Here is a 93,752-nt window from a genome sequence, read left to right as displayed (position 1 = left end):
GCGCGCCCCGCCCGCGCCGGCGCCGCCCCCCCGGCCGCGGCCCCCCGCCCCCCCCCCCCCCCCCCCCCCCCCCCCCCCCCCCCCCCCCCCCCCCCCCCCCCCCCCCCCCCCCCCCCCCCGGTGCGCTTGACAGGGAAATCGAACATCCATTCTGATGAGTTATCCACAGCCGAGACGGGCGCGGGAGCGCATTGTCAGTGGCAGGCGTTAGCGTCAATGGCGTGAAGCGATCGACTCAAGCAAACCGGGTGGAACCCATGGCAGGCACCGACCGCGAGAAGGCTCTCGACGCCGCTCTCGCACAGATTGAACGGCAATTCGGCAAGGGTGCGGTCATGCGCCTCGGCGACAAGCCGAACGACCCCATCGAGGTCATCCCCACCGGGTCGACCGCGCTGGACATCGCCCTCGGCGTCGGCGGGCTGCCCCGCGGCCGTGTGATCGAGGTGTACGGCCCGGAGTCCTCCGGTAAGACGACCCTGACCCTGCACGCCGTGGCCAACGCGCAGAAGGCCGGCGGCACCGTCGCCTTCGTGGACGCCGAGCACGCGCTCGACCCGGAGTACGCGAAGGCCCTCGGCGTCGACACCGACAACCTCATCCTGTCGCAGCCGGACACCGGCGAGCAGGCGCTGGAGATCGTGGACATGCTGGTCCGCTCCGGCGCCCTCGACCTCATCGTCATCGACTCCGTGGCCGCGCTCGTGCCGCGCGCGGAGATCGAGGGCGAGATGGGCGACTCGCACGTGGGTCTCCAGGCCCGGCTGATGAGCCAGGCGCTCCGGAAGATCACCGGTGCGCTCAACCAGTCCAAGACCACCGCGATCTTCATCAACCAGCTCCGCGAGAAGATCGGTGTGATGTTCGGCTCGCCGGAGACCACCACCGGTGGCCGCGCGCTGAAGTTCTACGCCTCCGTGCGCATCGACATCCGCCGCATCGAGACCCTCAAGGACGGCACGGAGGCGGTCGGCAACCGCACCCGCTGCAAGGTGGTCAAGAACAAGGTCGCGCCGCCCTTCAAGCAGGCCGAGTTCGACATCCTCTACGGCCAGGGCATCAGCCGCGAGGGCGGCCTGATCGACATGGGCGTGGAGCACGGCTTCATCCGCAAGGCCGGCGCCTGGTACACGTACGAGGGCGACCAGCTCGGCCAGGGCAAGGAGAACGCCCGCAACTTCCTGAAGGACAACCCCGACCTCGCCAACGAGATCGAGCGGAAGATCAAGGAGAAGCTGGGCGTGGGCGTGCGCAAGGACGCCGCCACCGACGAGGCGGCCACCGCTGCTGCGCCGGCCGACGCCGCGGCCGTGCCCGCCCCCGCGTCGAAGGCCAAGACGACGGCCAAGGCCGCCGTCGCCAAGAGCTGACCGTGCGGGAGCAGGAAAGGGGCGGCGGAACCGGCGGCCGGGAGAACCGTCGCGAAGGCGGCCGGGAAGCCCGCCCGGAACTGCCGCCCCAGAGTCCCGAGGAGCAGGCGCGGGCGATCTGCCTGCGCCTGCTCACCGGGATGCCGCGCACCCGGTGGCAGCTCGCGGACGCCCTCGACAAGCGGGGCATCCCCGAGGAGGTGTCGCAGGAGGTCCTCTCCCGGTTCGAGGAGGTCGGCCTGATCGACGACGCCGCCTTCGCCGGGGCCTGGGTCGAGTCCCGGCACCGCGGCCGGGGCCTCGCCCGCCGGGCACTCGCGCAGGAGCTGCGCACCAAGGGGGTGCACGCCACCCTCGTCCAGGAGGCCCTGGAACAGCTGGACTCCGACCAGGAGGAGCAGACCGCCCGGGAGCTCGTGGAGCGCAAGCTCCGTGCCACCCGGGGCCTGGAGCGGGACAAGCGGATCCGGCGCCTCGCCGGGATGCTCGCCCGCAAGGGATACCCGGAGGGCATGGCCCTGCGGGTGGTCCGGCGCGCGCTGGAACAAGAGGCCGACGACGGCACGGACGCGGGCGACGACCCGGGGTACCCCCGGTTCTGAACCAGGCCGCGGGGCCCGGGGGGTGGGGCTAGCCCCCGGGCCGGGACGCCAGGGCGCTTCACTGCCAACAGGCTCTTCCGGCGCCAGAGTTGACCGCATGATGCTGCGTTACGCCCTCCAGACCGTCCGGGACCGCAAAGCCGGCTTCCTCGGCGCCTTCGTCGCGCTCCTGTGCGCTGCCGCCCTGATCACCGCCTGCGGCACGCTCCTGGAGACGGGACTCCGTGGAAAGATCGCCACCGAGCGCTACGCGGCCACGCTCGTCGTCGTCTCCGCGGACCAGAACGTGCACCAGACCACGGTCAAGGTGAAGAAGGGCGATCCGCAGAAGGCGAAGACGAAGCACAAGGCCAAGCCCGTCGCCGAGCGGGCCTGGCTCCCCGCCGCCACCGTGGAAGCGGTCCGCTCCGTGCCGGGCGTCGAGCGGGCCGTGCCCGAGCTCAGCTTCCAGGCCGTTCCGCTCGTCAAGGCGCCCGGCGCCGCGAAGCCCTCGTACGGGCACGCCTGGACCTCCGCCGTGCTCACCCCCTTCACCCTCGCCGAGGGCCACGCCCCCCAGAGCGGCGGCGACGTCGTCATCGACCGCGACCTGGCCGCCCGCGCAGGGCTGAAGATCGGCGCAGCCCTCCCCGTGCAGGCCACCGGCGAGCCCAGGACGTACACCGTGAGCGGCATCGCGCAGACCGCCCGCGGTGACCTCGCCCGGCAGCACACCCTGTTCTTCACCGACGCCGAGGCGCAGCGGCAGGCCGCCCGCGACGGACAGGTCACCGCCGTCGGGATCCTCCCGGCGCCCGGGACCCACCCCGGTGAGCTGGCCGGGCGGATCGGCCGGGCGCTCGAGGGCACCGGCGCACAGGTCACCACGGGCGACGACCGCGGGCCCGTGGAGTTCCTCGACGCGGCCGGTGCGCGCATCAAGCTGGTCTCCATGGGCGGGGCCATGGGCGGCACGTCGCTGCTCGTCGCGATCCTCGTCGTTGTCGGCACCTTCGCCCTCTCCGTCCAGCAGCGCCACCGCGAGCTCGCCCTGCTGCGGGCCATCGCCGCCACCCCGAAGCAGCTGCGCCGCATGATCGGCCGCGAGGCCCTGCTCGTGGGCCTGGCCGCCGGTGTCGCCGGGGCGCTCGCCGGACTCCCGCTCGCCGCCTGGCTGCACGGCCGGTTCGTCGAGAGCGGGGTCGTGCCCGCAAACCTGGAGCGCTCCGCCGGGATCTTCCCGATGATCGCCGCCGTCGGCGCGAGCCTGCTCGGAGCCTGGGCCGCGGCCCGGATCACCGGGTGCCGGATCGCCCGCATCCGCCCGGCCGAGGCGCTCGCCGAAGCCGCCGTCGAACGGGGCCGGCCCGCATGGATCCGGATCGTGATCGGGGCGCTGCTGCTGGCCGGCGGAGTCGTGCTGGTCGCCGTCCTGAGCGCGCTGCGCACCGAGCCGGCGTCGACCCCGGTGACCTTCCTCGCGGTCGTGGTCCTGGCCGGGGCGGTCTCGCTGCTCGGCCCGCTGCTGGTCCGCGGCGCCACCGCACTGCTCGCCGGCCCGCTGCGGCTGGCCGGCCCGGGCGGGCACCTGGCCGCCGCGAACCTGCGCGGCAACGCCACCCGCATGGCCTCCGCGGTCACCCCGCTCGCCCTGCTGATCGGCATGACCTGCACCGTCCTGTTCATCACCCCGACCCTGGGCAACGCCGGCCGGGCGCAGGCCCGAGAGGGGGTCCGGGCGGGGTGGGTGCTGGCCGCGCAGGGGCCGGGCGTCACCGGCGGTGCCGCGGAGAGCGTCCGCCGGACCCCCGGGGTCACGGCGGCCACCGAGATCGTGCGCACCTCCGTACGGGTGGGGCTGACGAAGTACGGCGCGCAGGGCGTCACCCCGGCCGGGCTGACCCGCACCTGGGACCCCGGTGTGACGAGCGGGAGCCTGGAGGGGTTCGGCGAGAAGAACGTGGCGGTGAGCGAGGTGGCCGCCGATCAGCTGGGGCTGAAGCCGGGGAGTCCGCTGGACCTGTCGCTGGGCGACGGGACCCCCGTCACGCTGACCGTCTCGGCCGTATACGCGCGGGGGCTGGGTTTCGGTGACCTGACGCTGCCCCACGACCTGGTCGCGGCGCACGTGGACAATCCGCTGGCGAGCAGCGTGCTCGTGGCGGCCGCGCCGGGGACCGGTCGCGAACAGCTGGCCGCGGCGGTGCGCGCGTTCCCGGGGGTCGGGGTGCTGTCGGCGCGGGACGCGGACGCGGCGCGGGCGGAGCAGCAGCAGGCCGGCGCCGAGGTCAACCTGCTGGCGATGGGGCTGGTGCTGGCCTTCACCGCCATCGCGGTGGTCAACACCCTGGCGATGTCCACGTCGGAGCGGCTGCGGGAGTTCGCGATGCTGCGGCTGGCCGGGGCCAAGCGGCGCCAGGTGCTGCGGATGCTGCGGACGGAGGCGCTGGCGGTGCTGCTGATCGGCGCGGTTCTGGGGTCGGGGATCGCGCTGGCCGTCCTGACCTCGTTCAGCGTGGGCATGACGGGAGCGGCCGCGCCGGCGGTGCTGCCGGTGGTGTACGTGGGGGTGCTGGGAGTGGCGGGACTGCTGGCCCTCGCGGCCACCGCCCTGCCGGGGCGGGTCGCGCTGCGGGTGCCTCCGGTGGAGGTCGCCACCTCGCGGTAGCGGCCCGCGCCCCGGTGGCCCGGGTCCCCACCGCTCCGGCGGAGGGGACGCGGACCCGGTGTTCAGACGCCGGGCGGGCTGGAAGGCGCGGGGGCAGGGGTGACCGGGAGGCCGGCGGCTTTCCAGGCCTGGAAGCCGCCGGTCAGGTCCGTGGCCCGGTGCAGGCCCAGCGCGTGGAGGGAGGCCGCCGCGAGTGAGGAGGCGTACCCCTCGTTGCAGATCACCACGACCCGCAGGTCGTGCGAGGTGGCCTCGGGGGCGCGGTGCGAGCCCTGGGGGTCCAGGCGCCACTCCAGTTCGTTGCGTTCGACCACCAGCGCACCCGGGATCAGGCCGTCGCGGTCGCGCAGCGCCTGGTACCGGACGTCCACCAGGAGGGCGTCGCCCGCCCGGAACGCCGCGTACGCCTGCGCCGCGTCGATGCGGGTGTACGCCGAACGGATCCGTTCCAGCAGGGCGTCGATGCCGACGGGGGCGCTCACTGCCAGTCCTCCGGACGCTCGACCTGCTCCAGCGTGAGCACCCGGCCGGTGCGGCTGTAGCGGCGGATCAGGGGCAGCGGCGGGTAGTACGCGTGCACCGAGACGGCGTGCTCCGCCGCCGATTCGTTGAGCACCTCGTGGACGTGGTGCTCGCCGAAGGCCCGGCCCGTGCCCGGGCCCAGACTGCGGCTGCGGTCCAGGTCGGGGGCGAGTTCCAGGCTCCGCCAGCCCTCGGAGGGGAGCCGCACCGCCAGCGAGTGCTCCCTGAGCCGGCCGCGGGCTGTGACGAACGCGCCCTGCGACTCGGCGTGGTCGTGCCAGCCGGTGCCGGTGCCCGGCGGCCAGCCGATCACCCAGGCCTCGCTGCCGCCCGGCCCGGCGAGACGGATCCAGGTGCGGCCCTCGGGGTCGAGGGGGAGGGAGTCGATGACCGCCGGGTCGGCGGCGGTGCGCAGGGCGAAGTCGAGGAGTTCCGCGGCCGTCACCGCGGCGGAGCGTGCGGGGGCGTGCACGGGGGCGTGCGGAAGTGCGGGGGGCGCAGTGGATGCACTGGGTGCAAGGGGCGCAGACATGAGGGCGTGACCGTCCTGAAGGTTCGCGAAAGTGCGCGCGGAGCGCGCGGGGGGAAGGGCGAATCAGCAGGAAGGGCGACACACGCAGCCCGCGTAGCGGAGCAGGTCCATATGGACCCTCCGCCACAGGCGTACGTCGTTGCCGGTCATGTCCGCGAGTGAAGCACGAGGACCTCGGACCGGTCAATCGATCACGGCTGGATGTGTGGCGGAAGACTCGTCGAGCGGCGCGGGCGCCCCGCCCCGGACCGTGTCAGCCGCCTCGTACAGCTCCGCGGGGCGCACGCCGGCGAAGGTCGCCGCCAGGTGCCCGTCCGGCCGGACCAGGAGCACGGTGTGCGCGGGCGCCCCCGGGTAGCCGTCCGCGACCAGCAGTTCGGTGCGGACGGGGAGGGCGCTCACCGCCGCCGCCAGCCGCGGCATCAGACCGGCGCCCAGCCAGTGCCGCCGGTCCCAGACCCCGGTGCCCGGGGCGACCAGCACCACCAGCAGGCGGCCGCGCCCCAGCAGGTCGCGCAGCGGCACCGTCGACCCGTCGGGCGCGGTCACGGGTACGTTGGCGACCTGACCGCCCGGCTCCGTGTCGGTGGGCACCTCGCGCACGGCCACGGGCGGGGCGTACGTCGGCGTCGCGCCCAGCGGCCCCCGCCCCAAGTGGCCGTCGGTCAGCAGCAGTTCCCCGGAGCGGGTGGCGCCAGGCAGGTACGTCCGCAGCCCGCCGCCCCCGCGCAGTACGGGCATCGCCTGGTCGGCGGCGCGCAGCCGGGCCGCGACCGCCGTGCGGCGCTCGCCCTCGTAGCTGTCGAGCAGGGCCTCCGAAGCCCCCTGGTGCCAGGCCAGGGACAGCTTCCAGGCGAGGTTCTCGGCGTCCCGCAGCCCCTCGTCGACGCCCTGCGTGCCGAGCGCGCCCAGCAGGTGGGCGGCGTCCCCGGCGAGGAAGGCCCGGCGGTCACGCCAGCGCCGGGCGAGCCGGTGGTGCAGCGTGTGGACCCCGGTGTCGAGCAGTTCGTACGGGGGAGTGGTGCCCCCGCACCACGCGGCCAGGGTGTCCCGGATCAGGGTGACGAGCACGTCGGGCGTGACCAGTTCCCCGCGGCCCGGGAGCAGCCAGTCCAGCCGCCACACCCCGTCGGGCAGCGGCCGGGCGGTGGTCTCCTGCGGCGGGTCGCGGTGCAGCAGGGCCTCGCCGGGCCAGGGCAGTTCGGTGCGCAGGGCGGCCACGGCGTGCCGTTCGACGGCCGTGCGGCCCGGGAAGCGGATGCCGAGCAGCCTGCGCACGGTGGAGCGGGCTCCGTCGCAGCCGACCAGATAACTCCCCCGCCACCAGGTGGTCTCGGCGCCCCGGGTGTGCGCGGTGACCCCGCAGTCGTCCTGCTCCAGGGAGTCCAGCTTGCTGTCGGTGACCATCTGGACCAGCGGATGTGCGGCCGCGGTGTCGCGCAGCCCGCGCGTGAGGGCGTGCTGCGGCAGGTGCAGGGGCGCCTGGCGGTCCTCGAAGGTGATGCGCCGGGCGTCGTCGGCACGGCTGCGGCGCCGCATGGTGCGCCAGGCGGCGAACAGCGCCCCCTCGTCGCGCAGCGTCGTACAGCCCAGCCGGTGGACCATGGCCGAGGTGTCCTCGTGCAGGACGACCGTACGGGCAGGTCGGGGCAGGTCCTTGCCCGGTCCCTCGTCGAGCACGACGCAGGGCACACCCGAGCCTGCCAGGGCCAGGGCCAGCGACAGTCCGACGGGCCCCGCGCCGACGACGATCACCGGGTCCATGATGCGGCTCCCGATGTCCGGTATGTGATCACAGAACGTATGCAACCCACTGGAGGTGCCTGCGTCAAGTGACACCCGGCCCCGCCAACGCCGTGTGGTGCGGCGGATGAGTTCCGCCGCACCACAGGTGTCACACAAGTGTACTGACCGGACGTCAGCCGCCCGAGCCGGGGAGAGTCGTCAGGGAGCCGCGCCCACGCCGGCGGCGCCGCCCGCGTCGACCTCGGCCACATCCCCGGCGACGACCGCGCCGGTGCCCTTCTGCGACTTCCGCAGCCGTCCTTCGAGCCAGGAGGCGACGGTGGTGAGCGTGAAGTTCACCGCGATGTAGATCAGGGCGATCACGACCATGGTCGCGATGGTGTTGCTGTAGTTGGCGGAGATCTGCCGGTTCATCGACATCAGGTCCGCGAAGCCCAGGGCCGCGCCGCCGAGCGCCGTGTCCTTGAGGATCACCACGAGCTGGCTGACCAGCGCGGGCAGCATCGCCGTGACGGCCTGCGGGACCAGGACGTACGTCATGATCTGGCCCTTGCGCATGCCGATCGCCTTGGCCGCGTCGGTCTGGCCGCGCGGCAGCGTCAGGATGCCGGCGCGGACGATCTCGGCGATGACCGAGGCGTTGTACAGGACCAGGCCGGTGACCACCGCGTACAGCGGCCGCAGGTCGGAGCTGACGGTACCGAGCAGCACGTACAGGGCGGAGCTGAAGAACATCAGCATCAGGACCGGGATGGCGCGGAAGAACTCCACGACCGCGCCGACCGGGACGCGGACCCACGCGTGGTCGGAGAGCCGCGCGATGCCGAGCAGCGCGCCCAGGGGCAGCGCGATCACCATGGCGATCAGGCCGGCCTTGAGGGTCTCGCCGAGGCCGGGCAGGAGGAACGTAGTCCAGATCTGGCCGTCGGTGACGAACGGGGACCACTTGGCGGCGTCGAGCTGGTTCTTCTCCGCCATGAGGGAGAGCGCCCACCACAGGGCCAGAGCGAGAACCACCAGGAAGGCACCGGTGTAGACCCAGTTGCGGGCCTTGGCCTTGGGGCCGGGGGTGTCGTACAGAACGGAGCTCATCGCTTCACCGCCACTCGCTTGGCCACCCAGCCCAGCAGCAGGCCGGTGGGCAGGGTCAGCAGGACGAAGCCGAGAGCGAAGACCGCGAAGACGGCGAAGATCGCGTCCGCCTCGTTCTCCAGCATTTCCTTCATCAGCAGGGCCGCCTCGGCCACACCGATCGTCGCCGCCACCGTGGTGTTCTTGGTGAGGGCGATCAGGACGTTCGTCAGCGGTCCGACGACCGCGCGGAAGGCCTGGGGGAGCACGATCAAGGTGAGTACCTGGAAGAAGCTCAGCCCGAGCGCGCGGGCGGCCTCGGCCTGTCCCACCGGAACGGTGTTGATGCCCGAGCGGATGGCTTCGCAGACGAAGGTTCCGGTGTAGGCGATGAGCCCCAGGATCGCGAGGCGGAAGCTGATGTCCTTGGAGCCGTCGCCGCCGAGCGTGATGCTCAGAGTCTGGTACAGGCCCAGTGAACAGCCGAGGATCAGCAGAGTCAGCGGCGTGTTGCGCACGGTGTTGACGTACGCGGTGCCGAAGGCCCGCATCACCGGGACCGGGCTGACCCGCATCCCGGCCAGGAGGGTGCCCCAGACCAGGGACCCGACCGCCGAGTAGAGGGTGAGCTGAACCGTCACCCAGAAGGCTCCGAGCACGTCGTACTGCCCGGAATTAAGAAAGTCGAACACGTTGCCCTGCGCTCTCCCCAGGATGGCCGGTGAGGCGCGCCGCCGCCCGTCACAGGCGGGCGGCGGCGCGCCTCACCGATGAATCAGCTGCCTTCGGTGATCTGCGGAGCCGGCTCGGCCTTGTAGTTGGCCGGGCCGAAGTTCGCGTCAACCGCCTTCTGCCAGGAGCCGTCCTCGACCATCTTCTTCAGGGCGGCGTTGACCTTCGTCTGGAGGTCCTTGTCGCCCTTCTTCAGGCCGATGCCGTAGGGCTCGTCGCTCAGCTTCAGGCCGACGAGCTTGAACTTGCCCTTGTTCTTCTCCTGCGCGGCGTAGCCGGCGAGGATCGAGTCGTCCGTGGTCAGCGCGTCCACGGCCTTGTTCTCCAGGCCGGTGAGGCACTCGGAGTAGCCGGGGAACTCCTGGAGGTCGGCCTCGGGGGCCAGCTTGGTCTTGACGTTCTGCGCCGAGGTGGAGCCGGTGACGGAGCAGAGCTTCTTCTTGTTGAGGTCCTCGGCCTTGGTGATGGAGGACTCGTCGGCGCGGACCAGCAGGTCCTGGTGGGCCTTGAAGTACGGGCCGGCGAAGTCAACCTTCGCCTTGCGCTTGTCGTTGATCGTGTAGGTCGCGACGACCAGCTTCACGTCACCGTTGGCGAGCATGTTCTCGCGCTCGGCGCTGACGGCCTGCTTGAACTGGATCTGGTCCGGCTGGTAGCCAAGCTCCTTGGCGACGTACGTCGCCACGTCCACGTCGAAGCCCGTGAACTTGCCGTCCGGCGTCTTGAGGCCCAGGCCCGGCTGGTCGAACTTGATACCGATGGCGATCTTGTCCTTGCCGCCGCCGGCGGACGCGCCGCCGTCACTCGCCTTGTCGCTGCTTCCGCCGCAGGCGGTCGCGGTCAGAGCGAGGACTGCGGCCACGGCCGCGGCCGCACCGGCCTTGAAAACCTTCATGGTGAACTTCCCTCGGATGAGACGTTGTTGGACGACGAGCGACACGTGTGCTCTGAGTCGCCAGGGGATCACTACCAGACGAGAACGTCAGTGGTGCAGGATCTTCGAAAGGAAGTCCTTGGCGCGGTCACTGCGCGGGTTGCTGAAGAACTGCTCGGGCGCGGCCTCTTCGACGATCTTTCCGTCGGCCATGAAGACCACCCGGTTGGCCGCGGAGCGGGCGAAGCCCATCTCGTGCGTGACGACCACCATCGTCATGCCCTCCCGGGCGAGCTGCTGCATGACTTCCAGCACCTCGTTGATCATTTCCGGGTCGAGCGCCGACGTCGGCTCGTCGAACAGCATCACCTTCGGGTCCATCGCCAGTGCGCGGGCGATCGCAACGCGCTGCTGCTGGCCGCCGGACAGCTGCGCCGGGTACTTGTCGGCCTGCGAGCCGACGCCCACCCGGTCCAGGAGGGACTTCGCCTTCTCGAGCGCGACCGCCGAGTCCGTCTTGCGGACCTTGAGCTGACCCAGCATCACGTTCTGCAGCACCGTCTTGTGCGCGAACAGGTTGAAGGACTGGAAGACCATGCCCACATCGGCACGCAGCCGGGCCAGTTCCCGCCCCTCCGAGGGCAGTTCCTTGCCGTCTACCGTGATGGAGCCCGAGTCGATCGTCTCCAGGCGGTTGATGGTCCGGCACAGCGTGGACTTGCCCGATCCCGAAGGACCGATCACCACCACGACCTCACCGCGGGCAATGCTCAGATCGATGTCCTGAAGCACGTGCAGCGCGCCGAAGTGCTTGTTGACGTTGCTCAGTACGACCAGGTCGTCCGCGGTGCCGGCCGCATCCTGCACGTCCTTGGTCACTGATACTCCGCTCATCGGCTTCTAGCTCCGTCCTCCTCGGTTGGGAGGACAGTAGTGACGTGGCGCGCACACCGTCATCACATCTGAGGGAGAATTGAGCATAACGATACGGCCTCGCCCCGATACGCTCCGTGCGCACCGCCGTGGTCCGGGCGAGGATGCCCGTACCGGGTGCATAACGGAAGACGCGCCGGACCGGTACCCCCTTGACGTGGGCCTCTTCATCGGCGTGGATGCATGGTGGCCCATTGACCACGGGCCCAGATCAGGAAAGGGGGACGCCATGAGACTGCTGCTCGTCGAAGACGACGACCACGTCGCCGCCGCCCTGTCCGCGATCCTCGCCCGGCACGGTTTCCAGGTGACCCACGCCCGCAGCGGCGAGGAGGCCCTGCAGGCCCTGCTGCCCGCAGGAGCGCCGGGCAACGTCACGCCCTACGGGGTCATCCTGCTCGACCTCGGCCTGCCCGACCAGGACGGGTACGAGGTGTGCGGCAAGATCCGCAAGCGCACCTCGACGCCCGTGATCATGGTGACCGCGCGCGGCGACGTCCGGTCCCGCATCCACGGCCTCAACATGGGCGCCGACGACTACGTGGTCAAGCCCTATGACACCGGTGAACTCCTCGCACGGATCCACGCCGTCGCCCGGCGCACCGGCGCCCCCGAGGAGACCGCCACCGGTACGGGCGGCGGCCCCGGCGTGGTCCGGCTCGGCCCGGTCAGCATCGAACTGGCCACCCGCCGGGTCAGCGTCGACGGCGCCGACGTACCGCTCACCCGCAAGGAGTTCGACCTGCTGGCGCTGCTCGCCCAGCGGCCCGGCGTCGTCTTCCGCCGCGAGCAGATCATCAGCGAGGTCTGGCGCACCAGCTGGGAGGGGACGGGACGGACCCTGGAGGTCCACGTCGCCTCGCTGCGCTCCAAGCTGCGCATGCCCGCCCTCATCGAGACCGTCCGCGGGGTGGGCTACCGGCTCGTCACCCCGGCCGCCTCCTAGCGGGGCCCCTGACGTGCGCGCCCGGCTCCTCCCCCTGCTCGTCATCCTCATGGCCGGCGTCCTGCTCGCCCTCGGCTTCCCGCTCGCCGTGAGCCTGGCCGCAGGGCAGCAGCAGCGCGTCGTGGTCGACCGGATCGACGACAGCGCCCGCTTCGCCGCCCTCGCCCAGTTCGTGATCGACGCCGAAGGCTCCGGCTCGACCGGCGCCACCGAGCGCCTGGAGACCCTCCAGCTCGAACTGGCCCGCTACCAGCAGCTGTACGGCATCCGCGTCGGCATCTTCCTGCGCGACGACAACGCCATGGCCCGCGCCCCCGGCTGGTGGGAGCTCCCCGAGCAGGGCGAGGGCCGGCGCGCCTTCCAGGAGGCCCTCGCCGGACGGCGCAGCCACGACCCCGCCCAGGTGTGGCCCTGGCAGACCCACGGCAAGCTCCTCGTCGCCTCCCCGGTCGTCCTCGACGGCGACGTCGTCGCGGTCGTCGTCACCGAGTCGCCCACCGATCAGATGCGGGCCCGGATCCTGAGCGGCTGGATGATCATCATCGCCGGGCTGGCCGCAGCGATGCTCGTGGCCTTCGGCGCCGCCCTCGTGCTGACGCGGTGGGTGCTCAAGCCCGTCCGCACCCTCGACGCGGCCGCCCACGGCATCGCCACGGGACGGATGAACTCCCGGGTCGCGGCCGCCGGGGGCCCTCCGGAACTCCGGCGGCTGGCCCATTCGTTCAACGAGATGGCCGACAACGTGGAAGAGGTCCTGGAGCAGCAGCGGGCGTTCGTCGCCGACGCCTCCCACCAGCTGCGCAACCCGCTCGCCGCGCTGCTCCTGCGGATCGAGCTGCTCGCCCTCGAACTGCCCGAGGGCAACGAGGAGATCGCCTCCGTGCGGACCGAGGGCAAGCGCCTGACCCAGGTCCTGGACGACCTGCTGGACCTGGCGCTGGCCGAGCACACCTCCGCCGAGCTCAGCCTGACCGACATCGCGGCACTGACCGCCGAACGGGTGGCGTCCTGGCGCCCGTACGCCGAGGAGAAGGGCGTACGGCTCACCGAGACGGGCCGCACCGCCGTCACGGGCTGGGCCGACCCCATCGCGCTCTCCAGCGCGCTCGACGCCGTCATCGACAACGCCCTCAAGTTCACGCCGGAAGGGGAGGAGGTCGAGGTGTCGGTCGCCGCGGAGGGGCCCTTCGTGCACGTCGTCGTCGCCGACCGGGGGCCCGGCCTGACCGACGAGGAGCTGCTGCGCGTCGGCGACCGGTTCTGGCGCAGCGGCCGCCACCAGAACGTCAAGGGCTCCGGACTCGGCCTGTCGATCTCCCGGGCACTGCTCGCCGCGGGCGGCGGGTCCCTCGCGTACGAGACGAACCCGCCGCACGGGCTGCGGGTGACGGTGGTCGTCCCGCGCAGCGATCCGCACACGCCCTGACCCGCCGCCCGGGGAGACGGTCCCGGGCGGGCCCGGCCGGGTCCGGGCCGGGGCGCCGGTCAGGTCCAGGTGAGGGTGGTCCCCGCCGGGGCGGAGGCCGCGTACAGCTCGTCCACCGCCCGGACCTCGAAGACGGCCGCCGGCTCCCGGCCGGCGCGGGTGACGGCCGAGAGGTACAGGGCCGTGCCGCAGGTGCCGCCGAGGAAGCGGCGGGTGCCGTCCGGGAGCAGGCGCTGCAGCTCGTAGTGGCGGACCGGACCGGTCGCCCGGCGCCAGGACAGCCGGACGGCGGCCTTGCCGTCCTGCTGGGCCGAGGCGTCCACGGTCAGTGCGTCCGGAGCCGTCGGGCGCCGCCGCGCGGTGTCGTCGCGTACCGACAGGGCGCCGAGCCGCCACGCCACCGCACTGTTCCCGCCGGCCGTGATCCGTACGGCCAGCCCGTACGCGGTCCGGCCCGCCAGCGCCGAGAGCCCGACCCGGGAGGTGTGCCAGCCGGCCCGGCCGGAGGCCCCGGCCCGCGCCTTCAGCCACGTGTACGGGACCGGCTCGCCCGCAGCGGCCGGCTCGCGCGTGGCCACCCCCACCTCGATGCCGGGCGTGCCCGCCTCGGTGGCGTGCACCAGCTCCAGGACCGCGGACCGGGTCAGCGGGAGCCGCGTGCAGTGCAGGCCGACGACGGCCGGGGCGGTGAGGGAGCCGGCCACGAGGAGGCTGGATCCGCCGCGCCAGGCCTTCGCGAAGTCCAGGGTGACGGACGGGCGCGGCCCCGCGCAGTCCACGGCCCAGCGGCGGCCCGGAAGCCGGTCCTGGAGCCCGAGGTGGTTCCAGGGGACGTCGGAGGTGACCTCGCCGTCCTCGTACCAGCGTTCCCCGTGCCCGGTGTTGAACGCGCAGGCGAAGGGGAGGGCGGCGACGGTGGACCGGTCGGCGACGGCCGTGGCGGGTGCCCGCCAGCCGCGCTCGGGCGCGGGATGCGCCGGATCCAGGGACTCGCCCGTCCAGAACCGGTCGTCGGCGCGGTGGAAGGCGCCCGGGGAGCGGTCGGTGAGGTGATTGCGGGTCCACTCGGGCCGGTAGAAGCCGAAGCTGACGACGTGGTCGCGGTCGCGCGGGATGATCGCATCCCAACGGACGCCGGAGTTCCAGCCGTTGGACTCCACGTCGAGGGCCGCCCACAGCTCGTGCCGCGACCGGCCCAGCCGGTCGGCGAGCGCGCCGGAGGCGGCCAGCGACTGCGGGGTCCAGCGGAAGTCGACGAACACCGTGTCCGAGACCTGGCCCGCCCGGTCCTCGAAGAACTCCTGGTTGAGCTGGTTCAGCGCGCCCTGCCAGCCGACCCGCCCGGTGCTGTTCATGGCGTCGTACCAGGTGATCCGCAGCCCGTGCGGGGCGCCGGCCGCCCGCAGCGCGCGCAGGAACTCCCGCATCCGGGAGGCGAGCGAACTGTCCCCGCCATCGGTCTCGGCATTCACGAACCAGCCGTCGAACCCGTACGTGCGCGCCACCTGCACGAGCTTCTCGGCGATCGGGAACCGGCCGGCGGAGTCCCGCTGCACGAGGTCCCGCGTCCACTGGAGATCACCGCCGTACGCGACGGGCGGCAGGAAGACGTTGCCCAGCACCGGGACGCCGTTGCGGTGGGCCGCGTCGATCACCGGCGCGTTGGGGGCGAGCACGATGCCCTCGCCCGAGGACCCGCCCCAGAACACCAGCTCGTCGAGGTACGCCCAGTGCGTGAGGGCGTAGTGGTCGGCGGTCGCGGAGCCCTGGGAGGGGTTCTGCGCGGTCGGGCCGAAGGAGACGAGCGAGGAGATCCGGGCCTGGCCGCCGCGGCCGCCCGCGTTCGCCGGAACGGGCGTGAAGCGGGGCGCGAGCGGCACGGTCGCGGTGTTGTGGGCGAGATCCGGATCGGACTCGGGGGTCCACTGCTTCAGCGAGCGCCAGGTGATGCCCGGGCCGGGTGCGCCCTGGGGGAGCGTGTCGGGGAACCAGTAGGAGGCGTACGGGGCCAGGCCGGCCGGGGCGGCGCCCGGCACCGGGGCCGTGGAGACCCGCGCGGCCTGCGCGGCCTGCGCCCGGGTGGCCGTGCCGGTCACGCCGAGCAGCGCGGCGGCGCCCGCCCCGGCCCCGGCGGCGAGCACCCCGCGCCGGGACGGCGGCGTCACACGGGCCGGCGGCGTCACACGGGCCGGCGGCGCCGGAGGCACGGGAAGCCCCCGGGATGCGGGAGGTGCATGACGGGCCTGACGTGACGAGCGGGCGGTGCGAGGGTCGGCGCCGTTGCCGGTCTCGGACATGCGGGGCTCCTCGTTGACGTGTCGGCGATGGGCGATGGGCGATGGGCGGGAGGGGGAGGCGAGGGGAGCGGGCGAGGGGCGGTGGGCGGTGATCAGGTGACGTCGTGCACGCGCAGCACCTCGGTGATGCCGCGCGCGGCCAGATGGGCGGCGTCCTCGGCGAGCTCCGCCAGGACCACCGCGGGCCGGACCCCCTGCGCCGTCAGCGCGGCCCAGGCGTCGAAGAACGCGCCGCCGGGGGCGCACACCGAACGCCTCGGTGCGTCCTCAGCCCCGCCGACGTCCAGGGCCAGCGCCGTGGACCGGACGGCCGGCCGGTGCTCCCGGCCCCGCCACCGGGCGGCGATCCGGGCGACGGCAGCGCCGGCCGGTTTGACCTGCCCGTCGTTGGTCAGCAGCCCCAGCCCGTACTCCAGTTCCGGGAAGTCCGCGAGCTCCCGGGACACGTCGTGCGAACACCACCAGGTCACGCCCCAGAGGCCGGGGCAGTCCAGCGCGTTCGAGACGGTCGCCTCCGTGAACGCGGCCGCGTGTTCCGCCGGGATCAGCGGCGCCGGCGCCCCCACCTCCTGGAGCCACACCGGCCGGTGCGGATCGCGCGCCCAGGCCTTCGACAGCTCCACCAGGTACGCGGCGTGGTGCTCGGTCGCCGTCCCGCTTCGGCCGTGGCGCTGCGCGGTCCCGTTGAACACCCACGAGTGCACGGCCGTGGCCGCGCCCAGCCGGGCCGCCTGCGCCCCGGTGAACGGATGCCCGTCCCGGTACCAGGCGGCGTCGTACTCGGCGTGCACGTGGGACCGGCCGGGAGCGCCCTTCTCGCAGGCGGCGAGCATCCGTTCCAGCCAGCGGCCCGCCTGCTCCCGGGTGATCCGGTCGGGGTCGGGATGCGGGTCGCCGGAGAACTGGTTGATCTCGTTGCCGACGGTCATGCCGAGGAAGTTCGGCCGGTCGGCGAGGGCGGTGGCCAGCGTGCGCAGGTACTCCTCCTGCGCGGCGACGACGTCCGGGTCGGTGAAGATGTTCCGCCGGTGCCAGGTGCCGGTCCAGGCGGGCAGGAAGTCGAAGCTCGACAAGTGCCCCTGCAGACCGTCCACGTTGACGTCGAGCCCGCGCTCGGCGGCCGCGTCGGCGAGCGCGACGAGCTGTTCGACGGCGCGCGGTCGGATGAGGGTGCGGTTCGGCTGGAACACCGGCCACAGCGGGAAGACCCGTACGTGGTCCAGCCCGAGCGCGGCGACGGAGTCGAGGTCCGCCCGGACCTCTCCGAGGTCGAAGTCGAGCCAGTGGTGGAACCAGCCGCGGGCCGGGGTGTAGTTGGCGCCGAAACGGAGCGGACGAGGGGCGGCTTCGTCGTGCATAAGGCGTCCTGGAGTTCTCGGGAATTCCGCCGGGTGACGCACAACCTGCCGGGTGGCACGGGGTAAGTCAACAGGGCCTCCAACGCTCCGACTTATGCGCTTCAGTCCCGTTGACAGAAGGCCTCCGGCCTCTCAAGCTGCGGGAGCTAATGCGGTTTAGTTCCGGCTGTGGTCCGACTGCGGAAGAGTGCCGAAATGGACAGTGGTATTTCGGTCGCGGACCTCACGGGTCCGAGGCTCGTCACGGTCCCGCCGCGCGGCCCTGTGCGTATCTGAATGCTGGTCAAGGCTGCCTGCCGGGGCAGGATCGCGTACGGTCCCGCCATCGCCGTCCACGTGTGCGGCGCACCCGGTGCACCGGACGTACCGGATGTGCCGGACGTACCGCAGGAACGAAGGAAGAGGCAGGCAGGCCATGGCCCGCAGACCCACCATCAAGGACATCGCCCGCCGGGCCGGGGTGTCCGAGAGCGCCGTGTCCTTCGCGCTCAACGACCGGCCCGGCGTCTCCCGCGACACCCGCGCCCGGATCCGCGGGGTCGCCGAGGAACTCGGCTGGCAGCCCAACAGCGCCGCCCGCGCCCTGTCCGGCGAACGCTCCGGCGCGGTCGGTCTGGTCCTCGCCCGGCCCGCGCAGACCCTCGGCGTCGAGTCCTTCTTCCTCCAACTGGTCTCCGGCATCCAGGAGGTGTTGTCCGCCGGCCGGGTCGCCCTGCTCTTCCAGGTGGTGGACGGCATCGACGCCGAATGCGCCGTTCTCCGCCGCTGGTGGGCCGAACGGCGCGTGGACGGGGTCCTCGTCGTCGACCCGCGCACCGACGACCCGCGCCCGGAGCTCCTCGCCGGGCTCGGCCTGCCGGCGGTCATGATCGGCGGTACGGGCGGGACCGGCCCGCTGTCCTCGGTCTGGGCCGACGACGCCCGGGCCATGGCCCAGGTCCTGGACCACCTGTACGAGCTGGGCCACCGCCGGATCACCCACATCGCCGGGCTGCCCGGCCTCGCCCACACCGCCCGCCGGATCGCCTCGCTGCGCGCCGAGGCCGACGCGCGCGGGCTCGGCCCGGACCAGGTGCGCTCGGTGGTCACCGACTACTCCGACACCGAGGGGGCGGCCGCCACCCGCCGGGTCCTCGCAGAGCCCGCACCGCCGACCGCGCTGGTCTACGACAACGACGTGATGGCGGTCGCGGGCGTCGCCGTCGCCGCCGAACTGGGCATCGCGGTCCCCGGCCGGATCTCCGTGGTCGCCTGGGACGACTCCGCGCTGTGCCGGGTCACCCACCCCCGGCTCACCGCCCTCGTCCGCGACACCGCGGGCTTCGGCCGGCTCGCCGCCGAGGAGCTCCTCGCCGTGCTCGGCGGTGGCCCGCCCCGGGCCCGTGAGGGCGAACGGCCCCGGCTGGAGCCCCGGGAGAGTTCGGCCCCGCCACCGGCCGCATACTGAATCCCGACCCCATCCTGGAGCCGCTTCCGTGACCAGTCCCTCCTCCGCCTCCACCGCAGCGCGGGCCGCCGGCCCGGCTGCCGACCCGGCCGCCGGCCTGACGGTGGCCATCGACATCGGCGGTACGAAGATCGCCGGCGCGCTGGTGCACCCCGACGGCACGATGACGGCCACCACCCGGCGCCCCACCCCGCGGGGCACGGACGGCGACGGGGCCTTCGCCGCCGTCGCCGAGGTCGTCGCCGAACTCGCCGCCTCGCCGCTGTGGCCCTCGGCGGTGCGCTGCGGCATCGGTAGCGCGGGGCCCGTCGACACCTCCCGCGGCACGGTGAGCCCGGTGAACATCGGGGCGTGGCGGGACTTCCCGGTCCAGGCCCGGGTCGAGACCGAACTGGCACGGCACGGCGCGGCGCTCCCGACGGTGCTGGCCGGCGACGGCGTGGCGATGACCGCCGCCGAGCACTGGCTGGGTGCCGCCCGCGGGTACGCGAACGCCCTGTGCATGGTGGTCTCCACCGGGGTCGGCGGCGGGCTGATCCTGAACAACCAGCTCCACCCCGGGCCCACGGGCAACGCGGGGCACATCGGCCACATCAGCGTGGCCTTCGACGGTGAGCGGTGCGTCTGCGGGGGCCACGGCTGCGTGGAGTCCATCGCCTCCGGCACCGCCATCGCCCAGTGGGCCCGGGCCCACGGCTGGACCCCGGGCGACCCCGGCGGGGACGCCACCGCGGCAGGCGTGGCCCGGGCCGCCGAGGCCGGGGACCCGGTCGCCGTGGCCGCCTTCGACCGTGCGGGCCGCGCCCTGGCCGCCGCCATCGCGGCCACCGCGACCCTCGTCGAAACGGACATCGCGGTCATCGGCGGGGGTGTCGCCACCTCCGGGGACACCCTCTTCGCGCCGATCCGCGCCCACCTGGCCGACTACGCCACGCTCTCGTTCGTCGGCGGCCTCACGGTGGTCCCGGCCGCCCTGGGTACCCACGCCGGGCTGATCGGCGCGGCCGCGGCGGCGCAGATGCTGCTGCCCTCGGCCTGACCTTCCCCGCGCCGGGCCGCGGCCCCAGGCCCCGGCCCCAGGCCCCGGCCTAGGGTTTGACCGAGCGGTAGTACCGCTGAGCGCCCTCGTGCAGGTCCAGCGGGTCCGTGTAGATCGCGGTGCGCAGGTCCACCAGCTGCGCGGCGTGCACCTCGTGCCCGATCCGGTCGCGGCTGAGGATCACCGTCCGCGTGAACTGCTCGGTCAGCTCCGGGTCCGTGTTCTCGGTGGTGACCAGCAGGTTCGGCACGGCCAGGGTGGCCACCGACGAGGTGTTCCGGGCCCGGGTGTACGCGTCCTGCGGCATCACGGCCGCCCGGTAGTAGCGCGCCGGGCTTCCGCTCGCCTGGAGCTGCTCCACCAGGTCGCCGAGCTGCACGAGCCGGATGTCGAACCGTTCCGACAGCTCGCGCACCGCGTTCGTCGGCAGGCCTCCGGACCAGAAGAACGCGTCGATCCGGCCGGCCTGCAGCTCCGCCGGCATGGTGTCGATGCCGATGGACACCGGGGTGATGTCCCGTGCCGGGTCCAGCTTGGCCGCCGTCAGCAGGCGCTCCGAGATCAGCCGGACCCCGGAGCCCGGCTGGCCGACGGCGACCCGCTTGCCCTTCAGGTCCCGCGCCGACTGCACCGGCGACCCCGCCGGCACGACCAGCTGCACGTAGTCGTCGTACAGCCGCGCGACCCCGCGCAGCCCCTCCGCGCCCGGCTTCCCGTCGACCCGGTACTTGGAGACCGCGTCGGCCGTCGCGATGGTGAAGTCGGCCCCGCCGGTCGCCACCCTCCGCAGGTTCTCCTGCGAGCCCTCGCTGGTCTCCAGCCGTACCTTCACCCCGGGCATGTCCCGGGCGAGCGCCTGGTCCAGCAGCTGCCCGTAGCGGTGGTAGACGCCGGTGCGGACGCCCGTGCTGAACGTCAGCCCGCCCTTGAGCTCCGGCTCCCCGAACGGCTTCAGCCACCACGCGAGCAGCCCGAGCACCGCGAGGACGGCCACCAGCCCCCCGAGGGCGGTGCGCCTGCGGATGCGGGGCGGTACGTGAGCCATGGCCGCGATCCTGCCACCGACCCGCCGCCCTGTCACGGCCCGCCCGCCTCGCCGGTCCCGCACCCGGCCGCGGAACCGGCTCCGGACCCGCCTCCGGCTCCGGACCCGCCTCCGGCTCCGGGACCCGTCCCGGAGCCGGCCACGGATCCGGCCCCTGATCCCGTCCCGGATCCGGCTCCTGCTCCCGGCGCGAACCTGCTCCGCAGCCGTTCCAGCAGAGTGCGCGCCGCCGGTCCCGCCGGGCCGTCGGCAGGCCAGGCCAGTGCGACCCGCCCGTGCAGGGCCGGCCCGGCTATGCGCAGCGCGACCAGCTCCCGTCCGGTGCCCGCCACCGCCGACTCCGCGCCAGCCGGCACCACCGCCACCCCCAGCCCCCGCGCGGCCAGCCGCACCAGCACCTCCGGAGCCGCCGCCTCGAAGTCGACCCGCGGCGCGAACCCCGCCTCGGCGCAGCCCCGCTCCAGGACCCCGCGCAGCCCCGTGCCGCGCGGCAGGCCGATCAGGGCCCGTCCGCGCAGCGCCGACAGCGCGATCCGGCCGTCGGCGCCCTCCCGTACGAGAGGATCGTCGGCCCGCACGACGGCCACCAGCGGTTCGTCCAGCACCACCTGTACGCAGACCCCGGCGGGCGGTTCCCCGCCCAGCCCGACCACCGCCAGGTCCAGCTCGCCCCGCCGCAGGGCGGCCAGCATCCGCTCCGAGGTGTCCTCGGCCAGCGCGATCTCCACCTGCGGGTGTGCATCGTGGAAGTCGCCGAGCACCCCGACCACGTCGAAGCCGCCCACCACGGCACCGGCCGCCCCCGGGATCAGCCCGATGGCCACCCGCCCCCGCAGCAGGCCCCGGACCTCGTCCGCGGTGCGCCGGATGCCCTCCACCGCCGCCAGTGCGGCCCGCGCGTACGAGAGCACCGCCTCGCCCGCCTCGGTCGGGGTCACACGCCGCCCCGACCGGTCCAGCAGCCGCAGCCCCAGCTCCCGTTCCAGCTGCCCGACCTGCGCGCTCACCCCCGGCTGGGACACGTGCAGCCGGGCCCCTGCCCGGGTGAACCCGCCCTCCTCGACCACCGCGACGAAGTACCGCAGCTGACCCAATTCCATAACTGCGGATTCTAGATCGCAGAAGAACCCGCTCTTGGACTTATGGCCACCGCCGCGCCCACCCTGAATCCATGACCGACATCGCCGCGGCCACCGCCGCCGAACGCCGCGAACTGGCCGACGTACTCGACACCCTCACCCCCGGCCAGTGGGACGCCCCGAGCCTGTGCGCGGGCTGGCGGGTCCGCGAGGTCGCCGCGCACCTGTCGATGGGTTTCCGCTACTCCGTGCCCCGGTTCGCCGCCGAGTTCGCCCGGGCCCGTGGCAGCCTGCACCGCATGACCGACCGCGCCGCCCGCCGCGACGCCGCCGCCTTCACCCCGCCCGAACTGGCGGCCCTGCTGCGCGACAACGCCGGCCACCCGTGGAAGCCGCCCGTGGGCGGACCCACCGCCGGGCTCGCCCACGACGTCGTCCACGGCCTCGACATCACGGTCGCCCTTGGCCACCCGCGGCGCGTCCCCGAGGACCGGCTGCGCCTGCTGCTCTCCGCGGTCACCCCGCGCGGCCTGCGGTTCTTCGGAGCGGACCTGAGCGGCATCCGGTTGTGCGCCGACGACCTCGACTGGTCGTTCGACGGGCCCCCCGCCGCGGCCCACGGCGCCGCAGCACCCGTCCACGGCGCCGCAGCACCCGTCCACGGCGCCGCCCAGGACCTGCTGCTCGTCCTCTTCGGCCGCCGCCTGCCCGCAGGCCGGCTGCACGGGGGGCCGGAGGGCTTCCGGGTACCGCCTACCCTTGTTGCATGACCAGCAGCAGCGACCGGAGCACGGCAGTGGACGTCAAGGGAACATACGAGGTGCGCACCTACGGGTGCCAGATGAACGTGCACGACTCCGAGCGGCTGTCCGGTCTGCTGGAGGGCGCGGGCTACACGCGGGCGCCCGAGGGCTCCGACGGTGACGCCGACGTCGTGGTGTTCAACACCTGCGCCGTCCGCGAGAACGCCGACAACAAGCTGTACGGCAACCTCGGCCGGCTCGCCCCTATGAAGACCAAGCGCCCCGGCATGCAGATCGCCGTCGGCGGCTGCCTCGCACAGAAGGACCGCGACACGATCGTCCAGCGGGCCCCCTGGGTCGACGTGGTCTTCGGCACCCACAACATCGGCAAGCTGCCCGTCCTGCTGGAGCGCGCCCGCATCCAGGAGGAGGCGCAGGTCGAGATCGCCGAGTCGCTGGAGGCGTTCCCCTCCACGCTCCCGACCCGCCGCGAGTCCGCGTACGCCGCCTGGGTCTCGATCTCCGTCGGCTGCAACAACACCTGCACCTTCTGCATCGTCCCGGCGCTGCGCGGCAAGGAAGAGGACCGCCGCCCCGGCGACATCCTCGCCGAGGTGGAGGCCCTGGTCGCCGAAGGCGTCTCCGAGATCACCCTGCTCGGCCAGAACGTGAACGCCTACGGCTCCGACCTGGGCGACCGCGAGGCCTTCTCGAAGCTGCTGCGCGCCTGCGGCGCGATCGAGGGCCTGGAGCGGGTCCGCTTCACCTCCCCGCACCCGCGGGACTTCACGGACGACGTGATCGCGGCGATGGCCGAGACCCCGAACGTGATGCCGCAGCTGCACATGCCGCTGCAGTCCGGCTCGGACCCGATCCTGAAGGCGATGCGCCGCTCGTACCGCCAGGAGCGCTTCCTCGGCATCATCGAGAAGGTCCGCGCCGCCATTCCGCACGCCGCGATCTCCACCGACATCATCGTGGGCTTCCCCGGTGAGACGGAGGAGGACTTCCAGCAGACGATGCACGTGGTGCGCGAGGCCCGCTTCGCGAACGCGTTCACCTTCCAGTACTCCAAGCGTCCGGGGACCCCGGCCGCCGACATGGAGGGGCAGATCCCGAAGGAGGTCGTCCAGGAGCGGTACATGCGGCTGGTCGCCCTCCAGGAGGAGATCTCCTGGGAGGAGAACAAGAAGCAGGTCGGGCGCACGCTGGAGGTCATGGTCGCGGAGGGCGAGGGCCGCAAGGACGGCACCACGCACCGCCTCTCCGGCCGCGCCCCCGACAACCGCCTGGTCCACTTCACGAAGCCGCAGGAGGAGGTCCGCCCGGGCGACGTGGTGACGGTCGACATCACGTACGCCGCCCCGCACCACCTGCTCGCCGAGGGCCCGACCCTGACGGTCCGCCGCACCCGCGCGGGCGACGCCTGGGAGAAGCGGAACGCGGCCCCGGCGCAGCCGCAGGGGGTCATGCTGGGCATTCCCACGCTGGGTGTCCCGGCCCCCCTCCCGCCGACGACGTCGGGCTGCGCCCTGCCCGCCACGTCTTCCTGACCCGCCCGCGCGGCACCTGACGTACGCCGGGCTCCGCAGGCTACGGCCGGGAGCCGGGAGCCGGGAGCCGGGAGCCGGGAGCGGGAGCCGGGAGACGGGAGCCGGCGGCTGGGGGCTGGGGCCGGGCCTGCGGCCCGGGTTCGGGGTCCGGGGTCCGGTGCGCCGTGCGGCGGCTAGGCTGCGGGGCATGCTCGTTGCCGCCGCCGTCTGCCCCGCCCCGCCGCTCCTCGTCCCCGAGGTCGCCGCAGGTGCCGCCGCCGAACTCGGCGAAGCCCGCACCGCCTGCTCCGACGCGCTCGCCGTGCTCGCCGCATCCCGCCCCGACCTGCTGGTCGTCGTCGGTGCCGCGGACGAGGACCACCGCGGCCCGTACCCCCAGGGCGCCCGCGGCACGTTCCGCGGGTTCGGCGTCGATGCCGACGTACAGCTGGGCGCCGGGGACGAAGGCCCCCGCCTCCTGCCACCGTCCCTCGCCGTCGGCGCCTGGCTGCTGGGGCGCGCCGGCTGGGGCGCGGCGCCGGTCGAGGGCCTCGGGGTCGGGGAGTCACTGGAGCCCGCCCGGTGCCTGGAGGCCGGCCGCGGGCTCGCCGCGCGCGAGGAGCGCGTCGCGCTCCTCGTCATGGGTGACGGCAGTGCCTGCCGCACCCTGAAGGCCCCCGGTTACCTCGACGACCGGGCCGCCGCCTTCGATGACGCCGCCGCCCGCGCGCTGGCCGCCGCCGACCTGCCCGCCCTCGCCGCCCTCGACGCCGGGCTCGCGTACGAGCTCAAGGCGGCCGGCCGCGCGCCCTGGCAGGTGCTGGCCGGCGCCGCCGAGGGCGCCGGACTCGAGGGGCGGCTGCTCTACGAGGACGCCCCGTACGGGGTCGGCTACTTCGTCGCCGCCTGGTCCTAGCAGCGCCCCGGCAGGTACGGAGACACGGAGGAGGACGGGGCGCGGGTTCGGTGAACCCGCGCCCCGTCCTCCTCCGTGACCGCCTCAGGAAGCCGTCGGCGGCGTCGACCCGCCGGGGGCGTCCTTGTGCGCGATCTTGCCCAGGGCGTCCTTCGCCTTGCTCGTACCGGTCTCGATCTTGCCGTGGTACTTGCCCTTGGTCTTGGAGTCCACGGCCCGGGCCATCTTGTCGAGGTTCTGGCCGATCTTGCCCTCGTGCTGCTGGGCGAGGTCGCCGACCTTCTCCTTCGCCGGTGCGAGCTTGGCCTTCAGAGTGTCCAGCAGGCCCATGGGTCACCTTCCAGTGGCGGTGGCTACGTACGGGCGCTCTCGCCGGTCTCGCTGTCCGCGGCGGCCTCCGCCGACTGCTGCTTGGGGATCTCCACGGCTTCCGCCGCGGGGGCCTCCGCCGCCGGCTCGCCCTCGGCGCCGGTCCGGGTGACCGCAGCCTCGGACTCCGCGGTCACGTCCTCGGACGTGACTTCCGCGGTCGCACCTTCGCCCTTACGACGAAAAAACCGATCAAAAACGCCCATGTCTACTCCCATAACGTTACTCGTGCGGGTGAAGTTCCGCCCTGTGCGGCCCGGCCTCCGCCGGGCGTACGCCCGGCGGAACCTCGCCAGGGCAACGACCCCGCCGCCGCCCCGTCACGTAACTCGATCGGGTACATGCAGCAACGTTTGCGAGACTGGGGCGGTGAGGAATGCAGCCCCCGCCCCGCGGGTCATCGCCGTCGTCGGTCCCACCGCGGCCGGAAAGTCCGATCTGGGCGTAGCCCTGGCCCGCCGTTTCGACGGCGAAGTCGTCAACGCCGACTCCATGCAGCTGTACCGGGGGATGGACATCGGCACCGCCAAGCTGACGACCGAGGAGCGCGGTGGCGTTCCGCACCACCTCCTCGACATCTGGGACGTGGCCGAGACCGCGAGCGTCGCCGAGTACCAGCGGCTGGCCCGCGCCGAGATCGACAGACTGCTCGCCCAGGGACGTACGCCGGTCCTCGTCGGCGGATCGGGCCTGTACGTGCGCGGCGCCCTCGACGCCATGGAGTTCCCCGGCACGGACCCGGAGGTCCGGGCCCGGCTGGAGGCGGAGGTCACCCTGCGCGGCCCCGGAGCCCTGCACGCCCGCCTCGCCGCCGCCGACCCGGCCGCCGCCCAGGCGATCCTGCCCAGCAACGGCCGCCGCATCGTCCGCGCCCTGGAGGTCATCGAGATCACCGGGAAGCCGTTCACCGCCAACCTGCCCGGTCACGAGTCCGTCTACGACACCGTGCAGATCGGCGTCGACGTGGCACGGCCGGAGCTCGACGAGCGGATCGCGCTGCGCGTGGACCGGATGTGGGAGGCCGGGCTGGTGGACGAGGTCCGCACGCTGGAGGCCCGCGGCCTGCGCGACGGAATCACCGCTTCCAGGGCGCTCGGCTACCAGCAGGTGCTCGCCGCCCTCGCCGGCGAGTGCACGGAGGACGAGGCCCGGGCCGAGACCGTACGGGCGACCAAGCGCTTCGCCCGCCGCCAGGACTCCTGGTTCCGCAGGGACCCCCGCGTGCACTGGCTCAGCGGTGCCGTCGCCGACCGCGGGGAACTCCTCGGACTTGCGCAGTCGTTGGTCGAACGAGCGGTTACAGCCTGATCACGTGATGGCATCGGGACGCCCCGAGCGCCCGTTCGGGGCCCTGAGCCGTGCCATCATCAAATTCCGCGGGTGCGGTCACCGGCGGTGAACAACGGCGTACGAAGTCCGAGTGGGGAGGGCGCGTGGCGATGGAGGCCGGCCCTCGCGACACCGGGCAGGACGGCACGAGGCAGGAAACGGACCCGAAGCCCTGGGGGAACCAGCCCCCGGTCGCCGCGGGAGACGTTCCCGAGCCCGAGGCCCTCGGCCTGCCCGCCGATCCCGCACGCCTGACCCCCGACGGCCCGGACGTACCGGACACCGCCGAGGCGGAGGCCGCCGCCGGTCCCGAGTTCGAGGTCGAGCTGCGCCCGCAGCGCCGCCTGCGCATCTGGCAGATCGCCCCGATCGTGATGCTGGCCGCGGCCGGTTCCCTGATGTTCGCCTTCCCGCTCGCCTTCGAGTTCGGCGACGGCGGAGCCGTGGTCGCCATGCTCGGCTTCCTCATCTGCTGCTGCGCCGGCGGCTGGGGGATGATGGCCGCGCGCCGCGTCGGCCACACCTGGCCCGGGTTCCCGCCCCGCGGCAGCGGCCGCCGCTCCGACTGGCGCATGGCCGCGCTGTACGCCCTGGTCGCGCTGGCCGTCGTAGCCCTCGCCGTGTACCGCGTCGCACGGCTCCGGTAGACACCGCCGACCTGCACGGACGCCCCGCTCGGTACCATGGCCGGGTGACGCAGACGAGCCTCTCCTTCCTCAAGGGCCACGGCACCGAGAACGATTTCGTGATCGTCCCGGACCCGGACAACGCCGTCGACCTGCCCGCGACCGCCGTCGCGAAGCTCTGCGACCGGCGCGCCGGCATCGGCGCCGACGGCATCCTGCACGTCGTCCGGTCCTCCGCGCACCCCGAGGCCGCCCACATGGCCGACGAGGCCGAGTGGTTCATGGACTACCGCAACAGCGACGGCTCCGTCGCCGAGATGTGCGGCAACGGCGTCCGCGTCTTCGCCCGCTACCTCCAGTACGCCGGCCACGTCGAGCCCGGCGACCTCACCGTCGCGACCCGCGGCGGCGTCAAGCGCGTGCACCTGGACAAGAGCGGGGACGTGACCGTCTCCATGGGCCGCGCCGTCCTCCCCGAGGAGCAGGTCACCGTGACGGTCGACGACCGCGCCTGGCCCGCCCGCAACGTCAACATGGGCAACCCGCACGCCGTCGCGTTCGTCGACAGCCTGGACCACGCCGGAAAGCTGCTCGACCCGCCCCCGTTCAGCCCGGCCGAGGTCTACCCGACGGGCGTCAACGTGGAGTTCGTCGTCGACCGCGGCCCCCGCCACGTCGCCATGCGCGTCCACGAGCGCGGCTCCGGCGAGACCCGCTCCTGCGGCACCGGCGCCTGCGCCGTCGCCGTTGCCGCCATCCGCCGCGACGGAGTCGACCCGGCCGTGACCGGCGAGCCCGTCACGTACACCGTCGACCTCCCCGGCGGCACCCTGCTCATCACCGAACACCCCGACGGCCGGATCGACATGACCGGACCGGCCGTCATCGTCGCCGCGGGCGAGTTCGACGCGGCCTGGCTCACCGAAACGGCTTTCGGCTGAAGCTTCCCTCTAAGGGGTGATCCGTTTCACGCTGAGCGAGAGGCGGACTGCGCCACGTGGTGGGGTCGGTAACATCAGACACCGGCCCTGAGGGCTCACCCCATGCCCGCCACCGCCGGTCGAAGCCGCCGGAGGTGCCCATGAGTGCAGAGGCCACGAACCCCGAAGCACGTCCCGAAGCGCGCCCCGAACTCCGCAGACGAGGCCGGACCCGCCTTGACCTGCGACGACTCGGGCGCGCGGCCCTTCTCGGGCCCACATCCCGAGACCGGCTCCCCGATGCCATCGGCCACGTCGCCGAGGCGCACCGCGCCCATCACCCGGACGCGGACCTGTCCCTCCTGCGCCGCGCGTACGTGCTCGCGGAGTCCTCGCACCGCGGCCAGATGCGCAAAAGCGGTGAGCCGTACATCACACATCCGCTCGCCGTCACCCTGATCCTCGCCGAACTCGGCGCCGAGACCACGACCTTGACGGCCTCTCTGCTCCACGACACGGTCGAGGACACCGAGGTGACCCTCGATCAGGTCCGCGCCGAATTCGGCGACGAGGTCGCCTTCATCGTCGACGGCGTCACCAAGGTCGAGAAGATCGACTACGGGGCCGCCGCCGAACCCGAGACCTTCCGCAAGATGCTCGTCGCCACCGGCAACGACGTCCGCGTCATGTCCATCAAACTCGCGGACCGGCTGCACAACATGCGCACCCTCGGCGTGATGCGCCCCGAGAAACAGGCGCGCATCGCCAAGGTCACCCGGGACGTCCTGATCCCGCTCGCCGAACGGCTCGGCGTCCAGGCCCTCAAGACCGAGCTGGAAGACCTCGTCTTCGCGATCCTGCACCCCGAGGAGTACGAGCAGACCCGCGCGCTGATCGCGGCCCACGCCGGGGAGGGCGACCCGCTGCCCGCCATCGCCGACTCCGTACGCGGCGTGCTGCGGGAGGCCGGCATCGCCGCCGAAGTCGTCGTCCGCCCCCGGCACTTCGTCTCCGTGCACCGGATCTCCCGCACACGCGGCGAGCTGCGGGGCTCCGACTTCGGCCGCGTCCTCGTGCTCGTCGGCGAGAACGCCGACTGCTACGCCGTCCTGGGCGAGCTGCACACCTGCTTCACCCCGGTCGTCTCGGAGTTCAAGGACTTCGTCGCCGCCCCGAAGTTCAACCTCTACCAGTCGCTGCACACCGCCGTCGCCACGCCCGAGGGGTACGTGGCCGAAGTCATCGTCCGCACCCGCCAGATGCACCGGGTCGCCGAGGCCGGCGTGGTCGCCCTCGGCAACCCGTACGCCACCGCACCCGCGGACCCCGGCTCCCCGGCCGACACCTCCGACTGCGACGAGGAGCGGGTCGACCCGACCCGGCCCGGCTGGCTCTCCCGCCTCCTCGACTGGCAGCAGTCCGCACCCGACCCCGACACCTTCTGGAGCGTGCTGCGCGCCGAGCTGGCACAGGACCGGGAGATCACCGTCTTCCGCGCCGACGGCGGCACCCCCGGCACGATCAGCCTGCCCGCCGGGGCCAGTTGCATCGACGCCGCCTACGCCCAGTACGGCGAGGCGGCCCACGGCTGTATCGGCGCCCGGGTCAACGGGCGCCTCACCTCACTGGCCTCCCGGCTCTCCGACGGGGACACCGTCCAGCTGCTGCTGGCCCACGACGCCTCCTCGGGCCCCGCCGCCGACTGGCTGGAGCACGCCAAAACCCCGGCCGCCCGGATCGCCATCGGCAGCTGGCTCCAGGCCCATCCCGACTCGGCCAACCCCACCACCACCCCGGCCCGGGCACCGCTGTCCGTGGTCGGCGCCCGCGGCGGCGGCGGCAACGCCGTCGCCGACCTCCCGGACGCCACCGTACGGCTGGCCGGCTGCTGCACCCCCGTACCGCCGGACGCCGTCGCCGGGTTCGTCGTACGGGGCGGGGCCGTCACCGTCCACCGCATCCACTGCGCGTACGTGGCCCAGATGCGCGCGCTGGGCCGGACCTCCGTCGCGGTGCACTGGCGGGCCACGGCCGACTGCCGGGTCACCCTGCTCGCCGAATCGTTCGGCCGCCCGCACCTGCTGGCCGACCTGACCGAGGCCATCGCCCGTGAAGGGGTCGAAGTGGTCTCCGCGACCGTGGAACCGCCCGTCGAACAGCGGGTCCGCCACACGTACACCCTGCAACTGCCCGACGCGACCGGACTGCCCGCCCTGATGCGGGCGATGCGGGACGTGCCGGGCGTCTACGACGTCCGCCGGGCCTGAGCGCCCGGCCCTTGGGCGGGATCGGCCGCGCGGCGCTTCCCGACTGGGCCGGGCGCTGCCGGAAGGTCCCGTTCGGGTGGAAGCGTCGCGCGTCGTGCCCGGGCACGCGTCGGGCGCTGGTAGCGGTGGGGGATGCAGCTCTCCTCCCCGCGCCTGCGCGCCGCCCTGCTCGCCGCGGCCTCCCTCACCCTCGTCGCCGCCGTGCTGCCCCCGCCGAAGCCGCTGGGCATCGGCGACACGCTGTTCCCGCAGCTCGGGAACCCCGGGTACGACGTCCTCTCGTACGACCTGTCCTTCACGTACAAGGACAACAAGAGCCCGCTCGACGCGGTCACCGTCATCGACGCCCGCGCCTTGGAGCCGCTGGAGCGGATCAACCTCGACTTCACCCACGGAACGGTGGCGTCCGCCGAGGTCAACGGCGAGGCGGCGCGCTTCGAGAGCGCCGGGGAGGACCTCGTGCTCACCCCGGCGAGGCCGGTCGCGGCGCACGTGCCGCTCCACATCGAGATCCGGCACACCAGCGACCCGCGCGGCATCGCCGACGGCGGCTGGGTGCCCACCGAGGACGGCCTGGCCATGGCCAACCAGGCCGACGCCGCCCACCGGGTCTTCCCGTGCAACGACCACCCGTCGGACAAGGCGTACTTCACCTTCCGGATCACCGCCCCGGCCGGTCTCACCGCCGTGGCCAACGGGGTGCCCGGCGCCCTCCCGGCTCCCCGCGCCGCCGGCGCGACGACGTGGACGTACCGGACCCTGCACCCCATGGCCACCGAGCTCGCCCAGGTCTCCATCGGCTCCTCGACCGTGGTGGAGGGCGCCGGCCCGCACGGCCTGCCCCTGCGCAGCGTCGTCCCGGCCGCCGACCGCAAGCGGCTGGAACCCTGGCTGAAGAAGACCGCCGGGCACGTCCAGTGGATGGAGCAGCGCGTCGGCCGGTACCCCTTCGAGAACTACGGGGTGCTGATCGCGCGGGCGAAGACCGGGTTCGAGCTGGAGACGCAGACCCTCTCTCTCTTCGAGAACGGCCTGTTCTCCGGTGACGGCTACCCCGAGTGGTACGTCGAGGCCGTCATGGTCCACGAGCTCGCCCACCAGTGGTTCGGCGACAGCGTCACCCCCCGCACCTGGTCCGACCTGTGGCTGAACGAGGGGCACGCCACCTGGTACGAGGCCCTGTACGCGGACGGCCTCGGCAAGTACTCCCTGGAGCGGCGCATGCGCGAGGCGTACCAGCGCTCCGACCAGTGGCGGGCGGCCGGCGGCCCCCCGGCCGCCCCCAAGCCCGCCGCCCCCGGGGAGAAGATCGGGCTGTTCCGCCCGGTGGTCTACGACGGCGCGGCGCTGGTGCTGTACGCGCTGCGCCAGGAGATCGGCGAGAAGGCGTTCGACCTCGTCGAGCGGCACTGGGTGGCCGGGCACCGGGACGACACCGCCGGCACCGCGGACTTCGTACGCCTGGCCTCGGAGGTGGCCGGACGGGACCTGGAGGCCTTCCTGAGTCCGTGGCTGTACGGGAAGACGACCCCGGCGATGCCCGGGCACCCGGAATGGGGCGGCCCGAAAAGCGTGTGACCGGCGGGGAACGGGCATGTCACCATCGACGGGGCCGCACGCCTGGGGAATCTCCCGGCGATGTGACACGTTGGACGTGACAGTGTTATGTCACTGTCACGCCTGGCCCCGGCCGCGCGCGACGCGGCCGCATTCGATATCGACGTAAGGATCCAATGACCTCCTCTTCTTCCCCTTCCCAGGACGCGCGGGACGCACGGGACGTGCAGGACTCGCAGAGCTTCACCGAGAGCCTCCGGGCCGACGCCCTGATGGAAGAGGACGTCGCCTGGAGCCACGAGGTCGACGGAGACCGCGACGGCGATCAGTTCGAGCGCTCCGAGCGCGCCGCACTGCGCCGTGTGGCCGGCCTCTCCACCGAGCTCGAAGACGTCACCGAGGTCGAGTACCGGCAGCTGCGCCTGGAGCGCGTCGTGCTGGTGGGCGTCTGGACCTCCGGAACGGTGCAGGACGCCGAGAACTCCCTCGCGGAGCTCGCGGCCCTCGCCGAGACGGCGGGCGCCCTCGTGCTCGACGGCGTCATCCAGCGCCGTGACAAGCCGGACCCGGCCACCTTCATCGGCTCGGGCAAGGCCCGCGAACTGCGCGACATCGTCGTCGAGACCGGCGCCGACACCGTCGTCTGCGACGGTGAGCTCAGCCCCGGCCAGCTCATCGCCCTCGAGGACGTCGTCAAGGTCAAGGTGGTCGACCGGACCGCCCTGATCCTCGACATCTTCGCCCAGCACGCCAAGTCCCGGGAGGGCAAGGCACAGGTCGCCCTCGCGCAGATGCAGTACATGCTGCCGCGCCTGCGCGGCTGGGGTCAGTCGCTGTCCCGGCAGATGGGCGGCGGCGGCGGTGGCGGCATGGCCACCCGAGGCCCCGGTGAGACCAAGATCGAGACCGACCGGCGCCGGATCCGCGAGAAGATGGCGAAGATGCGCCGGGAGATCGCGGACATGAAGACCGGCCGCGACATCAAGCGGCAGGAACGGCGCCGCAACAAGGTGCCCTCGGTCGCCATCGCCGGATACACCAACGCCGGCAAGTCCTCGCTGCTCAACCGCCTCACGGGCGCGGGCGTGCTGGTGGAGAACGCACTGTTCGCCACCCTCGACCCGACCGTGCGCCGGGCCGAGACGCCCAGCGGGCGGATCTACACCCTGGCCGACACGGTCGGCTTCGTCCGGCACCTGCCCCACCACCTGGTCGAGGCGTTCCGCTCCACGATGGAGGAGGTCGGCGACTCCGACCTCATCCTGCACATCGTGGACGGCTCGCACCCGGCCCCGGAGGAGCAGCTGGCGGCCGTGCGCGAGGTCATCCGCGAGGTCGGCGCGGTCAACGTGCCCGAGATCGTGGTGATCAACAAGGCCGACGCCGCGGATCCGCTCGTACTCCAGCGGCTGCTGCGGATCGAGCGGCACTCCATCGCCGTCTCGGCGCGCACGGGGCAGGGCATCGAGGAGCTCCTCGGGCTCATCGACACCGAACTGCCGCGCCCCGAGGTCGAGGTCGAGGCCCTCGTGCCGTACACGCACGGCTCGCTCGTCGCCCGGGCACACGCCGAAGGCGAGGTGATCTCCGAGGAGCACACCCCGGAGGGCACCCTGCTGAAGGCGCGGGTCCACCAGGAACTCGCGGCGGACCTGGCGCCGTACGTGCCGGCGAAGCGGTGACGCACGACGCCGGCGAGCGGTGACGCAGGACGCCGGCGAGCGGTGACGCACGACGCCGGCGAAGCGGTGACACACGGAGCCGGCGAAGCGTGGCGCGCGACGCTCCGGAAAGACCGAGGGCCCCCTGCACGCAGGGGGCCCTCGGTCATGCAGGGGCCTACTTGAACTTGGCGCTCACCGCGTCGAAGACGCCCTTGGCCTCCGGGCCCAGCCGGGGCCCGGCCAGCCAGCCCGCCTTGGCGGGGCCGATCGAGGTGTTCGACACCAGCGCCGGCTTGCCGTCACTGCCCGTGGCCACCCAGCCGCCGCCGGACGAGCCGCCGGTCATGGTGCAGCCGATGCGGTACATCACCGGCGCGTTCGCGGCCAGCGACAGCCGGCCCGGCTTGTCGGAGCACTGGAAGGCCTTCTGCCCGTCGAACGGGGCCGCCGCCGGGTAGCCCGTCGCCGTGATGCCCGCGACCTTCGGTACCGCCGGCGCGTTGAACTCCACGGGGAGCGCCGAACCGACCGTCTCCTCCAGGGACTTGCCGGTGCTCTTCTCCGGCGTCACGTGCAGGACGGCGAAGTCGTAGGGGGCACCCGCGCCACCGGTCGGGCCGCCGTTCGCGATCCACTGGTCGGAGGTCTGCGCCCAGTCGCTCCACCACACGCCGTACGGGGCCACCTGGTCGCGCGGGGCGCCCTTGAGCTGGGCCGCCGGCCTGCCCGCGTTGTTGTACGACGGGACGAAGGCGATGTTGCGGTACCAGCCGCCGGACTTGCCCGCGTGCACGCAGTGACCGGCCGTCCAGACCATGTTGGACTTGCCCGGGTGGGCCGGGTCCTTGACCACGGTCGCCGAGCAGACCATCGAGCCCTCGGGGCCGTCGAAGAACACCTTGCCGGACACCGGAACGCTCGTGTGGTACGGCGCGGTGGCGGCCTTGGCCTGCACCGGAGCCGGGGTCGGGTCCGTGACGCCCTGGTCCTTGCCGGCGTCCGGGTCGACCGCCGGGGACTGCGGGGTCTTGTCGGCCTCACGCATCCGGTCCGGGTCCCACAGGCCGTCGATTATCGGGTTGATGTAGTCGCCCGCCTCGCGCAGCCAGTCCTCCCGCTTCCAGTTCTTCCACGCACCCCCCTTCCACTTCTCCATGTCGATGCCGTGCTGCTTGAGCTTCTCCTTGAGCTGGTCCGGGATCTTGATCGTCCCGTCGTCCCCGGTGGGGAGGCTCACCGCCGCGGTCGGCTTGGCGTCGCCGCCGGCCTCCCCGTCGCCGGGTCCGCAGGCCGCGGCGGTCAGGGCGAGTGCCGCCGCGCACAGGATCGCGGTGACCGGTCGGTTCGGTCGCATGTCGTGAATCCCCCTGGTGATTCTGGGCGTCAGACGCGGTGCAGTTGAGGTACACGGGACACGCGAGGTGCGTGCCGCCGAGTGCAGCACCCCACTATGCCGCTGTGGTTGGGGACGGCACAGCCCGGGGCCGCGGTTCCGGAACCGGAGGAAGCCGCGCACTCGGGAGCAGAACAAGGATCTTGGGTCCACCCGTGATCCGCCGCCGTCACCGTCGTTGGTACGTACGGGGGATGGGGGAGCAGCGTTCATGTTCGAGGCGCAATCCGGTGGAGCAGTCCGTGCGGGAGGTCCGACAGTCGTGGCTTTGACCGAGCAGGGCGCGGCCGCCGCGCCGGTTCCGCCGCCGGGCGCGCAGGCCCCTCTGGTTCCGGCTCAGGGGGGCAGGGGAGCGGAGTCCGGCGGGCCGGCCGGCGGGGCCGGGGCGTCCGGGGCGGAGGGCATCCTGCGCCGCCAGGCGATGCGCGAGTCCGCCGCCCGTACGTACGCGCGCTCGCTGCCCATCGTCCCCGTGCGCGCCCGGGGCCTGACCATCGAGGGCGCTGACGGGCGGCGCTACCTGGACTGCCTCTCCGGAGCCGGCACCCTCGCCCTGGGGCACAACCACCCGGTGGTGCTGGAAGCCGTCCGGGGCGTCCTCGACTCCGGGGCGCCGTTGCACGTCCTGGACCTCGCGACGCCGGTCAAGGACGCCTTCACCACCGAGCTGTTCGCCTGCCTCCCGCCGGAACTGGCCGCCGACGCCCGCATCCAGTTCTGCGGGCCCGCCGGCACGGACGCGGTGGAGGCCGCGCTCAAGCTGGTCCGCACCGCCACCGGGCGGGCGGGGCTGCTGGCCTTCACCGGGGCCTACCACGGGATGACCGCAGGTGCGCTGGGCGCCTCGGGCGGAGCACCGGACGTACGGGTGACCCGGCTGCCGTTCCCGCAGGACCACCGCTGCCCGTTCGGGGTCGGCGGCCCCGAGGGCGCCCGGCTGGGGGCCCGTTGGACCGAGAGCCTGCTGGACGACCCCAAGGGCGGGGTGCCGACGCCCGCCGCGATGATCGTCGAGCCGGTGCAGGGCGAGGGCGGGGTCCTGCCGGCCCCGGACGCATGGCTGCGCCGGATGCGCGAGATCACCGAGGCCCGGGAGATCCCGCTGATCGCCGACGAGGTCCAGACCGGCGTCGGCCGCACCGGCGCCTTCTGGGGCGTCGACCACGCCGGGGTGGTGCCGGACGTGATGGTCCTGTCCAAGGCCATCGGCGGCAGCCTCCCGCTGGCGGTGATCGTGTACCGGTCGGACCTGGACGTCTGGGCCCCGGGGGCCCACGCCGGGACCTTCCGGGGCAACCAGCTGGCGATGGCGGCCGGGACGGCGACCCTCGCCCACGTGCGGAAGAACCGTCTCGCCGAGCGCGCCGGAGCCCTGGGCGAGCGGATGCTGACGGCGCTCCGCGGCCTGGCCGCCGCCCACCCGTGCATCGGGGACGTCCGGGGCCGCGGCCTGATGATCGGCGTCGAACTCGTCGACCCCGACACCGGCGCGGCGGCGCAGGCCCTGGCCGCCGCCGTGCGCCAGGAGTGCCTGGACCGCGGCCTGATCGTCGAACTCGGCGGCCGCCACTCCAGCGTCGTGCGCCTCCTGCCCCCGCTGACCATCACCGACGAACAGGCCTCCGCCGTGCTCGACCGGCTGGCCGACGCCATCCCCGCCGCCGCCTCAGCCTGCCGGCCCCACTGACTGCAAGGACCCGCGATGCCCGACTCCCAGCACCCCGCCACCCACGCCCCGACCACTCCGTGGCGGGAGGCCGGAACCCCGCCCCCCACCCCCGGGGGCCCGGCCCGGACCAGCGGTACCGACCCCCAGGCCAAGCCCGACGGCCCGGACAGAACCACCCCGCACCCCGAAGCCCCCGCCGGCCCCGGCAGGACCGCCCGCGCCCCCGAGCAGAAACCCCCCTGGACGCCCCCCGCCACGGACAGCGCCGCCCGAAGCGCCGCCCCCGACTCCGGGATCACCCGGAACCCGGAGCCCGGATCCCCCGGCCCCGCCGGTCTCGGCGGGACCGCCCGGAACGCCCCGGACGCGGGAACTGCCGTCTCGGGCCTCCCCGGCCCAGCAACGCCGTGGCCGCCCGCCGAGCCCCCGCAGCCGGAACCGAAGGCCATGGACTCCGCCCCGGCCGGCGCACCCGCCCCCAGGCCCGGCACGGCCCCCACCGGCCCCGCTGATCCCACACCGCAGCCGGAACCGGCGGGCCCCGGCCCGGCCGGCCCCTGGCTGCCCGCCGGTACCGGCAGCGCCACGAGCCCCGCAACGGCTCCCGCGCCCGGCGGCGCGGCCGCGCAGCCGCAGGCGGCGGGCTCCGCGCAGGCACCGCCGCCCCCGCCGGGCCCCGGCTCGGCCGACCACGGACTCGGGGGGACCACGCCCGAGCCGGAGCTCCCGCCCGGCGCAGGGGGGCACCACGAGACGGAGGCGGGATCCGCCCCGGACCCGCAGGCGGCGCCCTTGCAGGCCCTCGGCGGCGGCGAGGAGCCGCCCGGCGCGACGGGCGCGACGGGTGAGACGGGTGAGACGGGCACGGCAGGTGCCGCCGGGGCGGCCTTCGTCCCGCAACAGCCCGTCGAGGAGGTCGGCCAAGGCGACCTGGCGGTATCCGGTCCCGGTGCGGCGGCGGGTCCGGCAGAGGGCGGGGCAGCGGGCCCGGAAGCGGGCGGGCCCACCGTCCCGCGGCAGAAGGACGGCACGCTCCGGTCCCGGGTCGGCTCAGCCGGTCCGGCCGGACCCGAACCGGCACTGCTGCCCGACCTGTTGGACCACCCCGACCCGGCCGTCGCCGCCGAGGCCGCGACCGTGGAGAACCTGCTGCGGTGCTGGGTCCGCGAAAGCGGCATCGGCCGTCCCGACGGGCCCGTCGGGACCCTCCTGCGCATCCCCCTCCCCGCATCCGGCACCGCACTGCTCGTCGCCGTCCGCCATTGGTCCCCCGCCGGCTGGCACCGCTTCGCCCCCGCCCGGCTCGAAGGCGCGCCCGCACACGCCCCGGCGCTGGACGCCGTCACCCTCGCCTCGCTCCTCGCCCGCGAGGGCGACAACTCCGGCCGCGGCGCAGCCGATCTCGTCGGCCGGGTCGCCGACTCCGTCCGCCGCACGACCGAGTTCATCGCCGACCGGCGCGAGCGGCCCACCCCGCCCGAACCCGTCGCCGGTGACCTCTTCCTCACCGCCGAACAGTCCCTCCTCCTCGGTCACCCCCTCCAACCGGACCCGAAGAGCCGCGAAGGACTCTCCGAGGCCGAGGTACGCCGGTACTCACCCGAACTCCACGGCTCCTTCCCCCTGCACTGGTTCGCCATCGCCCCGTCCGCCCTCGCCACCGACTCCGCCTGGACCGAACGCGGCCGCCCCGTCTCCGCCGCCCGGCTCCTGGGCCGGCTCGTCCCCGGGCTACCGCTGCCCGACGGCGCGACCCCCCTTCCCCTGCACCCGTGGCAGGCCCGCGACCTGCTCCAGCGTCCCGGCGTCGCCGCCCTCCGCGACGCCGGACTCCTGCACGACCTGGGCCCGTACGGCGAGCCCTGGTACCCCACCTCCTCCGTCCGCACCGTCCACCGCCCCGGCGCACCCGCGATGCTCAAGCTCTCCCTGGGCCTGCGCATCACCAACTCCCGCCGCGAGAACCTCCGCAAGGAACTCCACCGTGGCGTCGAGGTGCACCGACTGCTCCGCACCGGCCTCGCGGAACAGTGGCAGGCGGCCCACCCCGGCTTCGACATCGTGCGCGACCCAGCCTGGATCGCCGTCGACGCCCCGGACGGAACCCCCGTCCCCGGCCTCGACACCGTCCTGCGACACAACCCCTTCCGCTTCCACGACGACGCCGTCTGCATCGCCGCACTCACCGCGCCCCGCCCGTGGCCGGGCCGGACCGGTATGCGCTCCCGGCTCGCCGAGACCGTCTCCCGGCTCGCCGCCACCACCGGACGCCCGACCTCCGCCGTCGCGGCCGAGTGGTTCCTGCGCTACCTCGAACACGTCGTCCTGCCGGTCCTCGCCTTCGACGCGCTCGCCGGCATCGCCCTCGAAGCGCACCAGCAGAACACACTGGTCCTCCTCGACCCGGCCGGCTGGCCGGTCGGCGGCCGCTACCGCGACAACCAGGGCTACTACTTCCGCGCCTCCCGCCGCGCGGAACTGGAGCGCCGGCTCCCGGGCATCGGCAGCGCCAGCGACACCTTCGTCTCCGACGCCGTCACCGACGAACGCTTCGCCTACTACCTCGGGATCAACAACGTGTTCGGCCTCGTCGGCGCCTTCGGGTCCCAGCGGCTCGCCGACGAGCGCGTCCTGCTCGCCGGCTTCCGCCGGTTCCTCGGCAAAGCCTCCGGACTTGGACCGCTTCCCGCACGGCTGCTCGACTCACCCACCCTGCGCTGCAAGGCGAACCTGCTCACCCGCCTGGGCGGCCTCGACGAGCTCGTCGGCCCCGTGGACTCCCAGTCCGTCTACGTCACCCTCACCAACCCCCTCCACGATTGAGTGCCGATGCCCTTCACCGACACCTCCACCGCCCCGGTCGACTTCGTGGCCGTCGCTCCCAAGAGAAAGAGCAAGAGCAAGAGCAAGGCCAAGGCCGCTGCCACCGCCACGGTCACCGCCACCGGGGTCATCGGCACCCGTATCCCCGGACGACGGCTCACCGCCGGGCTGCTTCCCCTGCTCGCCGAGGCCGAACTGCTCGACTCCCCGGCCGGATGGGGCCCCGCCGCCACCGCAGCAGGAGCCTTCCGACTCGAACCCGTACGGCTCGGCCGCCACCTGGAGCTGCTGACCGGCTGGATGAACGACCCCGAAGTCGCCGCTTACTGGGAGCTCGCGGGACCTGCCGCCGTCACCGCCGCCCACGTACGGGCCCAGCTCGACGGGAACGGCCACAGCATCCCCTGCCTCGGCCTCCTCGACGGCACCCCGATGAGCTACTGGGAGATCTACCGGGCCGACCTCGACCCGCTCTCCCGCCACTACCCGGCGCGCCCCCACGACACCGGTATCCACCTGCTCATCGGAGACGGCACGAACCGCGGCCGCGGTCTGGGCACCATCCTGCTGCGCGCCGTCGCCGACCTGGTGCTCGACAACCGCCCCCGCTGCACGCGCGTCCTCGCCGAACCGGACATCCGCAACACCCCCTCCGTCTCAGCCTTCCTCAACTCCGGATTCCGCTGCTCCGCCGAGATCGACCTTCCCGGGAAGCGTGCCGCCCTGATGATCCGGGAGCGGGCGCTGCGCAATCTGCTCTGAACCGCCGCCCCGCGTGCCCGGAACCCGCCGCCGCACCCACCCGCATCCGGCCCGGCCCGGCTCCCCTCCCCTCTGTCCACTTCGCCTTCCACCCCTCCCCCTTCAGGCCTCGCGTTCACGCCTCACCCTTCGAAAACTCTGCGTCGCGCAGCAAAGTTCCCGATCTTGAGGAGTCCCGTGCCGAATTTCCCCGCCACCCCCGACTCCACTGGTACCCCCTACTCGGACGCTGCCGTTCCGCTGTCCCCGCAACACCCCTGCACTCCGCCCGAACTCAACACCGCCACCTGGGAAGGGGCCGCCCGCCGCCTGCTGGCCAAAATGCTCGGCGAGTTCGCCTACGAGGAGATCCTCAGTCCCGCCCCGGCCGGCAGCGCCTCCGCGACGTCCACCGGGAGCGCTTCCACCGGCAGCAGCGCCGCCACCGCGACCGCCGACTCCACCGGCGGCGCCTGGCAGCTGACCCTCGACGACGGCAGCAGCCTCGGCTTCCGGGCCCGCCGACGCGCGTACGGCAGCTGGCACGTCGCCCCCGACACCATCACGCTCACCCCGCCGCCCCCGTCGACGGAGCCGCCGACCGCGTTCTCGGACCCGTACGCCTTCCTCGTCCGCAGCCGCACCCTCCTCGGCCTCGACGGTGCCACCCTCGGCCACCTGGTGCGCGAGCTCAGCGCCACCCTCGCCGCCGACGCCCGCATCGACCACACCGCGCTCACCGCCGACGTCCTCGCCGACCTCGACCACGCCGAGCTCGAAGGCCACCAGACCGGCCATCCCTGGCTCGTCCTCAACAAGGGCCGCCTGGGACTGTCCGCCGCCGACACCGCGGCCTGGGCCCCCGAAGCCCGCACCCGCCAGCGGCTGCCCTGGCTCGCCGTCCACGTCTCCCTCGCGGCCTACCGCGGCACGGCCGGCCTGGAGGACCCGGCGCGGCTCTACGCCCAGGAGCTCGACCCCGTCACCCGGGACGTCTTCGACCGGACCCTGCGGGCCCGTGGCCTCGATCCGCTCGGTTATCTCTACCTCCCGGTCCACCCCTGGCAGTGGGACGAGATCGTGCTCCCGCTGTTCGCACCCGCCCTGGCGTCCGGCGCCCTGGTCCCGCTCCCCGCGGACCCCGACATACGCATCCCGCAGCAGTCCGTCCGCACCTTCCTCAACCTCACCCGGCCGGACCGGCACAGCGTCAAACTGCCGCTCTCCGTCTTCAACACCCTGGTCTGGCGGGGTCTGCCCTCCGACCAGTCCGCCGCCGCGCCCGCCGTCACCTCCTGGATCCGGTCCCTGCACGACGCCGATCCCTTCCTCCGCGAGGAGTGCGCGGTCGTCCTCCTCGGCGAGGTCGCCTCGGTCACCGTCCGCCATTCCGTCTACGACGAGCTCCCCGAGGCCCCGTACCAGTACAAGGAGCTCCTGGGGGCGATCTGGCGCGAACCCCTGACCGGCCGGCTCGCCCCCGGGGAGCGGGCCCGCACCCTCGCCTCCCTCCTCCACGTCGACCCGCGCGGCCGGTCCTTCACCGCCGAGCTGGTCGCCCGGTCCGGGCTGGCGCCGACCAGCTGGCTGCAGCGGCTCTTCGGCGCCCTGCTGCCCCCGCTGCTCCACTTCCTCTACCGCTACGGCACCGTCTTCTCCCCGCACGGCGAGAACACCACCGTGATCTTCGACGAGCAGGACGTCCCGGTCCGGCTCGCCCTCAAGGACTTCGTGGGCGAGGTCAACATCTGCCGCGAGCCGCTGCCGGAGCTCGCCTCCGTGCCCGCGGAGGTACGCGCCGCACTGCGCGACAAGCCGGCGGACTTCCTGCCCCAGTACATCCACTCCGGTCTCTTCGTCGGGGTCTTCCGCTACCTGTCCGCCCTGTGCGAGGACCGCCTCGGTGTCCCGGAGGACGAGTTCTGGTCGCTCGTACGGGCGGAGATCCTGCGCCACCAGGCCCGCTTTCCCGAGCTCAAGGAGCGCTACGAGCTCTTCGACCTGCTCGGTGAGCGCATCGGCAGGCTCTGCCTGAACCGGAACCGGTTGTACGAGGACGGCTACCGCGACCGACCCGACCGCCCGCACGCCGTGGAGTACGGCACCGTGCCCAACCCCCTGTACCGGCCGTGAACCGTCGTCGTGGCGATCGCTGTCGGTGGCGACCCGTAGGGTTGGGAGTGCTATGACGAAGCCCTCCCTCACCGACCTGCTGCATGCCGCCGTCTCCGCCGTCGGCGGCACGGAGCGGCCCGGCCAGGTGTCCATGGCCGAAGCCGTCGCCGAAGCGATCGACGACAACACGCACCGGCTGATCCAGGCAGGCACCGGCACCGGTAAGTCCCTCGGCTACCTGGTGCCGGCCCTGGCACACGGCGAGCGCGTGGTCGTGGCCACCGCCACCCTCGCCCTCCAGCGGCAGCTCGTCGAGCGCGACCTGCCCCGGACGGTGGACGCGCTGCATCCGCAGCTGCGCCGCCGCCCGCAGTTCGCCATGCTCAAGGGCCGGTCCAACTATCTGTGCCTGCACCGGCTGCACGAGGGAGCGCCGCAGGACGAGGAGGAGGGCCTCTTCGACCAGTTCGAGGCGGCCGCCCCCACCAGCAAGCTCGGCCAGGACCTGCTGCGCCTGCGCGACTGGGCCGACGAGACCGAGACCGGCGACCGTGACGATCTGACGCCCGGCGTCTCGGACAAGGCCTGGTCACAGATCTCCGTCTCCTCCCGGGAGTGCCTGGGCGCGACGAAGTGCGCGTACGGCGCCGAGTGCTTCGCCGAGGCCGCCCGCGAGCGGGCCAAGCTCGCCGACGTGGTCGTCACCAACCACGCGCTGCTGGCCATCGACGCGATCGAGGGCGCCCCGGTGCTGCCGCAGCACGAGGTGCTGATCGTGGACGAGGCGCACGAGCTGGTCTCCCGGGTGACGGGGGTCGCCACCGGCGAGCTCACCCCGGGCCAGGTCAACCGCGCCGTGAAGCGAGCGGCCAAGCTGGTCGACGAGAAGACCGCGGACGCGCTCCAGACCGCGTCCGAGTCGTTCGAGCGGGTCATGGAGCTGGCCCTTCCGGGCCGGCTGGAGCAGGTCCCCGAGGACCTCGGGTACGCGCTGGCGGCCCTGCGGGATGCCGCCCGCAACGTCATCTCGGCGATCGGCGCGACCCGCGACAAGTCCGTCCACGACGAGGACGCCGTCCGCAAGCAGGCCCTGGCCGCGGTCGAGAGCGTCCACGGCGTGGCCGAGCGGATCCTGCTCGGCTCCGAGTACGACGTCGTCTGGTACGAGCGGCACGACCGCTTCGGGGCCACGCTCCGGGTCGCTCCGCTGTCGGTGTCCGGGCTGCTGCGCGAGAAGCTGTTCGAGGACCGCTCGGTGGTCCTGACCTCGGCGACGCTCAAGCTGGGCGGCGATTTCAACGGAGTGGCGGCCTCGCTGGGCCTGTCCCCGGAGGGGGTCGAGGGGGAGGACGCGCCGGTCTGGAAGGGCCTGGACGTCGGCTCGCCCTTCGACTACCCCAAGCAGGGCATCCTCTACGTGGCGAAGCACCTGGCGACGCCAGGCCGTGAGGGCACCCGCGGCGACATGATGGACGAGCTCGCCGAGCTGATCGAGGCGGCCGGCGGCCGCACCCTCGGACTGTTCTCCTCCATGCGGGGCGCCAAGACGGCCGCCGAGGAACTGCGCGGCCGGCTCGACAACCCGATCCTGCTCCAGGGCGAGGAGACGCTGGGCGAGCTGATCAAGGCGTTCGCGGCGGACCCGAAGACCTGCCTGTTCGGAACGCTGTCGCTCTGGCAGGGCGTGGACGTGCCCGGTCCCAGCTGCCAGCTGGTGGTCATGGACAGGATCCCGTTCCCGCGCCCCGACGACCCGCTGATGAGCGCCCGGCAGAAGTCGGTCGAGGAGCACGGCGGCAACGGGTTCATGGCCGTCGCGGCCACGCACGCCGCCCTGCTGATGGCCCAGGGAGCGGGCCGTCTCGTCCGGGCCGGCGGCGACCGGGGTGTCGTCGCCGTCCTGGACCCCCGGCTGGCCACGGCCCGGTACGGGAGCTTCCTGCGGGCCACGCTGCCGGACTTCTGGTACACCACGGACCGCAACCAGGCGCGGCGCTCGTTGGCGGCGATCGACGCGGCCGCGCAGGCGGACGGCAAATAGCCCACCTTTGGGTTTCCCCCCAGGGGGGTAAACCCAAAGAGCCCCTGCCGTCGAGTGCGGGCAGGGGCTGGGCCGGGGCCTGGCCAGACCTAAGGGTGGGCGGGCGGCCGAGCGGCAGAGGGAAACAGCAGCTCCGGGACCGGCGCAGTGGGTCCCGGAGCCGGATGGGGGCGCCGGGTCAGACGCGGCGCAGTACGGCGACGACCTTGCCGAGGATCGTCGCCTCGTCGCCGGGGATCGGCTGGTAGGCGGCGTTGTGCGGGAGCAGCCACACATGGCCGTCCTCCCGCTTGAAGCGCTTGACGGTGGCCTCGCCGTCGAGCATCGCGGCCACGATGTCCCCGTTCTCCGCGACCGGCTGGCGACGGACCGTGACCCAGTCGCCGTCGCAGATGGCGGCTTCGATCATCGAGTCGCCGACGACCTTGAGGACGAACAGTTCGCCGTCACCGACCAGCTGGCGGGGGAGCGGGAACACGTCCTCCACCGACTCCTCGGCGAGGATGGGTCCGCCGGCGGCGATCCGGCCGACCAGGGGAACGTACGAGGCGGCGGGCTTGCCGGTGGTGTCCGTGGGCTGCGAGCTGGGCTGGTCGGAGCCGCGTACCTCGTACGCCCGGGGGCGGTGCGGGTCGCGGCGGAGGAAGCCCTTGCGCTCCAGGGCCATGAGCTGGTGGGCGACCGACGACGTGCTGGAGAGGCCGACCGCCTGGCCGATCTCCCGCATCGACGGCGGGTAGCCCCGCCGCTGCACGGAGTCGCGAATGACCTCGATGACCCTCCGCTGCCGGTCCGTGAGGCCGGAGCTGTCGGCGCGAATGCCTGGAGGTCGCCCTGGAAGGGAGCGAGCGGGGCGCGCGGGCTCCGCCTCCTGGTTCAGACTTGCGTCGTTCATGGGATGCACCGGCTCGAGTCGGCTCTGGGAGCGGTTCTGGGCAGTGATGGTGGCACTGTCTGCGGTGGTGGTCACGTCGGCGGCCCCTCTCGAAATGTTCTCCCTAGCTGGACAACGGTAGTTGCTTTCGAAAGGTTGCGCCAAACACACGTTCGAGTGAAAAATCGCAGATCGCCCACCGCGGTCACATCAAGAGGTGTATGGACGATCGGTCCGCCGAACGCGGGTTCGGTCCCGCATCCGCTGTTTACGGTACCCTTCCCGGTCGGATCGCCGCCTTCCGGTCCTGTGCCCAGTGTGGCACCGGGAAGGCCTCGGCCCGGTCATCGGGCGGGGCGACACGCGGAACGAAGCAAATCCACCACAACCCAAGATCTAGTGGTTGGATGAGCGCTGCCGCCCAGAAGTTGTGGTCCTCGGTCTTCCGAGGTCCTCGGCATCGCATATGCTGGTGGCTGCTTCGCAAGCCCCCGACGTAGACCCGTCTCCGTCGTTCAGGGGCCTCGCGAGGTGATTCAGTCGTGCCAAGAGGGAGGGTGAGGGAACCATGCACTGCCCCTTCTGCAGGCACCCTGACAGCCGCGTCGTCGACAGCCGCACCACGGACGACGGCACGTCGATCCGTCGGCGCCGTCAGTGCCCCGACTGCTCCCGTCGCTTCACGACGGTGGAGACGGCCTCGCTGATGGTGATCAAGCGCAGCGGGGTGACCGAACCCTTCAGCCGGACCAAGGTCATCTCCGGCGTGCGCAAGGCGTGCCAGGGGCGGCCGGTCACCGAGGACGCCCTCGCCAAGCTCGGCCAGCGGGTCGAGGAGGCGGTGCGCGCCACCGGAAGCGCCGAGCTGACCACCCATGACGTGGGTCTGGCCATACTCGGCCCGTTGCAGGAGCTCGACCTGGTCGCGTACCTCCGGTTCGCGTCCGTTTACAAGGCGTTCGACACGCTCGAAGACTTCGAGACCGCCATCGCGGAACTCCGCGTGCCACGGACTCACCCCGAAGAGTGCGAGCCCCGCGGGACCGGTGCGGTCCCCGTGCCCGCCTCCGCCGCCGACTGACCGTCCGGCCGCAGTGCAGCGCGGCCGCCCGGGCAGCTCAGGTGAAGACACGTAGATACAAGTCAGACCGTGCCGCGGAATAACGCTGGCACTTTAGGGCGTTTTTGCCCGCATATGGGAGGAAGCGGCATGACAGAGACGGCGAGCGGCTCGGCACGAGGTTCCCGCGCCAAGGGGACCAAGACTGCCAAGAGCGGCCTTCGGATCGAGCGCATCCACACCACCCCCGGCGTGCACCCGTACGACGAGGTGAGCTGGGAGCGTCGTGACGTCGTCATGACCAACTGGCGCGACGGTTCGGTGAACTTCGAGCAGCGCGGCGTCGAGTTCCCCGACTTCTGGTCGGTGAACGCGGTCAACATCGTCACCAGCAAGTACTTCCGCGGCGCGGTCGGCACCCCGCAGCGCGAGACCGGTCTGAAGCAGCTCATCGACCGCATCGTGAAGACGTACACGAAGGCCGGCGAGGACCACGACTACTTCGCGTCCCCCGCCGACGCGGAGATCTTCGAGCACGAGCTGACCTACGCCCTCCTGCACCAGATCTTCAGCTTCAACTCGCCGGTGTGGTTCAACGTCGGCACGCCCCAGCCGCAGCAGGTCTCCGCCTGCTTCATCCTGTCGGTCGACGACTCCATGGAGTCGATCCTCGACTGGTACAAGGAAGAGGGCATGATCTTCAAGGGCGGCTCCGGCGCCGGCCTGAACCTCTCCCGCATCCGCTCCTCCAAGGAGCTCCTCTCCTCCGGCGGCAACGCCTCCGGTCCGGTCTCCTTCATGCGCGGCGCCGACGCGTCCGCCGGAACGATCAAGTCGGGCGGCGCCACCCGCCGCGCGGCCAAGATGGTCGTCCTGGACGTGGACCACCCGGACGTCGAGGCCTTCATCGAGACCAAGGTGAAGGAAGAGGAGAAGATCCGCGCCCTGCGTGACGCGGGCTTCGACATGGACCTGGGCGGCGACGACATCACGTCCGTCCAGTACCAGAACGCCAACAACTCCGTCCGTGTGAACGACGAGTTCATGACGGCCGTCGAGAACGGCACCGAGTTCGGTCTGCGTGCCCGCATGACCGGCGAGGTCATCGAGAAGGTCGACGCCAAGGCGCTCTTCCGCAAGCTCGCCGAGGCCGCGTGGGCCTGCGCCGACCCGGGCATCCAGTACGACGGTGTGATCAACAACTGGCACACCTGCCCCGAGTCCGGCCGCATCACCGCGTCCAACCCCTGCAGCGAGTACATGCACCTGGACAACACGTCCTGCAACCTCGCCTCGCTGAACCTGATGAAGTTCCTGAACGACGACGGCAAGGGCAACCAGTCCTTCGACGCGGAGCGCTTCTCCAAGGTCGTCGAGCTCGTCATCACCGCGATGGACATCTCGATCTGCTTCGCGGACTTCCCGACGCAGAAGATCGGCGAGAACACCCGCGCCTTCCGCCAGCTGGGCATCGGCTATGCCAACCTCGGCGCCCTCCTGATGGCGACCGGGCACGCCTACGACTCGGACGGCGGCCGCACCCTCGCCGCGTCGATCACCTCGCTGATGACCGGCACCGCGTACAAGCGCTCCGCCGAGCTGGCCGCCATCGTCGGCCCGTACGACGGCTACGCCCGCAACGCCGAGGCGCACAAGCGCGTCATGAAGCAGCACGCCGACGCCAACGCCGTCGCGCCGCGCACCGACGACCTGGACAACTCGATCTGGGCCGCGGCCACCGAGGCGTGGCAGGACGTCCTGCGCCTCGGCGAGAAGAACGGCTTCCGCAACTCCCAGGCCTCCGTCCTCGCGCCGACCGGCACCATCGGTCTCGCGATGTCCTGCGACACCACCGGTGTCGAGCCGGACCTGGCCCTGGTCAAGTTCAAGAAGCTCGTCGGCGGCGGCTCGATGCAGATCGTCAACGGCACCGTCCCGCAGGCCCTGCGCCGCCTGGGCTACCAGGAGGAGCAGATCGAGGCGATCGTCGCCCACATCGCCGAGCACGGCGTGGTGGTCGACGCCCCGGGCCTGAAGGCCGAGCACTACTCGATCTTCGACTGCGCCATGGGCGAGCGCGCCATCTCCCCGATGGGCCACGTCCGGATGATGGCCGCGATCCAGCCGTGGATCTCCGGCGCGATCTCGAAGACGGTCAACATGCCGGAGTCGGCGACCGTCGAGGAGATCGAGGAGATCTACTTCGAGGCGTGGAAGATGGGCGTCAAGGCGCTCGCGATCTACCGCGACAACTGCAAGGTCGGCCAGCCCCTCTCCGCGAAGAAGAAGGAAGAGGAGAAGGAGGAGGTCACCGCCAAGGCGGAGGACACCATCCGCGCCGCGGTCGAGAAGGTCATCGAGTACCGCCCGGTCCGCAAGCGCCTCCCCAAGGGCCGCCCGGGCATCACCACCTCCTTCACGGTCGGTGGCGCCGAGGGCTACATGACCGCGAACTCCTACCCGGACGACGGCCTGGGCGAGGTCTTCCTGAAGATGTCCAAGCAGGGTTCGACCCTCGCGGGCATGATGGACGCCTTCTCGATCGCCGTCTCGGTCGGTCTGCAGTACGGCGTCCCGCTGGAGACGTACGTCTCGAAGTTCACGAACATGCGCTTCGAGCCGGCCGGCATGACGGACGACCCGGACGTGCGGATGGCACAGTCGATCGTCGACTACATCTTCCGCCGCCTGGCGCTGGACTTCCTGCCCTTCGAGACCCGCTCGGCGCTCGGCATCCACACCGCCGAGGAGCGTCAGCGCCACCTCGACACCGGTTCGTACGAGCCGCTGGAGGAGGACCTCGACACGGAGTCCCTCGCCCAGTCCGCCCCGCTGGCCGCCGTCCCGGCTGCCCCCAAGCCGGTCGCGGTCGTCGAGGTCCAGGCCCCGAAGACGGCGCACTCGAACGCCGAACTGGTCGAGATGCAGCTCGGCGTCTCCGCCGACGCCCCGCTCTGCTTCTCCTGCGGTACCAAGATGCAGCGCGCAGGCTCCTGCTACATCTGCGAGGGCTGCGGCTCGACCAGCGGCTGCAGCTGACACCGGGCGTAGCCCGCACAAGTAGCTGACCAGCAGTTCACGAAGGGGACCGGCCGATGCCGGTCCCCTTCGTCGTGGGGTTGGCGCGCGGTGCCGCCGTGGTGATCATTGGGCGGAGCGGGGCCGGTGGGCGTCCGCGGACCGGTGAGCGGGAGCGGGGAGACATGTGGAGCGGTGACCAGCTGGATCTGGATGCCTATCTGGAACGGATCGGCTACGAGGGGCCCGTCGGGGAGGACGGGGAACTCCGGGCGGACCTCGGGACGTTGTACGCAGTGCACCGGGCCCACACCGATGCCATCGCCTTCGAGAACCTGGACGTGCTGCTCGGTCGCCCCGTCGAGCTCGGCGTCAAGGCCCTGGAGGACAAGCTCGTGCACGGCCGCCGCGGCGGGTACTGCTACGAGCAGAACTCGCTGCTGGCCGCCGCCCTGGAGCGGATCGGCTTCGAGGTCTGCGGTCGCGGCGCCCGCAACCGCACCCGGGGCGACTCCCTGCTCGCGGTGACGCACGCCGTACTCGTCGTCACCGTCGAGGGCGAACGCTGGCTCTGCGACGCCGGGTTCGGCCACCAGGGGCCGCGCGAGCCCGTCCCGCTGGCGCGGCCCGGAACCGAAGTGGTCCAGGGGGAGTGGTCCTACGCCGTCCGGGAGGAGGGCGAGGGGATCCTGGCGCTGAGCATGCTGCGCGAGGGCGCCTGGCGGGACCTGTACGCGTTCTCCCCGCAGCGCTACCACCCCGTCGACTACGTACTGCTCAACCACTACAGCTCCACCCACCCCCGCTCCGCCTTCGTCGGACGGATCGTCGTCCAGCACCCGGGCGCTCCCGTCCGCAGGGCGCTCGTGGGGCGGGAGTTCACCCGCCTGCACTCCGACGGGCGGGTGGAGCGGCACTCCGTGGACCCCGACGGGCTGCTCGCGCTGCTCGACCGGGAGTTCGGGCTTCGGCTGTCCGGGCGGGATGCGGAGGTACTGGTGCGGATCAACCGCGCTGGGGACTGACCGGGGCCGCGCCGGGCCCGTACGATGGCGCGGTGCTGGTCAAGTGGATTCGCTGCACGGTGACGGACCGACGCGGGTTCGAGCGCGGGCAGCGCAAATGGGCGGGGCTGCCTGGCGAGCCGGGATTCCGGGGACAGGGCGGCGGTTGGAGCCGGGGGCGTCAGGGGGTCGCGCATGTCTTCGCGTTCTGGGAGAGCCGTTCCTTCTACGACTCCTTCATGGCCCGGTCGCACGACCGGCTGGCCGCGTCCCAGGCCGGCACCTACACCAATGCGCGGGTCACGCTCTTCGACCACCGCTTCGACGTGAAGACCGGCTTCGAGCCGCGGTTCACCGACGCGGACGTCGTACGCGTGGCCCACACACGGGTCCGGGAGGGGCGCGTGGACCACTTCGCCCTCATGCAGGAGAAGGTGTGGAACCCGGCCATGGCCGGTTCGCCGGGAATGATCCGGGGCCTCTTCGGAGAGGCCCCCGGGCGGGAGTTCCTGGTGCTGTCGATGTGGCACGCCGCCGGCGAGCACGGCAAATACCGCCAGGAGCGGGTCGAGCGGCTCTCGCTGCGCGCCCAGACCGAGGCCGACGTGGAAGCCCTCACCGGTGACGTCGTCGACCTCGAACCCGCCTGGACGGTATGACCGTACGACGAACGACCGGTCGACCGGCGAGCCCGGGTGACCTGCTCGCCGGTGGCCGAATAGGGTCGTGGAATGGCACGACCACGGCGCATCGTCCTTGTCCGGCACGGAGAATCGGAGGGCAATGCCGATGACACGGTGTACGAACGGGAGCCCGACCACGCCCTGCGGCTGACCCCCCAGGGGCGCGAACAGGCCGCGGAGGCCGGCGTACGGCTGCGCGAGCTGTTCGGCGAGGAGTCGATCAGCGCGTACGTCTCCCCGTACCGCCGGACCCTCCAGACCTTCCGGGAGCTCCGGCTGGATCCGGGGCGGGTCCGGATGCGCGAGGAGCCGAGGCTGCGCGAGCAGGACTGGGGGAACTGGCAGGACCGGGACGACGTACGGCTGCAGAAGGCGTACCGCGACGCGTACGGGCACTTCTTCTACCGCTTCGCGCAGGGCGAATCGGGGGCGGACGTGTACGACCGCGTCGGCTCCTTCCTGGAAAGCCTGTACCGCAGCTTCGAGGCCCCGGACCACCCGCCGAACGTGCTGCTCGTGACGCACGGGCTGACCATGCGGCTGTTCTGCATGCGCTGGTTCCACTGGTCGGTGGCCGAGTTCGAGGCCCTGTCCAACCCAGGGAACGGCGAATTCCGGGTGCTCCTGCTGGGACCGGACGGCCGGTACCGCATGGACCGCCCGTTTGAGCGGTGGACCACACCTGAGCCTTATGACCTGGACGGCTAGAGTGGCCCGGGATGACCGCTGACTCCTCTTCCGAAAGGCGCTACGCACGCGCCATGGCCAGCCTGCGCGGGCTGGCTCTGGGTGACGCCCTGGGCTCCCAGTACTTCGTCCCCGTGAACTACCCCCTCCTCAAGCGCCGCGAGCTGCCCGCGGGCACCGGGACCTGGCAGTGGACCGACGACACCGAGATGGCCTGCTCCGTCGTCGCCGTCCTCGCCGCACACGGACGCATCGACCAGGACGCCCTGGCGAGCTCCTTCGCCCACCACCACGATTTCGACCGCGGTTACGGGCCCGCCGTGAACCGGATGCTCCGCCTCGTCCGGGAGGGCGAGGACTGGCGCACGCTGGCCGCCGAACTGTTCAACGGGCAGGGCTCGTGGGGCAACGGCGCGGCCATGCGCATCGCACCGCTGGGCGCCTGGTACGCAGACGACCCGGAGCAGGCCATCCACCAGGCGGAGATCTCCGCCTACACCACCCACCAGCACCGCGAGGCGGTCTGCGGAGCGATGGCCGTCGCCGCGGCAGCCAGCCTGGCGGCGGCTCCGGCCGGTCCGCCGAAGGCCGCGGACCTGCTGGACGGCGTGATCGCCCTGGTGCCGCGCAGCGCCGTGGGCGCGGGACTGCGGCGCGCGCGGGACATGCTGGACTACGGCGACGCGACGACGGTCGCGGCGGTGCTGGGCTGCGGGCGGCGCACCAGCGCCCATGACACCGTGCCGTTCGCCCTGTGGTCGGCGGCGCGGTCGCTGGAGGACTTCGAGCGGGCGTTCTGGACCACCGCGCAGGTGGGCGGGGACGTCGACACCACCTGCGCGATCGTCGGCGGGGTGCTGGGGGCGCGTGGCGACGCGGTGCTGCCCGCGGCCTGGCTGGCCCGTACGGAGGCCCTGCCGGCCTGGCTGCCGGAGACGGCGGCGCACTAGCCGACGGTCGGCAACCGGCGGTCCACGTCTGGCGGCCCGGCGGTGGACGTCTGGCGGCCCGGCGGTCGACGGCCGACCGGGGGGTCTGGCGGCCCGACGGGTCCACGTCTGGCGGCCCGGCGGTCGACGGCCGACCGAGGGGTCTGCCGGCCGGGCGAGCGGGCGTCCCCCCATCGGGCGACATGCCCCGTTCCGATTGTCACGGTCCTGCCACAGGGGCTCGTCCGGTATGGCTGAAGCCGCACGTCACGGGCCTACCCTGTCCGCTTCGCCGTCTCCGTCGTGACGACGGGGGCGGCCGACAGGGGAGGGGAACCCGATGTCAGAAAACTCCGACGGCGCGCGCGGGGACGCGACCGGGGACTCGCCGCGGCCGACGCCGGCAACGGGCGGGCCCGCCACCAAGGCCACAGCTGACACACCTGCCGCACCTGACACCCGCGCCGCAACCGCGGGTGCGACTGCAGACCCGCCTGCAGACCCGCCCGCAGGCCCGGCCGCGGAGGCCGACGCACAGGCCGTCCCGAAGGCGCCGACCGGCTGGGACCCCAAAGCGTGGGAGGCCTATCAAGTCCGGCAGCAGCGGGCCAAGTCCGGGGCCTGGTCCATCGCACCGGTCGCGTGGGCCGAAGCGGCCCGCCCCGCCCGGGCGGCGCCCGTGCCCACCGCCGTCCTGCTCTGCGCCGTCGCCGCCGGCCTCGCCGCGGCCCTCTTCCTCGGCGACGGCCTCGGCCCCGGTCTGCTGCTCGCCGTCGTTCCCGCCATCGCCGCCGCGTACGCCGCCGCCCGGGCCGCCCGGCGCACCGCCCGCCCCTGGACCGTGGCCTGGGCGATTGGCTGCGTCGCGCTGCTCGCCGTACCCGCGCTGCGCGACGCCGGCTGGCCGTCCGCCCTCGCGCTGCTCGCCGCCGTCCTGCTCGGCGCGCTGGCCCTGCACGGCAGCCGCACCTGGCCCGGCGTCCTGCTGAGCCCGCTCGGCTTCGTCGACGCCGGGGTGCTCGGGATCCGCTGGGCCTGGAGCGGGCTGCGCTCGCGCGGCAGCGGGGTCGACCGCGACCGCTGGGTGCCCGTCGCCAAGGCCGCTGTGGTGGCCGTCGTGCTGCTGGTGCTCTTCGGCGCCCTGTTCGCGTCCGCCGACGCCGCCTTCGCGGATCTGCTGGGCGGGCTCACCCCCGATGTCTCCGTGGGCGACGGCCCGCTGCGCCTCGTGCTCTTCCTGCTCGGCGCCGTGCTCGCGCTCGCCGCCGCGCGCGCCGCCGCCGCGCCCTCGCGCTGGGACCGGATCCGGGTGAGGCCCGGCAAGCCGCGCTCCCGTGTCGAATGGGCCCTGCCGCTGGTCGTGCTCGACCTGCTCTTTGCCGGCTTCAACACCGTCCAGCTGGCCGTCCTGTTCGGCGGCTACGACAAGGTCCTGGAGAGCACCGGGCTCACCCACTCCCAGTACGCCCGCCAGGGCTTCTGGCAGTTGCTCTGGGCCACGCTGCTGACCCTTGCCGTGATCGCGCTCGCCCTGCGCTGGGCCCCGCGCTCAGGCGCCGGCGACCGGCGGTTCGTCCGCGTCGTCCTGGGCACGCTGTGCGCCCTGACCCTGGTCGTCGTCGCCTCCGCGCTGCGCCGGATGGACCTGTACGTGGAGGCGTACGGGCTGACGCGGCTACGCGTGTCGGTGGCCGCGATGGAGCTCTGGCTCGGACTGGTCATCGTGCTGATCATGGCTGCCGGCGTGTTCGGCGCCCGCTGGCTGCCGCGGGCCGTCGCCGGGAGCGCGGCCGCCGCCGTCCTGGCGTTCGGGCTGCTGTCCCCGGACGGGATGGTCGCGGAGAGGAACGTGGCCCGCTTCGAGCAGGCGGGCAAGATCGACCTGGCCTACTTCCAGTCCCTGTCCGCGGACGCCGTGCCCGCGCTGGACCGGCTGCCCGAACCCCGCCGCTCCTGCGCCCTGCGCGGGATCAACAACGAGCTGTCGAAGGGCGGCCGGCTGCCGTGGTACGCGATGAGCCTCGGCGAGTACCGGGCCCGGCAGATCCTCCGTGAGCGTCCGGTGACCGCCTCGTACGAGGTCTGCCGTGACCTCGGGACCTTCGCCACGCGCAGCATCGGGTAGCCCGGGCGCGGATCCCCTGGGGACTCCGTACGAAGGACCGGATCCCGTGGGCACTCCGTACGGGGCCCGGCGCGCGTAAGGTGACCGCGCGCCCGGGCCCCCGCACGCCCCACAGGGCTCAGGCCGCCGGACCCGCCTGCGCGGCCGCGCCGCTCAGAGCCTCCAGGTCGCTCTTGCGGACCCGGATGACCAGCAGTGCGGTGGCCAGGGAGATCCCGGCCATGGCCACGCCCGCCAGGAACGCGGTGGACATCCCCTGGGTGAGGACGAGATCGCCCCACGGGTCGGGCAGCCTCCCGGTCTCCTTGAACGCCGCCAGCTGACCGGGGTCCGCGTGGGCCAGGAAGTCCGGGACCTGCTTCTCGCCCTCGTTGCGGCTGGCCGTGCCGAAGACGGTGACCAGGATCGACAGGCCGAGCGCGCCGCCGACCTGCTGGCTGGCGTTGAGCAGCCCGGACGCCGCCCCCGCCTCCCGCTGTGCGACCCCGGAGACGGCGGTGAGGGTGAGGGTCACGAAGTTCAGCCCCATGCCGAAGCCGAAGAGCAGCATCGGTCCGAGGACCCCCGAGACGTACGAGCTGTCGGTGCGGATGAGGGTCAGCCAGGCCAGCCCGGTGCCGGTGAGGGCGGATCCGGTGACCATGAACGGCTTGGGGCCGAAGCGCGGCAGGAACCGCTGCGAGAGACCGGCGGCGGTGACGATCGCGACGGTCACGGGCAGGAAGCCGAGCCCGGACCGGATGGGGGAGAAGTCCAGCACGTTCTGGACGAACTGGACGATGAAGAAGAACATGCCGAACATCGCGGCGGCGAGGCCGAGCATGATCAGGTACGTGCCGGCACGGTTGCGGTCGGCGAACATCCGCAGCGGGACGATCGGCTCGTGCGCCCGCGACTCGACGGCCGCGAACAGCGCGAGGAGGAGGACGGCCGCCGCGAACGAGGCGAGGGTGAGCCCGTCGAGCCAGCCGTCCTCGGAGGCGCGGATGAAGCCGTAGACGAGCGAGGCCATGCCGCCCGTGGAGGTGAGGGCCCCGGCGATGTCGAAGCGCCCCGGATGGCGCGAGGACTCGGTGATGTAGAGCGGGGTGAGCACGGCGATCAGGAGCCCGATCGGCACGTTCACGAACAGCACCCAGCGCCAGTCGAGCCATTCGGTCAGCATGCCGCCCGCCAGCAGACCGATCGCGCCGCCGCCCGCGGAGACGGCGGCGAACACCCCGAACGCCCGGTTGCGCTCGGGGCCTTCGGCGAAGGTCGTGGTGATCAGGGCCAGCGAGGTCGGCGAGGCGATCGCGCCGCCGACCCCCTGGAGGGCCCGGGCGGCCAGCAGCTGCCAGGGCTCCTGGGCGAAACCGCCGAGGAGGGAGGCCAGGGTGAAGAGCAGGATTCCGGTCAGGAACACCCGGCGTCGGCCGAGGATGTCGCCGGCCCGCCCGCCGAGGAGCAGGAGGCCGCCGAAGGCCAGGGTGTACGCGCTGATCACCCAGGACAGGTCGGTGGTGGAGAAGGACAGGGCGGTCTGGATGTGCGGGAGTGCGATGTTCACGATCGTGGCGTCGAGGACGACCATCAGCTGGCAGGCGGCGATGACCGTGAGTGCCACGCCGGGGCGCCCTTCCCGGCGGGCAGCGCCCGGTATCCGGGGCGTGGCGAGTTGAGAACCTTTCACCGTGGAACCCCCCATAGTGAAATAGTGAACGTATTCGTTCACTGCGCGTCCACGGTAGGAGGCCCCTGATAGTGAACGCAACCGTTCACTAGGGCTGGAATTGCGTGCGAGGGGCGCGTGAGTCGGTCGGAGGTCAGGGGTGATGGCGGGTTCGCGCTGGTCGGCGACGTCACCGGGGCGCAGGCGGGGGCCGGAACTCGAACGGGCGATTCTCGACGCGGCTTTGGAGCAGCTGAGCACCGTCGGGTGGAACGCGTTCACCATGGAGGGGGTCGCGGCCTGCGCGCACACCGGCAAGGCGGCGGTGTACCGGCGTTGGGCCTCGAAGGCGGACCTGGTGGCCGAGGTGCTGCGCACCGGGCTGCCGCCCATCGGTGACATCCCCGATGGCGGATCGGTCCGGGAGGACTTGTTCCGGTTGTGTGTGCGGATGCGGGACGTGATGGAGTCGCGCGCCGGTCAGGCCCTGCGTGCGGTCCTTCACGAGTGCGACCATGCCCACGCGGGGTGGTTCCACGACGTCGTCCGGGCCGGGCTGCACGACCCTGCCCATCAGCTGATCAGGGAGCTTGTGGAGCGCGGGATCGAGCGGGGTGACGTGCGCGTGGATGCGACGAGTCCGTTCGTGGCCGACGTCATTCCGGCGATCATGATGTACCGCGCAAAGGTGTGCGGCAGCGAATGGACGGATCCGGACCTCGCGGAAATGATCGACCGGGTGATGGTGCCGCTGCTCAGGGCGTGAGGCGCGGTACGGCCTCCGCCCGGGCCGGGGTGTGCAGGCGGCGCGGGGCGGCGTACCCTTGCTGGCGCCATGCCGTACGAAGCACCCACCCACACCGTCGAACGCTCCCTCCGTGCAACCACCGGCGCCAAGGTCATCGCCGGGGTCGACGAAGTCGGACGAGGGGCCTGGGCCGGTCCGGTCACCGTGTGCGCGGCGATCACCGGACTGCGCCGGCCGCCGGCAGGTCTCACCGACTCCAAACTGCTCACCCAGAAGCGACGTGACGCGCTCCTCGACGTCCTGGAGGCCTGGGTCACCGCGTACGCCCTGGGTCACGCCTCCTCGGAGGAGATCGACGAACTCGGGATGACGGCCGCGCTGCGGCTCGCAGCGGAGCGCGCCCTGGGGGCGCTGCCCGTGCGGCCCGACGCGGTGATCCTCGACGGCAAGCACGACTACCTCGGCGCGCCCTGGCGGGTGCGTACGGTGATCAAGGGCGACCAGTCCTGCGTCGCCGTCGCCGCGGCCTCGGTGATCGCCAAGGTCAGACGCGACCGGATGATGGCCGACCTCGGTCAACGCGGCGGCGGGTACGCGGACTTCGCCTTCGGTGACAACGCCGGATACCCCTCGCCCGTGCACCGGGCCGCGCTCGAGGAACTGGGGCCCACCCCGTACCACCGGCTCTCGTGGTCGTACCTCGACGCGCTGCCCCGGTGGCGCCACCTCAAGAAGGTGCGGCGCAGCGAGGAAGCGGTGGAGCTGGAAAACGGAGGCCAACTCGGCTTCGATTTCTGATCGCGCCCACGTGCCACCCGCCGGTACGTTTCGTACCGGTGTTTGATAGACATCAACTCATGCCTCTCACCCCCGAGGAGCCTCAGATTCACGAGAGTGCCCAGGGTCCCCGCGTCACGCCGGCCGCGAGCCGCACCGCGCAGACCCCCCGCCCCGTACCTGGTCCGCGTCCCGCCGCCGTTCCGCGGCCCGGGCGCCCCGGTCCCTCCCCCGCAGCGGCAAGCCGCGCAGGAGGCGCCCCCAGGCCCGCACCGCCCGCACCGCGTGCGCCGCAGGCCACCCCCGGGCCCGTTCCCGCAGCCCCCACCGCACCGTCCGTCTCCGCGGCGGTGCCGCAGGTCCAGCTGATCCCGGCTTCCGCCGAGGGCGCGCTGGACGCGGCCGAGGAGGCCGTCGACCTGCTGCTCGACACCGGGCGCGCGCCCGGCGACATCCTGGTGCTCACCACCGGCGACCCGCACCCGTGGGCCGCGCACGAGCTGTCCTTCGGCGAGGCCGCCTACTGGGCCCTGCACGACGCCGGGGACGACGTCTTCTATGCGGACGCGGCGCAGGTCGAGCGCGCTGCGGGCCGGCCCGTCGTGGTCTTCGCGGCCAACGGCGGTCCGGTCGAGGCGACCGCCGCCGCCCTGCCGACCGCGCTCACGCGCGCCGGTGCGCTGCTCATCGTGTGCGGCGACCCGAAGCAGATCAACTCCGTGCTGGGCGCGGGCGTCTGACGCCCCGTACCCCGGCGCGGGCAAGGGGCGGGGCTGGCCGGTGCCGGCCCCGCTGAAGCCCGAGGCCTGACCTGCCGTACGCCCGTTCCAGGGTGTACGGCTGTGAGGGCTGTCCCGCATGTCCCGCATCCGGGGACGCCGTGCACCGTGCACCTCGGGCGGGGCGCGTGCGGGTGCGGGCGGGTCCGTGCGCGGGTGCGGGCGGGCCGCCGGGCTCAGCGTGCGGCGGTTCGCCGCCGCATGACCTCGGTCGCCCCGCCGCCGGTGCGCAGGGTCACCGGGGGGAACTCGGCGACGGTGTCGCCGAGGTGCTCGGGCCGGGATTCGGAGCTGGGGTGCCGGCCGCCCCGGCCTTCGCCGAGGACCTGCCAGCCGCCGCGGGTCAGCGTGATGTATGCGCCGCACCGCAGGCCGTGCAGCGTGCAGGCGTCCCGCAGTCCCCACATCCAGGCACCGTCCTCCTCGGTCCACCGCTCGTCGCCCTCGCGGCAGTACAGCAGGACCGCGGTCCGCACCGGGGTCCGGCGCCGCAGGTCGTGCGGGATGACCCGGCGCAGCCCGGCGAGCAGGGCGTTGCGGTAGTCCCAGCCGTCGGCCGAAGCCGACCGGTGGACGAACGAGGCGCTGGCGACGAGCCGTTCCTCGGGACCGAGGACGGCGATCACGGCGGTCGAGGGCACCGGGGTGTGCCGCGAGTGCAGCCCGCTGACGACCTCGCGCGGATTGGAGAGCAGCGGCACACCCGCCGCCGTCCATTCGGCGGGTTCCAGCAGTCTGCCGTGCCGGCTGGCGACGCCGGCTGCCATTGTCAGCGAGGTGGCTGAGGCCGGGGCGTATCCGAAGGTCACGGTCCTCCCTTCGGGTACACGCCCGCGGACGGGCACAGCTGGGGTGCGGGCACGCCGCGGGCACGGCTGTGGAGAGCGCCGTCGAGCCGAGCGGGAGCACTCCGATTCTCGCGTGGCCCGTGAGCATGCGGCAACGAGCAATTGCCGCCGCCGACCAGAATTCGCCGGTATGCCGTTCATATCCTTGCCCCGACACGCCGATGATGACTCATCCGACTACGGCTGAAGCGCAAGTACCAGCGGGAACACCCCCTTCGCGCCTGCCCGCCGCAGCAGCCGGGCGGCCACCGCGAGGGTCCAGCCGCTCTCCGCGCGGTCGTCCACGAGGAGTACGGGCCCTGCAGCCTCCGCCAGACTCGACGCCAGTGCCGGGGGCACGGTCAAGGCCTGGTGGAGCCCGCGGACCCGCTGTGCGCTGTTGGAGGAGGGCAGGCCGAACTGCGGGGCCTGGTCTGTGTACGAGAGCGTCCCGAGCAGCGGCATCCGCCCGACCTCCGCGATCCGCGCGGCCAGGGAGCCGACCAGTTGGGGGCGGCTGTGCGAGGGGAGGGCGACGACGCCCACGGGCCGCGCGGGCGCGTCCGCCTCGCCGGAGGCCCAACCACCGGGGCCCCGGGCCCAGTCGGCGAGCACGGCCACCACGGCCTGCGCCACATCGTCCGGAATCGGCTGGTCCGGAGCTTGCGCCGCGAGCATCGGACGCAACCGATTGCCCCAGCCGATGTCGGACAGCCGGCCCAGAGCCCGCCCGGTGGAGGCCTGTTCCCCCGCCGGGATGCGGCCCTTGAGGTCCACTCCGACGGCGGCCAGGCCGGTCGGCCACATCTTGCGCGGCTCCAGCTCCACGCCCGGGCGCCCGAGCTCCCCCCGGGCGGTGTCGAGGGAGGCGGTGGAGACGTCCGCCGTGAAGCGGGCTCCGGCGCAGTTGTCGCAGCGGCCGCAGGGCGCGGCCTCCTCGTCGTCCAGCTGGCGGCGCAGGAACTCCATCCGGCACCCCGTCGTCCCCGCGTAGTCCCTCATCGCCTGCTGTTCGGCGGCGCGCTGACGGGCCACCCACGCGTAGCGCTCGGCGTCGTACACCCACGGCTCGCCCGTCGAGGTCCAGCCGCCCTTGACCCGGTGCACCGCGCCGTCCACGTCGAGGACCTTGAGCATCGTCTCCAGGCGGGTGCGCCGCAGGTCCACCAGCGGCTCCATGGCCGGCAGCGACAGCGGCCGGCCCGCCTGGGCCAGGACCTCCAGGGTGCGGCGCACCTGCTGCTCCGGCGGGAAGGCCACCGAGGCGAAGTACTGCCAGATGGCCTCGTCCTCCCGGCCGGGCAGCAGCAGCACCTCCGCGTGCTCCACGCCGCGGCCCGCCCGGCCGACCTGCTGGTAGTAGGCGATGGGAGAGGACGGGGAGCCCAGGTGAACCACGAAGCCGAGGTCGGGCTTGTCGAAGCCCATGCCCAGCGCGGAGGTGGCCACCAGCGCCTTGACCCGGTTGGCCTGGAGGTCGTCCTCGGCCTGCTGGCGGTCGGCGTTCTCCGTCTTGCCGGTGTACGAGGAGACCGTGTGGCCGCGGTGGCGCAGGTACGCGGTGACCTCCTCGGCGGCGGCCACGGTCAGCGTGTAGATGATTCCGGAGCCCGGCAGTTCGCCGAGGTGGTCGGCGAGCCAGGCGAGCCGGTGCGCCGCGTCGGGCAGGGTCAGCACCGCGAGGCTCAGGCTCTCGCGGTCCAGCGGGCCGCGCAGCACCAGTGCGTCCGTGCCGGCGCCGGTGCCCAGTTGCTCGGCGACGTCGGCGGTCACGCGTGCGTTGGCCGTGGCGGTCGTGGCCAGCACGGGGACGCCGGGTGGAAGGTCGGCCAGCATCGTGCGCAGCCGGCGGTAGTCGGGGCGGAAATCGTGACCCCAGTCCGAGATGCAGTGGGCCTCGTCCACGACGAGCAGGCCGGTCGCGGCGGACAGCTTGGGCAGCACCTGGTCGCGGAAATCCGGGTTGTTGAGCCGCTCCGGGCTCACGAGCAGCACGTCGACCTCGCCCGCCGCGACCTCCGCCTGGATCGCCTCCCACTCCTCGGGATTGGCCGAGTTGATGGTGCGGGCGCGGATCCCGGCGCGGGCGGCGGCCTCGACCTGGTTGCGCATCAGGGCGAGGAGCGGGGAGACGATCACGGTGGGGCCGGCGCCGTTCGCCCGCAGCAGCGAGGTGGCGACGAAGTACACCGCGGACTTGCCCCAGCCCGTGCGCTGCACCACGAGAGCCCGCCGCTTGTACGCGACGAGGGCCTCGATCGCGAGCCACTGGTCCTCGCGCAGGCGGGCGGTGCCCGTGGGATCCCCCACGAGCCGGGCCAGTACGGAGTCGGCCGAGGTCCTCAGGTCTGCGTTCATGCCCCCATGCAACCCGATGGCTCCGACATCGCGCCAATGGCGCCCCTGAACCTGTGGATGTTGAACGGTCAATGGTTATCCACAGGGGTTTCGCTATGTGATCGTCCGCGGGACCGTCGGGGCATGACGAACGACCGAGAATCACGCACCCCGTCCGACCGGCCCTCCACCAGCCCGTCCGGACCCGCCCTCGACCCCCGGATCACCCTGCGCAGCCCGGCGGAACTGGCCGACGCGCTGCCCTACATGCTCGGTTTCCATCCGACCGACTCCCTCGTCATGGTCGCCGTGCACGGCGAGGGCGGGCGCTTCGGCGGCCGGCTCCGCGTCGGCATTCCCACGCTCCCCGCCGAATGGGAGGACACCGCCCGCCAGGTCGCCGACTGCCTCGTCCGGGGCAGTGAGCGGCACGGCGCCAAGCCCGACGGGATCGTCGTCTTCCTCTGTCAGGATCCGGTCGGCGGCGAGAGCGCCCAGCGCGTGATGACCCGACTGCGGCCCCTGGCCCAGCGCATCCGGCAGGCCTGCGGCGCGCTCGACGTGCCCGTGATGGAGGCCCTGTGCATCTCCGGAGGCCGGTACTGGTCCTACTGCTGCCCCGACGAGCGGTGCTGCCCGGCCGAGGGCAGCCCCCTGGCCGCGACTGGCACCTCCGTGATGGCGGCGACGGCCACCTTCGCCGGGCTGCAGGTCAGGGGCTCCCTCCGGGAGATCGAGGGCCGGCTGGCACCGCTGCGCGGGGGAGTGGCCGTGGAGATGGAGCGGGCCCTGGACCGGGCGGCCGCCGCTCTCGTCCCGAAGATCCTCGACGGCGCCACCCGGCAGGAGGTCGGCACGGAGACCGTCACACTGGCGCGCACGCTGATGCAGCGGATGACGCTCGCCCCGCCCGTCCCGGGCGGCCCCGGAGCCGACGACTGGGACGATGCGCTGCTCGGCCATGACGAAGCCGCCTCCTTGATCCTCGGCCTTCAGGACCGCGAGATCCGGGACGTCGCGGCCGAGTGGATGGAGGGCGAGGAGGCGGCTCCGGCCCTGCGGCTGTGGCGGGCGCTGGCCCGCCGCTGCGTCGGGGCCTACGGCGAGCACGCGGCGGCCCCGCTCACCCTCGCCGGCTGGGTCTCCTGGTCCACCGGTGACGAGCCGACCGCCCGGATCGCCCTCGCACTGGCCCTGCGGGCCGACGCCGAGTACCGCTTCGCCCAACTGCTCCACCACGCCTGCAACGAGGGCATCGATCCGGAGGGGCTGCGGGCCTGCCTGCGGGAGGAGCGCCGGCGCCGTGAGCCCCGCCGCAAGCGCCGGACCGCGCCGACCCGCCCGCCGGGCCGCCGGGACACGCAGCTCCGCCGTGAGTCCCGCCGCACCACGGGGAGCGACCAGTGATCCGGGGCCGGGGCCGGGGTGCGGGGCCTGGTCGGACGCCGGGGCCGGTGCGGCGGATCCGGGACGCCGCCGTGACCACCTTGTGGCGGTGTACGCGTCACCGGCACGGCCCAGTACGGGCGCAGCCGCCACCGGGGCCCGTGACCCGGGCGGGGGCGGGGGCGTTCAGCTGGAGGGTGGCGCGGGCCCGGCCGCGCCGCCGCCCAGCGACACCGGCCGGAGCGCAGACAGCCCAGACAAGGCGACCCATGGCCCACTCCGTACCGCCCGCCCGCAGGACCGAGCTGCCGCCCGTGCACGGAGCGGTCATCTGCGTCGCCGCGCCCTGCCTGGTCATCTCCCCGGAGCACGGCCAGCTGACGGGGCGGGGGATCGACGGGATCTACCGCTCCGGGCGCAGGCTCCTCTCCCGCTGCGTGCTCCGGGTAGGCGGCCGGGACCCGGTCGCCGTCCAGGGCCGCAGCCTCGGCTCCGACCGGGCCGCCTTCACCGCGACCGTGCGGACCGGGGCGGAGGCGGGCCCCGATCCCGACGTCGGCGTGGAGCGGGTCCGGCACGCGGACGGCACCGAGCGGATCACCGTACGCAGTTTCGCGGCCCGGCCGATGCGCCTGCCGGTGGAGGTGCTGCTCGGCACCGACCTGGCCGAGCTGGCCGCGGTGGCCGCCGGCCGGGCCGGGCCGGAACTGCCCGCCGGTGTGCACGCCGCCGGGCTGCGCTGGAGCAGTGGGGAGGTGCAGGCCGTCACCGCGGCCGATCCGGCCCCTGACGACGCGCTCGCCTCGGCGGGGCTGCTGCGCTGGCAGCTCGACCTGGGACCCGGCGAATCCCGCACCATCGAGCTGCGCACCACGCAGGACCGCACGGCGCGGGCTCCGGCCGGACAGGTGGCCAACCCCCTGGCCGACGCCCGGGCCGAGGGCGACGACCCGCGGGTCGAGGCCTGGTTCCGCAGCAGCGTCGGGGACCTCGGGGCACTGCTGATGCGGGACCGCGAGGAACCGGGTGACGCCTTCGCCGCAGCCGGGGTGCCGTGGCGGCTCGGGCTGGCCCCGGCGGAATCCCTCTGGGCCGCCAGGATGGCGCTGCCGCTCGGCACCGGCCTCGCCGCGGCCACGCTGCGCACATTGGCCCGGACCCAGACCGGGGGTCGCGGGCCCGACGGGGGGAAGATCCCGGGGCCGCTGCGCGGAGCCGGCCCGCAGCTGCCGCCCGGGTGCACGGGCACCGAGGCGACACTCGCCTTCCCGGCGGTGCTCGCCGAGGCCCGGCGGTGGGGCCTGCCCGAGGAGGAGGTGGCCAGGCTCCTCCCGGCGGCCGAGCGGTGCCTGGACTGGCTGCGCGGCGCCCTGGGGAAGGACGGCTTCCTGGCCGACCCCGATCCCGGGCCGCGGCGCTGCGAGACCCAGGCCCATGCCCACCGCGCCGCGCTGCTCGGGGCCGACCTGCTCGCGGGCTGCGGGCGGCCCGGCGCCGAGGAGTGGCGGGATCGGGCCGCCGCACTGCGGGAGCGGTTCCGGGACGCGTTCTGGATCGACGGCCCGGACGGCGGGCGGCCCGCGGCGGCCCTGCACCCCGACGGACGGCCCCTGCCCCGGCTGACGGGGGCCGCCGCCCACCTCCTGGACACGGGACTGCTGGGCGGCGGAGAGCTCGCCCCCGGACTGCTGGACCGGATCCGCACCGAACAGCTCGCCCGCCTCCTCGGCGCCCCCGCCATGGACTGCGGATGGGGGCTGCGCAGCATGGCCTTCCGGGAGCCGGGCCACAACCCGTTCGGTCACCGCTCGGGCGCGGTGCGGGCGTACGAGAGCGCCGTGGCGGTCGCCGGGCTGGCCCAGGCCGGCTTCGAGAAGGAGGCCGCCGGACTGCTCCGGGGTCTACTGGACGCCGCGGAGAGCTTCGGGTACCGGCTGCCCGAGATGTACGCCGCCGAGCAGCGCACGGCGGGCAGTGCCCCGCTCCCGCACCCGGCGGCCTGCCGGCCCGCGGCGGTGGCCGCCGCCGCCGGGATCCACGCCCTGACCGCCCTCGCAGGGCTGCGACCCGACGCACCGGCGGGCACGGTTGCTCTCGTCCCGCTGTCCGGAGCTCCCCTGGGCGCCCTCCGCTTCTCCGGCCTGCGGGTTTCCGGGGAACCGTTCGCCGTCCGGATCAGCCGGATGGGCCTCGGCATGGTGGAGGAGGCGGCCGATGCGCTCCAACTCGGCGGGTAGCCTGCCGATCACCCCCTCCGGGATCACCAAAGCTCTGTTTATCGTCAGGCAGACGACTATGATCGCGGCATGTCGCCCTACGACCCGTCGGCCTATCCGCCCTTCGCTGTCACCGTCGACCTGGTCGTGCTCACCGTCCGGCGTCACGCGCTCTGCGCGCTGGTCGTCCGGCGGGGTGAGCAGCCGTTCCAGGGACGCTGGGCCCTGCCCGGCGGCTTCGTCCGCGGAGACGAGGACCTCGCCGCGGCCGCGGCCCGCGAACTCTCCGAGGAAACCGGCCTGTGCGCCCACGACCCGGCCGAACCGGGAGCGGACAACGGGGCGCACCTCGAACAGCTGGCCACGTACGGCGATCCGAAGCGGGATCCGCGGATGCGCGTCGTCAGCGTGGCGCATCTGGTCCTGGCTCCGGACCTCCCCGCCCCCCGGGCCGGCGGGGACGCCAACAGCGCGCGCTGGGCCCCCATCGACGAACTCCTGGGCGCCGAGGACGGCGCGGCCGCCGGGCTCGCCTTCGACCACGCGCGGATCCTCGCCGACGGAGTCGAGCGGGCCCGCTCCAAGATCGAGTACTCCTCGCTTGCCACCGCCTTCTGCCCGCCCGCCTTCACCGTCGGCGAGCTCCGCCGGGTCTACGAGGCCGTGTGGGGCGTGGCCCTCGACCCCCGCAACTTCCACCGCAAGGTCACCGGAACCCCCGGCTTCCTGGTACCGGCCGGCGGTACGACGACCCGTCAGGGCGGCCGACCCGCCCAGCTGTTCCGGGCCGGCGGTGCAACCCTGCTCAACCCGCCGATGCTGCGCCCCGAAGTCTGACGCGTCGACACGGGCGCACACCCGCCCCGCGTACGCAGAAAATCGGACATATCGCGTTATCTTGTTTGCGGTACTTACACTGCCGCAGAGCGGTCTCACACCCCGCGAGAGAAGCGATGCTCCAGGCCATCGGACTCACCAGCACCCCCCGTCGAGACCTCCCGCCCCTGGTGGACGACCTCACGTTCGAGGCCCGCCCGGGAGCCGTGACCGCCCTCCTCGGCGAACCGGGATCGGGCAAGACCACCGCACTGCGGCTCATGCTCGAACTCGAACCGGGCCGCGGCGTCACCTACTTCCGCGGCCGGCCGCTGCACCGGATCCCGCATCCCGGCCGTGAAGTCGGCGTACTGCTCGGCGACGTCCCGGGCAACCCGTCGCGGACCGTCCGCGGTCAGCTGCGGATGCTGTGCGCCGCGGCCGGGGTGCCGGCCTCACGGGCCGACACCATGCTGGAGGTCGTCGGCATCGCCGGCCTGCGCGACCAGCGGCTCGGCTCGCTCTCGCTCGGCATGGAGCGCCGGCTGGGACTGGCCGCGGCCCTGCTCTCCGACCCGTGCACGCTGCTCCTCGACGAGCCCGCCGCCGGGCTCTCGCCCCGCGAGCGCGGCTGGCTCCACGGGCTGCTGCGCGGTCACGCCTCCCTCGGCGGCGCGGTGCTCTTCACCACCGATGACGCGAAGGAGGCGGCCCGCACCGCGGACCGGGTCGTCAGCATCGAGGCCGGCCGGCTCGTCGCCGACCAGGACGCGGCCGAGTTCGCCCGGACCCGGCTGCGGCCGCGGGTCGCCGTGCGCAGCCCGCACGCCGCCCGCCTGGCCGACGTACTGGGCCGGGAGGCCCGGGCCGCCCAGCGCGCGGTGGAGATCGTCGAGGAGAGCGGCAGCCGCCTGTCGGTGTACGGCAGCAGCTGCGCGGAGGTGGGTGAGGCGGCGTTCCGGCACGGCGTGCTGGTCCACCAGCTCGCCGACGAGACCGGGGCCACCGGAGCACCCCGCCCGCCGGTCCCGCAGGCGCGCACCGAACCGGGGGCGCACCCGGCGGCCCTGGCAGCCCTCACGGCCCCGGCCGCCCCGAGGGCCCCAGGGGACCCGGCGGGCACGGACGGCCAGGCGGCTGCGGCCGCCCCGGGCGAGGCCGGATCCCCGCCCGCCCCGGCCCCGTCCGCCCCCGCCTCCGGCACCGTCCCGTCCGCCTCGGCCACTGGCGCCATCCCCTCCGCCTCCGGCACCGCCCCGTCCGCCTCCGGAATCGGCCGGTCCGCCGCCTGCGCCGGGCGGCCGGCCTCGACGGTGCGCCGGGTAGGCGGTCCGCTGCGGCCGCTGCGCTACGAGCTGTGCCGCGTCTTCGGTACCGCCACCCCCGTCCTCACCGCGGCCGTCGTCGTCGCCGTCTCCGCCGTCACGGCGCTGGTGCTGGCCCGGGCGGGCGGCACCCCGCAGACCCGGCTGCTCGCCGCCTGGCCGCAGCTGATGCCCCTGCCACCCGCCGCCCTCGGCGCCGGACTGCTCGGTGCGCTGGCCTTCGGCGAGGAGTACCGCTACCCCGCACTCGCCGCCGACCGCGGCACCGTGCCGCGCCGGATGGGCCTGCTCGCCGCCAAACTCGCGGTCTGTGCCGGTCTCGCCCTGGCCCTCGGCGCGCTTGCGGTCACGGCCGCCGCCGCCGCCCTGGAACTCGTCTTCGGCCGCGGCCCCCTGCACAACCCGGGGGAATGGGCCTCCCCGGCCGCGAGTTGGGCCGGCCTGCTGATCGGCTGCGCCTGGGCCGGTGTCCTGGCCTCCGGCGTCTTCCGGACGGCGACCGCGGGCCTGGCCGCCGTGCTCGCCGTACCCCTCATGGTCGTTCCGCTCGTGCGCAAGGCGCTGGACGGGCCGTCCGCGTACCCGGCGAGCGGGCTCGCGGCGCGGCTGCGCGGGCTGGCCTGGGCGCAGTGGCCCCCGGAGGCGGACCGCCTGATCCTGGGCGCCCTGCGGGTGATGGCCCAACCCGTCGGCACCGCACTGGTGTTGTCGCTGATGGTCCTGTTGTGCGCCTATGGGTTCACAGGACTGCGCAGCCGCGTCCGTTGGTAAAGGACCGTTGGTGATCGTTCCGGTGCCGGGCGCGGCCGGAACGCGACCGATCCGGCCTTCATCACATGAACCGGACCACAACTCCCCGCAAAGGGCCCGGTTCTTTACGATAAGGCGTCAATTGCGCAGGTGGTACCGATCACCCTTTCGTGTGCTTTTCACCAAAGACCTCAAGGGTCGCCGAAGCACGGCCGACAAAGGATTCGTGAGTACCCTTGCGCACACCATGATGACCGCCGCCCGCCATGCCGACTCCGGCCTCGCCGGCCCGGGCGAACTCGACCGCTACCCCTACGCCGAGGCCTCCGGCACCGACCGCGTCGCGGCGCCCCACTGGGACGGCGCCGAAGTCGAGTTGAGCCGGGTCGGGCGCCGCGCGGCAGGCAGCCGCGGCCGCGGCCTGCACGGCCAACTCGTCCAGCAGCTGGGCCAGATGATCGTCTCCGGCGACCTCGGTGCGGACCGCCCGCTGGTCCCCGAGGAGATCGGCCAGCGCTTCGAGGTCTCCCGCACGGTGGTCCGCGAATCACTGCGCGTGCTGGAGGCCAAGGGCCTGGTCAGCGCCCGCCCCAACGTCGGCACCCGCGTCCGCCCCGTCGCCGACTGGAACCTGCTCGACCCCGACATCATCGAGTGGCGTGCCTTCGGCCCCCAGCGCGACGACCAGCGCCGCGAGCTCAACGAGCTCCGCTGGACCATCGAGCCGCTGGCCGCCCGCCTCGCCGCCGGCCACGGCCGCCCCGACGTCCAGCAGCGCCTCGCCGACATGGTCGAGATCATGGGCCACGCGCTCGGCCAGGGCGACGCGATCACGTTCGGGCGCGCCGACAACGAGTTCCACGGGCTCCTCATCCAGGTCGCCGGCAACCGCATGCTGGAGCACCTCTCCGGCATCGTCTCCTCCGCGCTCCAGGTGTCCGGCAGCCCCGTCACCGCCTGCGACCGACCCAGCGAGGCGTGCGTCGCCCACCACGCGCGGATCGTCGAGGCCCTCGCCGCCGGCGACGCGACGGGCGCCGAGAACGCGATGCGCCAGCTCCTGACGGTGCACCCGGAGGTCGAGCGCGTGGTCCCCGCCCCGCGCGAGCACTGACGGGCGGGCGGACGGCGGCGCGGGGTACTCGCACGTGCCGCCGGGCCCCGGAGGTACCCGGGACGCAGTCCGGCGGGGTACCTCCCGGTGGCGACCGGGCGCGTGACCGGCCCACCTCTGCGCCCCGTGGCGACCGGAGCGTGACCAGGGTGTGACTGGGGCCACGAAGAATTGGGCGTAACACTCCGCGAGGTCAAGCGATGACCTAGAGAGGTGATGGCCGACGGAGGGAAGACAGCAGCCCTTGCGGGTGCTGTGCAGCTCCCCGGCCCCTGCCCGCGCCCCCGGCCCATTCCCAGTCGGTGGTCGTCGGCTCCGGTCCAGCACCATCCGGCCGGGGTCGGAAGCCGTTTCCATCGTTTCCGAGAGGTTGTTCGTGTCGGCCAGCACATCCCGTACGCTCCCGCCGGAGATCGCTGATTCCGAGTCCGTGATGGCGCTCATCGAGCGGGGCAAGGCCGAGGGGCAGATCGCCGGCGATGACGTGCGTCGGGCCTTCGAGGCTGACCAGATTCCTGCGACCCAGTGGAAGAATGTTCTGCGCAGCCTCAACCAGATCCTCGAGGAAGAGGGTGTGACGCTGATGGTCAGTGCCGCGGAGTCGCCCAAGCGCACCACCCGCAAGAGCGTCGCAGCGAAGACCCCGGCCAAGCGGACGGCCACGAAGACCGTCGCGGCGAAGACGACGGCTGCGCGGACCGCCGCTGCGGCACCCGCGGCCGAGACGGTGGAACCGGAGCCCCTGGACGCTCCCGCGGAGGAGTCCGGAACCGAGCCCGCCGCGAAGAAGACCGCGGCGAAGAAGACGGCGGCCAAGAGGGCGGCCCCGGCCAAGAAGACCGCCGCCAAGAAGACGGCCGCGAAGAAGACCGCCGCCAAGAAGGACGCCGACGAGGCCGGCGAGGAGGAGCCCGTCGAGGAGGGCCCCGGCCCGGTCAAGGCGGAGGGCGAGGAGGAAGAGGACGGCGGGGAGAGCAAGGGCTTCGTCATCTCCGACGACGAGGACGACGCCCCCGCCCAGCAGGTCGCCGTGGCCGGTGCCACCGCCGACCCGGTCAAGGACTACCTGAAGCAGATCGGCAAGGTGCCCCTCCTCAACGCCGAGCAGGAGGTCGAGCTCGCCAAGCGGATCGAGGCGGGCCTGTTCGCCGAGGACAAGCTGGCCAACTCCGACAAGCTGGCCCCCAAGCTCAAGCGCGAGCTGGAGATCATCGCCGAGGACGGCCGCCGCGCCAAGAACCACCTGCTGGAGGCCAACCTCCGCCTCGTGGTCTCGCTGGCCAAGCGCTACACCGGCCGCGGCATGCTCTTCCTGGACCTGATCCAGGAGGGCAACCTGGGCCTGATCCGCGCCGTGGAGAAGTTCGACTACACCAAGGGCTACAAGTTCTCCACGTACGCGACCTGGTGGATCCGGCAGGCGATCACCCGCGCCATGGCCGACCAGGCCCGCACCATCCGCATCCCCGTCCACATGGTCGAGGTCATCAACAAGCTCGCCCGCGTGCAGCGCCAGATGCTCCAGGACCTCGGCCGCGAGCCCACTCCGGAGGAGCTGGCCAAGGAACTCGACATGACCCCCGAGAAGGTCATCGAGGTCCAGAAGTACGGCCGCGAGCCGATCTCCCTGCACACGCCGCTCGGCGAGGACGGCGACAGCGAGTTCGGTGACCTGATCGAGGACTCCGAGGCGGTCGTCCCTGCCGACGCCGTCAGCTTCACGCTCCTCCAGGAGCAGCTGCACTCGGTCCTCGACACGCTGAGCGAGCGCGAGGCCGGCGTGGTCTCGATGCGCTTCGGCCTCACCGACGGCCAGCCGAAGACCCTCGACGAGATCGGCAAGGTCTACGGCGTCACGCGCGAGCGGATCCGTCAGATCGAGTCCAAGACGATGTCGAAGCTGCGCCACCCCTCCCGCTCGCAGGTGCTGCGCGACTACCTGGACTGACCGCGGCCGGGGGCCGAACCGAAGGTGGCCGTGCGCGAATGCGCACGGCCACTTGGCGTCCCACTCTGGGTGGAGTCATGCACACACAGAGTCAGGAGGCCTCATGCGTCGTCCCTTTTCCCGTGCTCTGGCGGGCGCGCTGACCCTGGTGGCGGGAGCGGCTGCGGCGCCGCTGGCCCAGGCGCCGCACGCAGCCGCTGACAGTGTCGTGATCGGCGGGAGGCCCGTGAAGGCGGCCGACAGTCCCTGGGTGGTGGCCCTCGCCAGCCGTGACCGGTTCGGGGGTACGCGGGGCGGCCAGTTCTGCGGGGGCGTCATCGTGGGGCCGACGACGGTGCTGACCGCGGCCCACTGCCTGGGCCGCCAGGTGCTGGGCGGCCCGGTGGAGTCCGTTCCGGATTTCCGGGTGATCACCGGACGTACGGAGCTGCGGGCGTCCGAGGGCAGGGAGATCGCGGTGCGCTCGGCCCGGGTGAACCCGGCGTACGACTCCCGCAGCAACGCCGGCGACCTGGCCGTACTGGAACTCGACGAGGCGGTGCCCGCGCGGTACGTGCTCCCCATGGCTGGCGCGGGGCATCCCGGCTACGCGCCGGGCGGTGAGGCGGCCGTGTACGGCTGGGGCGACACGAGCGGGTTCGGCGACTACGCGTACGCACTGCGTGCCGCGCGGGTGACCGTGCTGGCGGACGAGGTCTGCCTGCGCGCGTACCCGGGGGACGCGGACGGACAGTACCGGCCCGATTCCATGGTGTGCGCGGGACACCGTGACGGCGGCCGGGACGCCTGTCAGGGCGACAGCGGCGGCCCGCTGGTCGCCCAGGGCAAGCTCATCGGGCTCGTCTCCTGGGGGCGCGGCTGCGGGCGCCCGGACAGCCCGGGGGTGTACACGAAGATCGCGCCGCTCACCGACTTCGTCACGGCCCCGGAGACGGCTCCGCGGACGGACGGCGGCCAGGACGTCGCATGGGGCGCCCGAAGGCACTCCGGACCGGCTGCACGGCCCGTACGGGGGCATGGGAACGGTTAGGCGGGGAGCCCGCTGGGCTCCGGACGTGAGGACGGGCGGCACCCCCTGGGTCGCAGGGGGTGCCGCCCGTCGACCGGCCTGGCCGGTCCTGGCTCGTCGGATGCGAGGTACAGGCCTGTGTCAGCGGTCCTCGGTGTCGGCATTCGCCGCCGGAGCGGACGTGAGCCGCTCGGTCTCATCCTGTATATCCGCGGCGATCTTCTTGAGTTCCGGCTCGAACTTACGCCCGTGGTGGGCGCAGAACAGCAGTTCACCACCGCTCAGCAGAACGACGCGCAGATATGCCTGGGCGCCGCAACGGTCGCATCGGTCAGCGGCCGTCAGCGGGGTCGCGGGTGTCAGAACAGTAGTCACGTCGCCTCTTCTCTAGCTCGACGAGCTGTCGTACCAGGGTCAACATCCAACCAGGCCGAAAACGTTCCCGCTCGCGGCTTTTCCTCGAAACTTCCTTCCGAAGCTGGCCGGCTGCTGCCGGTTGGCGGCGAAGGAGCCGTATTGCGTTGCTTTACGGTTTCGCGTTGTCAGTCGTTCGCTTGTAGCAGTTCCGTCCTCCCCGGCGTGAGTGCCGGTTGTGCATGAGGACGTGCCCGAACACTAAATGGTTCATGCCTGGAAGGGAACGTGATGTTTGCTTCACCCCTGCGAGGGATCGAACATCCGTGCGGTCCTGCACTACGCTGATGAAGCGCGAGGGTGGCGTTGCATCGGCTCTACCAGGCCTCGGTACCCTTCGACGGGCAACCGAGCCACCCTGCGCCCGACGGGCCAGAAAAAGAAATTCAGCGAGGAGCGAACTGCGTGACCGCCGACACGTCCGTGCCTTCCAGCGCGCTGCTGTCCGGAGCAGACCGGGACGGCTCCAACTACACCGCGCGGCACCTGCTCGTCCTCGAAGGTCTTGAGGCCGTCCGCAAGCGCCCCGGCATGTATATCGGGTCCACCGACTCCCGAGGCCTCATGCACTGCCTCTGGGAGATCATCGACAACGCCGTGGACGAGGCCCTCGGCGGCTACTGCGACCACATCGAGGTGATCCTGCACGAGGACGCCTCGGTCGAGGTCCGCGACAACGGCCGCGGCATCCCCGTCGACGTGGAGCCCAAGACCGGGCTGTCCGGCGTCGAGGTCGTCATGACCAAGCTGCACGCCGGCGGCAAGTTCGGCGGGGGCTCGTACGCGGCCTCCGGCGGCCTGCACGGCGTGGGCGCCTCCGTGGTCAACGCGCTCTCCGCCCGTCTGGACGTCGAGGTCGACCGCAACAGCTCCACCCACGCGATCAGCTTCCGCCGCGGCGTCCCGGGGATGTTCACCGAGCAGGGCCCCGACAGCCCCTTCGACCCCGCCAACGGCCTGCGCAAGGTCAAGCGGGTCGCCAAGGGCAGGACCGGCACCCGGGTCCGCTACTGGGCCGACCGGCAGATCTTCCTGAAGGACGCCCGGCTCTCGCTGGAGACGCTCTACCAGCGCGCCCGCCAGACCGCCTTCCTCGTGCCCGGCCTGACCATCGTCGTCCGCGACGAGCGCGCCATCGACGGCGCCGGCAAGACCGAGGAGACCTTCCGCTTCGACGGGGGCATCAGCGAGTTCTGCGACTACCTCGCGCAGGACAAGGCCGTCTGTGACGTGCTGCGCCTGAGCGGCCAGGGCACCTTCAAGGAGACCGTCCCCGTCCTCGACGAGCGCGGCCACATGACCCCCACCGAGGTCACCCGCGAGCTCGGCGTGGACATCGCCCTGCGCTGGGGCACCGGGTATGAGACGACGGTCAAGTCCTTCGTCAACATCATCGCCACGCCCAAGGGCGGCACCCACATCACCGGCTTCGAGCGCTCGGTCACCAAAACGGTGAACGAGGTGCTGCGCTCGGCGAAGCTGCTGCGCGTCGCCGAGGACGACGTGGTCAAGGACGACGCGATGGAGGGCCTGACGGCGGTCGTCACCGTCCGGCTGGCCGAGCCGCAGTTCGAGGGCCAGACCAAGGAGGTGCTCGGTACCTCGGCGGCCGCCCGGATCGTCGCGGCCGTGGTCGCCAAGGAGCTCAAGGCCTTCCTGACCAGCACGAAGCGCGACGACAAGCAGCAGGCCCGCGCCGTGATGGAGAAGATCGTCGCGGCCGCCCGGACCCGGATCGCCGCCCGCCAGCACAAGGAGGCCCAGCGCCGCAAGACCGCGCTGGAGACCTCCTCGCTGCCCGCGAAGCTGGCCGACTGCCGCAGCGACGACGTGGAGCGCAGCGAGCTCTTCATCGTCGAGGGGGACTCCGCCCTCGGCACCGCCAAGCTCGCGCGGAACTCCGAATTCCAGGCGCTTCTGCCGATCCGCGGCAAGATCCTCAACGTTCAGAAGGCGTCCGTCTCGGACATGCTGAAGAACGCCGAGTGCGGCGCGATCATCCAGGTCATAGGGGCCGGCTCGGGCCGGACCTTCGACATCGACGCCGCGCGCTACGGCAAGATCGTGCTGCTCGTGGACGCCGACGTCGACGGCGCGCACATCCGCATCCTGCTGCTCACGCTCTTCCAGCGGTACATGCGCCCGATGGTCGAGGCGGGCCGGGTCTTCGCCGCCGTGCCCCCGCTGCACCGGATCGAACTCGTCCAGCCCAAGAAGGGCCAGGACAAGTACGTGTACACGTACTCGGACAACGAGCTGCGCCAGACCCTGCTCGAATTCCAGCGCAAGAACATCCGGTACAAGGATTCGATCCAGCGCTACAAGGGTCTCGGCGAGATGGACGCGGACCAGCTGGCGGAGACCACCATGGACCCCCGGTTCCGCACCCTGCGCCGGATCAACATCGGTGACCTGGACTCGGCCGAGCAGGTCTTCGACCTGCTGATGGGCAACGAGGTGGCGCCGCGCAAGGAGTTCATCACGAGCTCCGCGGCCACGCTGGACCGCTCGCGCATCGACGCCTGACGGGCGCACCGGCACACCGGTGCTCTTCACTCCATCACCTGTTGGAGTGAAGAGCACCGGGACACCAGTCCGGAATACGTCCATACCGCACATCCTTGTGGGCACGCGGCCAATGCGGCAGCGGACAAGGAGAGTTCGGTGGACAAGCACGAAGGTCCCGACGCCGGAACGATCCGGCTCGACGACCCCTGGTACGACGCGCTCGCCGTCGGCTGGGGGGAGGGCGAGGGCGAGGACCCGCCGCCCCCGCGTCCGGCCGCCGGCGGCCGGGGCGCGCCCGGGGCGGCCGACATCTACCTCGAAGTGCAGCGCAGCGCCGCCTTCCAGGAGGTCCGCAGCCGCTACCGCAGGTTCGTCGTCCCCGCGACCGCCGGGTTCCTGCTCTGGTACGTCGTCTACGTGGTCGCCGCCACCATGGCGCCCGGCCTGATGGCCCGGCCCGTGGTCGGGGCGGTCAACGTGGCGCTGCTGGCGGGCCTCGGCCAGTTCCTCAGCACCTTCCTCCTGACGTGGGCGTACGCCCGGCACGCGCGCCTGCGCCGGGACCGGGCCGCGCTGGACCTGCGCTGGACGGTCTTCGAGCAGGAGCGCGGCCAGGAGCGCCGGCGCAGCCGGGGGGCCGGCCGGTGACCAGGGAGCACCAGACCCTCGCGCTGATCCTCTTCAGCCTCTTCATCGCCGTCACCCTGGGCATCACCACCTGGGTCAGCCGCAACCGGCACGGTTCGGCCGAGGAGTTCTACGCCGGAGGCCGACTGTTCTCCCCGCTGGAGAACGGTTTCGCCATCGCCGGCGACTACATGTCCGCCGCCTCCTTCCTCGGCATCTCCGGCCTGATCGCCCTCTTCGGCTACGACGGCCTGCTGTACTCGGTCGGCTTCCTCGTCGCCTGGCTCGTCGTCCTCTTCCTGGTCGCCGAGCTGGTCCGCAACTGCGGGCGGTTCACCCTCGCGGACGTGGTGGCGGCCCGGATGAGCGAGCGGCCCGTCCGGATCGCCGCAGGGACCGCCTCCGTCACGGTCTCGGTGCTGTACCTGGTCGCACAGATGGTCGGCGCGGGCAGCCTGGTGGGCCTGCTGCTCGGCGATTCCGGCACCGCCGCCCGGACGCTGACCGTGATCGGGGTCGGCGCGCTGATGGTGGTCTACGTGTCCTTCGGCGGCATGCGGGCCACCACCTGGATCCAGATCGTCAAGGCCGTGCTGCTCATGGGCGGGGCCGTCACCCTCACCGTGCTGGTCCTGCTGCGCTTCCACGGGGACTTCGACCAGCTGCTGCTCAGCGCCGCCGAGCGCAGCGGGCACGGGCGGCGGTTCCTCAGCCCGGGACTCAAGTACGGGGGTGACTGGACCTCTCGACTCGACTTCATGAGCCTCGGTCTCGCGCTGGTGCTGGGGACGGCCGGGCTGCCGCACATCCTGTCGCGCTTCTACACGGTGCCGACCGCGCGGGCGGCCCGCAGGTCGGTGGTCTGGGCGATCGCGCTGATCGGCGGCTTCTACCTGATGACGATCGTGCTCGGGTTCGGGGCGGCCGCGCTGGTCGGTCCGGACGAAGTGCGGGCCTCCAACGCCTCGGGGAACACGGCGGTCCCACTGCTCGCGGCGTTCCTGGGCGGCGGGGCCCGCTCGACCGGGGGAGCGGTGCTGTTCGCCTTCGTGGCCGCGATCGCGTTCGCCACGATCCTGGCCGTGGTCGCAGGGATCACGCTGGCGTCCTCGGCCTCGGTGGCGCACGACCTGTACGCCTCGCTCAAGCGCCGCCACGCCCGCCAGCGCAGCGAGGTGGCGGTGGCCAGGGTCGCGGCGGTCGGGATCGGGGCGGTGGCGATCGCGCTGGGGCTGCTCGCCCAGGACCTGAACGTGGCGTTCCTGGTCGGGCTGGCCTTCGCGGTGGCGGCCTCGGCGAACCTGCCGGTGTTGCTGTACTCGCTGTTCTGGGGCTCCTTCACCACGCGGGGCGCCGTCTGGTCGGTGTACGGGGGGCTGATCCCGGCGGTGGTGCTGGTCGTCCTGTCCCCGGTGGTCTCCGGCAGTCCCGAATCCCTCTTCCCGGGGGTGAGCTTCCAGTTCTTCCCGCTCCAGAACCCGGGCCTGGTCTCGATCCCGCTGGGCTTCCTGGCCGGCTGGATGGGCACGGTCACCTCGACGGAGGAGCCGGACGTGGCGAAGCACGCGGAGACGGAGGTCCGGTCCCTGACCGGCGCCGGGGCCGTGTGAGCGCGGCTCCCGTCGGCCGGCGGCCGGGTCATGCGCCCTCGGACGGGAGCCAGGAGTAGCGGTGTTCGGGGCGGCCCGTCTCGCCGTAGCGCAGGGCCAGGGTGACCCGGCCGGTGCGCTCCAGGAGCTTCAGGTAGCGCTGGGCGGTCTGGCGGCTGATGCCGGCGCGGTCGGCGATCTGCTGGGTGGAGAGCGGGCCCCCGGCGGAGCGCAGGACCTGGCGGACCAGCTCGGCGGTGGTGGCGGAGTGGCCCTTGGGCAGCTCGTTCGGTGCGCCGGCCGTGGCGAGGGCCCCGAAGATCCGGTCCACCTCGGCCTGTTCGGCCTCGCCGCCCGTCTCCAGGGTGCGGCGCAAGGAGCCGTACGCCTCCAGCCGGGTGCGCAGGCCCGCGAAGGTGAAGGGCTTGACGAGGTACTGGAGGGCGCCGAGGCGCATGGCGGACTGGACGGTGGCCAGGTCGCGGGCGGCCGTGACCATGATCACGTCGGTGTGGTGGCCGAGCTGGCGCAGCCGGCGGACCAGGTCCAGGCCGTTCTCGTCCGGGAGGTAGTGGTCGAGGAGTATCAGGTCCGCGGGGCGGGCGGCGAGGAGGTCCAGCGCCTCGGCCGCCGAATGGGCCCGGGCGCAGACGCGGAAGCCGGGAACCTTCGCCACGTACGCCGCGTTGATCCGGGCGACACGCATGTCGTCGTCCACGACGAGTACGTCATAGACCCTGTTCGCGGTCTCGTTCATCGCAGCGCCTCCGGGAGCACGACGGAGAACTCCGCCCCTGCGCCCGCGGTCCCGCCCGCCCGGACCGTGCCGCCCTGGCGTTCCGCGAGGCGGCGTACGAGCGCCAGACCCAGCCCGCGCCCGCGGTGGGCCTCGGGCTGCTTGGTCGACCAGCCCTCGGTGAAGATCTCCTCGCGGCGCGCCGCCGGGACGCCCGGGCCGCTGTCCCGTACGCGCAGGATCGCCGTGCGCCCCTCGGCGCGCAGCTCGACCTCGACCAGGGGCGCGGCGGAGCCGGCCGCCGCGTCCAGGGCGTTGTCCACCAGATTGCCGGTGATGGTGACGAGGCCGCCGGGGTCGACGAGGCGGTCGGGCAGGAAGGTGGCGTCGGCGAGGCGAAGCGGCACGCCGCGCTCGGCCGCGACGGTCGCCTTGCCCACGAGGAGGGCGGCCAGCAGCGGGTCGTGGACCTTCTCGGTGACCTGTTCGGCGGTACTGCGGTGCACTCCGACGACCTCGGTCACGAATTCCACGGCCTCCTCGTGCAGGCCCAGCTCCAGCAGGCCGAGGAGGGTGTGGAGGCGGTTGGCGTGCTCGTGGTCCTGTGCGCGCAGGGCGTCGATCAGGCCCTTGGTGGAGTCGAGCTCGCGGCCGAGGTGCTCCAGCTCGGTGCGGTCGCGCAGGGTGGCGACGGCGCCGCCGTCTTCGGTGGGCATCCGGTTGGCGACCAGGACCCGGGGTCCCTGGACGGTGAGCAGGTCGCGGCCGGTGACGCGGCCGGCGAGGACGTCGGTGGTGCGGCCGGCACCCAGTACGTCGTCCAGCGGGCGTCCGGCGACGGTGGCGGCGCAGTCCTGCGGTAGGCCCAGGAGGCGGGCGGCCTCGTCGTTGACCAGCCGGACGCGGCCGTCGCGGTCGAGGGCGATCACGCCCTCGCGGATCGAGTGCAGCATCGCCTCGCGTTCGGCGAGCAGGCCGGCGATATCGGAGAAGGCCAGGTCGCGGGTCTGCCGCTGGATCCGGCGGGACAGCAGGTAGGCCGCGAGCGCGCCGGCCGCGAGGGCGCCGCCCGCGTAGGCGAGCAGGCCGGGGATGGCGCCGAGCAGCCGTTCGCGCACGCTGTCGTAGGCGATGCCGACGGAGACGGCGCCGACGATCTCCCCGTCGGCCGCGATCAGCGGGACCTTGCCGCGGGCGGACCGGCCGAGCGTGCCCTCGTCGATCTCCATGACCTCGCGGCCCGCGAGGGCGTCGCTGGGGTCGGTGGAGACGGGCCGTCCGATCCGGTCGGTTGCGGGGTGTGAGCGGCGGATGCCGTCCAGGTCCATGACGACCACGTACTCGGCGCCGGTGGCCCGGCGGATCCGCTCGGCGGAGGCCTGCACCGGGCTGTCGGCGGTTGGCCCGGAGTCGAGGAGCTCGGCGGCCAGTGAGGGGTCCGCGGCCGCGCTCTGGGCGATGGCCAGCGCGCGCCGCATGGCCTGGTCGTCGAGCTGCGCGCCGAGCGGGGCCAGGAAGAGCCCCGTGGCCAGCACGGCGACCCCGGCGGCGATGGCCAGCTGGGTCAGCAGGATCTGCGAGACGGCCCGTCTGGGCAGCCCGAGGCGCCGAGCGCTCATGTGGGGGAACCGCATGACCAGCAACCGTAGGTCGCCTTGGGCCCGAGCGGAATCCGCAGATCTCCGGCTCGGCCGGTGAGGGGCGGCGGTACGGGGCGGGCGTGGGGTGCCCGGGGAGCTGCCCGGGCACCCCGTCCTCCGTCGCCGCCGGGCCGGGTTCCACGTCCCGCTCCGGGCGAAGTGCGTGGCCTAGAGCCCCCTGCGTTGCGGCGACCCGTCCCACCGGCCCGTCGGCGGCGTCACGGCAACGGCTGTGGCGGGCGCGGCCCCTGGTACTGCCCGCTCGGTCGCATCCGCAGGGGCCGCTCCCTGTACTCCTCCAGCGCGTGCGCGATCCAGCCCGCCGTCCGGGACACCGCGAACACCGTTTCCCCGGCCTCCGCGGGCATCCCGCAGGACACCGTCAACACCGCCAGGGCCAGGTCCACATTGGCGTGCAGGCCCTCCCGCCGGGCCGCCGCCGTCGCGACGACCTCCCGGGCCGCCGCCAGCGCGGGCCCGGCCTGCGGCACGCCCTCCAGCCGGGCGAACAGCGCCGTGGCCCGCGGGTCCTCGCCCGCGTACAGCCGGTGTCCGAGCCCCGGGACCCGCCGGCCGGCCCGCAGGTGGTCGGCGACCACCGGTGCGGCCCCGCCCCGCTCCAGCGCCTCCTCCAGCATCCGGTGCGCGAGCCGTCCGGCAGCGCCGTGCAGGGGCCCCTCCAGCGCGCCGAGGCCGGCCGAGACCGCCGCGTACGGATGGGCCCGCGCCGACGCGGCCACCCGTACGGCCAGGGTTGAGGCGGCCAGATCGTGGTCGATGAGCAACGCGAGCGCCAGGTCGAGGGTGCCCAGGGCCGCAGGGTCCGCCGGCCGTTCCGTCAGCCGGCACCACAGCTGTTCCGCGAGCGTCCCGGTCCCCGGCTCCGCCCCTCCCGCCACCGGCAGGGCCGCTGCCAGTGTCGGGATCAGGCAGCGCGCAGAGCCCAGGACCGACTCCGCGGACAGGTCGAAGCGGAGCGGATCCGTCACCGCGGCCGCCGCCGTCGCCACCCGCAGCCGGTCGATGGGCCCGCTGTGCTCGGGCAGCGCGGTCACCGCGTGCCGCGCGGCGGCCAGAGCCTGCGGGGGAGCGGTGAACCGGACGCCGCGCGGCAGCGTCCCGGTCCAGAGCCACTCGGCGACCTCCTCGTAGGGGTGCCGGGAGGCCAGCGCGACCGCGTCCACGCCGCGGAAGTAGTACCGGTCGGGCTCGATGAGCGTGAGCGAGGTGCGTACGGCGAGCTCCGCTCCCGGGGGCGCCGCCGCCTCGCGCCGGTTGCGCCGGGCCAGCTCCTCCACCTCGCGGGCGTCGAAGCTGCTGCCGCGGCCGACCGGGTCGCGCCGGCTGCCGAGCTGGCCGCGGCTGACGTACGCGTACACGGTCGCGGGCTTCACCCCCAGCAGCTCCGCCGCCTGCCGGGTGTTGATCCGGCGTTCGCCGTCCGCTCCGCCCGTGCCGTCCGCGCCGTCCGCCTGGTCATTCATGACGCCCACCCTACATATATTGATCCAATCAACATTGACAACGATTCAATCCATCATGGATGGTCGATGCATGAACACCACCGTCGATGTGCCCCGCGGTCTCGCGGGGGTCGTGGTCACCGAGACCGAGCTCGGTGACGTCCGAGGCCGCGAGGGCTTCTACCACTACCGCCAGTACTCGGCCGTCGAGCTCGCCGCGAGCCGCACCTTCGAGGACGTGTGGCACCTGATGTTCCGTGGCGCCCTTCCGGTCGACGCCGCCGAACGGGACGCGTTCGCCGCCGAGATCGCCCCGCTGCGCCGGCTGCCCGACGCCGTCCGTGAGGCACTCCCCGCCCTGGCCCGGGCCACCGCGCTCTCCGGCCCCCTCGCCGGTCTGCGGACCGCGCTCTCGCTGCTCGGCGCCTGCGCCGGATTCCGTCCCGTCTACGACATCGACCCCGATCGGCGGACCGCCGACGCGCTGGCCGCCTGCGCCGCCGTACCGACCCTGCTCACCGCCCTGCACCGGCTGGGGCAGGGCCTGGAGCCGGTCGAACCGCGCTCGGACCTCCCGTACGCCGCCAACTACCTGTACATGCTCACCGGACGGGAGCCCGACCCGGTCAAGGCGCGTGCGGTCGAGCAGTACCTCATCTCCACCGTCGACCACGGCTTCAACGCATCCACCTTCACCGCCCGCGTGATCGCCTCCACCGGCGCGGACGTCGCGGCCTGCCTCACCGGGGCCGTCGGCGCGCTCTCCGGCCCGCTGCACGGCGGTGCTCCCAGCCGCGCCCTGGACACGCTGGACGCCATCGGCACCTCGGACCGCATCGAGCCGTGGATCCGGGAGCGGGTGCTCGCCGGGGACCGGATCATGGGCTTCGGGCACCCGGTGTACCGGACCGAGGATCCGCGCTCGCGGATGCTGCGGGACATCGCGCAGCTGTTCGGCGGCCCGCTCGTGGACTTCGCCGTGGAGGTGGAGCGGCACGTCGAGGAGATCCTCGCCGAGCTGAAGCCGGGGCGGGAACTGCACACCAACGTCGAGTTCTACGCGGGCGTGGTCATGGAGCTGTGCGGCCTGCCGCGCGAGATGTTCACCCCGACCTTCTGCGCGGCCCGCGTGGTCGGCTGGAGCGCGAACATCCTCGAACAGGCCGCCGATTCGAAGATCATCCGTCCGGCGGCCCGGTATGTCGGTCCGACGCCGCCCGAACCGGTTCCGGCCCTCATCTGACTACGATCGGCTGTGTGAACAGCAGTCAGGCCGTCCAGCCGATTCCCGTCGTCGTGCTTTCCGGATTCCTCGGATCCGGCAAGACGACGCTGCTCAACCACCTCCTCGGCCATCGCGGAGGCACCCGGATCGGCGTCGTCGTCAACGACTTCGGCTCGATCGAGGTCGACGCGATGGCCGTGGCGGGCCAGGTCGGCGACTCCATGGTCTCCCTCGGCGGCGGCTGCCTGTGCTGCGCGGTCGACGGCAGCGAGCTGGACGCCTACCTGGAGAAGCTCTCCGCGCCCGTCCACCGGATCGACGTGATCGTCATCGAGGCGAGCGGGCTGGCGGAGCCCCAGGAGATGATCCGGATGCTCGTGGCCAGCGAGAACCCGGCGATCCGGTACGGGGGACTCGTACAGGTCGTGGACGCGGCGGAGTTCGACGCGACCCGGGCCAGGCACCCCGAGACCGACCGCCACCTGGCCGTCGCGGACCTGGTGGTGCTGAACAAGACCGACCGGGTGGAGGCGGCCGCCCTCACCCGGATCGAGACCGAGCTGGGCGCGCTCTGCCCCGGCACGCCGGTGGTGGCCGCCGACCACGGCCGGATCGACCCGGAGCTGCTCTTCGACCGGCGCCCGTGGACCGAGACCCAGGGCCAGCTGTCCTTCGAGGACCTGATCTCGCAGGCCAGGGACGCCGGTGCCGGGGACGCGGCGGAGGCCGACGCGGAGCACGAGGGCCACGGGCGCCACGAAGACCACAGGGGGCACGCCCACACGCTGTACGAGAGCACGGAGTTCGTGTCCGAGCAGGCCCTGAACCCGCGCCGGTTCATCGACTTCCTCGACCGCCGCCCGGCCGGGCTCTACCGGATCAAGGGCTTCGTCCACTTCGGCGTCCCCGGCCACGAGGAGCGCTACGAGGTCCACGCGGTCGGCCGCTTCCTCCGCTTCGTGCCCGGCCCCTGGGGCCGGGGCGAGCCGCGCCGGAGCCAGCTGGTCCTGATCGGCGCCGGTACGGACGGACCCGCCCTGCTCCACGAACTGGAGGCCTGCCGCGACCCGGCCCCGCAGCACGCACCGCCGGAGAGCATGTGGGGCGTCCTGCGCTACGTCGACCGCCCCGCGCGGGACGGGGCGGAGCCGGACCGGGAGCCGTACGAGCCCGACCCGGAGCCGTACGAGCCCGACCCGGATCTCCGTCCGGAAGATCCCTAGGCGATACACCGGGGCCGTCCCGGCGGCCCCGGGTCAGGCGACCTCGACGCCGTACTCGCCCAGCAGGTCCTCCAGGCCGCCGCGGTAGCCCTTGCCGCCGATCACGAAGTCCCAGTCGCCGTTGGACCGGCGCCGGAACGAGCCCAGGACCAGCGCGGTCTCCCCGGCGCGCCCGTCGGAGACGTCCAGCCGGCCGAGTTCCTCGCCCCCCGCGGACAGCAGACGGATGTGGGCGTCGGTGAACCCGGCGAGGTCGGCGCGGGGGTCGGTCTCCGGGTCGATCGCGGCGACGAGCACCAGCCGGTCGGCGCGCTCGGGCAGGGCGTCGAAGGACACCTCCAGGGCGGCCTTGTCGGGTGCCGCGTGGGCGCGGGACCGGACCGAACCGTCCGGGGTCCGCGGGTTGTTGAAGAAGACGAAGTGCTCCTCGCTCAGCACCCGCCCGCCCTGGCAGACGAGCGCGCAGACGTCCAGCACGACCGAACCCGACCAGGACATGCCGAGCACGTTGTGGTCCGCGGGGGGCGCCGGCTCGGGCGTCCGCCGCGCGGGGGCCGCCGGGGCCGCCGCACCCCCGCCGAGCCGGCCGCGGAGCCCGTACTGGTGCAGCAGATCGACCAGGTCCGCCCCGGGAACCAACTCCAGCGGCTTGCCGTTGGCAAAGGTGTACGACCCGGGACCGAAGGACGCGGTGGTGACGAGCACCCCCTTGTTCGCCCCCTTGTCCTGGACCGTGCCGTACAGATCACGCACGGCCGTCGGCGGCACCGTGTTCCGGTAGCGCTTGACCTGCACCACGATCCGCCCGCCCCGGATCGGCGCCGGGTCCAGAGCCTCCACGTCGACCCCGCCGTCGCCCGACCGCTGCGTGGTCACCGCCTCCATTCCCATCGCCCGGAACAGCTCGGCGACCAGGTTCTCGAAGGCGATCGGATCCATCGCGAAGAGGTCCGGCTCGTCGTCAAACGCGCCGCCCGCGTGCCCGCCGTGGCTGACGACCCCGCCGCCGACCTCGTCGGGCCGACGGCCGGGCCGCACCGCCGTCAGCTGGTCGGGGCGCGCCGAGAGCTGCCCGCCCAGCCCCGACACCAGACAGTCCACGGCGCTGACCTGCTCCAGCCGCAGCCCCTCGAAGGCGGCGCGCTCCGCCGGCACCGTGGCCATGACGATCCGGGTCTCCTGCCCCGTCGCCGGATCGTGGCAGTCCACGAAGCCGTTGACGACGACCGAGTCCAGCACCCCGAATTCGTCAGCCGCGTACAGCTCGCGGACCACCAGCAGCACGCACTGCGCCAACAGGTCCCGGTACAGCGCCCGGCGCTCCGTGACCGGACGGGGCTTCACCTTGTCCTGGTCCGTGCTCGGCAGGTACTGCACCGCCCTGGCCTCCGGCACCACCGCGTACCCGGGGAGCTCCCAGTCCAGCACCAGCTGGCGCGCCGCCGGGTCGTATGCGGCCGCCACCTGCCTGGGCAGCGTCTCGGGCCAGGCCGCCGAGGCGTACAGGGCCGCGGAGAAGTACTCCACCACCGCTTCCGCCTGCCCCGCGCGCAGGGCGTCGGCCAGCTCGGTGAGCCCGCTGTTCTGCGCCCGGACCCCGGCGAGCTGCTCCGCCGCCCACCGGTCGTACTGCTGCCGGTACGCCTCCAGTTGCTGCCGGCGCTGCGCCTCCGCGGCGTTCGCGGCCTGCCAGGCCTGTGTGTACCGGGCGTGCGCCTCCCGCTCCGCCTGCGCGCGGTGGTTCGAGCCCAGCGTCCAGCCGCTGCTCTGCTGCTGGAAGTCCTCGATGCGCGGCATCGGCACCGGCTGCGCCAGGGCTCCGGGGTTGAAGGGTTCCAGCTGCTCGCCCCGGGCCAGCGCGGAGATCCGGAACGCCGGTGCCCGGCAGCCCGCCACCAGCAGGCCCTTGAGGGCCGCGACCTCGGCGTCGAGTTGCGCGGTGCGCCGCAGGGCCTCCGCCTCGCGGTACTGCCGGTGGCTCCGGTTCGCGTCCCGCTCGTACGCCCGCTGCCGGCGCTCCGCCTCGCGCTGCTGGATCACCTGTGTCTGCTGCTGCCGGCGCTGGGCCTCGGCCCAGTCACCGATCAATCCGCCCGGCCGACGACTCATCAGCTGTGTACTCCCCCCACCAACACCCGGAGGGAAAACACTAGTCGGCATTCGGATGGTACGTCCCCCCGGTCGCACCACCCGAACGCCGCCGTACGTCCTACAGCGCGCCCCCCGCCAGAGCGGCGACGACCGCGGGCAGGGCGGCCCCCGAGCCGTCGCGGCGCGGGTCCACGGCCGGGAGTTCGGCCGGGGTGCCGTTCGCCGTGGCCGCACGGACCGGAGCGTTGCCGGCCCAGGCCAGCACCAGCAGGTCCTCGCCCTTCAGGAACCGCTGGCAGCGCACGCCGCCGGTGGCCCGGCCCTTGCGCGGGTACTGGTCGAACGGGGTCAGCTTGCCGGACAGCATCGAGTCGTCCAGAGTCCCGTGCGAGCCCGCCACCGTGAACACCACGGCGTCCCGCGCCGGGTCCACCGCCGAGAAGTGGATCACCTTGGCGTTCTCGGAGAGCTTGATGCCCGCCATGCCGCCGGCCGGGCGGCCCTGCGGGCGCACCTGGGCCGCCGGGTAGCGCAGCAGCTGGGCGTCGTCGGTGAGGAAGACCAGGTCCTCCTCACCCGTGCGCAGTTCGACCGCGCCGATGACCCGGTCGCCCTCCTTGAGGGTGATGACCTCCAGCTCGTCCTTGTTCGCCGGGTAGTCCGGCACGACCCGCTTGACCACGCCCTGCTCGGTGCCCAGGGCCAGGCCCTGCGAGGACTCGTCCAGCGAGGTCAGGCAGATCACCTTCTCGTCCGCCTCCAGCCCGGAGAGGAACTCCGAGACCGGGGCGCCGCCGGCCAGGTTCGGCGCGGCGTGGGTGTCCGGCAGCTGCGGCAGGTCGATCACCGGGAGCCGCAGCAGCCGCCCGTACGAGGTGACCACGCCGACGTCGGCCCGTGCGGACGCGGCGACCTGCGAGACGACCAGGTCGTGCTTCGCGCGGGCGCCGCCCTCCTCCTCTGGCAGCGCGTCGCCGTTGGCGGTGCGCGCCAGCAGGCCCGTCGAGGACAGCAGGACCCGGCACGGGTCGTCCGCGACCTCCAGCGGAACCGCGGCGACCGCGGTGCCCGCCGACTCCAGCAGGACGGTGCGGCGCTCGGTGCCGAACTTCTTCGCGACCGCGGCCAGTTCCGTGGAGACCAGCTTGCGCAGCTCCGTGTCGGACTCCAGGATGCCGGTCAGCTCGTCGATCTCGCCGGTGAGGCGGTCGCGCTCGGACTCCAGCTCGATCCGGTCGAAGCGGGTGAGCCGGCGCAGCGGGGTGTCCAGGATGTACTGGGTCTGGACCTCGCTCAGCGAGAAGCGCTCGATGAGCCGCTCCTTCGCCTGCGCCGAGTTGTCGCTGTCCCGGATGATGCGGATGACCTCGTCGATGTCGACCAGGGCCACCAGCAGTCCCTCGACCAGGTGCAGCCGGTCGCGCCGCTTGCCGCGGCGGAACTCGCTGCGCCGCCGCACGACCTCGAAGCGGTGGTCGAGGTAGACCTCCAGCAGCTCCTTGAGGCCCAGGGTCAGCGGCTGGCCGTCGACGAGGGCGACGTTGTTGATGCCGAAGGACTCCTCCATCGGCGTCAGCTTGTACAGCTGCTCCAGCACGGCCTCGGGGTGGAAGCCGTTCTTGATCTCGATGACCAGGCGCAGGCCGTGCGAGCGGTCCGTGAGGTCCTTGACGTCCGCGATGCCCTGGAGCTTCTTGGAGCCCACCAGGTCCTTGATCTTCGCGATGACCTTCTCGGGGCCGACCGTGAAGGGCAGTTCGGTGACGACCAGGCCCTTGCGGCGCGCCGTCACGTTCTCCACGGCCACCGTCGCGCGGATCTTGAACGTGCCGCGACCGTTCGCGTAGGCGTCCTTGATTCCCGAGAGGCCGACGATCCGGCCGCCCGTGGGCAGGTCCGGACCCGGCACGAAGCGCATCAGCGCCTCCAGGTCCGCCTGCGGGTAGCGGATCAGGTGGCGGGCGGCGGCGATGACCTCGCCCAGGTTGTGCGGGGGCATGTTGGTGGCCATGCCGACCGCGATCCCGGAGGAGCCGTTGACCAGCAGGTTCGGGTACGCCGCGGGCAGCGCGACCGGTTCCCGCTCCTGGCCGTCGTAGTTGGCGGTGAAGTCGACGGTGTCCTCGTCGATCGACTCCGTCATCAGTGACGTGGCGTCCGCCATCTTGCACTCGGTGTAGCGCATCGCGGCCGGCGGGTCGTCGTTGCCGAGCGAACCGAAGTTGCCGTGGCCGTCGACCAGCGGCAGCCGCATCGAGAAGGGCTGGGCCATGCGCACGAGGGCGTCGTAGATCGACGCGTCGCCGTGCGGGTGCAGCTTGCCCATGACCTCGCCGACAACGCGGGCGCACTTCACGTAACCGCGGTCGGGGCGCAGGCCCATCTCGTTCATCTGGTAGACGATGCGCCGGTGCACCGGCTTCATGCCGTCCCGGGCGTCGGGCAGGGCGCGGGAGTAGATCACCGAGTACGCGTACTCGAGGAAGGAGCCCTGCATTTCGTCGACGACGTCGATGTCGAGGATCTTCTCCTCGAAATCCTCCGGCGGCGGGGTCTTCGTGCTGCGGCGGGCCATCGCTGCGCGGCTCCTTAACCAAGAAAGGGTGTGCTGGGGGTCTGGCGGGTGATCTGGCGGGTGATCCGAGCGGGGTTGACGGGGGTGTCGCGCACCATTGTGGCCCGAGGCACCGACAACGCCGACCCCGACCCTGGCGGTCGCCCCCGGACGGAGTCGCGGGGGAGTGTGCGCCGGGAACTTCTCCGGTCACCGACGCGCTTGCATACAGTGGCAGGTCTGACGGAAATATCTGCATCGCGATCGAAGGGACCACATGCCCATGGGTCACACGGCCACAGCCCAGGCCGGCTCCGGCGGCCTGACAGCGACCGAGCACCGGCTGGCCAACGGCCTGCGCGTGGTGCTCTCCGAGGATCACCTGACCCCGGTCGCCGCGGTCTGCCTCTGGTACGACGTCGGCTCGCGCCACGAAGTCAAGGGACGGACCGGTCTGGCTCACCTCTTCGAGCACCTGATGTTCCAGGGCTCGGCGAGCGTACCCGGCAACGGGCACTTCGAGCTGGTCCAGGGTGCGGGCGGCTCGCTCAACGGCACCACGAGCTTCGAGCGCACCAACTACTTCGAGACCATGCCGGCCCACCAGCTGGAGCTCGCGCTGTGGCTGGAAGCGGACCGGATGGGCTCGCTGCTCACCGCCCTGGACGACGAGTCCATGGAGAACCAGCGCGACGTCGTCAAGAACGAGCGCCGCCAGCGGTACGACAACGTCCCGTACGGCACGGCGTTCGAGAGGCTGACCGCGCTGGCGTACCCCGAGGGCCACCCGTACCACCACACCCCGATCGGCTCCATGGCCGACCTGGACGCGGCCTCCCTGGAGGACGCCCGCGCCTTCTTCCGTACGTACTACGCGCCGAACAACGCGGTGCTGGCGGTCGTCGGCGACATCGACCCCGAGCAGACGCTCGCGTGGGTCGAGAAGTACTTCGGCACCATCCCCGGGCACGACGGCAAGCAGCCGCCGCGCGACGGCGCGCTCCCCGAGATCATGGGCGAGCAGCTGCGCGAGGAGATCGTGGAGGAGGTACCGGCCCGCGCGCTGATGGCCGCCTACCGGCTCCCGCACGACGGCACCCGCGAGTGCGACGCCGCCGACGTGGCGCTGACCATCCTGGGCGGCGGCGAGTCCTCCCGCCTGCACAACCGACTGGTGCGCCGCGACCAGAGCGCCGTCGCCGCCGGCTTCGGCATGCTGCGGCTCGCCGGTGCGCCCTCCATGGGCTGGCTGGACGTCAAGACCTCCAGCGGGGTCGAGGTGCCCGCCATCGAGGCTGCCGTCGACGAGGAGCTCGCGCGGTTCGCCGCCGAGGGCCCGACCGCCGAGGAGATGGAGCGCGCGCAGGCGCAGCTGGAGCGCGAGTGGCTGGACCGGCTGAGCACGGTGGCCGGCCGCGCCGACGAACTGTGCCGGTTCGCGGTGCTGTTCGGCGACCCGCAGCTGGCCCTGACCGCCGTCCGGCGGGTCCTCGACATCACCGCCGAGGAGGTGCAGGCCGTGGCCGCGGCCCGGCTGCGCCCCGACAACCGGGCGGTGCTGGTGTACGAGCCGCTGCCGGCAGCGGCCGACGCCGACGCGGCCGACGAGAACGACGAGAACGAGGGGGCGGAGCAGTGAGCGACACCGCAGCCGTCACGATGACCTTCCACCCGCAGCCGCAGGCCGGCGAGGCCCGGCCGTGGGCCTTCCCGGCCCCCGAGCGCGGCGCGCTGTCCAACGGCCTGACCGTGCTGCGCTGCCACCGGCCCGGCCAGCAGGTCGTCGCCGTCGAGGTCAACCTCGCCGCCCCGCTGGACGCGGAGCCCCAGGGCCTGGACGGCGTGGCGACCATCATGGCCCGCGCGCTGTCCGAGGGCACCGACAAGCACTCCGCCGAGGAGTTCGCGGCCGAGCTGGAGCGCTGCGGCGCCACCCTCGACGCGCACGCCGACCACCCGGGCCTGCGGGTCTCCCTGGAGGTCCCGGCCTCCCGCCTGCACAAGGCGCTGGGCCTGCTCGCCGAGGCGCTGCGCGCGCCGGCGTTCGCCGACGCCGAGGTCGACCGCCTGGTGCGCAACCGGCTCGACGAGATCCCGCACGAGCTGGCCAACCCCCAGCGCCGCGCCGCCAAGGAGCTCTCCAGGCAGCTCTTCCCGGCGACGCTGCGGATGTCCCGGCCGCGCCAGGGCACCGAGGAGACGGTCGCCCGGATCGACTCCGCGGCCGTACGCGCCTTCTACGAGGCCCACGTACGCCCCGCCACGGCCACCGCGGTCGTCGTCGGCGACCTGACCGGCATCGACCTGGACGCCGTCCTCGCGGACACCCTGGGCACCTGGACCGGCAACTCCGCCGAGGCGCTGCCGGTACCGCCGGTGACCGCCGACGACACGGGGCGCGTGGTCATCGTGGACCGGCCCGGAGCGGTCCAGACGCAGCTGCTCATCGGCCGGATCGGGCCGGACCGGCACGACCGGGTCTGGGCGGCGCAGGTGCTCGGCACGTACTGCCTGGGCGGCACCCTCACCTCGCGGCTGGACAAGGTGCTGCGCGAGGAGAAGGGGTACACGTACGGCGTGCGCGCCTTCGGCCAGGTGCTGCGCTCCACGGCCGACGGCAAGGGCGCCTCGATGCTCGCCATCAGCGGCTCGGTGGACACCCCCAACACGGGCCCGGCGCTCGACGACCTCTGGAAGGTGCTCCGCACCCTCGCGGAGGGCGGCCTGACCGACGCCGAACGGGACGTGGCGGTGCAGAACTTGGTGGGCGTGGCCCCGCTGAAGTTCGAGACGGCCGCGGCCGTCGCCGGCACGCTCGCCGACCAGGTCGAGCAGGAGCTCCCGGACGACTACCAGGCGCAGTTGTACGCGCAGCTGGCCCAGACGGGCACGGTGGAGGCGACTTCGGCCGTGCTGGCCGCCTTCCCGGTGGACCGCCTGGTCACGGTCCTGGTGGGCGACGCTGCGCAGATCGAGGCGCCGGTGCGGGCGCTGGGGATCGGTGAGGTCACCGTCGTCACCAACTGACGGACGGCCCAAGGGGCTCCGGTGGCTTGCCCACCGGGGCCCCTTTTGTCCGTTTAGTAGAGAGGTTGCTTGTATGGGATGTGGCGTACGCAACAAAAAGGCGCGTCTGTTTGGCGATTGACTGATGATCCGCCTAGCGTCGGCCGTGCTGTCCGTCAGTTGTACGCGCCGCATCCGCGGCACCGGGCAGCGATCGCCGAGTCCCCGTCAGGCGCGAGCCTGGGGAGCCGGGGACCCACATGCGTCCCTGGGGTGAATCGGACCGCCTCGCCAGAGGGGGCCCGTAGGAGACCTTCCTGCTCCGAACCCGTCAGCTAACCCGGTAGGCGAGAAGGAAGGAAAGGATCAGCCCCTTCATGGCGTTTGGCAGTCGTGCCGCCGGCAAGCACCGTGGTTCCAGCCGTCTGAGCCGCAAGACCGCCGGTTATGCCGGCATAGCCGCCCTCGCCACCACCGGTGTCGTCGGCTCCCTCGCCGGACCGGCGTTCGCCGCGTCCGACAAGGCCCCCTCCATGGAGGACACCGGCCTGAACGCCGTGGTCACCGCCGAGGACCTCGCGGGCGAGATCGAGGCCCAGGCCGAGGCGCAGCAGAACGCGGCCGACGCCGCGGCCGTCAAGGCGAAGGCCGAGGCCGACGCGAAGGCCCGCGCCGCCGAGGCCAAGCAGAAGGCCGAGGACAAGGCGAAGGCCGAGCGCGAGGCCGCCGAGCGCGCCGCCCGCGAGGAGGAGCGCAAGCGCCTCAACACCTTCGTGGCCCCCGTCGACGGTTCCTACATCAGCACCCAGTGGCACGCGGGCGGCGGCATGTGGTCCTCCGGCAGCCACACCGGCATCGACTTCCACGCGGCCTCCGGCACCTCGGTGCACGCGGTGGGCGCCGGAACCGTGGTCGAGGCCGGCTGGGGCGGCGCGTACGGCAACAACGTCGTCATCAAGCACAACGACGGCACGTACACGCAGTACGGCCACATGTCCTCGCTGAACGTCTCCGTCGGCGAGCAGGTCACCCCGGGCCAGCAGATCGGCCTGTCGGGCTCCACCGGCAACTCCAGCGGCCCGCACCTGCACTTCGAGGCCCGCACCGGCGCCCAGTACGGCTCCGACATCGACCCGGTCGCGTACCTGCGCAGCCACGGCGTCGACGTCTGACCCGCGCACTCCACCGAAGGCCCCGGCTCCCCGAGCCGGGGCCTTCGCGTTGTGGCCGTAAACCTCCGCGATTTCCGCCCGGGCTCGGAAAACATCGCGCATTGCAATAGAGTCCCGATACGATCCCAACACGGTCGCGTAATGGCGTCGGCAATCGGAAATAGGCGGAGGTCCGGACTTGCGTATTCCTGCGCACGCGGTATGCACGGCGATCCGCGACGACATCGTCTCCGGGGTCTTCGCGCCGGGCGGCAGGCTGACCGAGGAACTGCTGGCCCGCCGGTACGGGGTCTCCCGCGTCCCGGTCCGCGAGGCGCTGCGGACCCTGGAGTCCGAGGGGTTCGTCACCTCCCGCCGGCATGCGGGCGCCTGCGTCGCCGAGCCCACCGAGCAGGAGGCGGCCGACCTGCTGGAGCTGCGGATGCTGCTGGAGCCCCTGGCCGCGGCCCGGGCCGCCCGGCGGCGCACCGAGGGCCATCTCAAGGTGCTGCGCGGTCTGGTCAGGCTGGGTCAGGAACGGGCCAGGCAGGGCCAGGGGGAGGATCTGCGGTCGCTGGGCGGCTGGTTCCACGAGACCCTCGCCCAGGCCTCCGGCAGCCCCGGGCTGATCGCGCTGCTCACGCAGATGCGGCACAAGATCGCCTGGATGTACGTGGTGGAGGCGCCGGAGCGGCCGGTGGAGTCCTGGGCGGAGCACGGGGCGATCGTGGACGCCGTCGCCCGCGGGGACGCCGAGCGGGCGCGGGCGCTGGCGGCCGTCCACGCGGACCGCGCGGCGCGGGCGCACCGGCCGCGGGTGAGGACTTCGCAACATGCCGTAAACACTGCGGGCGGTCGCCTTTAACAGAGGTGCATTAATTTGAAAAGGAAAGGCGTCGGCTGAATTCACCCGCGGCCGGTATGCCCGCACTGCGCGGACGCCCCTAATTCCTGAATGCGAAGAGGCCGCGGCCGCCGGGCATGCGGCGGGGGCGGCCGCGGGGCCGGGGCGGGCGGCCCCGGCGGGGGAGCCGCGCGCGGGGGGCGGGTGGGGGCCCGCCGCGCCCCCCCAGGGGGCGCGGGCCCGCGCG

71 protein-coding genes, 1 pseudogene and 1 riboswitch are annotated in these 93,752 nt (G+C 73.0%); of the genes and pseudogenes, 47 read left to right on the top strand and 25 right to left on the bottom strand.

From position 1 onward, the window contains the following. The first annotated feature begins 257 nt into the window (after positions 1 to 257). The 3 genes and pseudogenes from recA (at position 258) to ACIPK4_RS34700 (ending at position 4,619) form a co-directional block, all read left to right on the top strand. Entirely contained in the window at positions 258 to 1,370 is a 1,113-nt protein-coding gene (recA, locus tag ACIPK4_RS34710; protein ID WP_054225880.1) for a recombinase RecA, read from the top strand. Further along, positions 1,268 to 1,972: pseudogene (recX, locus tag ACIPK4_RS34705) on the top strand (recombination regulator RecX); the annotation flags it as partial. The gene recA and the pseudogene recX, both read left to right, overlap by 103 nt. Positions 1,973 to 2,069: 97 nt before the next feature. After that, positions 2,070 to 4,619, top strand: a complete 2,550-nt coding sequence (locus tag ACIPK4_RS34700; RefSeq protein WP_402320442.1) for an FtsX-like permease family protein — start codon at positions 2,070 to 2,072, stop codon at positions 4,617 to 4,619. Between the two features lie 62 nt (positions 4,620 to 4,681). On the opposite strand, the gene ACIPK4_RS34695 is transcribed toward ACIPK4_RS34700, so the two are convergent. From ACIPK4_RS34695 to ACIPK4_RS34660, 8 genes are all read right to left on the bottom strand, one after another. After that, the gene (locus ACIPK4_RS34695) at positions 4,682 to 5,107 is read right to left on the bottom strand and encodes a rhodanese-like domain-containing protein (protein ID WP_402320496.1); all 426 of its coding nucleotides are present in this window, start codon (positions 5,105 to 5,107) and stop codon (positions 4,682 to 4,684) included. After that, positions 5,098 to 5,673, bottom strand: a complete 576-nt coding sequence (locus tag ACIPK4_RS34690; protein ID WP_402320440.1) for a cysteine dioxygenase — start codon at positions 5,671 to 5,673, stop codon at positions 5,098 to 5,100. Before ACIPK4_RS34690 ends, ACIPK4_RS34695 begins: the two co-directional genes overlap by 10 nt. Before the next feature lie 63 nt (positions 5,674 to 5,736). Continuing rightward, a complete protein-coding gene (locus ACIPK4_RS34685) occupies positions 5,737 to 5,784 on the bottom strand; it encodes a hypothetical protein (RefSeq protein WP_311314449.1) in 48 nt (15 codons plus the stop codon). 72 nt (positions 5,785 to 5,856) lie between these two features. Next, a complete protein-coding gene (locus ACIPK4_RS34680; protein ID WP_402320437.1) occupies positions 5,857 to 7,437 on the bottom strand; it encodes an FAD-dependent monooxygenase in 1,581 nt (526 codons plus the stop codon). Between the two features lie 180 nt (positions 7,438 to 7,617). Further along, the gene (locus ACIPK4_RS34675; protein WP_402320434.1) at positions 7,618 to 8,511 is read right to left on the bottom strand and encodes an amino acid ABC transporter permease; all 894 of its coding nucleotides are present in this window, start codon (positions 8,509 to 8,511) and stop codon (positions 7,618 to 7,620) included. Then, positions 8,508 to 9,182: an amino acid ABC transporter permease gene (locus tag ACIPK4_RS34670; RefSeq protein WP_376197243.1), complete on the bottom strand. Its 675-nt coding sequence runs from the start codon at positions 9,180 to 9,182 to the stop codon at positions 8,508 to 8,510. The genes ACIPK4_RS34675 and ACIPK4_RS34670 overlap by 4 nt, the downstream gene beginning before the upstream one ends. An 83-nt stretch (positions 9,183 to 9,265) precedes the next feature. Then, on the bottom strand, positions 9,266 to 10,117 hold the full coding sequence (locus tag ACIPK4_RS34665) for a glutamate ABC transporter substrate-binding protein (RefSeq protein ID WP_402320431.1): 852 nt from the start codon (positions 10,115 to 10,117) through the stop codon (positions 9,266 to 9,268). A gap of 87 nt (positions 10,118 to 10,204) precedes the next feature. Continuing rightward, on the bottom strand, positions 10,205 to 10,990 hold the full coding sequence (locus tag ACIPK4_RS34660) for an amino acid ABC transporter ATP-binding protein (protein WP_402320428.1): 786 nt from the start codon (positions 10,988 to 10,990) through the stop codon (positions 10,205 to 10,207). Between the two features lie 268 nt (positions 10,991 to 11,258). Here ACIPK4_RS34660 and ACIPK4_RS34655 point away from each other — a divergent pair, with 268 nt between their 5' ends. Next, complete coding sequence (locus ACIPK4_RS34655) at positions 11,259 to 11,975, top strand: response regulator transcription factor (protein ID WP_402320426.1); 717 nt, start codon at positions 11,259 to 11,261, stop codon at positions 11,973 to 11,975. 13 nt (positions 11,976 to 11,988) lie between these two features. Then, on the top strand, positions 11,989 to 13,401 hold the full coding sequence (locus ACIPK4_RS34650; RefSeq protein WP_402320423.1) for an ATP-binding protein: 1,413 nt from the start codon (positions 11,989 to 11,991) through the stop codon (positions 13,399 to 13,401). Between the two features lie 59 nt (positions 13,402 to 13,460). Here ACIPK4_RS34650 and ACIPK4_RS34645 read toward each other — a convergent pair whose 3' ends face one another. Next, positions 13,461 to 15,566, bottom strand: coding sequence for an endo-beta-N-acetylglucosaminidase (locus ACIPK4_RS34645; RefSeq protein ID WP_402320420.1), 2,106 nt, complete (start codon positions 15,564 to 15,566; stop codon positions 13,461 to 13,463). A gap of 224 nt (positions 15,567 to 15,790) precedes the next feature. Then, on the bottom strand, positions 15,791 to 17,056 hold the full coding sequence (locus tag ACIPK4_RS34640) for a glycosyl hydrolase (RefSeq protein WP_402320417.1): 1,266 nt from the start codon (positions 17,054 to 17,056) through the stop codon (positions 15,791 to 15,793). Positions 17,057 to 17,471: 415 nt separating this feature from the next. On the opposite strand from ACIPK4_RS34640, the gene ACIPK4_RS34635 reads away from it, so the two are divergent. After that, positions 17,472 to 18,503: a LacI family DNA-binding transcriptional regulator gene (locus tag ACIPK4_RS34635; RefSeq protein WP_402320414.1), complete on the top strand. Its 1,032-nt coding sequence runs from the start codon at positions 17,472 to 17,474 to the stop codon at positions 18,501 to 18,503. A gap of 97 nt (positions 18,504 to 18,600) precedes the next feature. Further along, positions 18,601 to 19,542, top strand: coding sequence for an ROK family protein (locus ACIPK4_RS34630; RefSeq protein ID WP_402320493.1), 942 nt, complete (start codon positions 18,601 to 18,603; stop codon positions 19,540 to 19,542). A gap of 49 nt (positions 19,543 to 19,591) precedes the next feature. Here ACIPK4_RS34630 and ACIPK4_RS34625 read toward each other — a convergent pair whose 3' ends face one another. Both ACIPK4_RS34625 and ACIPK4_RS34620 read right to left on the bottom strand, forming a co-directional pair. Next, positions 19,592 to 20,587 (bottom strand): TAXI family TRAP transporter solute-binding subunit, encoded by a 996-nt coding sequence (locus ACIPK4_RS34625; RefSeq protein WP_402320411.1) that lies wholly within the window; start codon positions 20,585 to 20,587, stop codon positions 19,592 to 19,594. A gap of 32 nt (positions 20,588 to 20,619) precedes the next feature. Then, positions 20,620 to 21,687, bottom strand: a complete 1,068-nt coding sequence (locus ACIPK4_RS34620) for a LysR family transcriptional regulator (RefSeq protein ID WP_402320408.1) — start codon at positions 21,685 to 21,687, stop codon at positions 20,620 to 20,622. A 71-nt stretch (positions 21,688 to 21,758) separates the two neighbouring features. Here ACIPK4_RS34620 and ACIPK4_RS34615 point away from each other — a divergent pair, with 71 nt between their 5' ends. The 3 genes from ACIPK4_RS34615 (at position 21,759) to ACIPK4_RS34605 (ending at position 24,857) form a co-directional block, all read left to right on the top strand. Then, positions 21,759 to 22,436: a maleylpyruvate isomerase family mycothiol-dependent enzyme gene (locus tag ACIPK4_RS34615; protein ID WP_402320405.1), complete on the top strand. Its 678-nt coding sequence runs from the start codon at positions 21,759 to 21,761 to the stop codon at positions 22,434 to 22,436. Continuing rightward, positions 22,433 to 23,962, top strand: a complete 1,530-nt coding sequence (miaB, locus tag ACIPK4_RS34610; protein ID WP_402320402.1) for a tRNA (N6-isopentenyl adenosine(37)-C2)-methylthiotransferase MiaB — start codon at positions 22,433 to 22,435, stop codon at positions 23,960 to 23,962. Before ACIPK4_RS34615 ends, miaB begins: the two co-directional genes overlap by 4 nt. A gap of 187 nt (positions 23,963 to 24,149) precedes the next feature. After that, entirely contained in the window at positions 24,150 to 24,857 is a 708-nt protein-coding gene (locus tag ACIPK4_RS34605; RefSeq protein ID WP_402320399.1) for a hypothetical protein, read from the top strand. Between the two features lie 84 nt (positions 24,858 to 24,941). On the opposite strand, the gene ACIPK4_RS34600 is transcribed toward ACIPK4_RS34605, so the two are convergent. After that, entirely contained in the window at positions 24,942 to 25,187 is a 246-nt protein-coding gene (locus ACIPK4_RS34600) for an antitoxin (protein WP_402320396.1), read from the bottom strand. Positions 25,188 to 25,210: 23 nt separating this feature from the next. After that, positions 25,211 to 25,363, bottom strand: coding sequence for a gliding motility protein (locus ACIPK4_RS34595; protein WP_402320393.1), 153 nt, complete (start codon positions 25,361 to 25,363; stop codon positions 25,211 to 25,213). Positions 25,364 to 25,595: 232 nt separating this feature from the next. Between ACIPK4_RS34595 and miaA the strand changes: the two genes are divergently transcribed. From miaA to hflX, 6 genes are all read left to right on the top strand, one after another. Further along, on the top strand, positions 25,596 to 26,534 hold the full coding sequence (gene miaA, locus ACIPK4_RS34590; protein WP_402320391.1) for a tRNA (adenosine(37)-N6)-dimethylallyltransferase MiaA: 939 nt from the start codon (positions 25,596 to 25,598) through the stop codon (positions 26,532 to 26,534). Between the two features lie 131 nt (positions 26,535 to 26,665). Continuing rightward, positions 26,666 to 27,202 (top strand): hypothetical protein, encoded by a 537-nt coding sequence (locus ACIPK4_RS34585; protein ID WP_402320490.1) that lies wholly within the window; start codon positions 26,666 to 26,668, stop codon positions 27,200 to 27,202. Between the two features lie 44 nt (positions 27,203 to 27,246). Next, positions 27,247 to 28,122 (top strand): diaminopimelate epimerase, encoded by an 876-nt coding sequence (gene dapF, locus ACIPK4_RS34580; protein ID WP_402320388.1) that lies wholly within the window; start codon positions 27,247 to 27,249, stop codon positions 28,120 to 28,122. Between the two features lie 140 nt (positions 28,123 to 28,262). Next, complete coding sequence (locus tag ACIPK4_RS34575; protein ID WP_402320385.1) at positions 28,263 to 30,368, top strand: RelA/SpoT family protein; 2,106 nt, start codon at positions 28,263 to 28,265, stop codon at positions 30,366 to 30,368. A 132-nt stretch (positions 30,369 to 30,500) separates the two neighbouring features. Continuing rightward, on the top strand, positions 30,501 to 31,946 hold the full coding sequence (locus ACIPK4_RS34570; protein WP_402320382.1) for a M1 family metallopeptidase: 1,446 nt from the start codon (positions 30,501 to 30,503) through the stop codon (positions 31,944 to 31,946). 155 nt (positions 31,947 to 32,101) lie between these two features. Continuing rightward, positions 32,102 to 33,607, top strand: a complete 1,506-nt coding sequence (gene hflX / locus ACIPK4_RS34565; RefSeq protein WP_402320379.1) for a GTPase HflX — start codon at positions 32,102 to 32,104, stop codon at positions 33,605 to 33,607. Positions 33,608 to 33,764: 157 nt separating this feature from the next. Here hflX and ACIPK4_RS34560 read toward each other — a convergent pair whose 3' ends face one another. Then, positions 33,765 to 34,943, bottom strand: coding sequence for a trypsin-like serine peptidase (locus tag ACIPK4_RS34560; RefSeq protein ID WP_376196433.1), 1,179 nt, complete (start codon positions 34,941 to 34,943; stop codon positions 33,765 to 33,767). Positions 34,944 to 35,193: 250 nt separating this feature from the next. Here ACIPK4_RS34560 and ACIPK4_RS34555 point away from each other — a divergent pair, with 250 nt between their 5' ends. From ACIPK4_RS34555 to ACIPK4_RS34535, 5 genes are all read left to right on the top strand, one after another. Beyond that, on the top strand, positions 35,194 to 36,669 hold the full coding sequence (locus ACIPK4_RS34555) for a diaminobutyrate--2-oxoglutarate transaminase family protein (protein WP_402320375.1): 1,476 nt from the start codon (positions 35,194 to 35,196) through the stop codon (positions 36,667 to 36,669). A 912-nt stretch (positions 36,670 to 37,581) separates the two neighbouring features. Continuing rightward, positions 37,582 to 39,474: an IucA/IucC family protein gene (locus tag ACIPK4_RS34550; RefSeq protein ID WP_402320487.1), complete on the top strand. Its 1,893-nt coding sequence runs from the start codon at positions 37,582 to 37,584 to the stop codon at positions 39,472 to 39,474. A gap of 6 nt (positions 39,475 to 39,480) precedes the next feature. After that, entirely contained in the window at positions 39,481 to 40,236 is a 756-nt protein-coding gene (locus ACIPK4_RS34545) for a GNAT family N-acetyltransferase (protein WP_402320372.1), read from the top strand. Positions 40,237 to 40,413: 177 nt separating this feature from the next. After that, positions 40,414 to 42,348, top strand: a complete 1,935-nt coding sequence (locus tag ACIPK4_RS34540) for an IucA/IucC family protein (protein ID WP_402320369.1) — start codon at positions 40,414 to 40,416, stop codon at positions 42,346 to 42,348. A 52-nt stretch (positions 42,349 to 42,400) separates the two neighbouring features. Then, positions 42,401 to 44,371, top strand: coding sequence for an ATP-dependent DNA helicase (locus ACIPK4_RS34535; RefSeq protein WP_402320366.1), 1,971 nt, complete (start codon positions 42,401 to 42,403; stop codon positions 44,369 to 44,371). Between the two features lie 178 nt (positions 44,372 to 44,549). Here the strand turns inward: ACIPK4_RS34535 and lexA are convergent, their stop codons facing one another. Beyond that, positions 44,550 to 45,341 carry a transcriptional repressor LexA gene (gene lexA / locus ACIPK4_RS34530; RefSeq protein ID WP_054227536.1) on the bottom strand — a complete coding sequence of 264 codons (792 nt, stop codon included), beginning with the start codon at positions 45,339 to 45,341 and terminating at the stop codon, positions 44,550 to 44,552. Between the two features lie 472 nt (positions 45,342 to 45,813). On the opposite strand from lexA, the gene nrdR reads away from it, so the two are divergent. The 7 genes from nrdR to ACIPK4_RS34495 all read left to right on the top strand — a co-directional run bounded on the left by nrdR (position 45,814) and on the right by ACIPK4_RS34495 (position 54,751). Then, the gene (gene nrdR / locus ACIPK4_RS34525) at positions 45,814 to 46,326 is read left to right on the top strand and encodes a transcriptional regulator NrdR (RefSeq protein WP_402320363.1); all 513 of its coding nucleotides are present in this window, start codon (positions 45,814 to 45,816) and stop codon (positions 46,324 to 46,326) included. 129 nt (positions 46,327 to 46,455) lie between these two features. Continuing rightward, positions 46,456 to 49,344 carry a vitamin B12-dependent ribonucleotide reductase gene (locus ACIPK4_RS34520; RefSeq protein ID WP_402320360.1) on the top strand — a complete coding sequence of 963 codons (2,889 nt, stop codon included), beginning with the start codon at positions 46,456 to 46,458 and terminating at the stop codon, positions 49,342 to 49,344. Between the two features lie 164 nt (positions 49,345 to 49,508). After that, the gene (locus ACIPK4_RS34515; protein ID WP_402320357.1) at positions 49,509 to 50,348 is read left to right on the top strand and encodes an arylamine N-acetyltransferase; all 840 of its coding nucleotides are present in this window, start codon (positions 49,509 to 49,511) and stop codon (positions 50,346 to 50,348) included. A gap of 32 nt (positions 50,349 to 50,380) precedes the next feature. Continuing rightward, a complete protein-coding gene (locus tag ACIPK4_RS34510) occupies positions 50,381 to 50,986 on the top strand; it encodes a YdbC family protein (protein WP_054227532.1) in 606 nt (201 codons plus the stop codon). A 72-nt stretch (positions 50,987 to 51,058) separates the two neighbouring features. After that, complete coding sequence (locus tag ACIPK4_RS34505) at positions 51,059 to 51,718, top strand: histidine phosphatase family protein (protein ID WP_402320353.1); 660 nt, start codon at positions 51,059 to 51,061, stop codon at positions 51,716 to 51,718. Between the two features lie 11 nt (positions 51,719 to 51,729). Further along, the gene (locus tag ACIPK4_RS34500) at positions 51,730 to 52,647 is read left to right on the top strand and encodes an ADP-ribosylglycohydrolase family protein (protein WP_402320350.1); all 918 of its coding nucleotides are present in this window, start codon (positions 51,730 to 51,732) and stop codon (positions 52,645 to 52,647) included. A gap of 319 nt (positions 52,648 to 52,966) precedes the next feature. Beyond that, positions 52,967 to 54,751, top strand: coding sequence for a DUF4173 domain-containing protein (locus tag ACIPK4_RS34495; protein WP_402320347.1), 1,785 nt, complete (start codon positions 52,967 to 52,969; stop codon positions 54,749 to 54,751). Between the two features lie 118 nt (positions 54,752 to 54,869). Here the strand turns inward: ACIPK4_RS34495 and ACIPK4_RS34490 are convergent, their stop codons facing one another. Next, on the bottom strand, positions 54,870 to 56,438 hold the full coding sequence (locus ACIPK4_RS34490; RefSeq protein ID WP_402320345.1) for an MFS transporter: 1,569 nt from the start codon (positions 56,436 to 56,438) through the stop codon (positions 54,870 to 54,872). A gap of 127 nt (positions 56,439 to 56,565) precedes the next feature. On the opposite strand from ACIPK4_RS34490, the gene ACIPK4_RS34485 reads away from it, so the two are divergent. The 3 genes from ACIPK4_RS34485 (at position 56,566) to ACIPK4_RS34475 (ending at position 58,667) form a co-directional block, all read left to right on the top strand. Further along, complete coding sequence (locus tag ACIPK4_RS34485) at positions 56,566 to 57,168, top strand: TetR/AcrR family transcriptional regulator (protein ID WP_402320342.1); 603 nt, start codon at positions 56,566 to 56,568, stop codon at positions 57,166 to 57,168. A 69-nt stretch (positions 57,169 to 57,237) separates the two neighbouring features. Then, positions 57,238 to 57,948: a ribonuclease HII gene (locus ACIPK4_RS34480; protein ID WP_402320339.1), complete on the top strand. Its 711-nt coding sequence runs from the start codon at positions 57,238 to 57,240 to the stop codon at positions 57,946 to 57,948. Positions 57,949 to 58,007: 59 nt separating this feature from the next. Then, the gene (locus ACIPK4_RS34475) at positions 58,008 to 58,667 is read left to right on the top strand and encodes a hypothetical protein (RefSeq protein ID WP_402320336.1); all 660 of its coding nucleotides are present in this window, start codon (positions 58,008 to 58,010) and stop codon (positions 58,665 to 58,667) included. A gap of 215 nt (positions 58,668 to 58,882) precedes the next feature. Here ACIPK4_RS34475 and ACIPK4_RS34470 read toward each other — a convergent pair whose 3' ends face one another. After that, complete coding sequence (locus ACIPK4_RS34470) at positions 58,883 to 59,515, bottom strand: hypothetical protein (RefSeq protein WP_402320334.1); 633 nt, start codon at positions 59,513 to 59,515, stop codon at positions 58,883 to 58,885. A gap of 216 nt (positions 59,516 to 59,731) precedes the next feature. Continuing rightward, a complete protein-coding gene (locus ACIPK4_RS34465; RefSeq protein WP_402320331.1) occupies positions 59,732 to 61,891 on the bottom strand; it encodes a RecQ family ATP-dependent DNA helicase in 2,160 nt (719 codons plus the stop codon). A 123-nt stretch (positions 61,892 to 62,014) separates the two neighbouring features. Here ACIPK4_RS34465 and ACIPK4_RS34460 point away from each other — a divergent pair, with 123 nt between their 5' ends. From ACIPK4_RS34460 to ACIPK4_RS34430, 7 genes are all read left to right on the top strand, one after another. Further along, positions 62,015 to 63,277, top strand: a complete 1,263-nt coding sequence (locus ACIPK4_RS34460) for a DUF4192 domain-containing protein (RefSeq protein WP_402320329.1) — start codon at positions 62,015 to 62,017, stop codon at positions 63,275 to 63,277. Positions 63,278 to 63,525: 248 nt separating this feature from the next. After that, positions 63,526 to 65,493: a glycogen debranching N-terminal domain-containing protein gene (locus ACIPK4_RS34455; RefSeq protein ID WP_402320326.1), complete on the top strand. Its 1,968-nt coding sequence runs from the start codon at positions 63,526 to 63,528 to the stop codon at positions 65,491 to 65,493. Between the two features lie 69 nt (positions 65,494 to 65,562). Then, a complete protein-coding gene (locus ACIPK4_RS34450) occupies positions 65,563 to 66,309 on the top strand; it encodes an NUDIX domain-containing protein (protein WP_402320323.1) in 747 nt (248 codons plus the stop codon). Between the two features lie 116 nt (positions 66,310 to 66,425). Next, a complete protein-coding gene (locus ACIPK4_RS34445) occupies positions 66,426 to 68,384 on the top strand; it encodes an ATP-binding cassette domain-containing protein (protein ID WP_402320320.1) in 1,959 nt (652 codons plus the stop codon). Between the two features lie 205 nt (positions 68,385 to 68,589). Beyond that, entirely contained in the window at positions 68,590 to 69,477 is an 888-nt protein-coding gene (locus tag ACIPK4_RS34440; RefSeq protein ID WP_402320318.1) for a FadR/GntR family transcriptional regulator, read from the top strand. A 376-nt stretch (positions 69,478 to 69,853) separates the two neighbouring features. Then, a complete protein-coding gene (locus ACIPK4_RS34435) occupies positions 69,854 to 71,425 on the top strand; it encodes an RNA polymerase sigma factor (protein ID WP_402320315.1) in 1,572 nt (523 codons plus the stop codon). A 103-nt stretch (positions 71,426 to 71,528) separates the two neighbouring features. Beyond that, positions 71,529 to 72,455: a serine protease gene (locus ACIPK4_RS34430; protein ID WP_402320312.1), complete on the top strand. Its 927-nt coding sequence runs from the start codon at positions 71,529 to 71,531 to the stop codon at positions 72,453 to 72,455. 120 nt (positions 72,456 to 72,575) lie between these two features. Here the strand turns inward: ACIPK4_RS34430 and ACIPK4_RS34425 are convergent, their stop codons facing one another. Beyond that, on the bottom strand, positions 72,576 to 72,809 hold the full coding sequence (locus ACIPK4_RS34425; protein WP_054227517.1) for a hypothetical protein: 234 nt from the start codon (positions 72,807 to 72,809) through the stop codon (positions 72,576 to 72,578). Between the two features lie 444 nt (positions 72,810 to 73,253). Between ACIPK4_RS34425 and ACIPK4_RS34420 the strand changes: the two genes are divergently transcribed. The 3 genes from ACIPK4_RS34420 (at position 73,254) to ACIPK4_RS34410 (ending at position 77,593) form a co-directional block, all read left to right on the top strand. Beyond that, the gene (locus tag ACIPK4_RS34420; RefSeq protein ID WP_402320308.1) at positions 73,254 to 75,374 is read left to right on the top strand and encodes a type IIA DNA topoisomerase subunit B; all 2,121 of its coding nucleotides are present in this window, start codon (positions 73,254 to 73,256) and stop codon (positions 75,372 to 75,374) included. 138 nt (positions 75,375 to 75,512) lie between these two features. Beyond that, on the top strand, positions 75,513 to 76,004 hold the full coding sequence (locus ACIPK4_RS34415; protein WP_402320305.1) for a DUF485 domain-containing protein: 492 nt from the start codon (positions 75,513 to 75,515) through the stop codon (positions 76,002 to 76,004). Beyond that, entirely contained in the window at positions 76,001 to 77,593 is a 1,593-nt protein-coding gene (locus tag ACIPK4_RS34410) for a cation acetate symporter (protein WP_054227514.1), read from the top strand. The genes ACIPK4_RS34415 and ACIPK4_RS34410 overlap by 4 nt, the downstream gene beginning before the upstream one ends. Positions 77,594 to 77,621: 28 nt before the next feature. Here the strand turns inward: ACIPK4_RS34410 and ACIPK4_RS34405 are convergent, their stop codons facing one another. The 3 genes from ACIPK4_RS34405 to ACIPK4_RS34395 all read right to left on the bottom strand — a co-directional run bounded on the left by ACIPK4_RS34405 (position 77,622) and on the right by ACIPK4_RS34395 (position 81,432). Beyond that, a complete protein-coding gene (locus ACIPK4_RS34405) occupies positions 77,622 to 78,329 on the bottom strand; it encodes a response regulator (RefSeq protein WP_402320302.1) in 708 nt (235 codons plus the stop codon). Beyond that, the gene (locus ACIPK4_RS34400) at positions 78,326 to 79,942 is read right to left on the bottom strand and encodes an ATP-binding protein (protein ID WP_402320299.1); all 1,617 of its coding nucleotides are present in this window, start codon (positions 79,940 to 79,942) and stop codon (positions 78,326 to 78,328) included. Before ACIPK4_RS34400 ends, ACIPK4_RS34405 begins: the two co-directional genes overlap by 4 nt. A gap of 224 nt (positions 79,943 to 80,166) precedes the next feature. Further along, positions 80,167 to 81,432, bottom strand: coding sequence for a citrate synthase (locus tag ACIPK4_RS34395; protein ID WP_402320297.1), 1,266 nt, complete (start codon positions 81,430 to 81,432; stop codon positions 80,167 to 80,169). Positions 81,433 to 81,487: 55 nt separating this feature from the next. Here ACIPK4_RS34395 and ACIPK4_RS34390 point away from each other — a divergent pair, with 55 nt between their 5' ends. Then, the gene (locus ACIPK4_RS34390; protein ID WP_402320294.1) at positions 81,488 to 82,654 is read left to right on the top strand and encodes a citrate synthase/methylcitrate synthase; all 1,167 of its coding nucleotides are present in this window, start codon (positions 81,488 to 81,490) and stop codon (positions 82,652 to 82,654) included. A gap of 14 nt (positions 82,655 to 82,668) precedes the next feature. Then, positions 82,669 to 83,859: a CobW family GTP-binding protein gene (locus ACIPK4_RS34385; RefSeq protein WP_402320291.1), complete on the top strand. Its 1,191-nt coding sequence runs from the start codon at positions 82,669 to 82,671 to the stop codon at positions 83,857 to 83,859. Between the two features lie 33 nt (positions 83,860 to 83,892). Here the strand turns inward: ACIPK4_RS34385 and ACIPK4_RS34380 are convergent, their stop codons facing one another. Further along, complete coding sequence (locus ACIPK4_RS34380; RefSeq protein WP_402320288.1) at positions 83,893 to 85,968, bottom strand: restriction endonuclease; 2,076 nt, start codon at positions 85,966 to 85,968, stop codon at positions 83,893 to 83,895. Between the two features lie 100 nt (positions 85,969 to 86,068). Continuing rightward, on the bottom strand, positions 86,069 to 88,525 hold the full coding sequence (locus ACIPK4_RS34375) for a DNA topoisomerase (ATP-hydrolyzing) subunit A (protein WP_054227509.1): 2,457 nt from the start codon (positions 88,523 to 88,525) through the stop codon (positions 86,069 to 86,071). Between the two features lie 262 nt (positions 88,526 to 88,787). Between ACIPK4_RS34375 and ACIPK4_RS34370 the strand changes: the two genes are divergently transcribed. From ACIPK4_RS34370 to ACIPK4_RS34355, 4 genes are all read left to right on the top strand, one after another. Continuing rightward, positions 88,788 to 90,143 carry a pitrilysin family protein gene (locus ACIPK4_RS34370; RefSeq protein WP_054227508.1) on the top strand — a complete coding sequence of 452 codons (1,356 nt, stop codon included), beginning with the start codon at positions 88,788 to 88,790 and terminating at the stop codon, positions 90,141 to 90,143. 20 nt (positions 90,144 to 90,163) lie between these two features. Then, a complete protein-coding gene (locus ACIPK4_RS34365; protein ID WP_402320484.1) occupies positions 90,164 to 91,531 on the top strand; it encodes a M16 family metallopeptidase in 1,368 nt (455 codons plus the stop codon). 184 nt (positions 91,532 to 91,715) lie between these two features. Beyond that, positions 91,716 to 91,874, top strand: a riboswitch (cyclic di-AMP (ydaO/yuaA leader). A gap of 13 nt (positions 91,875 to 91,887) precedes the next feature. Beyond that, a complete protein-coding gene (locus ACIPK4_RS34360; RefSeq protein ID WP_054227507.1) occupies positions 91,888 to 92,682 on the top strand; it encodes a M23 family metallopeptidase in 795 nt (264 codons plus the stop codon). Between the two features lie 178 nt (positions 92,683 to 92,860). Continuing rightward, on the top strand, positions 92,861 to 93,526 hold the full coding sequence (locus tag ACIPK4_RS34355; protein ID WP_402320284.1) for a GntR family transcriptional regulator: 666 nt from the start codon (positions 92,861 to 92,863) through the stop codon (positions 93,524 to 93,526). Positions 93,527 to 93,752: the final 226 nt, after the last annotated feature.

This window comes from Streptomyces sp. NPDC086989 (genome assembly GCF_044745505.1).
GTDB lineage: Bacteria > Actinomycetota > Actinomycetes > Streptomycetales > Streptomycetaceae > Streptomyces.
This window is presented reverse-complemented; position numbering and strand designations above follow the sequence as displayed.

What these genes read in the sequence shown, in the direction of transcription:
- recA (WP_054225880.1), top strand. Translation starts at nt 258, where the DNA reads ATGGCAGGCACCGACCGCGAGAAGGCTCTCGACGCCGCTCTCGCACAG.
- ACIPK4_RS34700 (WP_402320442.1), top strand. Translation starts at nt 2,070, where the DNA reads ATGATGCTGCGTTACGCCCTCCAGACCGTCCGGGACCGCAAAGCCGGC.
- ACIPK4_RS34690 (WP_402320440.1), bottom strand. Translation starts at nt 5,673, where the DNA reads ATGTCTGCGCCCCTTGCACCCAGTGCATCCACTGCGCCCCCCGCACTT.
- ACIPK4_RS34680 (WP_402320437.1), bottom strand. Translation starts at nt 7,437, where the DNA reads ATGGACCCGGTGATCGTCGTCGGCGCGGGGCCCGTCGGACTGTCGCTG.
- ACIPK4_RS34675 (WP_402320434.1), bottom strand. Translation starts at nt 8,511, where the DNA reads ATGAGCTCCGTTCTGTACGACACCCCCGGCCCCAAGGCCAAGGCCCGC.
- ACIPK4_RS34665 (WP_402320431.1), bottom strand. Translation starts at nt 10,117, where the DNA reads ATGAAGGTTTTCAAGGCCGGTGCGGCCGCGGCCGTGGCCGCAGTCCTC.
- ACIPK4_RS34660 (WP_402320428.1), bottom strand. Translation starts at nt 10,990, where the DNA reads ATGAGCGGAGTATCAGTGACCAAGGACGTGCAGGATGCGGCCGGCACC.
- ACIPK4_RS34655 (WP_402320426.1), top strand. Translation starts at nt 11,259, where the DNA reads ATGAGACTGCTGCTCGTCGAAGACGACGACCACGTCGCCGCCGCCCTG.
- ACIPK4_RS34640 (WP_402320417.1), bottom strand. Translation starts at nt 17,056, where the DNA reads ATGCACGACGAAGCCGCCCCTCGTCCGCTCCGTTTCGGCGCCAACTAC.
- ACIPK4_RS34635 (WP_402320414.1), top strand. Translation starts at nt 17,472, where the DNA reads ATGGCCCGCAGACCCACCATCAAGGACATCGCCCGCCGGGCCGGGGTG.
- ACIPK4_RS34625 (WP_402320411.1), bottom strand. Translation starts at nt 20,587, where the DNA reads ATGGCTCACGTACCGCCCCGCATCCGCAGGCGCACCGCCCTCGGGGGG.
- ACIPK4_RS34620 (WP_402320408.1), bottom strand. Translation starts at nt 21,687, where the DNA reads ATGGAATTGGGTCAGCTGCGGTACTTCGTCGCGGTGGTCGAGGAGGGC.
- ACIPK4_RS34615 (WP_402320405.1), top strand. Translation starts at nt 21,759, where the DNA reads ATGACCGACATCGCCGCGGCCACCGCCGCCGAACGCCGCGAACTGGCC.
- miaB (WP_402320402.1), top strand. Translation starts at nt 22,433, where the DNA reads ATGACCAGCAGCAGCGACCGGAGCACGGCAGTGGACGTCAAGGGAACA.
- ACIPK4_RS34605 (WP_402320399.1), top strand. Translation starts at nt 24,150, where the DNA reads ATGCTCGTTGCCGCCGCCGTCTGCCCCGCCCCGCCGCTCCTCGTCCCC.
- ACIPK4_RS34600 (WP_402320396.1), bottom strand. Translation starts at nt 25,187, where the DNA reads ATGGGCCTGCTGGACACTCTGAAGGCCAAGCTCGCACCGGCGAAGGAG.
- ACIPK4_RS34585 (WP_402320490.1), top strand. Translation starts at nt 26,666, where the DNA reads ATGGAGGCCGGCCCTCGCGACACCGGGCAGGACGGCACGAGGCAGGAA.
- ACIPK4_RS34575 (WP_402320385.1), top strand. Translation starts at nt 28,263, where the DNA reads ATGAGTGCAGAGGCCACGAACCCCGAAGCACGTCCCGAAGCGCGCCCC.
- ACIPK4_RS34570 (WP_402320382.1), top strand. Translation starts at nt 30,501, where the DNA reads ATGCAGCTCTCCTCCCCGCGCCTGCGCGCCGCCCTGCTCGCCGCGGCC.
- hflX (WP_402320379.1), top strand. Translation starts at nt 32,102, where the DNA reads ATGACCTCCTCTTCTTCCCCTTCCCAGGACGCGCGGGACGCACGGGAC.
- ACIPK4_RS34560 (WP_376196433.1), bottom strand. Translation starts at nt 34,943, where the DNA reads ATGCGACCGAACCGACCGGTCACCGCGATCCTGTGCGCGGCGGCACTC.
- ACIPK4_RS34555 (WP_402320375.1), top strand. Translation starts at nt 35,194, where the DNA reads ATGTTCGAGGCGCAATCCGGTGGAGCAGTCCGTGCGGGAGGTCCGACA.
- ACIPK4_RS34545 (WP_402320372.1), top strand. Translation starts at nt 39,481, where the DNA reads ATGCCCTTCACCGACACCTCCACCGCCCCGGTCGACTTCGTGGCCGTC.
- ACIPK4_RS34535 (WP_402320366.1), top strand. Translation starts at nt 42,401, where the DNA reads ATGACGAAGCCCTCCCTCACCGACCTGCTGCATGCCGCCGTCTCCGCC.
- nrdR (WP_402320363.1), top strand. Translation starts at nt 45,814, where the DNA reads ATGCACTGCCCCTTCTGCAGGCACCCTGACAGCCGCGTCGTCGACAGC.
- ACIPK4_RS34520 (WP_402320360.1), top strand. Translation starts at nt 46,456, where the DNA reads ATGACAGAGACGGCGAGCGGCTCGGCACGAGGTTCCCGCGCCAAGGGG.
- ACIPK4_RS34515 (WP_402320357.1), top strand. Translation starts at nt 49,509, where the DNA reads ATGTGGAGCGGTGACCAGCTGGATCTGGATGCCTATCTGGAACGGATC.
- ACIPK4_RS34505 (WP_402320353.1), top strand. Translation starts at nt 51,059, where the DNA reads ATGGCACGACCACGGCGCATCGTCCTTGTCCGGCACGGAGAATCGGAG.
- ACIPK4_RS34500 (WP_402320350.1), top strand. Translation starts at nt 51,730, where the DNA reads ATGACCGCTGACTCCTCTTCCGAAAGGCGCTACGCACGCGCCATGGCC.
- ACIPK4_RS34495 (WP_402320347.1), top strand. Translation starts at nt 52,967, where the DNA reads ATGTCAGAAAACTCCGACGGCGCGCGCGGGGACGCGACCGGGGACTCG.
- ACIPK4_RS34490 (WP_402320345.1), bottom strand. Translation starts at nt 56,438, where the DNA reads ATGGGGGGTTCCACGGTGAAAGGTTCTCAACTCGCCACGCCCCGGATA.
- ACIPK4_RS34485 (WP_402320342.1), top strand. Translation starts at nt 56,566, where the DNA reads ATGGCGGGTTCGCGCTGGTCGGCGACGTCACCGGGGCGCAGGCGGGGG.
- ACIPK4_RS34480 (WP_402320339.1), top strand. Translation starts at nt 57,238, where the DNA reads ATGCCGTACGAAGCACCCACCCACACCGTCGAACGCTCCCTCCGTGCA.
- ACIPK4_RS34475 (WP_402320336.1), top strand. Translation starts at nt 58,008, where the DNA reads ATGCCTCTCACCCCCGAGGAGCCTCAGATTCACGAGAGTGCCCAGGGT.
- ACIPK4_RS34465 (WP_402320331.1), bottom strand. Translation starts at nt 61,891, where the DNA reads ATGAACGCAGACCTGAGGACCTCGGCCGACTCCGTACTGGCCCGGCTC.
- ACIPK4_RS34460 (WP_402320329.1), top strand. Translation starts at nt 62,015, where the DNA reads ATGACGAACGACCGAGAATCACGCACCCCGTCCGACCGGCCCTCCACC.
- ACIPK4_RS34455 (WP_402320326.1), top strand. Translation starts at nt 63,526, where the DNA reads ATGGCCCACTCCGTACCGCCCGCCCGCAGGACCGAGCTGCCGCCCGTG.
- ACIPK4_RS34450 (WP_402320323.1), top strand. Translation starts at nt 65,563, where the DNA reads ATGTCGCCCTACGACCCGTCGGCCTATCCGCCCTTCGCTGTCACCGTC.
- ACIPK4_RS34445 (WP_402320320.1), top strand. Translation starts at nt 66,426, where the DNA reads ATGCTCCAGGCCATCGGACTCACCAGCACCCCCCGTCGAGACCTCCCG.
- ACIPK4_RS34430 (WP_402320312.1), top strand. Translation starts at nt 71,529, where the DNA reads ATGCGTCGTCCCTTTTCCCGTGCTCTGGCGGGCGCGCTGACCCTGGTG.
- ACIPK4_RS34405 (WP_402320302.1), bottom strand. Translation starts at nt 78,329, where the DNA reads ATGAACGAGACCGCGAACAGGGTCTATGACGTACTCGTCGTGGACGAC.
- ACIPK4_RS34400 (WP_402320299.1), bottom strand. Translation starts at nt 79,942, where the DNA reads ATGCGGTTCCCCCACATGAGCGCTCGGCGCCTCGGGCTGCCCAGACGG.
- ACIPK4_RS34395 (WP_402320297.1), bottom strand. Translation starts at nt 81,432, where the DNA reads ATGAATGACCAGGCGGACGGCGCGGACGGCACGGGCGGAGCGGACGGC.
- ACIPK4_RS34390 (WP_402320294.1), top strand. Translation starts at nt 81,488, where the DNA reads ATGGATGGTCGATGCATGAACACCACCGTCGATGTGCCCCGCGGTCTC.
- ACIPK4_RS34380 (WP_402320288.1), bottom strand. Translation starts at nt 85,968, where the DNA reads ATGAGTCGTCGGCCGGGCGGATTGATCGGTGACTGGGCCGAGGCCCAG.
- ACIPK4_RS34375 (WP_054227509.1), bottom strand. Translation starts at nt 88,525, where the DNA reads ATGGCCCGCCGCAGCACGAAGACCCCGCCGCCGGAGGATTTCGAGGAG.
- ACIPK4_RS34370 (WP_054227508.1), top strand. Translation starts at nt 88,788, where the DNA reads ATGGGTCACACGGCCACAGCCCAGGCCGGCTCCGGCGGCCTGACAGCG.
- ACIPK4_RS34365 (WP_402320484.1), top strand. Translation starts at nt 90,164, where the DNA reads ATGACCTTCCACCCGCAGCCGCAGGCCGGCGAGGCCCGGCCGTGGGCC.
- ACIPK4_RS34360 (WP_054227507.1), top strand. Translation starts at nt 91,888, where the DNA reads ATGGCGTTTGGCAGTCGTGCCGCCGGCAAGCACCGTGGTTCCAGCCGT.